The sequence below is a fragment of the Streptomyces sp. R41 genome (genome assembly GCF_041053055.1).
In the GTDB taxonomy this organism is placed as follows: Bacteria; Actinomycetota; Actinomycetes; order Streptomycetales; family Streptomycetaceae; genus Streptomyces.
In genome coordinates, this window is record NZ_CP163443.1 from 7981889 (window position 1) to 8095186 (window position 113298).

Sequence of the window (113298 nt, forward strand, 5' to 3'; positions counted from 1 at the left end):
GGCCGATCCGGCACCGGTGGAGGCGACCACGTCGTAGCCGGGGGCCGAGGAGGCGGCCATGCCGTGCAGCTGGACCCCGGGCATCCCACGGCGGACCAACTCGGCGCAGATGGCGTAGAAGACGGTGTCCCGGCGGTGCGCCATGTCCGCGGAGTTCCCGCGTCCGGCTTTGCGATGTGCTCCTGCGATCACGAGAACGCCGCCGGGGGAGTCGCGCAGAACCCGGACGCCCAGCTGTTCGGTGCCGTGGTCGGCGACCGGGTGCGGGACCTGGACCGACCAGCGCGGACGGTGGTCCAGGTCCATATAGACCCGGCCCCAGCCGCGCGGCGTCACGGCGTCGTCGGTGCGGTCGGCCACTTCGGTGTAGCGGTGTTTGGAGACCCGGTCGAAGACGGTGCGCACCGTGAAGTCGCGTTGAGAAAGCAATCGTTCCGCTTGCTCACGGTGGCCGTCGACGAGCAGGCCGACCGCCTCGGCGATGGCTGTACGGTCCGCTCGGCCGGGCTGCCGGTAGCCGTGGTCCGGGCCGAAGCGGCTGGTGTAGTCCTCCACCTCGCGCGCCAGGTCGACCTGCTGGGCACCCGTGCCGGAACGGGGGCCGGGAGCGGCCTCACCCTTGTCGCGGGTGGCGCGGAGCACAGCGGTCAGCCCGCCGGCGAGACCAGCGATAACCAGTAGAATTGTTGCGATCGTTATGATCCGCGAGCGAGTGGCTCTCATGGTTGTATCAAGATATCCCGGTGAACAAATGCCGTAGCCGCACCCTGCTGACCCTGCTGATCCCGCTCCTCGCCGCCGCCGTCGCCGGCTGCGGCCTCACCTCGGACGACGGGGGCGACCAGGGCGGCGGGCGTTCCTTCACCGTCGCGGCGGCCGGGGACATCCTGATGCATCCCGAGCTGGTCGACCAGGCCCGCAAGGACGCCAAGCGCACCGGCAAGGGCGTGGCCGGGCTGGACTTCGGGCCGATGATGGCCGGGATCAAGCCGGTGATCAGCAAGGCCGACCTGGCGATCTGCCACTTCGAGCCGGTGATGGGCACCGAGAAGGGTCCGTTCGAGGGGTTCCCGGACTTCCAGGTGCCGCCGCAGACCGCGAAGACCATCAAGGACCTCGGCTACGACACCTGCTCCACCGCCTCCAACCACACGCTCGACCACGGGTACACCGGAGTGAAGCGCACCCTGGACGCGCTGGACGCCGCCGGCGTGAAGCACACGGGCTCCTTCCGCACCCAGAAGGAGGCGCTCACCCCGCTGATCATGAACGTCAAGGGTGTGAAGGTCGCGCAGATATCGTTCGCGTACGGCTTCAATGAGCCGCACCAGATGCCGAAGGGCAAGCCGTGGGTCGCCAACCAGCAGAGCCTCGGCCGGATCAAGGACGCTGAGCAGCGGGCCCGCAAGGCCGGCGCCGAGGTGGTGATCCTCTCCCTGCACTGGGGCCACGAGCATGAGCCGAGCGCCACCGCCACGCAGCTCTCCTTCGCCCGGCAGCTCGCCCACCACACCGGCATCAACCTCGTCATCGGCCACCACGCGCACGTCGTCCAGCCGATGGAGAAGGTCGACGGCCTCTGGGTCGTATACGGCATGGGGAACCAGATCGCCCGCCACGAGCAGCCGACGGGGCTGACCGAGGAGGGCGTGATCGGATGGTTCACGTTCACCGAGCACGGCAAGGGCCACTGGGAGGTCCAGCCCCGTTTCGAGCCGACGATGCTGCAGATCCCGCCGGACGCCGAGAATGCCACGGACGGCGGCAAGGCCACGTACGGCGACGACGACGTCCGGGACTACCGCCTGCTGGACGTGCCCACCGCGCTCCGGGACGACCACGACCTCACCGACGGGCAGCGGGCCCGGCTGCGGCTCGCCTTCGAGCGCACCGAGGGCACCTTGTACAACCGCGGCGCGGCCAAGGACGGTCTGAAGCCGCTGACCCCGATGCCCTGACGGCGGCGGCCGACCGAATGACCCGCACGTTTGCCCAGAACTAGCTGCATAAACGCGGATGTTGCGCAGATCACATGGGTAAGTGCGCAACTTGATGGGGCTCTTACCTATCTGAGTGCTGTGGATACACCTGAGCAACAGTTGTGCCCCTAGTGCACACAGATTCGAAACATGTCCCGGCTTCCTCGTGCGGACCGATCACCCGCACGCCCTGAGAGGACCCTCCCTTGGCGTCACCGCCCCCGTCGCGGCAGCACCGAGCTCGCCGACGAGCCGATATGTCGCTGATCGGAGGCATCCGCCCGCCGATCGCGGTCCTGTCGGTGCTGCTGCTGTCACTCGCCGGTATCACGGCACTCGTGCTGGGCCGCGTCGACAACGGCGGGGTGCCGAAAGCGGTGCAGACCTCTCAGCAGCACTTCGCGGAGGACGGCGCCATCGCGCTGCGTGCCTCCATCGACGAGTCCGTCACCGACCTCACCCGGTCCGCCGCGCTGTTCAGCGCCGGCCAGCCGGTCTCCGGCGACGCCGTCCTGGACAAGCTCGGCAGCACCTACCAAAAGTGGACGGGTACCGCCGTCGTCGAGATCCGCACCGGCAAGCTGGTCGCGGCCCGCGGCGAGACCGTCCCGCTGACCTCGGTGAACGCCTCCGCTCTCGGCGACGAGGGCGGACTCGCGCCGCGCATGGTCCAGCTGAAGAACGGTGAGGCGCGCCTGCTGTCCTTCGCGCTGCTGTCGTGGCCGGGCAAACCGCAGCTGCTGCTCGTGGCCTCCAACAACCTGACGTTCCCCGGCATCAGCCTCGGCCAGTTCCGCTCCATCGCCGTGGTCGACCGCGACGGCGCGATCCTCAGCAGCGACGGCATTCCCGAGCCCGAGCAGGTACGCACCAGCACCGACCGCAAGGAGATCAAGCTCTCCCGCAAGCAGCTGAAGGACTTCGCCCAGCTCGCCGCCCGCAAGGCCCGGCAGGACCCGCGCAGCAGCAAGGAGCCCGGCACCGGCGGCTACCAGGGCGTCAGCGGCAGCCTGGTCGGCGGGCACGTGCTGAGCGACCGGTCCGTCGCCGGATACGCCACGCTGGCCGCACCCGACCCCGGGGAGGTCACCACCGCCTCAGGCCTCGGCCTGTCCGTGGTGGCCATGGTCAAGGTGGCCGAGGACCCCACGCGCACCCAATCCCTGGTGGTCGGCCTGCTGGCGGGCGGCGCGCTCCTCGTCGTCGGCGCCATCGCCGTGGCGGTGCTGCTGGGCACCGTGCAGCGCCCGCTGATCCGGCTGTTCCTGGAGTCCCGCCGACTCACCCGCGGCGATCTGACCCGGCCCGTCACCGTCCCCGGCTACGGCGAGGCGCGCCGCGTCGGCCACTCCCTGGAACAGCTGCGCCGCCAGCTGCTCGGCGAGAGCGCCGACGCCACCCGCCCCACGCCGCGCCCGCGCGGACTGCGCCGGATCGGCACCCGGGCCCTGCTCGCGGTCTGCGCGGTGCTGCTGCTGGCCTGGTCGGCACCGCTGATGCTGCTGATCAACCGCGCCGACAGCACGGCTGTCGTACCGCAGCAGCTCGTCAGCGACCAGCGCGAACGCACCGACACGCTCAGCGACCGGGTGCGCCGCGCGCTCAACGAGGGCAGCGCCGACCTGGAGTCGGTCGGCTCCCTCATCGGCAACCGCACCGAACCCGAGGCCATGGAGAAGGTGCTGGAACGCACCCTCGACGAGAACCGGCGCTACCGCTCCCTCTACGTCGTCGACTCCTCGGGCGAGATCCTGGCCCGGAAGGGCAAGGACCCCAAGATGATCCGCTCCCACCGGGTCTCCGACACCCCGATCCGGCTGCTGGGCCGCGGCGGCAAGGAGCCCGTCGTCGTCGCCAACGCCGATATCCCCGGCCGGGACGGCGCGCAGCTGGTCGGCGAGTTCCGCGTCGAGTTCCTCAACGCCCTGCTGACCCGGCCGGGCATGGGCGTGGTCCGCCTCGTGGACGACCACAACAAGGTCATCGCCGGCAACACCGGCTTCCTCGCCTTCCAGGGGCTGCCCGACGACCACCTCAAGGACCTGGTCGCGGCCAGCGCCCAGCGGCTCGGCAAGAAGGCCCGCGCGAACGGGGTGCTCTACCGCGAGCACGGTGTGCGGATCGCCGCCGCCGCCCCGTTCGCCGGCAGCGGCCCCGCCGAGTCCCTCGGCTGGAGCGTGGTCAGCTGGCAGCCCGCCAACCGGCTCGCCATCCCCGAGTACGACGCCCAGAACCGCACCGTGCTCGCCGGACTGCTCGGCGCCGCCGCGGCCGTCGCCTGCCTGGGCTGGCTGCACATCGTGGTGGCCCGGCCGCTGCGCTCGCTGGCCGACCGGGCCGAGGCGCTGGCCGGCGGCGACCGCAAGACCGTGCTGTTCCCGCAGCACCACGATGAGGTCGGCGCGGTCACCCGCTCCCTGGAACTCATCCGGCAGCAGCTGCAGGACCAGCGCCGGCAGCAGCCCCGCCGCACCCCGCCCCAGGCGTCCGCGCCGCAGCAGTACACAAGGAACTGATCACCCGTGCTCTTCCTCTACACCGTGCTGCTGGTGTGCTGCGCGATCCTGCTCGTCGCGGGAATCGTGGAGCAGCGGCGGCACTTCACCAACCTGGACCACATACCCAGCCGGGTTCTGGTCAACGGCATCCGCGGCAAGTCGTCCATCACGCGGCTGTGCGCGGGCGCCCTGCGCGGCGGCGGGCTGACGACCGTGGCCAAGACCACCGGCACCGCGGCCCGCTTCATCCACCCGGACGCCACCGAGGAGCCGGTCTACCGCAAGTTCGGCATCGCCAACGTGGTCGAGCAGATCGGCATCGTTCGGCGCGCCGCCGCGTACCAGCCGGACGCGCTCGTCATCGAATGCATGGCCGTCATGCCGGCCCTGCAGGAGATCAACCAGTCCAAGCTGATCCGCTCCACGATCGGCGTGCTGTGCAACGTCCGCGAGGACCACCTTGCCGAGATGGGCCCCACCCTGGACGACGTGGCGCGCTCGCTGTGCCGCTCGATGCCGGAGGACGGCATCTGCGTCACCGCCGAGAAGGACCGCTTCGACATCCTCCAGGAGGAGGCCGACGCCCGGAACTGCCGGCTCATCTACGCCGACCCGGACACGGTCAGCGACGAGGAGCTGCGCGGCTTCAGCTGGTTCACCTTCAAGGAGAACGTGGCCATCGCGCTGACCGTCGCCGAACTCCTCGGCATCGACCGGGAGACGGCACTGAAGGGTATGTACGAGGCCCCGCCGGACCCCGGTGTCCTCTCCGTCGAGCGCTATCTGACGCCCGAGGGGAAGAAGGTGCGCTTCGCCAACGTCTTCGCGGCCAACGACCCCGAGTCGACGCTGATGAACATCAACCAGCTGCTCGACCTCGGCGCCATCCACCGCCCGCTCAACGTGGTCATCAACTGCCGCCCCGACCGAGTCGAACGCAACGGGCAGATGGGCGAGATCATCCCCGACCTCGACCCCGAGCGCGTCTTCGTCATCGGCCACCCGGCCAAGTCCGCCATCGACGCCATCCCCGCCGAGTTCCGTTCGCGCGCCGTCGACCTCGGTGGCGACAAGCGCGACCCGGAGGAGTTCATGGCCAAGCTGCTGGAGCAGCTCGGCCCGGACTCCTCGCTGGTCGCGATCGGCAACATCCACGGCCAGGGCGAGAATCTGCTGGAGCACCTCGCCGAACTCCCGCCGGACGACAGCGCCGACGAGCCCGTGGCCGAAGCCCCGGCCGGCCGCGCCGGGACGGCGCCCGCCGTGGTGGAGCACGTCGAGACCGTGCAGCTGTACGCGCCCCGCATCGACCCGTACCAGGGTTACCCGGAGGCGTACGAGTCGCGCTACGCGCAGCAGCCGTACGTCCAGCAGCTCCCCGTGCAGCGCGACGCCGTATACCCGTACCCGTACCCGGACCCGGAGCGGGCGAGCCAGACGGGATACGGCCAGCCGTATCCGGACGACGCCTGGACGCAGCAGTACCACGGTGACCAGCCCGCCCCCGCCGCGCCGCAGGCGCACCCGGAAGGCGGCCCCTCGCTCGGACAGGGCCCGTCCCGCGGGCTGTTCGAGCCCCGCATTCCTCCCCAGCCTTCCGCCGACGACAGCCAGCAGTGGCACAGCCCAGGAGAACAGCGTTGATCCCCTCCGTCCTCACCCCCGAGATCGCCGCGATCGGCATCGGCCTGGGGTTGATGTTCTCGCTGATGTGCTACCTGACGACCAACCTGTCGCCGGGCGGCATGATCACGCCCGGATGGCTCGCGCTCACCCTCATCGAGGACCTGCAGCGGGCCGCGCTGGTGGTCGGCGTGACCGTCCTGACGTACCTCGCCACGCTGCTCATGCAGAAGTTCGTCATCCTGTACGGCAAGCGGCTGTTCGCGGCTGTGGTGCTCAGCGGCGTGCTCATCCAGGCCACCGTGATCATCGTGCTGCAGATGGAGTTCCCACTGCTGTACGCCAACCAGACGCTCGGGTTCATCGTCCCGGGCCTGATCGGCTACCAACTGGTCCGCCAGCCCAAGGGCGCGACGCTGCTGTCCGTCGGATCGGTCACCCTCGCCACGTATGTGGTGCTGACCGCCGGCATCCTGCTGGGCGCCATGCCCTCCGCCTGAGCCCGCCTGTTCCCGACGCATACCAGGAGCCCTCACCATGCCGAAGCGCAAAGGCCGCCCCGTCGTCCATGCGGCGACGGTGCTCGCGCTGCTCGCGGGCAGCGCGTACTTCACGTACGAACTGCGCAAGGACGAACAGGCGAAGGTCCCGGCCGCCCAGACGGTCACCGACAACGCCCTGCAGAACTCGGGCAAGGCGACCGGCAAGCAGACCTGGGAGCGGCTGAACGACCCGGCGCGTTCCGTGCTGCGCGACGCCAGGGGCGCGGTCATCGCCACCTTCACCGACGGCGCCCGCACCGCCACCCTCAAGGGCCCGTCCCGCACCTTCACCGAACCGGCCAACACCAGCACCAAGGTGGTCACCGACGACTGGGTCCGTCTCATGCCGGAGCCCTGGACCAAGGGCGCCCAGAACCAGCAGTGGTTCAAGGACTGGTTCAAGCAGTACTACAGCAGCCAGGAGGACGACGTCTTCGCGATCGCCTTCCAGTACGTGCAGGGCGCGCCGGTGAAGAAGGACTCCACGGGCGTGCCGTACGAGGGCGACGCGGTGTTCGGCCCGTACAAGGCGGACGGTGTGGACCGCCTGGAGCAGAACGACTTCTACGACTACCTCGGCATCCCGTACACCTTCCGCAACGGGACCACGATGGAGCCGCGCAAGGAGCGCTACCGCGCGCTGGACTGCTCCGGCTTCATGCGGATGGTGTGGGGCTACCGGTCCCGCTACCCGCTGATGGCCACCGACACCCTCGGCGACGGCCTGCCCCGCTCGGCCAACGGCATGGCCCGCTCCAAGGTCGGCGTCGACATCATCAAGCTCCAGGGCTCCGCCCCCTGGTACACCCGCCCGAAGAACATCGACACGCTGCAGCCGGGCGACCTGCTGTTCTTCAAGATGGACCACCGCACCGCCGACCACATCGACCACGTCGCCCTCTACCTGGGGCTGGACGCCGAGGGACACAAGGTCTTCGTCTCCAGCCGCAAGGAGCAGAACGGCCCGACGATCGGCGACAAGGGCGGTGTCTCCCGCATCGACGGCAACGGCTTCTACGCCGAGCTGTTCCGCAGCGCCAAGCGCCTGTGAGCGGGCGACGGGTGTCCCCCTGCTCGAGCGAGGCCGTGAGCTTGGGGGAGGGTCTCGGTGACGGGCCCGCCCCCGATTAAAGTGAACCGGTGAACGGCGACTGGCTCATACGCGGCCGCGACGGCAGGCTCAGTGTCTACCTGCTGTCGGAGGCCGCCGTCCGCTGCCGGGCCGAGCGCGGCCCCGGCGGCCCCTGGGACCCTCCGCGCACCGTGGGCGGCGACCAACGTCTGCATCCCGTGCTCGCCGTGGGCCAGGGCCCCGACGGCTACGCCCACCTCGTCTCGTGGCGCCCGACGGTCCGCGACGAGTCGGGCCTCGTGCACTCCACGCACTTCCGGCCGCGCCTCGCCGCCCTCGACTGGAACCCGATCGGGCACCCCGACAGGACGGGGGGCCGGACCGGCTCGCCCGCCGTCGCGGTGGACGCGCAGGGGCGCGCCCATGTCTTCGTACGCAACAAGGGCGGCGGAGTGAGCATGGTGGCCCAGAAGGAGAAGGGCGGCTGGGATCCCTGGCGCGACCTCAAGGGACGTGAGGTGCAGGAGGACTTGGCAGCGGTGACGGGCGAGTCCGGACGCGTCGAGCTGTACGCGGCCGTCCCGGGCGGCATCCTGCACTGGCGCCAGGAGGAGCCGGGCGCGCAACCGGTCCTGGAGGAAGCCCTGGAGACCCCGATCCGCCCGGGCACCCTCCGGGCCCTCGCCACCTCCCCGGAGTCCACCACCGTCTTCTTCACCGACGAGGCGGGCGACCTGTGCGCCTGGCGCCCGGGCGGCAAGCCCGTGCCGGTGCTCGCCAGCGCCGGACCCGGACCCGTCTCCGCCATTCGCTGTGAACTCGACGGCTACGACTGCACGTTGCTCGCCCAGCGCTCAGCGAGTGGCCGCGTCGTCTTCGCCGCGTACCCGACCGAGCAGGAGTCGGCGGGCGCCTGGTGGGCCGAGTCGGGCCCCCAACTCCCCGCCGACGCCCGGGTGTCACTGGCGGAGGACGAGGACGGGAGGGTGGTCGCGGCGAGCCTTTCCCCCGGGAGCGGGGAACTGCTCCTCACCCGACGGAAGGACGAACCGGGGCTGGCCCTGGAGGCGTGGCGCCCGGTGTGAGGGGATTTTTTTCGCCCCCTCCGCCCCTACCCGTCCCGTACCAGCCTTTCGGCTGCGGCCGAGTGGGGGCTTGTCGCGCAGTTCCCCGCGCCCCTTTAGGGGCGCGGGGAACTGCGCAGTCTTTTAGGGGGGTCTGGGGGGGCGGAGCCTCCCAGGGACGGGACGGGTAGGGGCGGAGGGGGCGAAAAACTCTGGCCCGGCAGTAACGCCGGGTGCCCTGCGCACCAGTTGGCGTGCAGGGCACCCGACAAACACAGCGGAGCGCTTACGCGGGGACGGAAGCCACACCGGCTTCCAGGAACCGCTTCCCGTTCACCCGCTCGGAGACACCCTCGCGGTCCAGGTAGGGAGTGATCCCACCCAGATGGAAGGGCCAGCCGGCACCGGTGATCAGGCAGAGGTCGATGTCCTGCGCCTCGGCGACGACACCCTCGTCGAGCATGAGCCCGATCTCCTGGGCGACGGCGTCCAGGACGCGGTCACGGACCTGCTCCTCGGTCAGGACGACATCGCCCTGCTTGAGGAGCGCGGCCACCTCGGGGTCGAGCTCCGGCTTCCCGGAGTCGTACACGTAGAAGCCGCGCTTGCCCGCCTTGACGACGGCCGCGAGGTTCGGGGAGACCGTGAAGCGGTCCGGGAAGGCCCGGTTGAGGGTCTCCGAGACGTGCAGACCGATCGCGGGGCCGACCAGCTCGAGCAAGACCAGGGGAGACATCGGCAGGCCCAGGGGCTCCACCGCCTTCTCCGCGACCTCGACCGGCGTGCCCTCGTCGATGACGTTCTGGATCTCGCCCATGAAGCGGGTGAGGATGCGGTTGACGACGAACGCCGGGGCGTCCTTCACCAGGACCGCGGTCTTCTTCAGCTTCTTGGCGACGGCGAACGCCGTGGCAAGGGAGGCGTCGTCGGTGGTCTCACCGCGGACGATCTCCAGCAGCGGGAGGATCGCGACCGGGTTGAAGAAGTGGAAGCCGACGACCCGCTCGGGGTTCTTCAGCTTCGACGCCATCTCCGTCACCGACAGCGAGGAGGTGTTGGTGGCGAGGATCGCGTGCGCCGGGGCGACCGCCTCGACCTCCGCGAACACCTGCTGCTTGACGCCGATCTCCTCGAAGACGGCCTCGATGATGAAGTCGGCGTCGGAGAAGCCCTCGGCCTTGTCCAGCACACCGGTGACCAGGGCCTTGAGGCGGTTGGCCTTGTCCTGGTTCACGCGGCCCTTGCTCAGCAGCTTGTCGATCTCGGCGTGGACGTAGCCCACACCCTTGTCGACGCGCTCCTGGTCGATGTCGGTCAGCACGACCGGCACCTCGAGGCGGCGCAGGAAGAGCAGGGCGAGCTGCGAGGCCATCAGGCCGGCGCCCACGACGCCCACCTTGGTGACCGGACGCGCGAGCGACTTGTCCGGCGCACCCGCCGGGCGCTTGCCGCGCTTCTGGACCAGGTTGAACGCGTAGATGCCGGAGCGCAGTTCGCCACCCATGATCAGGTCGGCGAGCGCCACGTCCTCGGCGTCGTAACCCTTCTGCAGGTCACCGTCCTTGGCCGCGGCGATGATGTCCAGCGCGCGGTAGGCGGCCGGAGCCGCCCCGTGCACCTTGCCGTCGGCGATGAAGCGGCCCTTGGCGACGGCCTGGTCCCAGGCCTCGCCGCGGTCGATCTCCGGGCGCTCGACGGTGACGTCACCCTTGAGGACGGACGCCGTCCACAGCAGCGACTGCTCCAGGAAGTCGGCGCCCTCGAAGATCGCGTCGGCGATACCGAGGTCGAAGACCTGCTGACCCTTGAGCTGCTTGTTCTGGTTGAGAGAGTTCTCGATGATCACCGAGACGGCCTTCTCCGCACCGATCAGGTTCGGCAGGATCGTGCAGCCGCCCCATCCGGGGACCAGACCGAGGAAGACCTCGGGCAGCGAGAAGGCAGGCAGGGCCTTCGACACCGTGCGGTACTCGCAGTGCAGACCGACCTCGACGCCACCGCCCATCGCCGCGCCGTTGTAGTACGCGAAGGTCGGGACCGCGATGCCCGCGAGGCGCTTGAAGACCTCGTGGCCGCCCTTGCCGATGGCGAGCGCGTCCTCGTGCTTCTTGAGCAGCTCGACGCCCTTGAGGTCGGCGCCGACCGCGAAGATGAACGGCTTGCCGGTGATACCGACACCGACGATGTCGCCGGCCGCGGCCTCCGCCTCCACCTGGTCGATGGCGGTGTTGAGGTTCGCCAGCGAGGCCGGGCCGAAGGTGGTCGGCTTGGTGTGGTCGAAGCCGTTGTCCAGCGTGATGAGCGCGAAACGCCCGGCGCCGAACGGCAGATCAAGGTGACGTACGTGCGCGGACGTCACGACCTCGTCCGGGAACAGCTCGGCCGCGCCCTTCAGGAGCTCAGCGGTGGTGCTCACTTGTTGCCTCCGTCGAAGTGCGGGTTCTCCCAGATGACCGTCGCGCCCATGCCGAAGCCGACGCACATGGTGGTCAGGCCGTAGCGGACGTGCGGCTGCTCCTCGAACTGGCGGGCCAGCTGCGTCATCAGCCGGACGCCGGAAGAGGCCAGCGGGTGGCCGAACGCGATGGCGCCGCCGTACTGGTTGACGCGCGCGTCGTCGTCCGCGATGCCGTAGTGGTCGAGGAAGGCCAGGACCTGGACGGCGAAGGCCTCGTTGACCTCGAAGAGGTTGATGTCCTCGATCGACAGGCCCGCCTTGGCGAGGGCCTTCTCGGTGGCCGGGATCGGGCCGTAGCCCATCACCTCCGGCTCGACGCCCGCGAAGGCGTACGAGACCAGGCGCATCTTGACCGGGAGGTTGTTCTCGCGGGCGAAGTCCTCGGAGGCGATGATCGAGGCGGTCGCACCGTCGTTCAGACCGGCCGCGTTACCGGCCGTCACGCGGCCGTGGACGCGGAACGGCGTCTTCAGACCGGCCAGGTTCTCCAGCGTCGTACCCGGACGCATCGGCTCGTCGGCGGTGACCAGGCCCCAGCCGGTCTCACCGACCTCCGCGTTGGTGTTGCGCACCGAGATCGGCACCAGGTCCTGCTGGATCTTGCCGTTGGCGTACGCCTTGGCGGCCTTCTCCTGCGAGCGCACGGCGTACTCGTCGGCGCGCTGCTTGGTGATGTGCGGGTAGCGGTCGTGCAGGTTCTCCGCGGTCATGCCCATGAACAGGGCGGACTCGTCGACCAGCTTCTCGCTGACGAACCGCGGGTTCGGGTCCACGCCCTCGCCCATCGGGTGGCGGCCCATGTGCTCGACACCACCGGCGATGACGGCGTCGTACGCACCGAAGGCGATCGAACCGGCCGTGGTGGTGACGGCGGTCAGCGCGCCCGCGCACATGCGGTCGATGGAGTAGCCCGGGACGGACTGGGGGAGCCCGGCGAGGATGCCGGCCGTACGGCCCAGCGTCAGACCCTGGTCACCGATCTGCGTGGTCGCGGCGATGGCGACCTCGTCGATCTTCTTCGGGTCGAGACCGGGGTTGCGGCGCAGCAGCTCCCGGATGGCCTTCACGACGAGATCGTCGGCGCGGGTCTCGTGGTAGATGCCCTTCGGGCCCGCCTTGCCGAACGGGGTGCGGACGCCGTCGACGAAGACGACGTCCCTGACGGTACGAGGCACGATGGCTCTCCTCCAGATGCGGGATGGCACTGCTGCGATGCGCAAGCGCTGAGCGCGCGCTCAGGCCCCATGCTACTTGTGGGTAACCAAGCTGCCCAGTCCCCTCGGCCGGAGCGGTGAACGTCACACACCTTGGCGTGTCTGCGAGCGACACCCGGCGCCGCAGGCTCTGCCGCCAGTTCCGCCCCAGCGCAACGACTGCCCACAGCGGCTACCCGCGCGGCGGCGCGGTAGACCCCCGAGGTGTAAGAACGGGCGTAGGCACCGGATGCGAGCCGGGCCCTTCCCCGGTGATCACCCCGAACAACGTACGGGCCACGTCGGCCCCGAATCCGTGCACGTCATGACTCATGGCGGACAGCGTGGGATGAGTGAGCCGGCACAGCTGCGAGTCGTCCCAGGCGAGCAGCGACACATCGCCGGGCACCCTCAAGCCCGTCTCGGCGGCGACCGAGAGACCCGCCACGGCCATGATGTCGTTGTCGTACACGATCGCGGTCGGCCGATCGGGCGGCGCCGCGGTCAGCAAGGAGCGCGTAGCCCGAGCCCCCGCGTCGCCCGAGAAATCCGTGGCGACCTGCCACGCCCCGGCGAGGTCCAGCACCCGCGCCGCCTCGTCGAACGCGGCTGTACGAATGGAGGTGTGCCCCAGCGCCGCCGCCCCGCCCACGCGGGCGATCCGTCGATGCCCGAGCGCCGCGAGATACCGCACGGCCTCCGTGACGGCGGTGGCGTCGTCGGTCCACACGGAGGTGAGGCTGCCGGTCAGGGAGGGATGTCCGACGGCGACCACCGGCATCCGAAGACGTTCCACCGCCGCCACCCGAGGGTCGTCCGCCCGGAAGTCGACCAGGATCGATCCGCTGATCTGCCTCCCCTTCCACCAGGCGTCCTGCAGCCCGACCTCCTCCTCCAGATTCCGTACGAGGCGCAGCAGCAGCGAGCACGAACGCTCGGTCAGCACGCTCTCCACCCCGGAGATGAACTCCATGTAGAAGGGTTCGAGCCCGAGCAGCTTGGCCGGCCGGCAGATCGCGAGCCCGATCACGTCGACACGCGAGTTGGACAGCGACCGCGCCGCGAGGTTCGGCGCCCAGCCCAGCTCCCGCGCCGCCGCGAAGATCCGGTCCCGGGTGGCGTCCGCGAGGCCCGGCTTGTGGTTGAAGGCGAGCGAGACGGCCCCCTTGGACACGCCGGCGCGTGCGGCGACGTCCTTGATGGTGACACGGGGTGTGGTCATCGGGCCGGCTCCACGCAGTACAGGGCTGATCGGGCGATCTCGACGTCGGGAGTCTCCCAGCCGCGCACGCCGATGGTCACCTCTTCGCCGGGCAGCAGCGTGACCAGGCCGGTGTCCGCCTCGGCGGCGGGATCCAGCCGGTCGGCTCGCAGCAGCAGATCCCGTACGAGGGTGCGGGCCGTCACGGTCACGGTCCCGGGCGCGACTGTCACGTCGAACTCCTGCCTCGGGTAGGGGACTTCGCGGTCGGCCGCGGGGAAGTGCAGGGTGCGCAGCCCATCGGCGTCGGCCACGAGGAACTCCTTCGGGCCGACGGGCTCCAGATCCCGCGGTACGCGGATCTCGGCGACCGTACGCGCGGCGGCGGACAGACCGACGGCCGCCTCGGCCACGGTCACGCCCTCCACGGACATCCGCCGCAGGGTCAGGGGGCTCCGCCAGGCCTGCGCGGACTGATTGACGGCGGCCAACATCAGCCCCCCGCCACGTGGTCGCAGCGTCAGCAACCGGTCCGCGTACAGTCGGCGCAGCTCGTGGTAGAGCGGCTTCGCCCGCCCGTCCTCGTCGATCGCCGCCCAGGACGTCACCGGCCGGCAGTCGTTGAGCTGCCAGACGATCGTGCCGGCGCACACCGGCCAGTGCGAGCGCCAGTGCTCGATCCCGGCGGCGACGGCCCGCGCCTGGTTGACCTGGGAAAGGTAGTGCCACCGATCGAAGTTCCCGTCCCACGGCTGGAAGTGCCGGGCAAGCCCGCTCTCCAGCTTCCCGTTCCCGTCGTCCGCCTTCTGGTGGTGCGGCATGCCGGGGGAGTCGGGGGCGAGCGTCTCGCCGGGCAGCGCGCGCCGCAGCGTCGCGTACGCGGGTGGTGCCTGCCAGCCGAACTCGGCCACGAAACGGGGGACTTCGAGGCGGTAGTCGGCATCGTCGTTCCGGTTCCACACCTCCCACGAGTGGTGTGTGCCGTGCGCCGGGTCGTTCGGGTGGCGGTCCCAGGAGCCGGACCAGGGGCTGCCCGACAACGAGTCGGAGGTCGGCATCTACATCCCGTTCCTCTACATGCCGTCCGAGGATCTTGGCGTGATATCGACGTCGCTGTTCCGCTTCAAGGGCCCCTTCGGCGCCCACTGGGAGACGATCTCGGCGGGCGCGGTGCTCGTCATCCTGCCGACTTTGATCGTCTTCCTGTTCCTGCAGCGCTTCATCTACAACGGCTTCATGCGAGGAGCGACGCGCTGACGCGCGGCTTTGGGCGCGCGGGCTGTGACATGGTGCGGCTCCGCCGTGTGGGCGTGAGCAACCCAAGGCAATCCGCAGCCGCCGTAGGACCAAAAATCCCCCACGGCGGCTCGGCGCGATCTGTCAGTCCTCGGCCCGTAGCGCGGCTACCAGCACAGGCGTGACCTGCTCGACCTGCCAGGGCCGCGCCCCGTACCCCGCGAGAGCAGCCGCAACCGACTCGGAGTCGGGGCTCGGCGGCTCCCAGCAGACCCGCCGCACCGTGTCCGGGGTGATCAGGTTCTCCTGGGGCATGTTGAGCTGCTCGGCGAGCGCCGACACGGCCGCACGCGCGGCGGAGAGCCGAGCGGCGGCGGCCGGGTCCTTGTCGGCCCAGGCCCGCGGCGGCGGAGGCCCGGTCACCGGCTGTCCCGGCTGTGGCAGCTCCGCGTCCGGCAGCGCCTTCGCACGGTCCACCGCGGCCTGCCACTGCTCCAGCTGGCGCCGCCCCATCCGATGCCCGAACCCGTTCAGCGCGGCGAGCGCATGCACGTTGGCCGGAAGAGAGAGCGCGGCTTCCACAATGGCCGCGTCGCCCAGCACCTTGCCCGGTGAGATGTCCCGGCGCTGCGCGACCCGGTCGCGGGTCTCCCACAGCTCCCGTACGACCGCCATCTGCCGGCGGCGGCGCACCTTGTGCATCCCGGACGTACGCCGCCAGGGGTCCTTGCGCGGCGGCGCGGGCTCGGCCTGCGCGATCGCGTCGAACTCCTGCTGGGCCCACTCCAGCTTGCCCTGCCGGTCGAGCTCCTTCTCCAGGGCGTCGCGCAGGTCGACGAGCAGTTCCACGTCGAGCGCGGCATAGCGCAGCCACGGCTCGGGGAGCGGACGCGTCGACCAGTCGACCGCCGAGTGGCCCTTCTCCAGTACGAAGCCGAGCACGCTCTCGACCATCGCGCCGAGGCCCACCCGCGGGAACCCCGCGAGGCGTCCGGCCAGCTCGGTGTCGAAGAGCCGCGTCGGCACCATGCCTATCTCGCGCAGACACGGCAGGTCCTGGGTGGCCGCGTGCAGCACCCACTCCACTCCGGAGATCGCCTCGCCGAGGCCCGACAGATCGGGGCAGGCGACGGGGTCGATCAGCGCGGTCCCCGCTCCCTCGCGGCGGAGCTGCACCAGATAGGCGCGCTGGCCGTATCGGTACCCGGACGCGCGTTCGGCGTCTACGGCTACGGGGCCGGATCCGGCGGCGAAGGCGGCGATCACCTCGGCGAGCGAGGCGTCGTCGACGATCACGGGCGGGATGCCGTCTCGGGGCTCAAGCAAAGGGATCGGCGCCGATTCGACGTCGTCCGGAGGGGCGCCTCCGGTGGTTCGCAGTGAGCTGTCTGCTGCGGTCTCTTGGGCGTCGGTCACCTGTCAAGGGTATCTGTGTATGGACAACGCCCGCCGACGGAACGTTCCGTCGACGGGCGTCTGAGGGTCGTAAACCAGTCAGGTCAGTGAAAGATCTGGTCCACGGTCGGGGGAGGGCGGGGCTCACGGTCGGTGGGGACTGGGTGCGGTAGGTGGAATCGGCTGTCTCACCGGGCTCACTGGAGTCAGTGGATGATCCCGGTGCGCAGGGCCACCGCCACCATCCCGGCGCGGTCGCCCGTGCCGAGCTTGCGGGCGATGCGGGCGAGGTGGCTCTTGACGGTCAGTGCGGACAGGCCCATCGAGACGCCGATGGCCTTGTTCGACTGGCCCTCCGCGACCAGGCGAAGGACCTCGACCTCGCGGCCGGACAGCTCGCGGTAGCCGCCCGGGTGGCTCGGGGCACCCGGGGGGCGGCGGTGCATACGGGCGGCTGCCGAGCCGATGGGTGCGGCGCCGGGCCGGGTGGGGAGCCCGACGTTCGTACGGGTGCCGGTGACGACGTAGCCCTTGACGCCGCCCGCGAGGGCGTTGCGTACGGCGCCGATGTCGTCGGCGGCGGAGAGGGCGAGGCCGTTGGGCCAGCCCGCGGCTCGGGTCTCGGAAAGGAGGGTGAGGCCGGAACCATCCGGCAGGTGGACATCGGCGACGCAGATGTCGCGCGGGTTGCCGATTCGGGGACGGGCCTCCGCGACGGACGACGCCTCGATGACGTCGCGCACTCCGAGCGCCCACAGATGGCGGGTGACGGTGGAGCGGACCCGGGGGTCGGCCACGACCACCATGGCGGTCGGCTTGTTCGGGCGGTAGGCGACCAGGCTTGCGGGCTGCTCGAGGAGAACGGACACCAGGCCTCCTGGGGTGCGGGACGGGGCCGGCTCTGGGGATGAAGCCGGAACGAACCGTGCTTTCAAGGTCACAGACGTCTTCGGCACCAAACCTCTGGTCCTTTAGAGAATGATCACGATTTGGTGAGTAACAATCTGGGCAATTCGGACACGCGATCGATCATCCGAAGATCGAACCGAGTCGCTCCGCGTCAATACGCGGCCGAAAGTGGCCGTATCGACAAAGAACCGGTAAGGACCGGTGAGGCGTGCGCGAGTGGCGCGCGGGTCCCCGCCGAACCGCTGCTCTCCGGGACTCGGCGGGACCGTGGGCACGGCGACGTCAGCGGGGGCCGTGGGCACGGCGACGTCAGCGGGGGCCGTGGGCACGGCGACGTCAGCGGGGGCCGTGGGCACGGCGACGTCAGCGGGACTGCGGTCCCCGACGCTGCGGGAGGGAGACCACCGACGTGTCGCCCGGGGTCACTGGCGGGAGCCCGGCGACCTGGCACAGCAGATCGCACCACGCCGCGAGGTGCGCGGCCGTGTCCGGGACGCCGCCCAGGCCTTCCCGGGGCGTCCACGACGCACGGATCTCGATCTGGCAGGCGGCAGGGCGCTCGGCGAGGCCGCCGAAGTAGTGCGAGCTCGCGCGCGTGACGGTGCCGCTCGGTTCGCCGTACGACAGGCCCCGGGCCTGGAGCGCGCCGGTCAGCCACGACCAGCAGACCTCGGGGAGCAGCGGGTCGGCGGCCATCTCCGGCTCCAGCTCCGCGCGGATGAGCGTCACCAGACGGAACGAGCCCTGCCAGGCGTCGTGACCCGCCGGGTCGTGCAGCAGCACGAGCCGGCCGTCGGCCAGATCCTCGTCGTCTGCGACGACCGCGGCCTCCAGCGCGTACGCGTACGGGGCCAGGCGCTGCGGCGGGCGCGTCGGGTCGATCTCGATCTCCGGCCGCAGCCGCGCGGTCCTGAGCGCGTCGACGGCGGCCCGGAAGGGCAGCGGAGCCGTCTCCATCGCATCCCGGTCCCCCTCCTTCGCGTCGTCCATTCCGCCAGCGCCGTCCGACAGTCGTCCCTGAGCCGCAGCCATGCGGGGAAGATTAAGGGGAACGGAGGCTCCGCGCAGGGAGAGACACCCGAGCGCGGGAGCACTGTCCGGATCGCGCTGTGCGAACGCGGGTGTCCGAGCGCGGGCGACCGGGACTCGGCTGTCGCTCCGGGCACAGTGGTGCCCGGGATTTGGTTGCCAGTCGGCCGTGCGAGACTTTCCGTCGTGAGTGCCAACCACAGCCCCGCCGGGCAGCAGCCGACAGCCACGTACGAGTCCGCCTTCCTCAAGGCGTGCAGGCGCGAGCCCGTGCCGCACACGCCGGTGTGGTTCATGCGGCAGGCCGGACGCTCGCTGCCCGAGTACCTCAAGGTGCGCGAGGGCATCCCCATGCTGGAGTCCTGCATGCGGCCCGAGCTGGTCGCCGAGATCACCCTCCAGCCGGTCCGTCGGCACAACGTGGACGCGGCGATCTACTTCAGCGACATCGTCGTCCCGCTGAAGGCCATCGGCATCGACCTCGACATCAAGCCGGGTGTCGGCCCCGTCGTCCAGAACCCGATCCGCACCCGCGCCGACCTGGCCCAGCTGCGCGATCTGACTCCCGAGGACGTCAGTTACGTCACCGAGGCGATCGGCCTGCTCACGGCCGAGCTCGGCCCGACCCCGCTCATCGGCTTCGCGGGCGCGCCTTTCACCCTCGCGAGCTACCTCGTGGAGGGCGGTCCGTCCAAGAACCACGAGCACACCAAGGCGCTCATGTACGGCGACCCGCAGCTGTGGGCCGACCTCCTCGACCGCCTCGCCGAGATCACCTCCGCCTTCCTGAAGGTGCAGATCGAGGCGGGCGCCAGCGCCGTCCAGCTCTTCGACTCCTGGGTCGGCGCGCTGGCACCCGCCGACTACCGCCGCTCGGTGATGCCCGCGTCCACCAAGGTCTTCGAGGCCGTCGCCTCCTACGGCGTTCCGCGCATCCACTTCGGTGTCGGCACCGGTGAGCTGCTCGGCCTCATGGGCGAGGCGGGCGCGGACGTGGTCGGCGTCGACTGGCGCGTCCCGCTCGACGAGGCCGCCCGCCGCGTCGGCCCCGGCAAGGCCCTCCAGGGCAATCTCGACCCGGCCGTCCTCTTCTCCACCACCGAGGCCGTCCAGACCAAGACGCGCGAGGTACTCGACGCCGCCGCCGGTCTCGAAGGCCATGTCTTCAACCTCGGCCACGGCGTCCCGCCGAACACGAACCCGGACGCACTGACCCGGCTCGTGGAGTACGTCCACACGCAGACCACGCGCTGACCTCCCGCCGCTGTCACCAGCTGTGCCGCGCCCGTCTGCCCCACAGCAGGCCGCGCGGCACCGGTGGGGGCGGGGTGCCCGGGCGCAGCGGCCAGGCGAGCAGCATGCCCGCGAGGAAGCCGACCACGTGCGCGGCGTACGCCACCGTTCCCGCGGTCGAGACGCCGCCGCCGGACGAGTACACGGCCTGGAGCACGAACCAGAAGCCCAGCACCATCCACGCGGGCAGCCGCAGCGGCAGGAAGATCAGGAACGGGACGAGGACCCAGACCCTGGCCTTCGGATAGAGCACCAGGTAGGCCCCGAGGACCCCGGCGATCGCGCCCGAGGCGCCGATCAGCGGGTCGCCGGAGTCCTCGTTCAGCAGCGCGTAGCCGTACGCCGCCGCGTAGCCGCAGGCCGTGTAGAACAGCGTGAACCGCACATGTCCCATGCGGTCCTCGATGTTGTTGCCGAAGATCAGCAGGAACAGCATGTTGCCCAGCAGATGAAGCCAACTGCCGTGCAGGAACATCGCCGTGAACACCGACAGCGGCGGAGACTTGTCGTAGTCCGGCGGGCTCAGCACACAGCCGGCCCCGTGCGGGCCGGGACCGACTTCGCCCGTGGGCACGAACCGCGGCATCTGATGGTGAATCAACTCCTGTGGCACCGCGGCGTAGTGGTCCAGGAACGCCTGCAGATGGCACAGCTGCGACAGGCTGCTGTCGCCCGCCACCGATCCGGCGAGGCCGGGGGTGTACAGGAACACGAGAACGTTGGCGGCGATCAGCGCGTACGTCACATAGGGCGTGCGCCGTACCGGGTTCACGTCATGGACGGGTATGACCACAAGGAACTAGTGCCCTCGATGCGCCGTCACTGAACGCCGCCGTCCCCCCGTGCGTATGTCTCCTCAACCGCCCGCGCCGCGACGAAGACGCGACGCGAGGAAGACGTGAGGACACAGGCGATGAACGACCGAGTTACTCCTCCGATGCACGCCCTGCCCGACGGTGAGGCGGAGATCGCCCTGGTGCTGCACCTGCCCTGGGAGGACGTCGCCGCGCTCGGCCAGGAGGCGGGTCGGCTCGCGGCGCGTCTGCAGCGTCCGGTGACGCTCGATGAGGCCGTCAGCCATCGGTTGCGGTCCGCCCGGCCCGCCGCCCATGCGAAGCCGGCGCAGTCGCCGCCCGCGGTGGCCGCGCCGGCCTCGGTGTCGTCGCTGCCGGCGCGGCCGCCCGCGGAGCAGGCCCGGCAGGCCATCGACCGGATCAATGGGACCGCCGGGCACGAGTCCGCGTAGGCCCGCCGCGGGGGTGCGGTCCATCGTCGACCGCGGGCCGTCTGTGGCTGGTCGCGCCCACGCGGCGGAGCCGCACGCTGTCACAGCCCCGCGCCCCTGAACGGGGCGCTGCCCTCACCCGGCGCTTTTGCGCACCGCCGTCACCGCCTTGCGGGCCGCCACCAGCACGGGGTCCCACACGGGTGAGAACGGGGGCGCGTAACCCAGGTCCAGGGCTGTCATCTGTTCCACCGTCATGCCCGCGGTCAGCGCCACCGCGGCGATGTCGACGCGCTTCGCCGCTCCCTCGCGGCCGACGATCTGCACGCCGAGCAGCCGCCCGGTGCGGCGCTCTGCGAGCATCTTCACCGTCATGAGGGCTGCGCTCGGGTAGTAGCCCGCGCGGCTGGTCGACTCGATGGTGACGGTCTCGAACTGCAGGCCCGCCCGGCGCGCGTCCTTCTCGCGCAGCCCGGTGCGGGCGATCTCCAGGTCGCAGACCTTGCTCACCGCCGTGCCGACGACACCGGGGAAGGTGGCATACCCGCCGCCCACGTTGGAGCCGATGACCTGCCCGTGCTTGTTGGCGTGCGTGCCCAGCGCGATGTGCCGCTCGCGCCGCGAGACCAGGTCGAGCACCTCGACGCAGTCGCCGCCGGCCCAGATGTTCTCGTGCCTGCGCACCCGCATCGCCAGATCGGTGAGCAGCCCGCCGTGGTCGCCGAGGGGCAGCCCGGCCGCCTTGGCGAGTGTGGTCTCGGGGCGTACACCGATGCCGAGCACGACCACGTCCGCCGGGTACTCGGCGTCCTCCGTGACGACCGCCCGTACCCGCCCCTCCTCACCGGTGAGGAGCTTGGTGACCTCGGCGTCGTTGACCATGGTGATGCCCAGGCCCTCCATGGCCGTGTGCACCAGGCGGCCCATGTCCGGGTCGAGCGTGGACATCGGCTCCTTGCCGCGGTTGACGACCGTCACCTCGTACCCGCGGTTGATGAGCGCCTCGGCCATCTCCACGCCGATGTAGCCCGCTCCCACGACCACCGCGCGGCGGCCCTCCGTCGCCGCCAGCGTGTCGAGAAGGGCCTGCCCGTCGTCCAGGGTCTGCACGCCGTGCACGCCCGGTGCGTCGGCGCCCGGCAGGTCGGGGCGGATCGGGCGCGCGCCCGTCGCGATCACGAGTTTGTCGTACGACGTCCACTCCTCGGCCCCGGATTCGAGGTCCCGGGAGCGCACGCGGGCGCCCGCGACGTCGATCTCCATGACTTCCGTACGCATCCGCAGGTCGATGGCGCGCTCCCGGTGCTCCTCGGGCGTCCGCGCGATCAGCTGGTCCCGCTCGGGGACGTCGCCGCCCACCCAGTACGGGATGCCGCACGCGGAGTAGGACGTGAAGTGCCCCCGCTCGAACGCCACGATCTCCAGCTCGTCCGGCCCCCGCAGCCGGCGCGCCTGTGACGCGGCGGACATGCCCGCCGCGTCACCGCCGATCACGACCAGTCGCTCTTTGGCCCTGCCAGTCCCGCTCGTACGGCTCATGCTCATGCGAACACGCTACGGGGGACCGGAATTTCAGTCCTCCTCGCCACCCTCTCCGCCGTTGCCGCGCACGGGCGGGGCCACCGGCAGCGAACCCGTGGTGGCCGGAGCCGGAGCCGCGCGACGCGACAGCCGGGGCTGTACGAGACGCATCCACACCAAGGCGATCAGCGCCAGGCCCGCCGCGAACGGGAGCACGGCGCCGATCGCCAGCGCGATCCAGCGCAGCATCGTGACCAGCACGTGCCAGCCGCCGGTGAGCGCGTCCACGAAGCCCGGGTCCTCGTCCTTCTTCTCGGCCTTCTTCACCGGGGTCTCGGACAGCGAGAGCGTGATCGTGGCCAGGCTGGTGCGGTCCTTCAGGGACGCCTGCTGGGCGAGCAGCGCCTCCAGGTCGGACTCACGGCTGCTCAACTCCCCTTCCAGGGTGACCACGTCGCTGAGCTTGGTCGCCCGGTCCATCAGTTCGCGGACCCGGGCCACGCTGGCGCGCTGCGACTTGATCCGGCTCTCCACGTCCACGACCTGGTCGGTGACGTCCTGTGCCTTGGCCGTCCGCTCGACGACCTTGCCCGCGCCCTCCAGGTCGGCGAGCACCTGGTCGTACTCCTCGGTGGGCACGCGCAGGACGACGCGGGTGCGCTCGTGGCCCTTCTCGTCGCGGGTGGTGGTCTCGTTGCCGATGTAGCCACCGGCGTTCTCGGCCGTGGCCCGGGCCTCGTCCAGGGCCTTGGGCACGTCCTTGACCTGCACGGTCAGGGAGGCGGTGCGGATGATGTGGCTCGCGGTGATCTTCGGCGGTGCGGTCGCCTTGGAGCCGTTCGCCGCGCTGCTGCCGGCGGCGCCCGAGTCCGCCTGCTCGGCGGCGCCCGGGGCGGCGGCCTTGTTGCCACCGCCGGAGTCGCTGGACGCGCTGTCATTGGCGCCGCTGCAGCCCGCCAGCGCGAGGGCGGCGGCGAGGAGGACCCCCGCCATGGCGTGGACGGGTCGTACGGAGTGTCCGGAGCGTCCGGAGCTTCGTGTGCGCATGTGGGCCTACCCCCGAGGGTCGTGACAACTGTGTCGTGCCGACTGACGTTCCTTCGACGCTCGAGTGGACCGGGACGTTGGCCGGATACGGTCCCGATGCGGTCACGGTCGGGACTCGTGCAGGACACCGGACTCCTGGTGGGCGTGTCAGTGGGGTCTGAGAGGGTGGAGACATGCGCGCACAGGAGACTCGTACGGGTACGGGACACGTCGTGGTCATCGGGGGCGGGATCGCGGGTCTGGCCGCCGCCCACCGACTGCTGGACCGCGGGGTGCGCGTGACCGTCCTGGAGGCGTCGGACCGCGTCGGCGGCAAGCTGCTGCCCGGCGAGATCGCGGGCGCGCGCGTCGACCTGGGCGCCGAGTCGATGCTCGCGCGCCGCCCCGAGGCGGTGGCCCTCGCCCGCGAGGTCGGCCTCGCCGACCGCCTCCAGCCCCCCGCGACCGCGACGGCCTCCCTCTGGACCCGCGGCGCGCTGCGCCCGATGCCCAAAGGCCACGTCATGGGCGTTCCCGGCACCGCGTCCGCCCTCTCTGGCGTCCTCTCCGAGGAGGGCCTGCGCCGCATCGAGCGCGACGCCGACCTGCCCCGCACGGAGGTGGGCGACGACGTGGCGGTGGGGGAGTACGTGGCGGCCCGCCTCGGCCGCGAGGTCGTCGACCGCCTGGTCGAGCCCCTCCTCGGCGGTGTCTACGCGGGCGACGCCTACCGCATCTCCATGCGCCTGGCCGTCCCCCAGCTCTACGCGGCCGCCCGCACCCACACCTCCTTGACGGAGGCGGTCCGCGAGATCCAGACCAAGGCAGCGGCCGCCCGGCAGACGGGACCGGTCTTCATGGGCATCGAGGGCGGCGTCGGCCAACTGCCCCTCGCGGTCGCGGAGTCGGTGAGAGCTCGCGGGGGCGAGATCCTGACGGGGATGCCGGTGACCGAGCTTCGCAGGACCGGGACGGCGGGGCCGGGCGGCGACGGCTCGCCGCTCGCTGCGGACTCCATGGCGTCGCAGCCGCGCGCGGTGTGGCGTGTTGTCGCCGGAAGCCCTGCAAGCCCTGCAAGCCCTGCAAGCCCTGCAAGCCCTGGAAGCCCTGGAAGCGGTGAAAGCCGTGTCCTGTACGCCGATGGCGTCGTCGTGGCCCTGCCCGCCCCGGCCGCCGCCGAGCTGCTGCGCGCCGAGGCGCCCGCGGCCGCCGCCGAGCTGGCGGCGGTGGAGTACGCCTCCATGGCGCTCGTCACGCTCGCCTATCGTCGCGCCGACATCGCCCTCCCCGATGGGAGCGGTTTTCTGGTGCCGCCCGTTGACGGGCACACCATCAAGGCGTCCACCTTCGCCTCCCAGAAGTGGGGCTGGATCGCCGAGGAGAACCCCGATCTGCTCGTGCTGCGCACCTCCGTCGGGCGGTACGGAGAGACGGAGGTGCTCGGACGGGAGGACGCCGACCTCGTCGAGGTGTCCCGGCACGACCTGCGGGAGGCGACCGGCCTGGACGCCGAGCCTCTCGCGACCCGGGTGACACGGTGGGACGACGGGCTGCCCCAGTACCCGGTCGGGCACCACGCCCGAGTGGCCCGCATCCGCGAGCACGTCGGCAAGCTCCCGGGCCTCGCCGTGTGCGGCGCGGCGTACGACGGGGTCGGCATCCCCGCGTGCATCGCGAGCGCGTACGCCGCCGTCGACCAGCTCGGCGGCGACCGCGGCGGCCTGGACGAGCTGATCGCGAACCCGGTGCAGAGTCTGCACGGCGGCGCGGGAGAATAGACCCATGAGTGACGACGCCCCCGCCAAGATCCCGAACGCCGGCAAGAAGGCCAAGGACCTCAACGAGGTCATCCGCTACACCCTGTGGTCCGTCTTCAAACTGCGCGAGGTGCTCCCCGAGGACCGCGCCGGCTACGCCGACGAGGTCCAGGAGCTCTTCGACCAGCTCGCCGCGAAGGACGTGACCGTCCGCGGCACGTACGACGTGTCGGGGCTGCGCGCCGACGCCGACCTGATGATCTGGTGGCACGCCGAGACGAGCGACCAGCTCCAGGAGGCGTACAACCTCTTCCGCCGGACCAAGCTGGGTCGCACCCTGGAGCCGGTCTGGTCGAACATGGCGCTGCATCGCCCCGCCGAGTTCAACCGCTCGCACATCCCGGCGTTCCTTGCCGACGAGACGCCGCGCAACTATGTGAGCGTCTACCCCTTCGTGCGCTCCTACGACTGGTACCTGCTGCCCGACGAGGACCGCCGCCGTATGCTCGCCGACCACGGCAAGATGGCCCGCGGCTACCCGGACGTGCGCGCCAACACGGTCGCCTCGTTCTCGCTGGGCGACTACGAGTGGATCCTCGCCTTCGAGGCCGACGAGCTGTACCGCATCGTCGACCTCATGCGTCACCTCCGCGCCTCCGAGGCCCGGATGCACGTCCGCGAAGAGGTCCCCTTCTACACGGGCCGCCGCAAGGACATCGCCGAACTGGTCGCGGGCCTCGCCTAGATCAGGGCGCCTGCCGGGTGGTCTTCGAGTCCGCGGTGCGCTGAGAACCCGTCGAGTCCTCCGAGCCCCTTGAGCTCTCCGAGCTCGATGACTTCTCCGACTTCTCCGCGCTCTTCGAACGATCGCCCGGCGCCACCGGCTTCGGTTCCGCGTGCGGCGCGCACCCCGCGCTCCCTACCGGGAGCCGGCCCACCAGCACATACGCCTCCAGGTAGCCGTTGACGCACTGGTTGGGACCGCCCCCGATCCCATGCGTCCCGGCATCCTTCTCGGTCACCAGGACCGAGCCGGACAGCCGCCGCTGCAGCTCCCAGGCCCCCTCGTACGGGGTCGCCGCGTCCCGCTCGGCCGCGAGGATCAGAGTCGGCGGCAGCGCCCCCGGCAGTGTCCGTACGTCGAGCGGCTTCTGCCGCGGCACCGGCCAGTACGCGCACGGCAGGTTCATCCACACGTTGTCCCAGGTCTCGAACGGCGCCACACGCGCGAGACGCGTGTTGTCGCGGTCCCAGGTGCGCCAGTCGGTCGGCCAGGGCGCGTCGTTGCACTCGACAGCCGTGTAGACCGCGTTGCTGTTCTCCTCCGCGGCCGCCGCCTTCGGAGCCGGACCGGCCTGCTCGATCAGCGGCTTCGGGTCGCCCTTGAGATAGGCGGAGAGCGCCAAGGCGCGCTGCGGCCAGTAGTCGTCGTAGTACCCGGCGTCCAGGAACGCGCCCTGCAACTGCGCGGGCCCCACCTTCCCGCCCGCGGGCGAGGCGGCGAGCTGTGCCCGCACCTTCTCGTAGCTGTGCAGCACGTCTTCGGGTGTGGCACCGAGCCCGTACACGTCGTCGTGTTTGGCGACCCAGGTGCGGAAGTCCGCCCAGCGGCGCTCGAACGCGACCGACTGGTCGAGGTTGCTCCGGTACCAGATCAGGTCGGGGTCGGGGTCCACCGCCGAGTCGAAGACCATCCGGCGTACGTGCGAGGGGAAGAGCGTCGCGTAGAGGGCACCGAAGTACGTCCCGTACGAGGCGCCCATGAACGTCAGCTTCGGCTCGCCGAGCGCGGCGCGCAGCACGTCCAGGTCGCGGGCGTTGTTGAGCGAGGTGTAGTGGCGCAGGGCGCTGCCCGAGCGCTGGGCGCACCCGCGCGCGTACGCCTTCGCCTCGGCGATGCGCTCCTTCTTGTACGACTCCGAGGGGAACGTGGGCGCCTGAGAGGGCGCCTTCAGGAAGCGCTTCGGGTCCTGGCAGGACAGTGGGGCGGAGCGGTCGACCCCACGCGGTGCATAGCCGACCAGGTCGTACGCCCCCGCGATGCGCTTCCACTTGGGGAGGGCCCCGACCAGCGGGAAGCGCATGCTGGAGGCGCCCGGGCCGCCGGGGTTGTAGACGAAGGCGCCCTGCCGCGGCACCTTCCGCTTGGAGTTCTTCGCGTCCTTGCCGGTGGCCTTGACGCGGCTGACGGTCAGCTTGATCTGCCGGCCGTCCGGGTGGGCGTAGTCGAGGGGCACCGTGACCGTGCCGCACCTAAGGGTGCCCGGGGCGTCGTCCTCCTTGGCGCACTTTCCGAAGCGGATGCCCGCGGCAGCGGCGCGCCCGGCGGCGACGGCGGTGCCGCGCATCTCGGCGGAGCCCGCCGGGTCCGGCCAGGCCGGTTGGCCACTCGCCGGCGCGCCGACGAGGGCGGTCAGGAGCATGGACCCTGCGGTTCCGTAGAGGACGGCAGCTCTCATCGCGAATCCCTTCAACGCGCGGCAGCGACAAAAGGGATGTTTCGTTTGACGGTTGGCGATGTAAAGCACCGGGCCGCCGGTGTCGCCCCTATGACCCCGATGCGCCCCCCGGTGCGCCCCTCAGCCCCTTGGCGAGCTCCTTCACCAGCCCCTTCGCTCGGGGCTGCGGTCGCGGTGTGTGAAGGCCGCGCGCAGGTCCGGCTCGCCGATCGCGCGGACACCGCGTACGGCGACGGAGGTGAGGTACGTACGGTCGTCACCGGCGTCGTCGGCGCGCCTGGCGAGGGTGCCGAGCAGCCGCTGTCCGGCAGGGGAGGCCCAGCGCGTGTAGGGGTGCACCTCGATGCGGGCGATGGCGAGGCAGCTCAGCGTGAGGACGAGCGGGAGCGCGAACCAGACGGCGACCGGGACCTCGTTCCCGGTGGTCTGGGCGGGCAGCAGCAGGGCCACCGCACCCAGCGCGAGGACGGCCGCCGCGGCGGCCTGGACCTGGCGGACGGCGCCCGCGACGGTGGTGCGGGCGCCGTCGGGAACGGCGAGGCCCACCGCGACCAGGTGGTCCGCGAGGTGGCGTACCGAGTCGGCGGCGGCCGCGGTCGCCCGTACGGGCGCGATCCGGGACTGGCCCTCCGGGCCGATGGCTCCTATGACCGAGCGCTCCATGTCGTCGCGCCCGCGCGGGTCCACGACGGTCGCCCAGCCGGTGTGCGCGAGCAGCAGCCGGCGCTGGCGGGCCATCGACACCAGGGTCAGATCGGCGACCCGGGCCGGGCCGCCGGACAGGAACGCCGCCTCGTACAGCGTGAGATCGTGCCCGCGGGCCGCCTCCGCGTCGACTGCCGCCGCACGTACGGCCGCCAGGCACAGCCGGGTGCAGGAGATGCCGGCCGCGGCCCAGGCCAGGAGCAGGAGAAGGACCCAGAACATGGCGTTTTTCTATGCCAAGGGTCGGGCGGGCGCCATGGGTTATTCACTATATGGACGGAGCGTTGCAGGTATGTGATGTTCCGCTTCTCGCCCGTGGAGCCCTGGGGAACTACGGAGTTGAGGAGGGCTTGGCGCGCGAGGCGGCCGGAGGCATGGGGTACCCCGGCGACGGGGTCACCGGGATCGGCGAGCCCGGGGACTGCGTCGGGCCGGGCGGGGCCGGGGAGTTGGTGAGCGGCGGCGGGCTCGCGGTGGCCGCGTCCTGGGCGAGGGCGTCGAAGTCGACGTATCCGGTGGCCTCGAGGACCTTGATGTGATCGAGCACGGTGGTGTTCGCGTCGTCGGCGAGATCGCGCACGAGCGAGTTGCGGGTGTTCGCGCGGACCTGGGCGACCACGGAGAAGACCTTGCCGTGGGCCTTGCGCAGGATGTTCGCGAACTTCCGGTCGTAGTCCGTGCCGTGCGCGGCGTTCAGCGTGGCCAGCCACTGACGCTGCTGAGGGTTGGGCTGGTTGGGCAGCTCCAGGCCGAGCCGCGCGGCGACATTGCGGACGCGGGCGTCCAGGAACGTGTGGCCCTCGATGAGGTGCTCGCCGGCTGTCCGTACGGCCTGGGTGGTGCCGCGCTCCTGGGCCTGCTGGCCCGCGGGCAGCTCCCACAGTCCGGCCAGCCGGACCTTGGTGATGAACTCCCGGTCAAGGGCCGACAGCGGACCGAACTGGGTCGACACGGTCTGTGCGTTCAGGGTGTCAAGGCCGGTGCCGGAGCGGTCCGCGTACGACCAGATCGGAAAGACCAGCGCGACCAGGGTCGCCGTGAGGCCCGTGATGACGAGCCCTGTGCCACTGACCAATCCGGTGCGGTTGATGGATCGCATGGTGCCTCCTGTTGCGGCACCGCACGCTAGTGCGCTTCGGGTGCGGGTTGGCATATTACTGCGGGCGCTACGCCAACTGCCGTACGGGAAGAAGGGTTTGGCCGGTGGGTGGAACGCGCCGGATGCGGTAGTTCGGGCGTAGGCCGGACCACCGCAAAGCCGCGGAAACCGGGCGCGCACATCCACCGCACAGGGAAGCGTGTTAACCCCGGCACACTCTGCGGGGGTACTGGGCCGCCGCGCGCGTACTCAGCGGCGCAGCAGCACCCGGCGGGTGGCGCGGGCCAGCCGGGCCGTGGGGCGCTGCGACAGCGGGGCCGGCCCCGAGCGCTCCAGCCACCAGTCGCGCAGCCGGCGCCGCGTCTCCGCGTCCTCGGGGCGACCCGCGAGGAGCAGGTGCTCGGCGAAGTCGAGGGCGTCGCGCCGATAGCCCCCGGTCATCGGATGCCCTTGGGCATACGCGAGAAACGCCGGCCGGTACCCCTCCGCCAGGATCTCCGGCAGCTCCGCGGCCACCCTCGCGACCACGTCCGCCCGCTTGTCGGCGAGCGCCCGCCCCTGCACCCCGAGTCGTACCCGGTCGAACCCCTCGGGCACAGGGGTTCCCGCGACGAGCGCGGACAGCAGCGCGGCCTGCGCGAGCGCGAGCCGCTGCCGGGCGGGGGTGGTGTCCTGCGTTCCGGCTTCGCCGGAAGGGGAACGTGCTGCCTTCACGGCGTTCACCGCAGCGGCACTCGTGGCCTTCTCCAGCGTCCCCCGAATCGCCCCCAGTTCCCTTTCGAGCTCCTCCGGCTCCGGAAAGTTCTCGTCGCGCTCGAGGAGGACCCCCGGCGGGTTCACGCGGGAGGCGAGGTCCGCCAGGATGTCCAGGACCTGCTGGGGCACGGGGTGGGCGTGGCTGTCGTGCCAGACGCCGTCGCGTTCGAAGCCTCCGGCGACGTGGACGTAGGCGATGGCTTCGACGGGGAGTTCGTCGAGGGCCTTGGCCGGGTCCTCGCCGCGGTTGACATGGTTCGTGTGGAGGTTGGCGACGTCGATGAGGAGGCGTACGCCGGTGCGGTCGACCAGGTCGTAGAGGAACTGGCCCTCCGTCATCTCCTCGCCGGGCCAGGAGATCAGCGCGGCTATGTTCTCCACCGCGAGCGGGACGGGGAGCGCGTCCTGCGCGATACGGATGTTCTCGCACAGGACGTCGAGGGCGTCCCGGGTGCGGGGGACCGGCAGCAGGTGTCCGGCCTCCAGGAGCGGCGACGCGGTGAGCGGCCCGCCCGCCCGTACGAAGGCGATGTGCTCCGTGACGAGCGGCGAGCCCAGCGCCTCGGCCCGCTCGGCGAGCGCGGTGAGCCGGGACTCGTCGGGCCGGTCCGCGCCGCCGAGGCCGAGCGAGACCCCGTGCGGCACGACCGTGACCCCGCGCTCGCGCAGCCGCAGCAGCGACTCGGGGAGATGCCCGGGGCACACGTTCTCGGCCACGGCCTCGACCCAGTCGATGCCGGGCATTCGCTCCACGGCCTCGGCGATCTCCGGCCGCCACCCGATTCCCGTCCCCAGCTGCCTCAGCTGCGTCATGTCCCCTCCTCCGTCACGAACCTCGACCAGACCCTGCGTGTCGTCTCCTTACGACGGACCTGTGTTCCGGCGTGACGGAGTCATGGCCCCGGGACCCGGGGCCGAACCCATCCGAGCGGACCTTCAGAGCAACATTTGAGGTTCCGCGCGGGCTACTGGAGCACGTTGTCCGAATCGGTGGGCTCCGGTCGGCGGGTGTTGATGTCGGCGCCGCCCTGCGGCAGCGCCGACGGGCTCGACGAGACGTCGACGCCGTTGCCCGGCTGGACGGGCGGGGCGGACGAGGCCGGCGCGCCGATGGTGGGCGGCGGGGGGCCGGTCGGGCTGGCGGTCGACAGCCCGGCCGTGTCATTGGCGATGGCGTCGAAGTCGACCTCCCCGGTCTTCTCCAGCATCGTGATGTGGTCGAGCACGGTCAGGTTGGTGTCGGAGGCCAGCTGCCGCACCAGCGTGTTACGAGTGCTGTTGCGGACCGCGCCGATCGCCGGAAAGATCTTGCCGTGCGCGGCCCGCAGCAGGTTCGCGAACTTGTACTCGTACTCCTTGCCCGACGCAGCGGTCAGCTCCTTCAACCAGCCCTGTTGCTGCTCGTTCGGCTGGTTCGGCAGCTCGACATTGAGCTGGGCCGCCACGATCCGCACCCGCTTGTCGAGGTCGGTGTGCCCGACGATCAGGTGATCGCCGGCCTCCTTGATGGCCTTGGTGGGGGCCCGCTCGATCGCCTGCTGCCCGGCCGGCAACTCCCACAGGCCGGCCAGTCGCACTCGTACGATCAAGTCGCGGTCGGCGGCGGACAGTGGCCCCCAGCGTGTGTTCACCGTCCCGGCCGCGAGATTCGCCTGGCCCGTGCCCGAGCGGTCGGCGTACGACCACACCGGGAACGCGAGTGCGCCGACGGTGGCGACGAGCGCCGCGATGACGAGGGCCGTACCGTTGATACGCCGCAAATGTGCCTCCCGGGTGAAACCAACTGGTCGTTGGGAACCTGTACTTGGCCAGTGCCAGCAGGTACGTACGGGAAGGCTGTGATGTTCAGACCCGTCGGCGATCAGTCGCGCGACTTCGGAACCGGCCGCCGCCCGGCTCCCCGATCCGCCGCTCGACGCCTACGCGCGCGGGGCCGTCAGCTCGGCAGCGGCCACTTCTTCGGGTCGCGTCCAAGGAGCCGCAGCGCTTCTTCCAGCGGCTCCGACCCTGCCGGTACGTCGAGGGCCGGCGCGAACGCGAACCCCGCCCCGCGGCCCGCCGGATCCGTCGGTACGCGGCGGGCGACGGCCAGCCCCGCGTCGAGGACATGGCCGGGCAGGTCGAGCCCGGCGCCGAGCGTGGCGGCCACATCCCACGCGTGCACCACGTAGTCGATGAAATGGAAGCCGACAGCCAGCCGCCCGGGGACTGCGACTCCGAGCTCCGGCAGTACGAACTCGCGCTCCCCGACCCCCGGTTCGGCGAACGCGGCGAGCACCGTCGTCGCCGCTCCCCGATATGTCCGCCCCGGATCGCTCATGTCCTCCGGTTCCCGCCAGTACGCCTCCTCGTGCCCTGCCCCGCGCGCGGCCGCCGCGAAGCCGTAGTGCTGCGCGGTCATGTGCGCCACCAGCCGCCGCAGCGTCCACCCGGCGCAGGGTGTGTCCCGCTCCCAGTCCGCCTCCCGCGCCGGCTCCACGACCCTGAGCGACTCGAGTACGGCGATCCGGTCGAGTTCGACGATGTCCGGTCCAGTCGTTGTCATCCGGCCTCCTCGGTGAGGAGACGAGCATAAAACTAAGCGAACGGTCGTGCTATTTGTTTCGCCCATCACCGGACTGCTCAATTGCCGTGTGTGTCAGGACACTTCAGGAACCCGGGACGGATCCGTCGCCGCTGCCCTCAGCCGCGAGGTGATCGCGACGCGGGCCCTGCGGTAGGCGACGGTCTCGTCGTGCAGGACGGAGACGGCGTTGGCCGTCTCCATCAACGCGATGAACTCGAAGGCGAGTTGGGGGGCGTCGGTGTCGGGGTGGAGGTCGCCGAGGTCGCGGGCCTCGGCGACGGCGCGCTCCACGTGGTCCGTCCAGTCCCGCTGGGCGCGTACCACCGCGTCGTGCACGGGCCCCGGCCTGGCGTCGAACTCGGCGATGACCTCGTAGAAGAAGCAGCCGCCCGGGAAGACCCTGCCCTGGGAGTAGTCCAGCCAGAGTTCGCACAGCCGCCGGACGCGGGCGATCCCGGCCGGGGTCTCGGCCGCGGGCCGGATCACCTGCTCGACGTAGATCCGCGCCGCCTCCCGCACGGTGGCCAGCTGGAGCTCCTGCTTGGAGCCGAAGAGCGCGAAGACCCCGCTCTTGCTGAGCCGGAGCTCGGTGGCCAGGCGTCCGACGGACAACGCCTCCAGTCCCTCGACGGAGGCGATGTCGACGGTGCGGCGCAGCACCAACTGCCGTGTGCGGTTGCCGCGTTCGACCCTGCCGTCCAGCCGGGTGCCGGCCATCGTGACCTCCCCAGATCCCTCTGCGTACGCAGAGCCTAACCGGCGCGGGGCAGCCGTTGCGTGCCCTGCCGGCCACGCCGTTCAGCGCCTGCGTGCCCCGCCGTTCAGCGCCGTCCGTCCCACGCCGGACTCTGCCGGAAGTACGTGTCGTACAGCTCCTGGACCTCCAGCAGGCTCTCCGGCGGCACCTTGCCGAAGGCGATGCGCTCCAAGTGCCGGAAGTACTCGAAGCGTTCGACGCCGGGAGTGATGACGATGAGGATGTCGGCGTCGTGCCCCGGTGCGGCGGCGAAGGCGTGCGGAACGCCGGGCGGTACGACGACGAGGTCGCCGCGCTCTGCGGTCACGATCTCTTCGCCCGAGAGGAGCTGGGCGGTGCCGTCGAGCATGTAGAACAGCTCGGCGGAGCCGGCGTGGTGGTGCGGCTTGGCGCCGTCGGCGCCGTCGGTGAGGGTGGCGCGCAGGGTGGACAGCGCGCCACCGGTCGAGCTGCTGTCGGCCAGCAGTTGGATGGCGGTGGGGGCCCGGCCGATCACTTCGGCCTCCGCGGAGCGGACGACCACGGACTTGTCGAAGTCCGGCACGATCAACGACATCTCATGACTCCCTGATGCAGGCGTTGGTTCGGGCGATGGCTTTCAGACCGCGAAGAGCAGTACTGCGCTGATGAGGACAACGACCGCCGTGGCGAAGTGAATTCCGAACGCGGTCGCCTTCGTGCCGCCGTGGCGCAGCACGATCAGCGTGTCGCCGAGCGGTGCCAGCGCCACGATCAGCATGAACCACGCCTCGGCGGTCGCGCTGGCGAAGGCGAGCAGGGCCAGGCCCATGACGCCGAAGGTCGCGTCGCGCAGGCCCTTGATCTCCAGATAGGCGACGTCGCCCCGCGGCTTGGCGGGAACGCCGTATGCGGCGGCGGCCGGCTGCGGCTGCAGCAGGAACCGGGCGCCGATGAACAGGACGAGGAGGTCGAGCACGATGGCAAGGCCGTAGGCCGTGGGAGTGAGCACGTCGGATCTCCTTGCTAGCAGCGCTAGGGACAAGAGTGAAGCTAACATAGCGTCGACATGAATGCTAGCGGTGCTAGAATTTGTATGTCGATCCAGACGCGCCGAGAGCTTGAACGAGCGGAGCGCGAGCGGCTGATCGTCACGGCCGCGCGGGAACTGGCCGAGACCGAGGGCTGGGACGCGGTGACCACGCGTCGGCTCGCCGCCGAGATCGAGTACAGCCAGCCCGTGCTGTACAGCCACTTCAAGGGCAAGGGCGCCATCATGGCCGCCGTCGCCGTGCGGGGCTTCGCCGGGCCGGCGGAGGAACAGCGCGCGGCCCGTACGGAGGCGTCCGATCCGAGTGGGACCCTCGTCGCCGTCGGCGCGGCCTACACGGAGTTCGGTGAGCGGCGCCCCGCGCTGTACGACGCGATGTTCACGCACGCCGCCGACCTGCCGTTCGCGACGCCCGAGGCGCCGCCCGCCCTGGGGGACGCCTTCGGCGAACCGCACCGGACCATCCGGCCGCTCGCGGGGGACGACGACCAGGGCATCCTCACGGAGACCTTCTGGAGCGGACCGCACGGGCTCGTCACGCTGATGCGCAGTGGACGCCTCCCCCGCGAGGGCCACGATCGCCGGCTGTCCCTGCTGATCGGCCGCTTCGCCCCGCCCTCGTAGGGGCCGAGTGTCAGCCGTGGAGCGTCAGCGGCGCAGCGCCGGATGGTCCGCGACCACCGTGCACGACCCCGGCGCGATCTCCGTGAAGCCCGCGTCGCGGACCAACGGGAGTCCGGAGGTGGTGAGTTCACTCCAGCGGCCCGGGTCCGCGGTGCGCACGGCGAGCGGGTAGCCCGCGTCGCGCCAGGCCGCGCGCTCCTCGTCGGACAGCTCCCACCAGGCCAGTTGGGCGCCATGGCCCGCCTGCGCCATCGTCTTGCCGGCCGACATGTCGAGGTCGGGGTTGAGCCACAGCACGGGCGCCGTCGGGTCGGCGTCCACCGGCGGCTCCGGGTCGTCGAGGTCCGTGCCGGAGACCTGGAGCCTGGCCAGGTCCTTGGGCCAGCCGTCCAGCGGGACCGGCGGGAAGACGCGCACCTCGGCGGACTTCCCCGTCACCGTGATGCCGGGCAGCGCCTCGGCCCGCCGCCACTCGGCGCCGCGCGCCCGCCGGACGACCTTGCGGATCCGCGCGTCCTGCCAGTCCCGCATCGCCCCCGCCCATTCCCCGTCCCCGAGTGACCGCTCGTCGCCGAGGATGGTCAGCACGGCGCGGGCCGCGGTCTCCAGCGCGTCGGTACGCGCCGGGGGAGCGGCCTTCTCGATGCGCACGACCAGGGGCAGCACGAACTGCGGCGCCTCGTCGCGCGCGGTGCGCTCGGAACGGAAGGGGCTGTCGCCGGGAACGGAAGGATCACTGGTCACGTCCTCCAGTCTGCCAGGCGGAAGATCGGTCCTTCCCCGGGTGGCCGCGAGGACGAGCGAGGAGGGGCGCCATGAAACGTGAGCTCCGGCTGGAGGGGGTCGGCCGTCGTTACGGCATCCACGGACCCTGGGTGCTGCGCGGGGTGGACCTTGTCGTGACCCCCGGCACGCTGATCCGCGTCGACGGCGCCAACGGCACCGGGAAATCAACCCTGTTGAGACTCCTCGCGGGGATCGACGCGTCCACCGAGGGCCGGATCACCGGGCGCCCACGCACGGCGTATGTCCCCGAGCGCTTCCCAGCCGCCCTCCCCTTCACCGCGTCCGGGTACCTCACCCACCTCGGTGCCGTCCACGGCCTGACCCGTACCGCCGCCGCCCGCGCCGCCGACGAGTGGCTGGAGCGGCTCGGCGCCGCCGGGTACGCCCGTACGCCCATGTCGGAGCTGTCCAAGGGCAGCAGCCAGAAGGTCGCCGTCGCCCAGGCCCTTCTCGCCGAGCCGGAGCTGCTCGTCCTCGACGAGGCCTGGACCGGCCTCGACACCGCCGCCCGCGCCGAACTGGAACGCGCCGTCGCCGAGCGCACCGCCACCGGCGCCACGGTGGTCTTCGTCGACCACGACCCGAGGCGCCTGGCGGGGGCACCCGACGCGACGTACACGGTGATCGAAGGGTCCCTCAACCGCCGTACGGACAGCGTCACTTCGGTGCTGACCGGACCGCACGTCGTCGTCGAGGCCGAGGGACCGCCGGACGCGGAGCCGTCCGCCGAAGCGGCCGGGCTGTCGACGTCCGTGCGGCGGACCGCACCGGGGACGACACGCTTCACCGTGCCCGAGTCGCACTCGGACGTGCTGCTCAGGTCTCTGCTGGGCGCACGGCCGCCGTGGCACGTGGTGAGCGTGGGCAGAGGACACCCGAAGGACCCGTCAGAGAGCGCCGTACGCCCGCTCGAAACCGAAAGCCACCGATGACCGCCCTGCTCCGCTACCAGACCGCCCTCCTGTTGCGCTCCCAGCGCTGGTTGCCGCCGTTCATCCTGTACGCGGCGTTCCTCGCGATCGGTGTGCAGAGCGGTGAGCCGGTGCTCGACTCGCTCGGCTACTCGGCCGCGGCCGTGCTGCCCGTCGCCGCGTGGCTGGTACGGATCTGCGCGACCAACGAGCCGCCCGCGGCGCGCAGTTGTGTGGGAGCGGCAGTCGGGCCCGGGCGGGCGCACCTGGCCTGTCTGGCCGTCGCGCTGGGGGCGGCTGTGCTCCTCGGGGCGGCGGCGACGCTGGTCGTCACGGTGATCAGCGATCCGGCGAGTACGGACCACCAGAAGCGGGTGCCGGTGCTCGCGGCGGGCGGCGCCGGGTTCCTCGCGGCGCTCGTCTGCGCGCTCACGACCTGGCCGCTGCTGCGTTCACCGGGCCGCGCGGTTCCCGCGATGCTGCTCGCGACCCTGCTCGCGCTGGTGGTCACGGGCTCACCGGCCCACGCCGTACTCACCGACCTGATCACCGGCTCGCAGGCGGGCACGGTCCCCGCGCCGCTGCTGCCGCTGGCGGCCGCCGCACTGCTCACGGCGGCCGCGATCGCCGCGGCCTGCGCGCTCACCTCGCGCAGGCCGGCCTGAGCGGCGGTGCGCTGGGCCGGGCTTCCCGCCGGTCGCTCCGAACAGGCGATGTACTGCCGGCCGGTCAGCCCGAACAGGCGATGTGCTGCCAGCCGGTCAGCCCGAGCAAGCGGTGCGCTGTGCCTCCTGCCACTCGCAGACGGGGCACAGCGTGATTCCCTTGTACGACTCCGGGTACTCCGTCGGGTTCCGGCACAGCACGCACTCGGCGAACGGGGGGCCGCCCGCCGTGGTGGCCGCAGGGGCCGGGTCCGCCCCGGTGCCGGTGGCGCAGTAGTCGCTCATGGCTCCAGGGTAGGACGGCCGGCCGAGCCGCTCAGTGGTGGAGGCGCGCCGCCGTCCCGATCAGCTGGGACACCTTCACGAACCGGTACCCCTTCTTGCGCAGCTCGGGAACGATCGTCCGCAGGGCCTCCTCGGTCGCGGGCGCCGCACTCCGCGTGCAGTGCATCACGACGACGGACCCCGGCTTCACGCCCTCGAGGACCTGCCGCGCCACGGCATCCGCATCCGTCGCGAACGCGTCGCCGCTCACCACGTCCCACTGCACGGCGGTCACACCGACGGCGCTCAGCGTCCGCAGGGCCTGCTGGTCGTAGCACCCACCGGGGAAACGGAAGTACGGCATGGCGTTCCGCACGCCCGCCTTCTTGAAGGCGGTGTACGCGCGCTCCACGTCCGCCCGCATCCGGTCCTCGGGCACGGTCGGCAGCCCGTAGCAGTTGTCCGTGAAGGCGTAGTGGCTGTACGAGTGGTTGGCGATCTCGAACAGCGGGTCCTGCCCGATGTCCTTGGCCTCCTCCGGGTACTCGTCGGCCCACCGTCCCGTCATGAACACGGTCGCCGGCACCTTGAACCCGCGTAGCGTCGCGATCAGTCGGGGATTGTCGAAGTGCTCCCCGTTCGCCGCCCGCGGCCCCTGATCCGCGGTCATGTCCGCGTCGAAGGTCAGCGCGACGGTCTTGTCGGGCGTCCGCGGACCGTTCATGAAGACGGGGGTCAGTCCGGCGGGACCGGGGGCGAGCGTCGGAGGCCGCGACGGCGCGGCACTGGCGGACGCGGGGTGCCCTGGAAGGGCGGCGTGCGGGGTGCCGGGGGCACCACAGGCGGCGAGCGCGGCCCCCAGAGCGCCGAGGGCGCAGGTCGCGGCGAATCGTCGTACTGGAATGATCACCGCATGAAGATATCGGCATAAATGTGACTATTTGGACCTTCTGTGCACGTGCCGCGCGGATCCGGGCCCTAAGTCACCCGCATAGAGCCGCGGCCCCGCGGCCCGGTCCGCAGGAGGGCGCCGACGGCCGGCCCCCTCCAGGCCGGAGTGCGCGCCGTCGAACTGGGCCTGCTCGCACCGGAAACCGGCGCGGCACGACCTGCTATGTGCGCCGGAGGAGCGCGTCCATCGTCGCCTCCAGATATGCGGGGAAGTCCTCGCGCGAGGGCAGCGCGGACGGCACGGCATGGCCGAGCTGGGTGTGCCCCAGATAGAAGCTGTACGCCATCAGCCCGCGCCGCCGCGCCTCGTCCTCGGCGAAGCCGAGCTCGGTGAAGAGCCCGGCCAGGTAGCCGATCCGGCGCTCGGTGACCTGTCGCAGCGCGGCGGCGACTTGAGGGTGGTCGGTGCTGGCGAGCAGCGAGACCTCGAGTGGATCCGCGCTGGCCGGCTTGGTGACCTCGGTGAACAGCCTGCGTAGACGTTTCTCCGGGTCCGGCTCGGTCTCCACCGCCGCGATGATCTCCTCGGTGTCCGCCTCGACCCAGCGGGCGAGCGCCGCCTCGATCAGTGCCTCGCGATTGTCGAAGTGCCAGTAGAAGCTGCCCTTCGTGGCACCGAGGCGGGCGGCGAGCGGCTCGACCGCCACCGCCGCGAGGCCGCCGCCTTCACCGATGGCGGCGAGCGCGGCGTCCGCCCAGTCGCGGGCGCTGAGCCTCGCCTTCTTGATCTGCCGTTGCACCATGTCCATACGCTACCGTATGGTTTCCATACGCCAGCGTATGGAGGTACGCGATGCTCAAGGACAAACCCGTAGCGGTGAGGATTCCCGAAGGCGCTCGGCTGATCAGGACAGCCGTGGACCGGCCCGACTATCAGGACGCGTACGCCATGGAGTTGCGGCCCGGGATGCCGCGCGATCCGGCGGCCTGGACGGGCATCCTGCGTGACGCCTTTCCGATCGCGGCGCAGCGGGACGGCGAGGCGCTCATGGACGTGAGCACGGCCGGCCTCGACGCCTGGGCCTCGATCGTCGTCGACGAGAAGTACGTCACCCTCTGCAGCTCGGTGAAGACGAACGCGTGGCGCTCCAGGCTCTATTGGGGCGTCGTGAAAAGGGTTCACCCCTTCATGGCCCGCGCCATGATGGTCCGTACCCACCGCAAGCTCGCGCTCGCCGCACGGAACGCCGCGTAGGCATCCAGCCGATTCCTATGGCAGTCCCTGGCGGTGAGCCCCTGCGGGATCTCGCGTGAAGGGGCGTGCGCGGGCGATCAGCAGGGCGACGTCGTCGTGGTTGTCGGTGTGCCGGAGCTCGTGGAGGAGCCGGTCGCAGATGTCCTCCAGGGGGGAGTCCGGGGCGTCGAGGAGGCGGAGGAGGGTGTCGAGGCGTTCGTCGATGGAGTGGTGGCGGGTTTCGACCAGTCCGTCGGTGTACAGGACCAGCTGGTCGCCGGGGGCGAGGCTGAGGGACGTGGTTTCGAAGGGGACGCCGCCGACCCCGAGCGGGGTGCCCGTGGGCAGGTCGAGCAGTCGGGGGTGCCGGCCGCTGCGGACGAGGGCGGGGGGCAGATGGCCGGCATTGGCGATGTGGCACTCGGCGCGGTGGGGATCGTAGACGGCATAGGCGCAGGTGGCGATGTACTGCTCCAGCCTTGATGTGATCTTGTCGAGGTGCTGGAGGACTCGGGCGGGGTCGAGGTCGAGGTCGGCGAAGGCGGCGGTGGCCGTGCGCAGGCGGCCCATGGCGGCGGCTGCCTCGATACCGCTGCCCATGACGTCGCCCACGACGAGCGCCGTCTTGTCGTCGACGAGCGGGAGGACGTCGTACCAGTCGCCGCCGACCTCGTAGGCGGCCTGTGCGGGCAGGTAGCGGGAGGCGACCTGTAGGCCGGGGAGGTCGGGCGGGTGGTCGGGGAGCAGGCTGCGCTGCAGGGTCTCGGCGGCGTTGCGCACGCTCTGGTGCGTCCTGGCGTTGTCGATGCACACCGCGGCGCGGGAGGCGAGCTCGGTCGCGATGGCGAGGTCGTCCTCGTCGAAGGGCCGCGGGTCGCGAGCGCGGGTGAGGCCCAGGAAGCCGAGGATGGTGCCGCGGGCGCTGAGTGGGACGGCCAGGTAGGAGTGCACTCCTGAGCGGGCCAGCAGGGTGGCGGCGTGGTTGTCGCGGGCGATGCGGGTCAGGTCGTTTCCGTCGGCGTGCGAGATCAGGATGGGCCGGCCGGTGCGCACGCATTGGGTGGCCAGGCGGTCGGCGTCGTACGCGGCGATCCGGCCGGGCGGATCGGCGGCCCGCACGGCTTCGGTGGGGTAGGCGGCCTTGACCGCGAGGGCGCGGAAGACCGCGGGGCCGCTGCTGGAGGCGGGGCGGTGCTCGTCGAGGACGGAGTCGAGCAGGTCGACGGCGACCAGGTCGGCGAGGGCGGGAACGGTGACGTCGGCCAGCTCCCGGGCTGTCTGCTCGACGTCCAGGGTGGCGCCGATGCGGGCGGAGCCGTCGGCGATCACGGCGAGGCGCCGCCGAGTCTCGGTGGCCTCCAGGGCCGACTCGTATCGCTCGGTGACGTCCACCACCAGGTCGGCCACCCCCAGGACACGGCCCTGGGTGTCCTCCAGCCGGTACAGCGAGATCGACCAGGCGTGTTGGTGTCCCGGGTCGGCCGGGGTGCGGCCGACGATGGTGGACTGGTCGACCAGGGGGACCCCGGTCCGCAGGACCTGCCGCATCGCGGCCTCGGGCACCTCGAACTTCGTGTCGCGCATGATCTCGCGGTAGTAGCGGCCGAGGTGGTCCTTCGCGGGAAGGCCGTGAATCCGCTCCAGGGCGGGGTTGACGGCCACGTACCGCAGGTCGGTGTCGAGAATCGCGATCCCGATGGGGGACTGGGAGATCAATCGGGTGGACAGCGCGACGTCCCGCTCCACTTCGCGCAGCCTGGGGGAGTCGGTGCCCAGCCCGAGCGCGTAGAAGTCGCCTCGGTCGTCCAGTAGCCGCATGTTGCGCAGCTCCACCAGCCTGGTGCCGCCGCCCTTGCACTTGATGGGGAACGTGCCACCCCAGCTCTGGCCGGTCTCCATGACCTCGACGAACTTCTTGATCACCCAGTCCCAGTGCTCTTCGTGTACGAGCAGATTTGCCGAGTACTCGCCGAGCGCCTCCTCCGCGGTGTAGCCGTAGAGCTCCTCAGCCTGCGGACTCCACAGCACCACCCTTCCCTCGGCGTCCAGCAGCACCGCCGCAACACCGAGGAGATCCATCAGCCCGCTCGGCTGCGACGGCTCACTCTCCGGCCGACGGGCGTCCCCCCGGTCGAGGTCCGCGGGAGGCCGTTCGGCTTCACTCATGGCAGGCACTCCTTCCGTCGAACGGCGCCATGGGGGCCATCCGTCGGCCTGGCTGGAGAGGGACCTGTCTGTGTCTGCAGGTGCTTCGGTCTCCATGGTCCCCCCGGACCACCGGACAACGCACCCCTGTGCCCTGTGGCACGTTGTCGGCGACCGCGTCGGCGGGTCACATGGTGGTCGGCCCCGTCTCACGTTTCGGTCGCCGGCGGGTGCCGGGCGCACACTGGAAGCAGAAGCCCAAGCATCAGCCGAACGTGGAGGTGCGCCATGAGCATTCTCGAAGAACACGTGGACGTCGGAGTTCCGATCGACAAGGCCTGGGACAGCCTTCACCGGGTGGAGAACTATCCGCGCTTCGTGGATGGAGTGCGCGACGCCCGTACGGAGGCGGGTGGCCGAGCGCATCTGGACGTCGAGGCCGGCGGCCGGGCTCGGGAATTCGAGGCCCAGGTCTCCGACCGCAGTGGAGAACGCGCGATGGAGTGGCGCACCACAGGCGCCGCGGAGCTGACGGGATCCTTCTCCCTGCAGCCGATCGACAAGAACCACACCCGGGTCCAGGCGCGGCTCGAGTACGACCCCGACACCATCAGGGAGACCTTCGGCGGGCCGAAGGGATTCGCCCAGGCGAACGCGGTCGAACGGCTCGTCCGCAGCGATCTGGAACATTTCAAGGAGTACGTGGAACGAGGGCGGTGAGCGCCCGGGCCCTCCGCTGCGACGGAGGGCCCAGTCACGAGCCATCCATCAGGCGCCTCCGGCCCTGCTCCACGAAGAAGTCGGCCTTCACGGCCGGGCGGGATCGCGACGGTCGTCGACGACACCGGCACCCGCGCCGGCTCTACCACTGTCTGAGGTGCTGGACCGGCATCTGCACCACCTGGCACCGACCCCTACCCACGAGAGCACCAAGATCCAGACAGTCCCAACGGAGTCCTGCTAGGAGTTTCCTAACGCCGCGGGCCGGACCGGCTCTTGTAGAAACCTACGAAGAGCCGCTCTCGGCCTGCGGACGCTTTCATGTCTTCCACTCCTGGCTGAATCCACTCGGTTGGCTGTGTACTCCTCACACAAGTCGCAACGGAGCAAGGCGAGTTGCGGCGAAGCCAGGGATGAGTGCCGTGGGCTTCCTCAGACTTGCCACATGGGGGAAGCGCCGGCTGTAAAGGCCCAGCACCCGGACGCGACGCCGATCGCGTGCGGTACCGGCGTGATGGTCGAGATCGACATGGACCACCGTCGGTCGACCACTCTGCTCGATCATCCTGACATTTTGCCGAACGAGGGGGAGAGCCTTGACCGAGACGGTATTTGGTCGGCATGTTGAGATCGCCTGGCCTGATCCGGGTGTCACCGTTACCGCAGAACTCGACGATCGCGACACTGAGTTGGCCGATGCGCTGTGGGACGCGTTGCCCTACCGGAGTCTGCAGGGACACGCGCTGGTGGCGGGACGCCATCTGTACCACGTGGCACCGATCCACTCGCTGCTGCATCTGCACGCGTCTCACCGGGTTGCCGATCGACGCGACGCGCCCGACGGGACGGTGTTCTGTTCCGCTCTTCAGCATCTGGGCATCAAGTACGGCACGTTGACCGAACCGATGCCGGCATCCCCTGTGGGCCAGGTCCGGCCGGAGGACATGCCGACTCTGATCGAGGCCGGGCGCGCGGTCTGGGATCGGTCTATTCGACGAAGAAGCCAGTCCTGGTGGAGGTCCGCAAGGCGGGCATGGGAGGCGGCCACCGCATCCCCCAACTGACCGCCGCCGACCCCGACGCGAACCACCTGCTCCCCCCTCGGGCTGAAGCGTGTTGGCTTCCTGGTGGTGTTCACCGAAGACCACCAGATGGAGGACTTCCGACGCATCCAAGCCGCCCAGCAGGCCGCCGGAGTGGACGTCGAACTCGTGACCGCGTCCGAAGCGGTGCGGCTCAACCCGCTGCTCAGCGAGCGCGCCATCCTGGCCGCAGCCTGGGCGCGCGAGGCCTACGCCTGCGACCCCGCCGCAATCGTGCGCGGCTACGCCGCAGCCGCCCAGGATGCCGGCGCCATTGTGCGCACGGAAACACTCGTCACCGGCATCGACCCCGACGGGCAGCTCCACACCCCCACGGGCAGCATCCTCGCCGACACCATCGTCTGCGCGGCCGGCCCCTGGTCGAGAACGGTCGCCTCCCTGGCCGACGTCGACCTCCCCGTGACCACGTACCCCATCGAACTGCTCCTCACGGTGCGACCGGAGTTCCACGACGTGATCCCAGGTGCGATCCATGTGGACGGCACCTCCAGGGTGCAGACGATCACCGATCAGGACCCCCGCGACTGGCAGCTCTGCTGCGCCGGTTCACCGAACCGACCGACATTCCCTGTCTGAATCAATACCTCGTTCAACGTGGCGGGCGAGCCGATCGTCTGCACGCCGGCCGACGCCCTGAACTGCTTCCTCGGAACGGAGATCGACTACCTCATGCTCGGCAATTGTCTCGTCACAAAGGTGGAGGCTTCCTGATGGCCAACCAGACTTCTCCCGCCCGCACCCCGCAGGATCTCAATGAGGCGATCACCGGCGGGATCGGCGACAGCCCGCTTCGGCCGGACGGAACGCTCAAGGTAAGCGGGGAGTACGCCTACTCCTCGGATTTGTGGGCGGAGGACATGCTCTGGGGCGGGACGCTGCGCAGCCCGCATCCCTATGCGCGGATCAAGTCGGTCGACATCGGTGCCGCGCTCAAGCACCCCGGCGTGTACGCGGTGCTGACCCACAAGGACGTCCCCGGCGAGAACATCTACGGCCTGAAGGTCTCCGACACGCCGGCGCTCGCCGAGGACATCGTCCGCTACCAGGGCGAGCCGGTCGCCCTCGTCGCCGCCGACCACCCGGAGACGGCCCGGCGCGCGCTGGCGAAGATCGTGGTCGACTACGAGGTGTTCGAGCCGATCACCGACCCGGAGCGGGCCGCGCACGACGGCACGCTTCCCAAGCTGCACCCCGAGCACCCCGACGGCAACGTGGTGCGCTACCAGCCGATCATCAAGGGCGACCCGGAAGCCAAGGCCGACGTCGTGGTGTCCGACGTGTACACCCTGGGCATGCAGGACCAGGCGTTCCTCGGGCCCGAATCCGGTCTGGCCGTCCCGGCCGAGGACGGCGGAGTCGACCTGTTCCTCGCCACCCAGTGGCTGCACGTGGACCAGAAGCAGACGGCGCGGGCGCTCGGCCTCCCGGTCGAGAAGGTGCGCTTCACCATGTCCGGTGTCGGCGGTGCCTTCGGTGGCCGCGAGGACCTGTCCATGCAGATCCACTGCTGCATGCTGGCCCTGCACACCGGTAAGCCCGTGAAGATGGTCTACAACAGGGAAGAGTCCTTCTACGGCCACGTGCACCGGCACCCGGCGAAGATGTACTACGAGCACGGCGCGACCAAGGACGGCAGGCTCGTCTACGTCAAGGCGAGGATGTACTTCGACGGCGGCGCGTACGCCTCCAAGACCCCGGTCGTGGTCAGCAACGCCACTTCGTTGGGCGTCGGGCCGTACGAGGTACCCAACGTCAAGATCGAGGGTTGGGGCCTGTACACGAACAACCCGCCGTGCGGCGCGATGCGTGGCCTCGGCGCGGTGCAGCCCGCATACGCCTACGAGTCCCAAATGGACAAGCTCGCCAAGGCGTTGGACATGGACCCGGTGCGGCTGCGTCAGCTCAACGCCGTCGAGGAGGGCTCGACCATGCACACCGGGCAGGTGCTGGATTCCCCCGCGCCGGTCGCCGAGCTGCTGGAACGGCTCAAGAACCTTCCGCTGCCGCCGGAGAACCGGACCGGCCCGGCGGACGTGCGGACCCTGCCGGGCGGTTTGTCCAACACCTCGCACGGCGAAGGCGTTGTGCGGGGCGTCGGCTACAGCGTGATCATCAAGAACGTCTCCTACGCGGAAGGCGTGGACGACTACTCCACGGCGCGGGTGCAGTTGCAGGCCATCGGCGGCGAACCGGTCGCGATGGTGCACACCGCAGCGGCCGAGGTCGGACAGGGCCTGATCACCGTGCAGCAGCAGATCGCCCGCAGCGAACTCGGCGTGGAGCGCGTGAACATCCACCCGGCCGACACCAACGTCGGTGACGCGGGATCGAGTTCGGCTTCACGGCAGACCTACATCACCGGCGGCGCCGTCAGGAACACCTGCGAGGCTGTCCGCGAGGTGCTCTTCGACCGGGTCGCCCAGCGTTTCGGCGAGAACCCCACGCATCTGTCGCTCACCGGCGGCAAGGTCGTCTCCGCAGCCACCGGTTTCGTCGCCGACCTCATCGACGTGCTCGGCGACGACGTGATCGAGGAAACCCGGGAATACCACCACCTTCAGACGTACGCGATGGACCCGGTGACCGGACAGAGCCGGCGGGTGCACGTCCAGCACGCCTTCTCCGCGCACCGGGCGGTGGTGGACGTGGACACCGACTTGGGCCTGGTCAAGGTCGTACAGCTCGACTGTGCGCAGGACGTCGGCAAGGCGATCAATCCGGACGCCGTCGTCGGGCAGATCCACGGCGGCTCCACACAGGGGCTCGGCCTGGCCGTGATGGAGGAGATCAAGGTCAAGGACGGCAAGATCCGCAACCCGTCGTTCACCGACTACCTGATCCCGACCATTTTGGACACGCCGCCCATGACGGTGGACGTGATCGAAAGGGCCGACCCGAACTCGCCGTACGGCGTGCGTGGTGTCGGTGAACCGCCCACCATCTCCGCCACTCCGGCGGTCGTGAACGCCATCCGCAACGCGACGGGTCTGAACCTGACCCACACTCCGGTTTCACCGGAGCACATTGCCGGCGTCCAGCCGTGATGACCTCCCGCGGGTTCCGTCGGCAGCACTGATCCGAAGGCGGCACCCGCGGGGCGCCACTTGTTGCCTCGGGTGCTGTGTCCCGCATGGGCGGAGTATCCGGAAAGTCCCCACCGTCTCCAAAGGAGCAACCGTGACCGCGCACACCCGAGAAACGAGCGTCCAGGAGTTCGAACGCGCCTGGCTGGAAGAGGCGATCAGGCTGGCCACCACCAGCGTGACGGACGGCGGCGGTCCGTTCGGCGCACTGGTCGCCAAGGACGGCGAGGTTGTCGCGATCGGGAACAACCAGGTCACCTCGACCCTGGACCCGGTGGCGCACGCCGAGGTGAGCGCGATGCGTGCCGCCTGCAAGAAACTCGGCGCCTTCTCGCTCGAGGACCACACCCTGATCACCTCGTGTGAGCCGTGCCCGATGTGCCTTTCCTCCGCACTGTGGGCGCGAGTCGACCGGATCGTCTACGCCGCCGATCGGCACGATGCCGCGGTGGCCGGTTTCGACGACCGAAAGTTCTACGACCTGTTCGAGAAGAAGCCCGAGTCGATGTGGCCGATGTCGGTCGAGCGGCTGGACCTGCCGAACCGTACGGCGCCGTTCGACGCGTGGCTGGCCAAGTCCGATCGCATCGACTACTGACACGGAGTTCCGGTGGAGATCAATCGGAAGCACACGATGCACCACTCGACGGTCCTCGACGCCGATCCGGACACCGTCTGGGCCGAGGTCCGCGACCCCATGAAGCTGGTGAAGATCGTGTCCGGGCCCGCGGTGAAGAACGTGCACTGGGCCGAAGGCGGCGCGGTCGAACGGGTGCCGTCGCGGTACGACTTCACGCTGGTGTTCAACGAAGGCCTCGTCCAGCAGGAGGTCGCCGGACGCAGCGAGGTGGAGCGGTCCTCCACTACCGAGCCGTCGCGCCGACAAGCGGCGTCTCCAGCTACGTCGCCACCATCCGCGTCCGGCCGATAACCAACGAACCGGACCGCAGCTACTTCGAATGGTCACGAGAGCTGACGATCACCGACGACGCCGACCCCGAAGTCGTCGAGGGGATCATCGCCATGATGGAGAACCAGACCAACTCCGTGCAGAACCATTTCGCACCGCCGCAGAAGTAGCCGACTGGTGAACGAGGCGACGGACGCGGGCCTCGCGGGGCGTGAGTGTGAGCCGTCCGGGTCTACGGCGGAGTTCGATTGTCGGGGCCGGAGATGGGTCGGGGGTCGAGCCGGCGGTCGAGGAGGCCGCTCCGGCCGCCCCCGGCCGGCCGGACGATCGGGGCACGCCGACGACGCTCGTGCTGCTGCGGCATGGTGAGACGCCGTTGACGCCGCAGAGGCGTTTCTCCGGTAGCGGTGGCTCGGATCCGTCGCTGTCGGAGGCGGGGCGGCAGCAGGCCGAGGCGACGGGGGCACTGCTGGCCGCCTCACCGCTGCGGCGCTGCCGGGAGACGGCGCAGGCGGTTGCCGCGCGGCTGGGCCTGGACGTACTCGTCGAGGAGGGCTTGCGGGAGGCGGACTTCGGCTCCTGGGAGGGGCTGACCTTCGCGGAGGTGCGCGAGCGCTACGCGGACGACCTGACGGCGTGGCTGAAGTCCCCGGCGGCGGCGCCCTCGGGCGGCGGCGAGTCGTTCGAGGCGGTGGCGCGGCGGGTGGCGGTGGCGCGGGATGTGCTGCTGGCGCGGCATGCGGGCGGGACGGTGCTGGTCGTCTCGCACGTCGGCCCGCTGAGGACGCTGGTGCGGATGACGCTGGGTGCGCCGGCGCAGTCGCTGTTCCGGATCGAGCTGGCGGCGGCGTCGCTGTCGGAGGTGGCGTACCACGCGGATGGGAACGAGTCGGTGCGGCTGCTCAACGACACGGGGCACCTTCGGTAGGCGGGGGCCTTCGCGGGGTTCGCGGCCACGGCTTCCCGCGCTCCGCGCAGGGCATTCCGCGCTCCGCGCGGAGTCCTCAAGCGCCGGACGGACCGATAGTCGGTGGGCCGGGCCCGCGTCCGGCAGTACCGGTATGCCCAATCCACAAGCGGGACGCGAGGCTCAAGGAGACGCCGTGCTCCCGTCGTGCTCCCACAACCGACGGGAGTGATCCAAGGAGATCCTGTATTTGTGCAGGTCAGACGCTTTCCAGTAGCCGCTTGCGGCTCTCCTCCACGTCGAAGTCGGCCTTCGGGTACTGCGGATCCAGTGCCTCGAGGTGCTCCAGGAGGAGCTTGCTGACCGCCCAGTTGCGGTACCACTTGCGGTCGGCGGGGATCAGATACCAGGGCGCCCGGGGCGTGGAGCAGCGCTCCAGGGCGATCTCGTACGCCTTCTGGTAGGCGGGCCACAGGGCGCGGTCGTCGATGTCGTCGGCGCTGAACTTCCAGTGCTTGTCGGGGTTGTCGAGACGTGCGAGGAGGCGGCGGAGCTGCTGCTCGTACGAGATGTGCAGGAAGCACTTCACGACGGTGACGCCGTCGTCGGCGAGGGACTGCTCGAAGCGGTTGATCTCGCCGTAGCGGTGGGCGATCTCCTTGCGCGGGGCCAGCTCGCGGACACGGGCGATCAGGACGTCCTCGTAGTGGGATCGGTCGAAGATGCCGATCTCGCCGGGCTCGGGAAGCGCCCGCCTGATCCGCCAGAGGAAGGAGTGCTTGCGCTCCTCGGGGGTCGGCGCCTTGAAGGACCGGATGCGGCAGCCGGAGGGGTTGAACAGCCCGATGACGTGCTTGACCGTGCCGCCCTTGCCGCTGGTGTCCATGCCCTGGAGGACGAGGAGCAGGCGCCGCCGGTCGCCCGCCGTGCTCGCCGCCCACAGACGTTCCTGCAGGTCGGTGAGGTGTTCACCCATCCGGGCGGTGGCGGCGAGACCGGCGGCCTTGTCACCGGGCCCGGCGGGGGTGGCCGAGGCGTCGTACGAGGAGAGGTCGACGCCCTGCCCGTCGGGGATGCGCAGGAGCTCACGGAGCCGGGCCGGGGCCTTGCCCTCGGACTTCTGCCCGTCGGCCTTCCCGCCGCCCATGCCGCCGGCCTTCTTGCCGTCCCGCTTGCCGGCCTTCTTGCCGTCCTGCTTGGCCACCGCGTGCCCCTTCCGGCCGTGTCCCCTCGATGGTGCGACGGGCGGCCGGTACCCGCTACCCGCGTTCAGGCCTCCCGGTCGAGCAGCTCGGTGCTGTGGGCATCGATCAGCTGGGCGATGCGTCGCAGGACCTCGGCGGCGGGCTGGGCGTCCAGGCGTCGGCCGTCGCGCAGACGCGGCGCGATCCGGTCGGCGGCGGCCTCCCTGGGGCCGATCACCGCCTGGTACGGGACGAGGCGGGCGGCGCGGATCCGCGCGCCCAGGGTGCCCTGGTCCGGGGCGGCGAGCTCGGCCCGCAGCCCCCGGTCTCGGCAGCGGCGTACCAGCGCCGCGGCCTGGTCGACCTCGGCGTCGGAGACGGGCAGGGCCACCAGCTGGGTCGGCGCGAGCCAGGGCGGGAAGGCGCCGCCGTGCACCTCGATGAGATGGGCGACGGCCCGTTCCAGGCTGCCGATGACACTGCGATGGACCATGACCGGCCGGTGTTTCGCGCCGTCGGCGCCGATGTAGTGCAGGTCGAAGCGCTCGGGCTGGTGGAAGTCGACCTGGACGGTGGAGAGGGTGGACTCGCGCCCTGCCGGGTCGGCGATCTGGACGTCGATCTTGGGGCCGTAGAACGCCGCCTCGCCCTCGACGGCCTCGTACGCCACGCCGCAGCGGTCGAGCACGTCGCGCAGCAGCGCGGCGGATCTGCGCCACAGCTCCGGGTCGGCGACGTACTTCCCGCCCGGGCCCGGCAGCGAGAGCCGGTAGCGCGCCGGGCTGATGCCGAGCGCGGTGTACGCCCGACCGATCAACTCCAGTGCCGCGCAGGCCTCTTCGGCGACCTGCTCCGGGGTGCAGAAGATGTGCGCGTCGTTGAGCTGGATGGCGCGTACGCGGGTGAGTCCGCCGAGCACACCGGACAGTTCGGAGCGGTACATGGCGCCCAACTCGGCCATGCGGAGGGGGAATTCGCGGTAGCTGTGCGAGCGGGAGCGGTAGATGAGCGCGTGGTGGGGGCACAGGCTCGGCCGCAGCACCATCTGCTCGTCGCCGAGTTCCATCGGCGGGAACATGTCGCCGCTGTAGTGCGACCAGTGCCCGGAGATCTCGTACAGCTCCCGTTTCCCCAGCACCGGTGAGTACACATGGCGATAGCCCGCCCGCCGCTCGGCGTCGCGGACGTACCCCTCCAGGGCGTGCCGCACGGCCGCGCCGTCGGGCAGCCAGTACGGCAGGCCCGCGCCCATCAGGGGGTCGGTGTCGAACAGGTCCAGTTCACGGCCGAGTCGGCGGTGGTCGTGCACGGCGGTCTCCTCACGGGGGAGGGACGGGTGCCCGCACGGCGAAGCCCCGGGGCACTCGCCCCGGGGCTTGGACTCACGTCAGCGGTCAGCGCGCCGGGACACTCTCCGGCGTCGTCGTGTTCACAGCGGCACGCTTCATGCCGGTGACGCTAGCAGGGGACCACCGCGCGGGCACGGGATTTAATCTGCGGGCATCGGCAACGCGCCGCACCCCGGGCCAGGAGGTACCGCGATGACAGCACCGCAGGACACGACGCCCCCGCCGGACGACTCCACCGCCCCCCTCGCCGACTCCGTCGAGCCCGCGGGCGGGACCGTCGCCCGGCTGCTGGAGGGGCTCGCCGAGCGGCTCGGCGGGCGGGCCTCGGTCACCGCCGTCTTCGGCGAGGCCGTCACCCGCGAAGGCGTCACCGTCATCCCCGTCGCCAAGGTCGGCTTCGGGTTCGGCGGCGGTGTCCTGCGCGGCCTGGGCCGCGCGAAGAACTCCGAGGGCGGCGGTGGAGGCGGCGGCTGCGGGGCCCGCCCGCTCGGCTTCATCGAGCTGCGCGACGGCACCGCCACCTACCACCCGATCCGCGACCCGTGGGCGGACGTCGTCGCACCCTTGGCCGCGCTGATCGTCACGGCCGCCGGCCCCGTCCTGACCCGGGCGCTGACCCGGCGCCGGAAGAGCTAGAACGGCCTGATCCGGCCGACAGTCCCTAGCCCCGCCACGGCCCCGTCACCGCGAACGTGGTCCCCGGCGTATAGCAGTTCACGTACATCGTCCCGCCGTCCGGCGAGAAGGTGACGCCCGCGAACTCGCCCCACTCCGGGGCCTCGGGCGTCCCGATGTTCTGGGCGCCGCGCGCCATCGCGTACACCTCGCCGCGCCGCGTCACGCCGAAGACGTGCTGCGCCCCGTTGCCGTCCTCGCAGACCATGAGGCCGCCGCCGGGGGCGAGGCAGATGTTGTCGGGGGACTCGCCGGGGAGCTGGACGTCGGTGTCGGGGCCGAAGACGATCACGAGAGTGAGCCGGCGCGCCGACGGGTCGTAGCGCCAGATCTGGCCGTAGTGGTCGGCTGCCGAGCCGTCCGCGCCGTGGGCGAAGGAGGAGACGAAGTACACGCATGTGTCACGCCAGTAGCAGCCCTCCAGCTTCTGGGCGTGCGTGATGCCCTTCGGGCCGAAGTCCTGCAGGCGGACCGGGGTCTGGGCCGCGAGCGGGTCCGGTACGTCCACCCACTCGATGCCGTCGAAACTCGTGCCCGTCTCCTGGATCGAGGAGAGATCCGGTACGCCGGGGACGTGCATCGCCTGCAGCCGGCCTCCCGCGCGCAGCGAACCGACCCCGCCCTTGGGCCTGTTGGGCAGAAAACGATAGAAGAGGCCGAACGGCTTGAGGAACGCGTCCTCAGTCTCGTAGACGATGCCCAGCTTCGGGTCGACGGCGATCGCCTCGTGCTGGAAGCGGCCCATGGCCGTGAGCGGTACGGCTCCGGTGCGGTGCGGGTCCACCGGGTCGACCTCGAAGATGAAGCCGTGGTCCTTGGTGTAGCCGTTGGTGCCCGCCTTGTCCTCGGTCTCCTCGCAGGTCAACCAGGTGCCCCAAGGAGTCGGCCCGCCCGCGCAGTTGACGGCCGTGCCGGCGACGGCGACGCGCTCCGCGAGCACGTTCCCGCGCCGGTCCAGCGTCAGGGACGTACAACCGCCCTTGCCCATCGGGTCGTACGTCAGGCCCTCGACCGTCGGGACCGGGATCTTCGCGGTGACGCGGTTCTCGTGGTTGCGGACCAGATGGACGCGGCCGTGCCGACCGGCGAAGGCCGACATGCCGTCGTGGTTGCTGGGCACCGGGCCCTCGCCGGAGCGGAGTTGGTCGCCTTCGCGGGACAGGACCCGGTAGCGGAAGCCTCCCGGCAGGTCGAGCAGTCCGTTCGGGTCGGGGATCAGGGGGCCGTAGCCGCTGTGGCCCAGGTTCTGTGCGGCGGCGGTGCCCGCGAAGAGTTCGGAGAGGCTTCCGGCGAAGGCGATCGAGGCGGTCAACACGCCGGTGCGGGTGAGCATCTGACGTCGTGTCGCGGAGCGACCGATTTCGGGCATGGGGCGACCTTCCTGCTGGCGGACAGGACTGTGACCCGCCTGTGTGTATCACGCGACCGGGGCCGCCGGAACCACGCGCGTCACGCGTGTCACTCGTCGCCCTTGGGTTCATCCAGCTCATCGAGCCCGCCGGGCTCATGGAGCTGGACGGTCTCGTCGAGCAGGCCCGGCTCTTGCAGCTGGACGGTCTCGTCGAGCAGGCCCGGCTCTTGCAGCTGGACAGGCTCATCGAGCGGGACCGGCTCATCGGGCTCATCGAGCTGGACGTGCTCCTTGGCCCGCGGGGGCGCCGACTGCTCGGCGGCGGGCGGCGCCTGCCCGCCCTGCGCCCGCTCGAGGAAGCGCAGCAGCTCCACCGGGAAGGGCAGCACGAGCGTGGAGTTCTTCTCGGCCGCGACGGCCACCACTGTCTGCAGCAGCCGCAGTTGGAGCGCGGCGGGCTGCTCCGACATCACGCCGGCGGCCTGCGCGAGCTTCTTGGATGCCTGCAGCTCCGCGTCCGCGTTGATGACCCGGGCGCGCCGCTCACGGTCGGCCTCGGCCTGCCGGGCCATCGACCGCTTCATCGTCTCCGGCAGCGATACGTCCTTGATCTCGACGCGGTCGATCTGCACACCCCAGCCGATCGCCGGGCTGTCGATCATCAGCTCCAGGCCCTGGTTGAGCTTCTCGCGGTTGGACAGGAGGTCGTCGAGGTCGCTCTTGCCGATGATGGACCGCAGCGAGGTCTGCGCCATCTGCGAGACCGCGAAGCGGTAGTCCTCGACCTGGATGATCGCGTCGGGGGCGTTGACCACCTTGAAGTAGACGACCGCGTCGACCCGCACCGTGACGTTGTCCCGAGTGATGCCCTCCTGCGCGGGCACCGGCATCGTCACGATCTGCATGTTGACCTTGTGCAGCCGGTCGACGATGGGGACGATCATAGTGAAGCCCGGGGGGCGGACACCTCCCGTGAGCCGCCCCAGCCGCAGGACCACGCCACGCTCGTACTGCTTGACGACCCGGGCCGCCGCCGAGAGGTAGACCAGACCGGCCGCACCGGTCGCCACACCCGCCGCGATGAGTTCCTCGACCATGACGACCCCTTTCCGAGCCGCCCACCATGACTGATACGTCCACTTTACGTCGTAGGGACGGGCCCGTTCAGGTCATAGGGCCGGATCCGCCGCGCGGCGGATCCGGCCCTGGCCTCAGGCCCCCGGCGTGACCTTCACCGGCTCGATCCCGGTCGCACTGTGCCGCGCCGACCAGGTCTCCAGCGCGCTCCGGCACGCGTGGTCCAGGTGGTGCAGGCCGGAGAGGTCCAGCTCGACGGGGCGGTCCTGCGGCAGCGCCTCCAGGCTGTCGAGTATCTTCGGCAGCCGCAGGAAGGTCGCGTTGCCCGACAGATACGCCTGGACGGGCCCGGCGCCCTTGTCTATGACGTCGAGGCGCACGTGCGAGGCCTCCCACGCCGTCTTGGCGACGGCCAGCGCGAGCCCGATCAGGACGCCCTCGAACATGCTGACGGCGACGATCGACACGGCGGTGACGATGAGAATCAGCGCCTCGCCACGATGCCCACGCCACAGCGACGCGATCTCCCGGAGCGGAATCAGCTTCCAGCCCGCGTGCACCAGGATGCCGGCGAGGGCGGGCAGCGGGATGACGCCGAGCGCGGCGGGCAGCAGCGCAGCGAACAGCAGCAGCCACACGCCGTGCAGCACCCGGGACGCCTTCGTCCGCGCGCCCGCCTGGACGTTCGCCGCGCTGCGTACGATCACGGCGGTCATCGGCAGCGCGCCGAGCAGCCCGCAGACCGCGTTGCCCGCGCCCTGCGCCATCAGCTCCTTGTCGTACTCGGTCCGCCGTCCGTCGTGCAGCCGGTCCACGGCCGCCGCGCTGAACAGAGACTCGGCGGAGGCGATCAGGGTGAAAGCGAGGACCGTGCCGAGTACTCCTGCGTTCGCGAGCTCACCGAAAGCGTCGGGCGAGGGCAACTGGATCGAGCCGAGCAGCCCCCGCACCTCCACCGTGGCCACGGGCAGGCCGAACGCCAGTGAGACGAGGGTGGCCAGCGCGACCGCGCCGAGCGCCCCCGGCACCGTACGCACCCGCCGAGGCAGCCGCTTCCACAGGACCAGTACGGCGATCGTCCCGGCCCCGAGCCCGACCGAGGCCAGAGCCTCGGTGCCGCGGGCCGCGTCGACGAGCGCCTCGGGCAGCCCGGCGAGCTTGTCGAGTCCGGACGCGGGTGCCTTCAGGCCCGCCATCGAGTAGAGCTGGCCCGCGATCAGCACGAGCCCGATCCCGGCCAGCATGCCCTCGACGACCGCCACCGAGATCGCCCGGAAGTAGCGACCCAACTTCAGTGCGCCCATGAGGAGTTGGAGCACACCCGTGGCGAGGACGACGACTCCGAGGACGGCGAGTCCGTACTCCCGTACGGCCTCGAAGACCAGAACGGTCAGCCCGGCGGCAGGACCGGACACCTGGAGGCTGCTGCCGCGCATCAGTCCGGTGACGAGACCGCCCACGATGCCGGTGACCAGGCCGAGTTCGGCCGGTACGCCGGAAGCGACGGCGACGCCCACGCACAGCGGCAGGGCGACGAGGAACACGACGACCGACGCGGCGAAGTCCTGCCGCAGGTACGGGAATTGCTTCGTAAGGTTCGGGAACTTCATCGCGCGGCTCACAGCGCCTCGAAGGAGTCGGTGTCCGGCGCGTGCGCGCGTACGGCGCCGGTGTGGACCTCGTAGTACCAGCCGTGCAAACGCAGTTGACCTGCCGCCATGGCCCGTTGCACACAGGGGTATTCGCGGAGCCGTAGCAGTTGCGCGAGGACATGGTTCTGCACCGCGTCGGCCACAGCCGGGTCGTCGTCGGGTGAGTCGGAGGGGGGTTCGGCCTGCGCGAGCCAGTCGCGTACGGCCGGTACGGCGGTCAGGTCCTCGCCGCGCACCAGCGCACCGACGGCGCCGCAGTGCGAGTGGCCGCAGACCACGATCTCGGACACGCCGAGTACGTCCACCGCGTACTCGACGGTGGCCGCCTCGGAGGTCGGCCGGTCGGAGGTGTACGGCGGGACGATGTTGCCCGCGGTGCGCAGTTCGAAGAGCTCGCCCGGACGGGCGCCGGTGATCAGGGCCGGGACGACCCGGGAGTCGGAGCAGGTGATGAACAGGACCTGTGGGGACTGGCCTTGGGCGAGCGAGGCGAATTCCTCGGGCCGCCGGCCGAACGAGCGGGCATGGTCGATGAGGGGCTGCATGTCAGTTCCTCCTGGCGCGCCATGGGGGCGCGTCGGCTTACAAAACGGAGCGTGGGGGGACGCGCTCCGCTCAGCAGCGGAAGACCTGAAGTACTGCGGGGGAGTGGTCGATCGAGGATCTCGACGTGCGGGGGTGCGTGGCGGTGAGAGGGACCGGCGGGTACGAGCCCGCGAGGTCGCTCGCGAGCAGGGCGCGGGCCGGTGTCTCGGGTACGAGGTCCTCGTCGCGGATCCGCCGCCGGGCACCCAGGGGCGGGGCCACCTTGTGCGGGTGCTCGGCCTCGGCGCAGGAGGCGACCTCGCCTCTGTGCGCGGACGCGAACGCCTCGGTGGGGGCGAAGAGCTGCAGACTGATCAGGACGGCGGCGAGTACCACATACAGGGTCCGGGCCGTCGTACCTCGTAGCATGCGCCCCCTTCCGGTACCTCTTCGCTCACGTCAAGACATACGTTAACAAGGTGAGTTGTTTGCAGGGTTAACTCAACGTTTCACCCTGAAGAGGGCCGGAAGCGATACCTCCGAGGCCGGAAACCGCGCTGGGAAACTATCCCTTCACGAGCCCCTCGGCGTCCCGCGCCAGCGCCGTGAGCCGGGATATCGCGCGGAAGTACTTCTTGCGGTAGCCGCCGTTCAGCATCTCCTCGCTGAACAGCTTGTCGAAGGGCATCCCGGAGGCGAGGACCGGCACCTCGCGGTCGTACAGGCGGTCGGCGAGCACGACGAGCCGCAGCGCGGTCGACTGGTCCGGAACCGGCTGGACGTCGGTGAGGCAGACGGCCCTGACGCCGTCCGTCAGGGCGCCGTACCGGCTGGGGTGGACGCGCGCCAGGTGGTCGAGCAGGTGCGGGAAGTCGTCGAGGGACGCGCCGCCGGTCGCGTACGCCGTCTTGGTGACCTGCTCGTCGGAGAACGGCGCCGGGGCCTCGGGCAGCCCGCGATGGCGGTAGTCCTCGCCGTCGATGCGCAGCGGCCGGAAGTGGGCGGACAGGCCCTGGATCTCGCGCAGGAAGTCGGCGGACGCGAACCGGCCCTCGCCGAGCTTGCCCGGCAGCGTGTTCGAGGTGGCGGCGAGCGCGACGCCCGCGTCGACCAGCTTGCCGAGCAGCGTGGAGACGAGGACGGTGTCGCCGGGGTCGTCGAGTTCGAACTCGTCGATGCAGAGGAGACGGTGACCCGAGAGCGTCTGCACGGTCTTCTGGAAGCCGAGCGCGCCGACCAGGTTCGTCAGCTCCACGAAGGTGCCGAACGCCTTGAGCGCGGGCTCGGCCGGGGTCGCGTGCCAGAGGGAGGCGAGCAGGTGGGTCTTGCCGACGCCGTAGCCGCCGTCGAGGTAGACGCCACGGGGGCCGGTGGGCGTCTTCGGGGCCTTGCCGAAGCCGAACAGCCGGCGCTTGCCGCCGCCGACCGCGTGCGCCCCGCCGAGACCGGCCGCGAAGCTGCTGAGGACGTGCACGGCCTCGGTCTGGCTCGGCTGGTTCGGGTCCGGGATGTATGTGGCGAAGCGGACCGAGTCGAAGCGCGGCGGCGGCACCATCTCGGCGACCAGTCGGTCGGCGGGGACGTGCGGCTCGCGGGCGCACAGGGACAGCGGGGCCGCTTCGGCTATCGGGTCGATCCCGGAGGCGGTGGTGGAGGACGACACGGTTCCCCACTCTAAGGGCCGTGCCACACTGCACGTCATGCGACGCCTGTTCCCTGTGACCTACGAAACAGCAGCCCAGGCCTCGGGCGGGCCCCCTGAGGCGGATGTGACGGACAGAGAGTGGGGGCTCGGGGAACTGGCGGAGGCCTACGCCTATCCCGACCGACGTGAGCCCTGGCTGCGCGGCAACATGGTCTCCACGCTCGACGGCGCCGCCCAGCACGACGGGCGCTCGCAGCCCATCTCCAGCGCCACCGACATGCGGATCTTCGGGGTGCTCAGGGGGCTCGCCGATGTCGTGATCGTCGGCGCGGAAACGGTACGGCAGGAGGGTTATCGCCCGGCACGCGCGCGTGAGGCCTTCGCGGAGCTCCGGGAGGCGGCCGGTCAGGGCCCCGCACCCGCCATCGCCGTGGTCACCGCGAGCCTCGACCTGGACTTCTCGCTGCCGCTCTTCACCTCGCCCCTGGTGCCCACACTGGTGCTCACGGGTGCCGCGGCGGCTCCCGACCGGGTCGCGGCGGCCGAGAAGGCGGGCGCCCAGGTGGTGATCGCCGGGGACGGGATGGGGGTGGACCCCGCCCGTGCCGTACGGGCCCTCGGGGATCTCGGCCTGACCCGGCTGCTGACCGAGGGCGGGCCCCGTCTGCTCGGTCAGTTCGTCGCGGGGGGAGTGCTCGACGAGCTCTGCCTGACCGTGTCGCCGATGCTCGCCGCGGGTGACGCGCAGCGCATCGCCGGGGGGCCCTCGATGGCGGTCCCGGCGAGGTTCGAACTCGTGTCCCTGCTGGAGGAGGCCGGGTTCCTGTACAGCCGATACCGTCGGTCCTGACAAGTCGGCGGAATGTCCCGTTCCGTTTATCTTCCGCGGGGCACACTAAATCTCGCAGTCCCCGTGCGGTCACGGGGCAGGATGGTTTCCGCAGGGGCCTAGGACGGGCCCACGGAGGAGAAGGGCGCCTGTCGTGTTCACAAGCGTATTGATGATCGAGAAGGCCCTGACGTCCGCCGACGTGGAGTTCGTCACCACCTTGCACGGCGACGAGACGGTCGCCTTCCATGTGCTGCTCCAGCCCCGTGGGGACCAGGCGGACCGGCTGCTGCGGGCCATCGACGACGTCGCGCTCGGTGAGCTGGACGAGGCGGCCCACGAGCGCGAGACACCGGAGGGCGAGGATGCGGTCGGACAAGGGCAGCAGGCCCTCGACGTGTCTCTGCTGGCCCTGCGCTCGGCCGGCAGCGAGGCCGAGGGCCGGCTCATCGAGGACCATCCGCTGGACGCCCTGAAGGCCCTGGTCGACGAGATCGACGCAGACGAGGTCATCGTGCTGACCGACCCCCACTATGTGGAAGAGTTCTTCCACCGCGACTGGGCCTCCCGGGCCCGCCACAAGGTGGGTGTGCCGGTGCTGAAGCTGTTCTCGCACAGCAAGGCGTAGACGCTCCGCCGGGAGGCCCGGGAGCGCCGTCGGGGTCGTTGACGTTCGTCGGGTGCGGGTCTGCTGTGGCAGGTCGCGCCCACGCGACGGAGCCGCGCACTGTCACAGCCCCGCGCCCCTTGCGGGGCGCTGCCCGCGCCACGGCATAGGCTGGGGGCGCGCTCCTTCAGGGGGCGCGCTCATCGTCGTACCGGATCTTGGGGAGACATACGCATGGCACCCGGCCTTCCTACCGCCATGGACCGACCGCACTTCATCGGCATCGGCGGCGCCGGGATGTCGGGCATCGCGAAGATCCTCGCTCAGCGCGGGGCCAAGGTGGCGGGCAGCGACGCGAAAGAGTCCGCGACCGCCGAGGCCCTGCGCGCGCTCGGCGCGACGGTGCACATCGGGCACGCGGCCGACCATCTGGCGTCCGACGCCACCTGCGTCGTGGTCTCCTCCGCGATCCGCCCGGACAACCCGGAGCTGGCCCGCGCCGCGGAGCTCGGCATCCCGGTGGTCCACCGCTCGGACGCCCTCGCTCGGCTGATGGACGAGCTGCGCCCGATCGCTGTCGCCGGCACCCATGGCAAGACGACGACGACGTCGATGCTGGCGGTGTCCCTGTCCACTCTGGGCCTGTCCCCGTCGTACGCGATCGGCGGCGACCTCGACGCCCCCGGTTCGAACGCCCTGCACGGCGAGGGCGAGATCTTCGTCGCCGAGGCCGACGAGTCGGACCGCAGCTTCCACAAGTACGCGCCCGAGGTGGCGATCGTGCTGAACGTGGAACTGGACCACCACGCCAACTACGCGTCCATGGACGAGATCTACGAGTCCTTCGAGACGTTCGTGGACCGCGTCACCGAGGGCGGCACGCTGGTGATCTCGGCGGACCACGAGGGCGCGCGCGAGCTGACACGCCGCGTGACGGCCGCGGACGTCCGTGTGGTGACGTACGGCGACGCGGCGGACGCGGACGTCCGTGTGCTCTCCGTGGTCCCGCAGGGCCTGAAGAGCGAGGTGACGGTACTCCTGGACGGCTCGGAGCTGACCTTCACGGTCTCCGTCCCCGGCCGTCACTACGCGCACAACGCGGTGGCGGCGCTGGCGGCGGGCGTGGCGCTCGGCATCCCGGCGGCCGAGCTGGCACCCGCACTCGCCTCCTACACCGGTGTGAAGCGCCGTCTCCAGCTGAAGGGCGAGCAGGCGGGCGTCCAGGTCATCGACTCCTACGCGCACCACCCGACCGAGATGACGGCCGACCTGGAGGCGATGCGCGCGGCGGCCGGTGACGCCCGCATCCTCGTGGTCTTCCAGCCCCACCTGTTCTCCCGCACCCAGGAGCTGGGCAAGGAGATGGGCGAGGCGCTGTCCCTCGCGGACGCCTCGATCGTCCTGGACATCTACCCGGCCCGTGAGGACCCGATCCCGGGCGTCACCAGCGAGCTGATCATCGACGCGGCACGGGCGGCGGGCGCGGACGTGACGCCGGTCCACGACAAGGGCGAGGTGCCCTCCGTCGTCGCGGGAATGGCGAAGCCCGGTGATCTCGTTCTCACCATGGGCGCGGGTGACGTCACGGACCTCGGACCCGAGATCCTGACCCGCCTGTCGAAGTAGCCATACGCCGTATTTGTAGTGAGGGGTTGAGCTTCATGTCGTACGACATCGAAAAGCCGGACGAGCAGTGGCGCGCGGAGCTGACCCCGGCCGAGTACACGGTCCTTCGCAAGGCGGGCACCGAGCCCGCCTTCACGGGTGAGTACACCGACACCAAGACCAAGGGCGTCTACTCCTGTCGCGCCTGTGGCGCCGAACTCTTCACGTCCAACGAGAAGTTCGAGTCGCACTGCGGCTGGCCGTCCTTCTTCGACCCGAAGGACACCGACGCGGTCGAGCTGATCGAGGACCGGTCGCACGGGATGATGCGGACGGAGGTGCGGTGCGCTCGGTGCGGGTCGCATCTCGGGCATGTGTTCGAGGGTGAGGGGTATGCGACCCCGACCGACCAGCGGTACTGCATCAACTCCATCTCGTTGCGGCTGGCGCCCGACGAGACGTGAGCCGGCGCCCTGATCCGGCCGCCTGTGGGCCGATCGTGATTGCGCGGTGACTCCGCAGGCACCACGGCAAGCCCAATCGGGAGACGCTGCCGGCGCAGAGCAAGGCTGGTGAAATTCCAGTACAAAGCGTGCGTTGATTGAACGGCCCTTAAATGTCGATATGCAGTTATGGTGACCAATAGTGGCTTGGTGAATCGAACGCATGGCGGAAGTGGCTGCCGGCCGTGGTGACGTGCGGAACTCCGCCGCGTCGGGTGCGGTCAGTCGATGAAGTCGGCGATGAGGGTGGCGAATTCGTCGGGGGTGGCCAGGCGGATGCCGAGGGTTTCGGCCTTGGCGCGTTTGGATCCGGCGCCTTCTCCGGCGACGACCAGGGTGGTCTTCTTGGAGACGCTGGAGGAGGAGCGGCCGCCGGCGCGTTCTATGAGCTCGGCCGACGCCTTCACCGCGTCCTCGACCGCCTGCGCGTAGGCGGCGGCATCCACGATCACTGCAGCAGGTGTTGTCATGCCCGCCATCCTGCCTGCCACCACTGACAACGCCCCGGGCGCGCGCTTCACCGCTCGCGGCAAGTGGCGGTGGACCTCGCGCCTCGGTCCCGGGAACCGGGTCCGATTCCCGTCTCGGCTCGGAGGCGTACGTTCAGCGCGCGAGACATGACTGAGGGGCCGGCGAACGTGCCGGCCCCTCAGGTTTCAGTAGCGGGGACAGGATTTGAACCTGCGACCTCTGGGTTATGAGCCCAGCGAGCTACCGAGCTGCTCCACCCCGCGTCGTAGTAGCAACTCTACGTCAAGTTTCGCGGCCCCCACACCAAGATCGCCCGTCGGCACCGGTGATTGAGCCCGCGGCGATGTGCCGCCCGGCCATGGCGACTGCGAGCGACGGCACGACGGCGGCAACCCGGCGCGCGGCGCAAACCCTGCCCGACGGCCGCGTCGACCGCCGCTGGCGCACTCCCCGCGGCCCGCCGTCGAACCGATCGCCGCCTGGGCCGGAGCGCCTCGATGAGGTCGCGTCATCCTGCAGGGCGGGCGAGACGCAGTCCGCCGACAAGGGCGCGTCCCAGCTCGCTTCGGCCGTCACGCCGCCGGCAACGGCCGCTCATCCCGCCCGCATCAGCAGGCGGGCCAGGCGCGCATCGCCAGGGCCGCGACCCCTTCGAGGTCCGCGCGGCCGGCGCCGTCCTGGGCCTGTCGCGACATGCCCTGCTGGGTGGCCGCGCAGAAGGTGGCGAGGGCGGCCACGTCGGTGTCGGCGGGCAACCGTCCCGTCCGCACGTCCTCGGCGATCCGGTCGGCGAGGACCTGCTTGAACGCCATACGCCCCGCCCGCAACTCCTCGGCAACCTCGGCGCTGCCCGGCCCGTGCGCCGCCGTCGCACTGATGATCAGGCAGCCGGGCGGATGAGTCCGGTCGGTGTACATGGCGGCGGACTCGCGCAGCAGACGTTCGACGGCCCGGAAGGCGGTGGGTTCCTCGGCCAGCGCCCGTGCGACGAACGCCCCGTACTTCTCCGAGTAGAGCCGCACACACTCGCGGAACAACGCGCGCTTGTCACCGAACGCCCCGTACAGACTCGGCGGCCGGATGTCCATCGCAGCCGTCAGCATCGCGATGGACGTTCCGTCGTACCCGTACCGCCAGAACTCCTTCAGCGCTGCCTCCAGCGCCACGTCCCGATCGAACGCGACGGGCCGTCCCGTCGTCTTGCCGGAGCGAGCACTTCGAGTGGTCATCCCGACAGCGTAACGGTCACTACAGATCTCGCTGTCATGGGGGCTACTACCGGTCTCGACCTCGCAGGCATGGCCGAGGCGCCGTCAGACCACGTGGCGGCCGCCGTCCAGGGAGAGCACATCCCCGGTCGTGTAGGTGGCGCGCACCAGGGCGAGGGCGGCCTCGGCCACATCCTCCGTGTGCCGGCCCGGCGTAGGGGTGTGTGGACAGCGACCCACTCGCGCGAGTCCTCGAGGATGTCGGGTGCCTCGTCGTACCAGGGCGTCTCGATCAGGCCCGGGGCGATGGCGTTGACCCGGATCTCGGGGCCGAGGGTGGCCGCGAGCATGCGTGTCAGGTGGTTGACGGCCGCCTTGCTCACTCCGTACGGGATCGAACTGCCAAGGGCCCGGCTTCCGGAGACGGACGAGATATTGATGATCGTCGCCGAACCGGACGCCTTCAGATGCGGGACGGCGGCGGCGGTCACCTGCCAGGTGCCGATGACGCTGATGTCGAGGATGGCCCGCCAGGTGTCGGCGTCGACGGCGTCGAGATCGTCGAGGGGGATGAAGCGCGTGGTTCCCGCGTTGTTGACGAGTAAGTCGCGCCTTCGGCTCACAGCACCTTGCGGTGGACCAGGGCCGAGAGCACCAGCGCGCCCGGCAGCAGGGGCAGCCAGATCGTCAGGACGCGGTAGCCGATGACGGTCGCCGTGGACAGGTCCAGGGGGGCGCCCAGCGCGACCATGGTGAATACGAGCGCAGCGTCCACGGGGCCGATGCCGCCCGGCGCGGGCACTGCTCCGACCGCGGTGCTGGCGGCGAGGAACGCGAAGACCACCTGCGGCCAGGACAGCGGAAGGCCGAGCGAGGCCCCGACCGAGGCGATCACGCTCGCCTGGAGAACCGGGGCGATGGCCGCCCCACCCCAGAGGGCGAGGACGCGGCTGGGCCGGGAGTGCAGCAGCCGTACGTCGGTCAGAGCGGTACGTACGAGGTTGAGGACGGGTCGACGCAGCGGCCGCACCACCGTGATGAGCAGGGCCGGCGCGGTCAGGCCGATGGTCACGCCCCCGGCGATCAGGAGCAACGTCCGTTCGTCCGGCACGAGTTGACCGAGTCGCAGCAGGTCGGGGAAGGCCACGAGGAAGACGAGGAGCACCAGCGTCTTCGCGATCGGTTTGATCAGCGAGTACAGGGCGAGCGAGGCGGTGGCCCGCGCGAGGGGGATGCCCTGGCGCTGCAGGAAGCGCAGGGTGACGGCATGGGCGCCGATGCTCGCCGGAAGCACATGGTTGGCGGCGCCGGCGGCGAACTGCGACGCGAGCAGCGGCCCCGGCGGAAGCCTTTCCGGTATGGCCCCCTGTCGGACGACCGCGGCGACCACCCAGCCCAGGCAGGTGAAGAAGAGCCCGGAAAGCAGCCACCAGGGATCGGCGGAGGCCAGCCGGGCGGCGCCGTCGGACACGGCGTGCCAGTCGACCGCCGCCCACGCTCCGATCAGCAGGAGCGGAAGCAGGCTCAGCGCCCGGCCGGCGAGGCGTGCGGCGGAGGGGGAGCGGACGGGGGCTTGGGCGGGGAGCGGCCCGGGGAGTTCATCGAGCGGGAGCAGGGACACGGCGCACGTCGTCCTTCCACGTCGCGCACCGCGCTGTGCGGGGCGGACGGATACAAGGCGAGGCAGGAGGGGACGGCGGAAACGTGCCCGCCCGGTGTGACGCCATGGTGTCCGGGAGCGGAAGGAGCGCGGGCGGGTGGGCGACGCGGCCGACGTCCGCCGTTCCGCACCGCGTGCTCCTGACGCATGTGATGCGCACGGGCCTGGTGAGCCGAGTTCCTTCGGCTCGCCGCCGCGTGAACGGGCTGCGACCATGGCGTTCCGCGAGAGCTCGCAGGCGGAGGGAAAGAGAGCCAGGTGGCGCAAGTGCGATACGACCAGCGGGTGTTGGCGCTGGTCGAGGTTCGGGGCGGGGCGCACGACTGGGAGGAGGCCGAGCGGCGTTTCGAGGCGCACGGCTGGCCCGTTCGAGGCCGTCATCCGTGTGGCGAGGGGCCGTTGAGGGGTGTGCTGACCCCCGATCCCTCCTCGCGTGTGTACGAGGTGGAGGTGCGGCTCTTCGGAGCGGCCAAGGGGTGTGATCGAGGGGCCTCGCACCGCGTGCGCAAGGTGATGCGGGCCGCTCGTCTCGAAGCGTATGTGCGGCGTGCCGAACCGATGGTGCGGGACCGGGAGATGTTCACGCATTGGAAGGTCTTCAGCACCGCCCACGGGCGCGCCGGGCGCGGGTCCCGGGTGCGTCGGCTCGCCGACCGGTATGCCGTGCGGTTCGGGTGGTACGACACGGATACGCGGGTGTCCGGGAGGCCCTCGCAGCGCTGCGCCTCGCCCGCGCCGACGGAGCGTCTGGCTATGTCGCATCGACGCCGGTGGCCGTGCGCCCGCTCGACGGGCGGTGGCGTGCGAACGTGCGGTACTGGCCGGAGGAGGAGGGGGAGCGCCGCCTGTTCCGGATGGTCTGCTGGGTGCTCCTCGCCGCGGCCTCGCTGGTGTTCGCGTCCGGGCGCGAGGGGTCCGTGCGTGGGTTCTGGTGCGGTGCAGTGGCGCTGGGGCTGGTCGGCGCGCTGTGGTCGGGAACGCGGTTGTACCGGCGGGGGCGGCTGGCGGGCGCAGTCATCGCCGTCGTGGCCGTCGGCGTGTTCGCCGCCATGGCGCTCGGGGCGCTCGACCAGCACGGTCGGGGCTGGTCGCGGTTGCAGGTCCTGGTCACCGTCGCCCTGGTCGCCGTACTCGGTGGTCTGCGGCTGCTCGTGCGGCAGTGGACGTGGGGTGAGTGGGTGGCCTGGGCGGTGCCGCTCGTGGTGACGCTGGCCGCATCGTCGTTCATCGCGGCGGGGTCCGTCCTGCACGCCCTGTACGCGGTCGGGCTCGACCTCTCGCCGGACGACCTCGACGTTCCGGGCATCTGGCAAGTGGCCGCCGCCGTCAAGCTGTTGGTCCTGCTGAGCATGGTCATGGCCGTGCCCGCCTGGTGGGGCTACGCCCGGCACCGGCATCACTTCCACGCCACGCCCGGTGGCGGGTTCAACGTCGTTCTCTACGTCCTGCTGCTGATCCTCATGTTCGGCGGGGCCGCGGGCCTCGCCCTCGACTCGGCCCGGACTGCGGTGGACCGGACGACCGCCGCCGCGAAGAGCAGCCAGGACCCACCCTCCTACTTCGGCGTCCAGCCGGAGTGGACGTGTGTCGAGCCCGTGGTTTCGGTGTCCAAGCTCTCCGGAGAGGGTCCCCGGCTCCAACCGGCAAGGCCCTACCTGTCGTTCGGGGTCGTGGACGGCACGGCCGTCCTGTGGGACAGGACGGCCGCGCAGCCGGTGAAGCTGCCCGCGAACCAGGTGCGTCTCGTACCGGCGGACTCGGCGACGGCGACATGCGCGGGCCCCGCCCGGTAGTCACCGGGCGGGGCCAGGGGTGTGCGGCGCGCTCAGCCCACGTCGGAGGCGTCCAGGCGGTACAGACCGCTCGTACTCGACGTGCTCGACGTGCTCGACGAGGTTGACGTGCTCGACGCGGATGACGACGAACTGGAGCTGTACGACGAGGACTTGACGGCGGCGCCGTGCTTCGCGACCCAGGTGGCGATCTCGGAGTCGGTGCCCTGTCCGCCGGTGCTGCTGATCATGATGTAGTGCAGCTTGCCGGACTTCACCAGGCTCTTGAGCTTGGCCAGGGTCATGGCGTTGTCGCTGCCGGACCAGCCGCCCATGGAGATCACGGGCTGTCCGGACTCCAGGATGATCGAGGACGCGGTCTGGTCGGTGGCCACCGCCAGCAGCCAAGTGGCGCCGTCCTGATGCTTCTTCAGGTACGTGATCATGTCCGAGGTGACCTGGCTGCCGCCGCCCATCTGGCCACGCGACCTGACGGTGTGACTACTGGACGGGAAGCGGCTGCTCCGCCCAGATCGTCTTTCCGGTGCCCGTCGGGCGGGTGCCCCAGCGGTCGGTGAGTTGGGCGACGAGGAGGAGGCCGCGGCCGCCCTCGTCGTAGGTGCGGGCCCGGCGCAGGTGGGGCGAGGTGCTGCTGGCGTCGGAGACCTCGCAGATGAGGGTGCGGTCGCGGATGAGCCGGAGCTGGATGGGGGCGCCGCCGTAGCGGATGGCGTTGGTGACCAGTTCGCTGACGACGAGTTCGGTGACGAACGCGGCCTCGTCGAGCCCCCAGTCGGTGAGCCGCTCGGTGGCGTACTGCCGGGCGGTGGCCACCACCGCCGGGTCGGCGGGCAGGTCCCAGACGGCGACCTGCGCGGTGTCCAGGGCGCGGGTACGGGCCAGCAGCAGCGCCACGTCGTCGGCGGGACGCTCCGGGAGCAGGGCCCCCAGCACGTTGTCGCAGGCGTCCTCCAGATTCCTGGCCGGGGCCGTCAGGGCGGCGCACAGCGCGGCGGTGCCCGCGTCCACGTCGAGGTCGCGGGCCTCGATGAGACCGTCCGTGTAGAGGGCGAGTACGGCGCCTTCGGGCAGGTCCAACTCGGTGGACTCGAACGGGAGGCCGCCGACGCCGAGCACCGGCCCCGAGCTCACCCCGACGACCTCGACGGCTCCGTCCGGGTACAGCACGGCGGGCGGCGGGTGCCCGGCCGAGGCGATCGTGCAGCGGCGGGCGACCGGGTCGTACAGCGCGTACAGACAGGTGGCACCGATCTCGCCGCCCATTCCGCTCTCATCGGCCGCCAAGTGCCCGACCAGATCGTCGAGGTGGGTGAGCAGCTCGTCCGGGGGCAGGTCGACATCGGCCAGCGTCCACACCGCCGTACGCAGCCGTCCCATCGTGACGGAGGCGTGGATGCCGTGTCCGACGACGTCTCCGACCACCAGCGCCACCCGGGTGCCGGACAGCGGGATCACGTCGAACCAGTCGCCGCCCACGCCCGCCCGGGACAGCGCCGGAAGGTAGCGGGAGGCGAACTCGACCGCCGCCTGCCCCGCCACGACCTGCGGCAGCAGACTGCGCTGCAGGGCCAGCGCGGTCGTGTGCTCCCGGGTGTACCGGCGGGCGTTGTCCACGCAGACGGCGGCGCGGCTGGCCAGCTCCCGCGCCAGGGACACGTCGTCCTGGTCGAAGGGATCGGGGCTGCGCAGGGTGAGCAGCCGTACGAGGACCGCCACCCCGAGGGTCGTACCGCGCGCCACCAGCGGTACGGCCATCAGTGAGAATTCCCTGTTGTCGCTCTCCCGCAGTTTGGCGGCCCGGTCGTCGTGCCGCGCGAGCCAGGTGTCGAGGTCCGCTTCGCCGGTTCTGGTGAGCACCGCGACGCCGGTGGCCAGCGCGCGGGCCGGCGGTGAGGCGGGCGGATAGACGTCCGCGGCGCCCAGGTCGATCGCCGCCTCGGGCACACCGGCGGTGCGGGAGTGGTGTGCGACGCGGCGCAGCTGCAGATCGCCGACGACCGGGCCGGCGGCGGGTTCTTCGCCCTCGAGCACCGAGTCCAAGAGGTCCACGCTGGCGAAGTCCGCCAGCTGGGGCACCGCAAGTTCGGCCAGCTCCCGGGCGGTGTGGATCACGTCCAGCCGCGTACCGATGCTGGTGGCGGCCTTGTTCAGCAGCGCCAGCCGCTGCCTGGCCAGGTGCTGCTCGCTGCTGTCGAACGCGGCCAGCGCCACCCCGAGCAACTGCCCGGAGGGGTCCCGCAGTGGCCACATCTCGGTGTTCCACGCGTGCATCCGCGTCCCCGAGGGCGCGCGGGTCCAGCTCTCGTAGTGCACCGGCCGTCCCGTCTCGACGACCTTCCGCAGATGGCGCAGGAATCCGCGGCTGTGCTCCGCGTTCTCCACGGTGTCCGGGAAGAAGCGGCCGAGGACCTCCGCCTCCGCCTGGTCCATGATCCGGCACGCCGTGTCATTCATCCGCAGATACCGCTGCTCGGTGTCGAAGATCGACATCGACATCGACGACTGCCTGAACGCCAGCTCGCCCAGCGCGCGGCTCCCGTCGTCAGGCGCCGCGGTGATCACGTATCCCCCCGGCTCCCCGTCGTCGCTCCGCAGCGGGCACACCCGCAGCGCCAGCTCCGTCCGCCGCCCGTCGCGCAGCCGTACGGCCACCACCGCGCCGCCGCTCTCCCGCAGCTCCCGCCAGGCCGTGTCGGCGCCCCCGTCGATCAGCTCGGCCACCGGCCGCCCGGTGATCTCCTGCGCGGCGTACCCCGTCAGCAGACGCGCGCCCTCGCTCCAGCCCGTGACGATTCCGCGTGCGTCGACCACCGCCATGGCGTCACCGGCCGTGGTCGCCCGCTCCCCATCGCCCGGCAATGTCACCATATGTACAAGAATGATCCGATCGGGCAGGCGCATCAACCCAGAGGCCGGACACGGTCTACGAGGGTTGCCTACGTGGCTGGTCCGCCAGTCCCGGGCCTTCAGCGGTACGCGGGCCCGGTTCGGTGGCCATCCGCGGAGTGCCGTGCCGGTACTCGCCGGCCGCCGCGGAGACGGCGACCTGGCCCCAGTGGTCGAAGCCGTCGAAGCCGAGATGCGCCACAGAGAAGAACCCTGCGACGAAACCCCGCCGGAATCAGACCGCTGACGGTGCGCCAGACGCCGAACCGGCCGCCGCCTTCGGGCGCTCGGGCAGCAGCAGCAGCGGCGCCGCCGTCCGGCCGGTGTTCCTGTTGCTGCTCCTCGGCCCGGCCGCCGTTCTTTGGCCGGACGCCCGACGGTCGGTACAGCTCGGCGAGCGGGGCGGTCGCCACGCCTCCGACCGCGCCCGCTGTTCTCGCTCGCGCGGTCGTACGGCCGTGATGCTCTCGCCCGTGCCGCCGTACGGCCGTGGCGTCCTCCCCGCGCCCCCGTGCCGCGATGGTGTTCTCGGCCGCGTGGCGCTGGCGCGAACCCGTCCACCGCGGCCGGGGATTCGGCGAGTCTTCGGACGCCGCACCGCCGTACGCCGCATGCTGACCGGGGTGGGCGGCTCCCGGACCCCGCGGGCGCGGCCGTCCCGTACGACGGTCCCGTGCCGCCCCGGAACCTATGGAGAACCATGGCCGCCGACAGCAACCACCGCGAGGACGCCCGCTCCGACGCTCCCTTCCAGGCACGCGCCTCCGCGCTGCTGCGCCGCCCGATGCTGTGGCTGGTGCCCACCGTCCTGACCGGGCTGCTCGCGCTGTTGCTGTCGCTGCTCTACATGGGCGGCATCGTCAACCCGAACCAGCATCTGCACGACCTGCCCATCGGCATCGTCAACGCGGACACCGGCAAGCCGCTGACCGGACAGCGGCAGAACGTGGGCACGCAGGTCACCGAGGCCGTCATCGGCGGCGACAAGTCCGGCAAGGCCGCATGGCGTCGGCTCACCCAGGCCCAGGCGCAGGACCAACTGTCCTCCGGCAGGATCTACGGCGCCCTGGTCATCCCCGCGAACTTCACCGACTCCGTCGCCGCGCTCACCACCGCGAACGCCACGGCCCGGCCCACGATCACCGTGCTCACCAACCCCGGCATGGGCAGCCTGGGTTCCTCGCTGGCGAGCCGCATCACCACGGCGGCGGCCCAGCAGTCCTCCACGACCATCGGCAAGCAGCTCACGGCGGCCCCCGCCACCGCGCAGGCCGACCCCACCACGCGGCTGCTGCTGGCCGACCCCGTGCAGGTCGTCACCCAGGTCGGTCACCCCATCGGCGAACACAGCGGCCTGGGCCTGAGCGCGTTCTACTACACCCTGCTGCTCGTCCTGGCCGGCTTCCTCGGCGCCAACCTCATCAGCACCGGTGTCGACACCGCCCTCGGCTACGCGGACAGCGAGATCGGCCCCTGGCACACCCGCCGCCCCACCGTGCCGATCAGCCGCACCCAGACGCTGCTGCTGAAGATGGTGATGACGGCCGGGATCAGCATGCTGACCACCACCTTGGTCATGGTGGCCACCATCTCGATCCTCGGTATGGACGCCACCCACATCCCGCTGCTGTGGATCTACTCCTACTGCGCGAGCCTCGCGGTCGGTCTGGGCGTCCAGGCCATCAACGCGGCGTTCGGCGGGATCGGACAGCTCGTGTCCATGTTCGTGTTCATCGTGCTGGGCCTGCCGTCGTCGGGCGCCACCGTCCCGCTCCAGGCCGTCCCCGACTTCTACCGCTTCCTGTCGATCTTCGAGCCCATGCGCCAGCTCAGCGACGGAGTGCGCGCCATCCTCTTCTTCGACGCGCGCGCCGACGCCGGCCTCACCCGCGCCTGGACGATGATCGCCGTCGGGGCTGCCCTCGCCCTGCTCTTCGGCTTCGCGATGACCCGCTACTACGACCGCAAGGGCCTGTACCGCATGACGCCCCAGCCCGCCTGAGGCGGCGGGTCCGGATGATCAGGGCTTGCGAGCCACCGCCCCGTACATGGCGATGTCCTCGTCCCGGACCGGCTCGGTCTCCGTGCCGTCCGGATGCCACTTGTGGACCTGCGTGATGCCCGGGTCGACGAGGTCGAGGCCCTCGAAGAACTCCTCGGCCTCCGCGTGCGTACGCAGCCGCATGGGCATGCCGCGGGCCGCGTACTCGCGCGCGACCCGCCCCACCTCCTCGGGGGCGAACTCGGCGGTGCCGATGGACATCGCCAGGTAGCTGCCGGAGGGGAGGGGGTCCAGCAGGCGGCGGACGATGCGGACCGCGTCGTCCTCGTCCAGCACGAAGTGGACGATCGCGATCACCGTGAGAGCCACCGGGCGGCCGAGATCGAGTGTGTCGCGCACCTGTGGGGAGGCCAGGATGCTCGCCGGGTCGAGCATGTCCGCCTCGATGTACGACGTCCTGCCCTCGGGTGTGCCCGCCAGCAGGTCCCGGGAGAGGGTGAGGACGAGGGGGTCGTTGTCCACGTAGACGACCCGGGACTCGGGGGCCACCGCCTGGGCGATCTCGTGGAGGTTGGGGGAGGTGGGGATGCCGGTGCCGATGTCGAGGAACTGGCGTATCCCGGCCTCCTCGGCGAGATGGCGCACCGCTCGGTGCATGAAGTCGCGGTTGGCGCGCATGTGCACCGGCAGGGCGGGCCACTCCCGCACCATCGCGTCACCCGCCGCCTGGTCGGCGGGGTAGTAGTCCTTGCCGCCGATGATGTAGTCGTAGATGCGCGCGGAGTGCGCGCTCTCGGTGTCGATCCGGGCCGGTCCTCCGTTGTCGGACAACGCCGCCCCTCCCGTCAGCTCGTCGCTCATGCTTCCCAGGACACTTGTCATCCCGGCGACGGTGAAAACCACATGAGGCCGCCCCGCCGTTCGGCGGGGGATTCCCGCCGAACGGCGCGTACCCGGCAGCCGAACCGCCGGGCACCATGAACGCACTGGTCACACCGCAGTGGCCGTGACGCGAGGAGCCGCCATGACCGTCGAGCCGACGATCACCGCAGCACGGGCAGCCACCGGGCAGGTCCCTCCGCCGCCGCCCTTCGACCCGGAGCTGGCGGCCGCGCTGGAACTGATCGCGGAGGAAATCCCGTCCGGCTTCACGGCGGAGCTGATTCCCGCGCTGCGGGAGGGCACGAACCACATGCGCCCCTCGGACGAGGAGCTCCGCAGGAACGGCGCCTTCCAGGTCGAGGAACGGTCGGTGCCGGGGCCCGCGGGCGAGCCGGACATCTCGCTGCTCGTCTGCCGGCCGACCGGAGCGAGTACACCGCTGCCTGCCGTGTACTACACCCACGGCGGCGGCATGATCCTCGGCGACAACCGGATGGGCGTGACCGAAGTGCTCGACTGGGCCGAGGAGTTGGGCCTTGTGGTGGTGTCGGTGGAGTACCGGCTCGCCCCCGAGCATCCGCATCCGGCGCCGGTCGAGGACAGCTACGCGGGGCTGCTGTGGACGGCCGCGAACGCCGAGGAGCTCGGGATCGACCCCGACCGCCTCGTCGTCGCCGGCGCCAGCGCCGGAGGCGGACTCGCCGCGGCCCTCGCGCTGCTGGCCCGCGACCGTGGTGGGCCGGAGCTGATCGGCCAGATGCTGATGTGCCCGATGCTGGACGACCGCAACGACTCGCTGTCCGGCCATCAGATGGCCGGGCTCGGTGTCTGGGACCGTACGGCCAACGCGACAGGCTGGGGCGCGCTGCTGGGCGAGGCCGTCGGCGGCCCCGACGTCTCGCCGTACGCGGCTCCGGCCCGCGCGGCCGATCTGTCCGGGCTGCCGCCGGCCTTCATCGACGTCGGCTCCGCGGAGACGTTCCGCGACGAGGACATCGCGTATGCCGATCGCCTCTGGCAGGCGGGCGGTCGTGCCGAACTGCACGTGTGGCCCGGCGGTTTCCACGGCTTCGAGATGTTCGCCCCTCAGGTGCCGCTGGCCCAGGAGAGCCGGGCGACCAGGGTGCGCTGGCTGTGGCGGGTGCTGGGCGCGTGATCGACTTCGCCCGGGCTACGCCGTCGATGCGGCGCTCGTGAGTTTTTCGCCCCTCCGCCCCTACCCGTCCCATACCTGGGGGCTGCCGCCCCCAGACCCCCGCTCCGGCCTTGACGGCCTCGTCCTCAAACGCCGGACCGGCTGAAAGATCAAGGCCGGCCGGGTGGGGAGGGTGCCGGAGCTTGGCAGGTCGGGGTCCCGGCCGCAGGATGGTGCCCGTGAAAGAGCTGGCAGGACGGCTCGCGGCGCTCGACCCGGACGCGGGTGCCGCGCTGCAGGTCATCGCGTACTTCGACCGCCTCACGGAGGGACGGGTCGGCCTGGAGGCCCTGGTGCGCGGGGCCGCCGTGCTGTCCGGCTGCCCCGCCCGGCTGGTCGACGAGCGGCGCGGTGTACGGGTCCGGGTCACTCCGGACGGACGGCGCGCGGACCTCGCCGGTCCGGCCGACCCGGTGTGGCCGTGGGCGCCACTGGACACCGCCGGCGCCTCCGGGCCGGGGGCGCCGCCGGAGCCCGTCGCCTCCGCGAGCCGGTCGCTGCCACCGGATCCTGTTGGATCTGCGGGCGCGTCGCTTTCGCTGGAGCCTGTTGATTCTGCGAGCCCGTCTCCCTCACTGGATCCTGTTGATTCTGCGAGCCCGTCGCCCCCACCGGAGCCCGTTGCCTCCGCGATCCCGTCGCTTCCACTGGAACCCGTCGCCTCCGCGAGCCCGTCGACGTCGCTGAAGCCCGCTCCGGAGGCGGGCACGGCCTCGGGCGGCTTCCGGGTGCCCGGCAGCATGCCCGGCGGCGCCCCGGAACCTCGCGCCGCCCTCTGGCTGGAGCGCCCCGGCCCGCCCGACGGCGTGCAGGCCATGATCCTGGAGCGGGCGGCGCGTGCCGTACGCGACGTCATGGAGCGGACGCGTGGGTGGGCGCCCCCGGCCGTACCCGCGGCGCACGATCCCGCGCTGGTGGAGGTGGTGCTGGACGCGTCCGCACCGCAGGTCGCGCGGATCCGTGCGGCGGCACAACTGGGGCTCAAACAAGGCGAGTTGGTGCGGGCGGTGGCGCTGCACGAGGGCGGCGCGGAGATCGTGGCCGCCGGTCGGGGCGCATCCGAGACGCGGCGGGCCGGTGTGGGACCCGCCGTCGAGCCGGCCGAATTCCCGCAGTCGTGGGCCGCCGCCCGGACCGCGCTCCGGCTGACCGCCGAGGGCACGGCACGGGATCCGGGGGCGCGCACCGTGTACGCCGAGGAACTCGGTGGTCTGGCCCTGCTCGCCGCCGCCGTGGGCCCGGACACCCCGCCGATCCCCGACGTACTCGCCGTGGAGCGCGCTGTCGCCGAGGCCACCTGGGCGGCCGCGACACTCCATGCCGTGGCCTCCGCCCCCAGTCTCCGCGCCGCGGCGGCCGAACTGACGGTGCATCACTCGACCCTTCAGGAACGCCTCGCACAGGCCGAGCACATCCTTGGCTGGGACGTGCACTCGCCTCAGGGGCGGCTGCGTCTGCAACTTGCGCTTGCTGTACGCCGGTTGCGGCGGACGGCGGCGGACTCCGGGACGGGGAGGGCGGCGCCACCCGCGTGACGGCGGCGGACACCGGAACGGGTTAGGCTCCGCCCCCCGCCGAGACGGCGGTCACCCGACCCTGCTCCGCGCCCGCAATGCCCCGAGCGCCCTGCGACGGCCCTACGGTCGCCGTCCCCTGTACCGCATCTCCCGAGGACTCACCCCGAACCGCTGCCGGAACGCCGTGCTCAGTGCGCTCGCCGAGGAGAAGCCCGAGGCGTACGCGAGGTCGGTGATGGTCAGGTGTTCGCAGTCGCCGCACTGGAGGCGCTCGCGGACGAGGCGGAGGCGTTCCTCGCGGATCAAGTCACGCGGTGTGGTGCCCGCGCGTTGCAGGGCCAGTTGGATCTGGCGGAGGGACCAGCCGAGGGCGCGGGCCATCGACGTACCGCTGAGGGCGGGGTCGGCGGCGTGCTCGCGGACGTAGCGGCGGACCATGGTCTCGACGTCGGTGAGGTGCCTGGCTCCGTCCGGGCGGTCGTCCCCGGTGGCGAGCATGCACAGCAGTTCGACGACGCGGTCGGAGACGGCGTTGAACTGGGGGTCGGTGAGGTGGTGGCGCTCGGTGTAGAGGTCGTTGAGCATGGAGCCGACCACCCGGCCGAGGCCCCTGCTCAGGTCGAGCCCGGTGGCCAGCGGCGACTTGCGGTTCAGCGGGCCGTCCACCTCGCGGGCCGGGATCGTGAAGATGAACGCCTGCGTGGACGCGTCCTGGAGGCACTCGAAGGGGGACCCGAAGGAGACGAGCGTGCCGGTGCCCGGCGCCAGCCGTGCCTCTTGGCCGTCCTGGCGGAGGACGATCTCGCCGGTGAGCGGAAGCAGTAGGCGGTAGTCCTCGTCGGGGTCCTCCCGGACCTGCCCCGCGGTTCTGCTGTACTCGATCTCGTCCGACCGGAATCGGACGAGCTGATAGGTCTCGGTGCGCTGGCGGACCGTCTCGCCGCGGAAGTTGTCGGTGCGCGCGTACCGGTAGCCCATTCGGGACTGGTAGGACCCGATGTGCTCGCTCCAGAAGTCGGCCCGCTCGCCCGGATCGACCTCACCGGTCGACTGTGATTCCACGAGGTAGCTTCCCGCGGGCAACGACACCCTCAACTCCTGTGCGGCTGGCGGCAGTTACGCGCCGTCAGCCTAGTGCACACAGCCCGTGCGTATAACAGCAACTTCCTTGCGCGCCGGGGCAAGCGCGGGCGCGGGCGCGGGGCTACCGTCGTGCGCCGCGCCCACTCGCGCCCCGCCCCTCACTCTTCCGACTCCCGCCACTTCAACTCACGTACGTATTTGGGGACTTGAAGACTCATGACCGAACGGATACCGGAGGCAGCCTTCTGGTGCTTGGCCGTCGGCCTGCTCGCCGTCACCGTGCTGCTGCTGCGCCAGCGTGGGATCACCGGGCGGCAGCGCGGCCGGACCGCCGAGCTGGCGGACGGGCTGCGGGCCCGGGACGAGGAGCTGCGCCATCTGGTCGCGGTCCGCCTCCCGGCCCTTGCGGACGCCCCGCATCAGCCCGGCCCCGCCGTAGGTCTGCTCGACGCCCGGCTGGCCGACACGGATTTCGCGAAGTGCCTCGACAGCGTTCTCGAACGTTTCTCCGGAGCGGTGGAGCACGCGCAGTCCCGCGCCGACCAGTCCGCGAAGGCCGCCCTGAAGGCGTCGATGCGCTCCATCCAGGCGCTCGCCAACGAACAACAGGTGTCCATCTCGGAGATGCAGGACCGGCACGACCACCCCGACGTGCTGCGCGACCTACTCGAAATCGACCACACCAACGCCCAGTTCGGACGTCGTGCCCAGGCCATCGCCGTCCTGTGCGGCTCCTGGCCGGGACGGCAGCGCGCCACCTCCGCGCTGATCGAGGTCGTACGCGGCGCGACCTCCCGCGTCCGCGACTACCGGCGCATCCGGATCAACGGACAGGTCGACATCGCCGTCGAGAGCCGCGCGGTGGAGCCGGTGGTCCTCGCGGTCGCCGAGCTGCTGGACAACGCGGCCCGCCACTCGCAGCCCAACACGACCGTCGAGGTCAACGTCCAGTCGGTGCACAACGGCGCCTGCGTCATCATCGACGACGCGGGCGTCGGCATGGACGGGCAGGCGACGGAGCACGCCGCCGCGCTGCTCTCCGGCCGGCACGCGGTGGACGTCACCCGCCTCGACGACCCGCCCCAGTTCGGCTTCGCCGTCATCGGCGTTCTCGCCGCGCGGTACGGCTTCAGCGTCTCCGTGGACACGCGCTCGCCCTACGGCGGTGTGCGCGCCGTGGTGTTCGTACCGGCGGCCCTGCTCACGCACGCGGACACCGTCCAGGAAGTGCCGCCGCCGGCCGAGCCGACCCCGGCGCCCGCTCGCACCACGACTCGTACATCCCCTCGTACGACCGAGCCCGCGGAGGCCACCACGCCCGGAGGACTGCCCAAGCGGCGCCGTCGTGCGCCGCAGGCGTCGGCGACCACCGAAGAGCGAACCGCCGCGCCGACCGAGGAGGTCGGCGGCCGGTCGGCCGAGGAGAACGCCCGGCGCATGGGCGCGTTCGCGCGCGGCACGCGCTTCGGCCGGGCCGCCCAGGACGCCCCCGCCGCCGACGAAGCCCCCCACGAGAACGAAGGGAACACACAGGGATGATCGCGCCCATGACCAACGAGCTGGGGTGGATGCTCGACGACGTCCTGAAGGTGCCGGAGGCGCGGCACGCGATCCTGCTGTCCGCCGACGGCATGCTCCGGGCCCACTCCGCGGACATCGGCCGGGACGACGCCGAGCGGCTGGCCGCGGGCCTGTCCGGGGTGCAGTCGATCAGCCGCAGCACGGCCGAGTTCTGCGGCAGCCCGAACACGCCCTGGCGGCAGACCCTGATCGAGTTCGCACACGGGTACGTCTTCCTCGTCGCCGCCGGCGAGGGCGCGTATCTCGCGGTGTCGACGACGGAGAACGTCGACATGGAGGCGGTCACCTACCGCATGCACAAGCTGGTCGACCGGCTCGGCAAGGAGCTGACCAGCCCGGCCCGGCAGGACGCCGGCAGTCCGGCATGACGCCCCGGCGCCGTCCCGGAGAACGGCTGGTGCGGTCGTACGTCGTCACGGACGGCCGCTCCCACCCGTCCCGCAACACCCTCGACCTGGTCACGCTGCTGATCGCCGCCGACGATCTGCCGCTGAGCGGCCTCAGCCCGGAGAAGCGCCGGCTGATGGAGCTGTGCAGGCCCGGAGCGCTGTCGGTCGCCGAGGTGGCCGGGCATCTGGAGCTGCCGGTCAGCGTCACCAAGGTGCTGATCGCCGACCTGATGGACAGCGGTCACATCGTCACCCGCGCGCCCATCCCTTCCGCCCGCCCTTCCGACACCCACATCCTCCAGGAGGTGCTCGATGGGCTCCGCGCCCGCCTCTGACGACGTCTATCTGCGCCCCAGTGTGCAGACCGCGGTCAAGCTGCTGATCGTGGGCCACTTCGCGGTCGGCAAGACCACCTTCGTCGGCGCGCTGTCCGAGATACGGCCACTGCGCACCGAGGAGGTCATGACCCAGGCCGGCGCCCTCGTCGACGACCTGGCCGGTACGAGGGACAAGACGACCACCACGGTCGCGCTCGACTTCGGCCGCCTCACCCTCAACGACGCCTTGGTCCTCTACCTGTTCGGCACCCCAGGGCAGCAGCGCTTCACCGAGCTGTGGCAGGACATGACACGGGGAGCGCTCGGCGCGCTCGTCCTGGCCGACACCCGGCGGCTCGACCAGTCCTTCGAAGTCATGGGCGTACTGGAGGAGTTGGGGCTGCCGTACGCCGTCGCCCTGAACGACTTCGACGACGCCCCCGAACACGACCTGGACGAGGTGCGCGAGGCCCTGGACCTGCTGCCCTCGACCCCGCTCGTACGCTGCGACGCCCGCGACCGGGTGTCCTCCACCGAGGCGCTGATCGCCCTCGTCGAATACCTGCTGACCCGCACCGGCGAAAGCCGACCGGGCGAACTGGAGCACGCGTGAGTGCCGTACCCCCACCGGGCTGCCCCTTCCACGAGCCGCTGCACGGCCCGGAGTTCGCGGCCGACCCGGCCGCCGTCTACCAGCGGCTGCGCAGGCTCGGACCGACCGCCCCCGTGGAACTGGCACCCGGAGTCCAGGCGACGCTCGTCACCTCGTACGACGCCGCCCTGCACGTCCTGCGCAGCCCGGAGACCTTCTCCAAGGACCCCCGCCGCTGGAAGGACCTGGCCGACGGCACCGTCCCGATGGACAGCCCGGTCGTGCCGATGATGATGTACCGGCCCAACGCGCTGTTCACGGACGGCGAGGAGCACCGACGGCTGCGCGGGGCGATCACGGACAGTCTGGCCCGGGTGGAACCGAACACGCTGCGCGGATACGTGGAGCGCAGCGCCGACACGCTCATCGACCGGTTCGCGCCGCTCGGCACGGCGGATCTGCTCGGCGAGTACGCCCAGGTGCTGCCGCTGCTCGTCTTCAACCACCTCTTCGGCTGTCCGGCCGACTACGGTGTCCGGCTGGTCGAGGGCATGTCCGGGATCTTCGACGGGGTGGACGCCGAGAAGGCGAACGAGCTGCTCAGCACCACCCTGCTCGACCTGGTCACGCTGAAGCGGGCCAAACCCGGGCAGGACATGACGTCGTGGCTGATGGCGCACCCTGCTGGGCTCACGGACGAGGAGATGATCCACACCCTCGTCGTGCTGATGGGCGCCGGCACCGAGCCGCAGCAGAACCTGATCGCGAACAGTCTGCGGCTGCTGCTGTCCGACGACCGCTTCGGGGGCGACCTGTCCGGCGGCAGCCTGCCGGTGGAGGACGCCCTGGACGAGGTGCTGTGGACCGACCCGCCGATGGCCAACTACGCCGTGCACTACCCGATGCACGACGTCATGTACGAGGGCGCGCTGCTGCGCGCGGGTCATCCGCTGGTCGTGAGTCTCGCCGCCGCGAATACCGACCCGGCCCTGATGACCGATCAGCGGGCGGGCAACCGCGCCCACTTGGCATGGAGCGCGGGCCCGCACAACTGCCCGGCGCAGAGCCCGGCCCGGCTGATCGCGGCGGTCGCGGTGGAGAAGCTCCTCGACCGCCTCCCCGACGTCGAACTGACCGCTTCTGTCGAGGAGTTGGTCTGGCGACCCGGCCCGTTCCACCGTGCGCTCGCCGCGCTGCCCGTACGCTTCCCGCCCACCACGACGGTCGTACGGCCCGATGGTGAGCGGCAGCCGTACCCGAGTGCCGTTCCGGCGCCCGCCACGGTGCCGCCCACCGAGGGGCCCGACCGGCCGAGGAGCGGCTGGGCCCGGCTGCTGGCGTGGTGGCGCGGGGAGTGACCGGCGTCTACCCGATCCTGGCGGGCAGGGAGCGGTGGCCGTTGGAGATGAAGGAGTCCACCGGCCGCAACTCCTCAGAGGCTACGGCGAGTTGGAGGTCCGGGAACCGGTCGAAGAGCGCGGGGAGCGCGACGCGGGCCTCCAGGCGGCCCAGCGGGGCGCCCAGGCAGTGGTGCACGCCATGGCCGAAGGCGAGGTGCTCCTTGTCGGCGCGGGTGACGTCGAAGCGGTCGGCGTCCTTGCCGTGCCGCTCGATGTCGCGGCCGGCGGCGGCGTACGCGGCGAGGATCGCCTCGCCCTTGCCGATCACGGCGTCGGCCGGGCCGCCCAGTTCGGCGAGCGGGAGGTCCTCCACGGCGTACCGCAGGGGCAGGCTCGCGACCGGCGCGTCCACCCGCAGGGTCTCCTCGATCACGTCGTCCCAGGTGGCGCGGCCCGCGCGGACGTGCGCGAGCTGCTCCGGGTGGGTGAGCAGGGCATGCACGGCGTTGTCGATGAGATTGACCGTGGTCTCGTGCCCGGCGCTGATCATCAGCACCAGGGTGTCGAGGAGCTCCTGCTCGCTGAGCTGTGTACTGCCCTCCTCGTCACGGGCCGCGATCAGCCCGGTGGTCAGGTCGTCGCCGGGCGACTCCCGCTTGGCGGCGACGAGTTCGGCAAGCACGACGTACAACCGCTCGTAGGCGGCGGTCATCTCGCCCGGGTCGGCGGAGGTGTCGAAGATGCGGTCCACCAGCCGCCGCAGCTCAGGCCCCCGCTCCTCGGGCAGGCCGAACAGCTCGCTGATCACCTGGATCGGCAGCGGGTAGCAGAGTTCCTCGCGCAGATCGACGACCTGGGATCCGCGCCCGGCCTCCTCGATCCGGTCGAGGAGCTGCTCGGTGATCTCCTCGATACGAGGCTGGAGCGCGGCCGTCCGGCGCGCGGTGAACGCCTTGGAGACCAGAATGCGCAGGCGTTTGTGGTCGCCCCCGTACGCGGTGAACATGTTCTGCACGGCGACCCAGGTGAACAGCGGCCAGTCCGGTGTGATCTCCCCGTTCGCGAGCCGGGGCCAGTGCTGCCGGGCGTCCTTGGACACCCGGGGATCGGTCAGCAGCCGCTTGAGCAGCTCCGGACTGCTGACCGCCCAGGCCTCCACGTCACCGGGGAGCGCCACGAGGGTCGCCGGCCCCCTGGCGCGGATGCGGGCGGCTTCTGCGTGAATGTCGCGGCCGGTCGCGTCTATCACTAAGGGGCTTGGGTTTCCCATCGTGAGCCTCCCTGGCACTCGAACGTCAATACGGCACGTCACGCTACGCGGGGGTACGGTTCCCCAGCGAGACCGCCTGACGCCAAGTTCGTACGCGGGCAACTTCCCTGCGCATGGACGCAAGTGTTCCTAGGCCTCGGTCGCCGCCCGCTGCCGCTCGTGACGGCGGCGCAGCAGTCGCCGGCGCGGTTCCTGCTCCGGGAGCCAGCCGAAGGTGAGGCAGCTGCCGGTGGCTCCGAGGAGGAGGCCGATGAGGAAGCCGCCCAAGTTGGAGGTGAGCCAGGTGCCGAGGGAGAGGAGGATGCCGAGCAGGGAGTAGAAGAGGCGCTGGGTGGGGTTGAAGAGAATCAGCAGGCCGCAGAGCAGCATCAGAGTGGGGAGCAGATAGCCGGCCAGGCCCTGCATGCCGATGTGCATGACGACCTTCAGGGACGCCTTCTCGGTGAGGAGGATCTCCGCCCCGGCCAGGGTGAGCAGCAGCCCGCCCCAGAAGGGGCGGTGCACGCGCCACTGCCGGAAACCGGACCTCAGGTTCCGGACGGAGGACATCAGCAACCCGTGTCGCTGAAGCGGAGTTTGAGACCGGGGAGTTTGAACACCGCTGCTGTGGTGGCGTAGTTGGTCTGCCGCAGGTTCGCGATGCGCACCGTGTCGGCCTGCTGGCTGAACACGCCCTTGGGGCCCTGGACTCCGGCCTTGTCGAGCGTGCTGGCGTCGTTGCCGATCTCGATGTTGTCGAAGGACGCGTCGCCCGACAGCTCGGTCGAGTCGGTGGTCAGATGGGTCGCCTGCACCTTGTCCGAGCCGCTGCCCGCGGTGATGAGCAGGTTCGTACTGCCCAGGTCGACGCTCTGGCACAGCTTGGTGAGCGTCGCGCTCTTGATCGCGGAGGTGACGACCAGGACCTGGCCGCCGGTGTCGCCGGCGTTCGGGCTGCCCTCCGCCATGTTGTCGAGGCCGCCGAACTGCTCGAAGCCCGTGCCGTTGAGCTCCGTCGCGGTGACCGTGAACGGCATGCCGGAGATGGCGAACTGGACGCCGAGGGCGCCCTGGGCCGTGAGGATCATCAACCCCGCGGCGATCGCGGTGGCGGGCACCGCCATCACGGCGGCGCGCCGCAGGCGAACGCGCCCGCGTCTCGCGGAAGCGCTCTCCAGGTCTTCGGGGGTGGAACCGTTGGACGCCGTGGCGTCCGAGGGCGAGGCCATGTCTGCTCCCTGGGCATAGTCAATGCGGGTGGGGCTTCGGCGGCTCGTTGCCCTGGCGCGGACAGCGGCTGCGGCGTACGGCTCCTCACAACTCCCGGCGGGTGCAAGGGCTTTCCTGTTACGCCGCAGTAGCCGCCGAGGAAGTTACCCGGGGTTACATTCGTGGGTCAAGCGACTTGTGGGAAAAGGGTGTTGGTTGTGCTGCGCCTGTGAATGCGGCGCGGTGACAAGGTCGCTCTGACCTTCAACTTCCTTGCTGTGCCTTGACGTTGACCATTCACCAGGTCTACAACTCTCCCTTGTTTCCCTCGGATCCGTGGCGCCGGATCCGCCTCGGTGCGCGCACGTCACCTCCCGGACCCCGTTTCTCCACGGGGCAGTCGTGACACGTCCGAACGCGCAGTGCGCCCACTCGTCCCCCCACCCCCGTGGCACCGGCACGGTCGCCTTCCCCCTGGGCCGTGTCCGGTCGCCCGGCTGTCGCTGCCGGTCCGTGTCGTACGGAGAAGACGCCACGGCCCGGCAGCGGTTCACCCCCGCACGCCCCGCGCCCCCGCGCGGCCAGGCACCCCCACACCCCCCTTCGGAGAAGAGGCACCCCCCATGCGTACTCGATCCCTCCTTGCCCTCATCGGCGTCGCCGCGGCCCTCTCGGTGTCCGCGACCGTCCCCGCCTCCGCGGCCGACACCCCGGTGCTCACCACCGGCGCCGCGGGCGGCACCCCCGTCGCCACCGGTGACGTCCTCAGCGCGTCGCTGGCGAGCGGCACCGCGGCCACGCTCTACTCCAGCAGCACCGGCACGAGCGGCGTCTCCTGTGCCGCGTCGACCTTCACGGCCACCGTCGCCGACAACCCGGCGGCCCCCGGTGCGGCCACCGAGTCGCTCACCGGGCACACCTTCGACAGCAGCACGTGCACCAGCAACGTCACCGGCGTGCTCGGCGTCACCAGCATCACGGTCGACAACCTGCCGTACACCACCACCGTGGCCTCCGACGGCACCGTCACCGTCACTCCGGCCGCCGGCTCCACCATTCAGACCACGGTCAAGCTGCGCACCCTGCTGGGCAGCATCACCTGTGTCTACCAGGCGTCGAGTCTGTCCGGGACGGCGAGCAACACGGACAACAGCATCGCCTTCACCAACCAGCAGTTCACGAAGACCTCCGGCTCGTCGCTGTGCTTCGGCAACGGCTACTTCACCGCCAAGTACGCACCCGTCACGGACACCAGCCAGTCCGGGAGCCCGGCGGTCTTCGTCAACTGACCGCTCAGCGGCGGCGCCGGATGGTGACGGCGACCCCCGCGGTGAGGAGGAGCGCCGCGGTCCCCCCGGCCACCAGGGGGAGCGTGGCGCTGCCGCCCGAGGTGCTGTCGGCGGCGGGCGCCAAGTGATCCGGAGCGGTCTCCCGGGCCGGTGACGTGGTCACCAGTGTCGGAGAGTCGGTCGCCGGCGCCGGCGATGTGGTTGTCCGCGCGGGCGTGGGCGTCTGCTTCGCCGGTGCCGTCGTCCTTTGGGTGTTCTGGGCGGCGGGTGTCGAAGCCGCGTGCCCGCCGGACAGAACGACGTCCGAGCACGAGTAGTACGTATCCGTCGTGCTCGAGTTCTGCCAGATCGTGTACAGCATCTGGCGGCCGGTCCGGTCGGAGGGCAGCTTGGCCTTGATCCGGTAGGCGCCGTTCACCAGAGACGGGTCGGTGGCGGTGGCGAACGGCTGCGCCGGCAGGTCGGACCACTTCAGGGGCCGGGTCGGGTCGTAGCCAGGCTTGGTCAGATACAGCTTGAAGGTCCCCGTGTGCGGGATCGTCGAGCTGTAGGTGAGGGTGAAGCTCCCGCCGGGAGTCAGCCGGGTCGAGGGCCAGTCCGCGCGGGCGAGGTCGAGGCCCTTGTAGGCGGCCAGGCCTCCACTGCACAGCTGCCCGTCGGGGATCACCTGGCGGTCCCTGCCGTTGACGCCGGCCACCCTGAGGTTGTCCCAGGCCGTGAAGGGCGCGCCGTTCGCGGCGATCGCCGCCTCGCAGGCCGCGGTCCGGATCAGGCTTCCGCCCTCGGGCGAGCAGGCCGCGACCCGGCTGACCGGATCCGTCGGCGCGCCGTGCGCCTGGGCGGGCCCCGCGGCCCACGTAGCGAGGAGCAGCGGAGCCGCCACGGCGACAGCGGCCGAGGTGGCGGTGCGGTAGGCGGTCATCCGGTGGGTCTCCTCGGTGCGTCGGCGAAGCGGATCGGGATTCCGGCGTCGTGGCTGAGAGCCGTCGCGGCGGATGCCACCGCGCGCGGCCTGGACGCACTCCTCGCTCGGGGCACCGTCAAGTACGGGGCCACGGGGCCGAACGTTCAGTGCCGCGATACGCGCGAAACGGGACCTTCTCGGCAACTGCCCATGTTCGAGGGTCGGTTACCGGCCAGATCGAGGGTTTCCCCTGTATCCCTCTTACCTGCCCTTTGCCTATCGTTCGAGCACAGACGACCCACAGGAAACCCCTCACCGGGTCGTACGCGCATGGTCGGCCACCGCGCCACTTGCTGGTTTTGCACCCCCCGCCGCTTCGACGACGAAGCGATCGTCCGCTGCTCCGCATGGCACCGCGCTGCCCGGAGCCGGCCACGAAAGGCAAGCCCTTGCGTCCCTCCCCCTCCCGCGATGCCAGACGGAAGCTGCTGTCCGTCGCCGCGATATCCGCCGCGCTGCTGGCCGGAATGACCACCACGGTGGCCGCCCAGCCGTCCACCGAGGCCGTGCGGGTCACCCCCGCCGCGCCGGCGGCCGCCGCGCCGGCCGAGCGTCTGATCGTCGGCTACAAGTCCGGCGCCCCCGAGGCCAAGTCCAACAAGGCCGCCGACGCCGACGCCCGGGCCAAGGGCGAGAAGGCCGGCGAGGACCTCGACTTCCAGCGCCGTCTCGGCACCGGCGCGGCCCTGGTCGACCTCGGCGCCGAGCTCAAGAAGGCGGACGTCGCCGACGTCATCGCGCAGTACCAGGCCGACCCGCAGGTCGCCTACGTCGTACCGGACCGCCTCAACAAGCCGCAGGCCGACCCGAACGACACCGAGTACGCCAAGCAGTGGGACCTGTTCGAATCCACGGCGGGCATGCGTGTCCCGGGTGCCTGGTCCACCTCCACCGGCAGCGGCGTGACCGTCGCCGTCATCGACACCGGTTACGTCACGCACTCCGACGTCGCCGCGAACATCGTCGGCGGCTACGACTTCATCTCCGACACGGCCGTCTCGGTCGACGGCGACGGGCGCGACAGCAACCCCGCCGACCCGGGCGACTGGTACGCGACCGACGAGTGCGGCGCGGGCACCGGCTCCAGCAGCTCGTCCTGGCACGGCACCCACGTGGCCGGCACCATCGCCGCGGTCACCAACAACAGCAAGGGTGTCGCGGGCATCGCGTACAACGCGAAGATCTCCCCGCTGCGCGTACTCGGCAAGTGCGGGGGCTACGACTCCGACATCATCGACGCCATCACCTGGGCGTCCGGCGGCAGCGTCTCCGGCGTCCCGGCCAACACCAATGTCGCCAAGGTCATCAACATGAGCCTCGGCGGCTCCGGTGCCTGCACCTCCGCCACCCAGAGCGCCATCAACGCCGCCGTGAACCGCGGTACGACGGTCGTCGTGGCCGCGGGCAACGACAACGACAACGCCTCCAAGTACTCCCCGGCGAGCTGCAGCAACGTCATCACCGTCGCCGCCACCGGCCGTACCGGCTCCCGGGCCTCGTACTCCAACTACGGCTCGATCGTCGACATCGCGGCCCCCGGCGGAGAGATGAGCACCGGCACCGCCAACGGCATCCTTTCCACGCTCAACTCCGGTACGAAGACTCCGTCTTCGGAGTCGTACGCGTACTACCAGGGCACCAGCATGGCCACCCCGCACATCGTCGGCCTCGTGGCGCTGATGAAGTCGGCGAACCCGTCGCTGACCCCGGCGCAGATCGAGTCGGCCATCAAGACCAACGCCCGTGCCCTGCCGGGCACTTGCTCCGGCGGCTGCGGCGCGGGACTCGCGGACGCGACCAAGACCGTCCAGGCGGTGGCGTCGAGCGGCGGCTCGACCGGTGGCACCACCTTCTCCAACACCACCGCCCTGTCGATCCCGGACGCCAGCTCCGCCGTCGAGTCGTCGATCGCCGTCAGCGGCCGCAGCGGCAACGCGCCCTCCGCCCTCCAGGTCGGCGTCGACATCACCCACACCTACCGCGGTGACCTCGTCATCGACCTGGTCGCGCCCGACGGTTCTACGTACCGCCTGAAGTCCTCCAGCGGCTCGGACTCCGCGGACAACGTCAGCGCCACCTACACCGTCGACGCCTCCAGCGAGACGGCCAACGGCACCTGGAAGCTCCGCGTCCAGGACGTGGCCGCGCAGGACACCGGCACGCTCAACAGCTGGAAGCTGACCTTCTAGCAGACCGGTTGAGCTTTACGGGGGGAGGGGCCGGCCGACGCGCACATGTGTCGGCCGGCCCCTTCTGCTCGGCCGGTACGGTGAGCCGCATGCCCGAATCCTCAGCCCCGGCTCCCGCTGACGCGCCCGTGATCCTCAGCGACACGGTGGGCTCGTTCCCCTGGAGCGTGCTCGCCGAGCGGCATCCGGCGCTCATCCGGAAGGTGCGGGACGCCTTCCCGTACGGCCCCGAACAGCACCGCGCGCTCGACACCCTGCTCAGGAGCAGCACCGAGGGCGTCATCGAACCGCTCGGCCCGCAGGCGGCGGACCGGGAACAGTGGGAGGCGTGGGGGCAGGAGTACTTCGGGCGATCCTGGTTCGACGTGCCCTTCCTGTGGGCCGAGAGCTACTGGTACCGCCAACTCCTCGAATCCGTCCGGTACTTCGTCCCCGGCCCCTGGAAGGGCATCGACCCCTTCCGCCCCTTCAAGCTCGCCGAACTCGACACCCCGGAGGCCGACGAGGAACTCGCCGCGCTCGACGACCTCGCGGGGCGGCCGGTCCAGGACCAGGAGCAGGCGCTGCTGCACGGCTCACTGTGGGGCAACCGCGCGGACCTCGGCTTCCGCCTGGCCGCCAAGGAGGGCGAACCGGCGGTCGATTCCCAACTGATGGCAAACGACAGCGAGTTGCTGCGGTCGTTGTTCGCCGGGGGCACCCTCTGTCTGGTCGCGGACAACGCGGGCCGGGAACTCATCCCCGACCTGCTCCTCATCGACCATCTTCTCCTCCACCACCGCGTCGAGCGGGCCGTCCTGCACATCAAGCCGTACCCGTACTACGTCTCCGACGCCACGACCGCCGACGTGCTCGACGCGCTGCGCCGCCTCACAGCGGCGAAGGGATCGGCGGGTGAGTCCGGCCACCGCCTCTGGTCGGCCATGACCGACGGCCGCCTCGCGGTGCGGGCCCACCCCTTCTCCTGCGCCCCATTTCCGTACGCCGACATGCCCGACGACCTCCGCCAGGAGTTCGCCGAGGCCGATGTGACGATCATGAAGGGCGACCTGAACTACCGCCGTCTCATCGGCGACCGGCGATGGCCCGCCACCACACCCTTCGCCGTCCCCACCGCGTACTTCCCCGGCCCGGTGGCCGCCCTGCGCACCCTCAAGTCCGACGTGATCGTCGGCCTCGACCCCCGCACCGAGTCCGCACTCGTCGCCGCGGAGGAAGAGCGCTGGCGCACGAGCGGAACGCACGCGCTGATCCAGGTGAGGTCATGAACTCTCAAGTCATGTGCACCGGAAGTGACTTGAGACCGTTGATGAAATTCGAGACGAGGCGTCGGGGAGGCCCGGCGGTTCGCAGCGAGGGCAGGGCTCGCAGCGTCTCCTCGTAGAGCACGCGCAGCTGCAGCCGGGCGAAGTGGGCGCCCAGGCAGATGTGCGGGCCGTCGCCGAAGGAGACGTGGGGGTTCGGGGTCCGGGCGAGATCGAGCCGGTGCGGGTCGGTGAAGACGCGCTCGTCGTGGTTGGCCGAGGCGTGGAAGACGACCACCTTGTCGCCCGCGTGGATGCGCTGCCCGGCCAGCTCGGTGTCGACGGCCGCGGTGCGGCGGAAGCTGAGCACGGGAGGATGCCGGCGCAGCAGCTCGTCGACGGCGGTGCCGAGTGGGAAGCGGCCCGTGCGCAGTCCGTCGTACGCGTCCGGGTGTTCCGCCAGCGCCAGCAGGCCCCCGGGAGCCGCACTGCGTACGGTGTCGTTGCCCGCGACAGTGAGCAGGAAGAAGAACATCTCCAGCTCGGCCGGGGCGAGTTCGGGGTCCGTCGCGAGGGTGGTCATCACGTCGTCGCCGGGATGGCTCTTCTTGTGGACGGCCAACTCGTGCGCGTACCCGAACATGTCCCGCAGCCTCGCAGGGGAGCGCGGATTGACAGGCCGGCCCCGCGCGTCGAGCACGGGCTCGCCCGCCTCGTCGGGGTCCTGGTAGCCGATGACCCGCTGCGTCCAGTGCAGCAGCAGCTGCCGGTCGCGTTCCGGCACGCCGAGCAGGTCCGCGAGGTTGAGCAGGGCGTAGTCGTCGGTGACGGCGGCGACGAGGTCGCAGGCCCCGTCCCCCGCGCGAGCCTCTTCCACCGCCCGCCCGAGCAGCGTACGAGCCCGTTCGCGCGCCACCGACTCGAAGCGGTCGACGCGGCGCGGTGTGAACGCACGGCTGACCAGTCGCCTCAACCGGCCGTGTCCAGGCGGGTCCTGATTGAGCATCATGCGCCGGATGAACGGCAGGTCGTCCGGATCCGGATCGCGGATCTGGGTCGCTCCGAGGTGCGACGAATACACCGCCGAGTCCTTGAGAACCCGGACGACGTCCGCGTGCCGGGTCACCGCCCAGAACCCCGGCCCCGCCGGCCAGCCGAGCACCTCGGGCTCCTCCTGCCAGGCCACGGGGTGATGGTCGCGGAGGGTGCGGTACGCGGCGTGGGGGACCCCGTCGGCGTACCGCCGTGGATCGAAGACGTCCGGCACGGGTGGCGCGGTCTCTCGTGCGAGGCTCACGCGTGGTCGCCCTCCCCGGTGGGCCCGGCCGTGGGTGCGTCCGCACCGTCCGCGCGCCGGGCGGTGGGTGCGCCGGGGTCGTGCGTATGCCCGGCGGTCGGCGCGCCGGAGTCGTGCGTACGCCCGGCCGTGGGTGCGCTCGTGTCGTTCTCGCGTCCAGTCGTGGGCGCGCTCGCGTCGTCCGCGCGCAGGAAGTCCTCCACCACGCGAATCAGCTCCAGCGGGGTCTCGTCCATCGCGTAGTGGCCCGCGCCGGGCAGTTCGTGCACCTCACCGTGGGGGTACCAGCTCAGCCAGGTCTCCCGCAGCAGGGCCGTCGAGAGCGCGGGATCCAGCGCGCCCGTCACGGCCAGCGCCGGCACCCTCGTCCCCTCGACCTCGGTGTGGAAGTCCTCCCCGGCCCAGGAGTCCAGCCAGGCTCGGAACGCCTTCGCCTCGCTGACGGCGAGCGAGCGGGCCACCATCCGGTCCAGCCAGATGGCCGGGCGGCGGCCGCCGGTCGTGAAGTCGATGATGGCGCGCCGGTTCCCCGGCTTGTGCGCGGCGTCGGCGAAGAGTTCCCACTGGTCCGCCGGCATCGGGAGCCCCGACGCGGGCACCGGAGAGACGCCGACCAGGCGGCGCAGCCGGTCCGGGGCGAGCGCAGGCAGACGTTGGGCGACGGCGCCGCCCATCGAGTGACCGATCACCGAGAACCGCTCCCAGCCGAGCCGGTCCGCCAACTCGACGAGATCGGCCGCCGCCTCGGCGGTCGTGTACGCGCCGACCGCGTCCTTCGCCTCCCCGTAGCCGCGCAGATCGACCAGCGCGTACTGGAATGCGGCGCGGTCCAGATCCGGCAGCACCGCCGCGTAAGCGGACCGATCGGCGAACCAGCCGTGCACGGCGAACACCTTGTGGGCGCCGTCGCCGTGCACTTCATGAGGGAGCACGAAGGAGGTCATGCGACCACGGTGACCGGGCGGATCCGGGTCGGCAAGGGGCGCGCGAGGACACGTCCGCGAGGCGCGCGCGGAAACGTCCGCGACACGCCCCTGGCGTGTCCGTGGAATCCCGGGACCTTGCCGCTGACACTGGTGTCGGGCCTGACCGTCGGCGACAGCCGCGAGCCGCCCGGTGGCGGATGCCTGGGCGAGCCGTTCGCTCAACTCCCGCTGTGGCAGAGTGCGTTGAAGACTTTTGCCGACCGGCTCGACGAGCTGGACCGGCGCGTCGGGACGGGCGAGGACCTGTGTCGGATGTGGGCGAGAGGAGCTGAGGGTATGCGGATCGGAGTGGGACCGCACCGGCTGTGGCCCGGGCGGGAGAGCGAGCTGGACGGGGTCCTGGAGACCGCCCGGACCGCCGAGCGGCTGGGCTTCGACCACCTCATGGCCGGCAGCCACGTGCTCGCCGGCGACCTCGGGGTGACCCCCGACCCGCTGGTGCTGCTGTCGGCGATCGCGGGCGCCACGGACCGGATCCGGGTGGTGACCAGCGTCCTGATCCTGCCGCTCTACAACCCCGTCGTGCTCGCCCACCAGGCCGCCACGCTCGACCGCCTCTCGCGAGGCCGCTTCACCCTCGGTGTCGGCACCGGCTGGGACACCGCGGAGTTCGCCGCCGTGGGGGCGCCGTTCGGCGGGCGCGGCAAGCGGATGGACGAACAGCTCGCCGTCATGCGGGAGTTGTGGGAGGACCGGGCCGACGGGATGCGGCTCGGGGTGCGGCCGCGCACCGCCGGGGGGCCCGAGGTGTGGATCGGCGGTCAGAGCGACGCGGCTCTGCGCAGGGTGTTGCGGTACGGCGACGGATGGCACGGCTCGGCCGTCGACGCGGCCGGCCTCGCCGACGTGCGCGAACGGCTCGCCGTGCTCGGCAAGGATGCCGGCCGGGATCCGGACACCCTGACGCTGACGTCGGGTGCGTTGCTGCTGCCGCCGGGATTCTCGCCCGCGGTCGACCTGCCGTGGCGGCCCCTCGGCGGCGAACGTGCCACCGCCGACAGCGTCCGCCACGAGCTCGCGCTCCTGGAGGAGGCCGGGCTCTCCTCCTGCTCGCTCTGGCTTCCGGTGGCCACGGAGGCGCTGCCGGATGCGCTGGCGTGGGTGGCGGAGGAGGTGCTGGCGGGGACCTGAGGGCGAGGGCAAGGCTTTGTCGCTCCCTCCGCCCCCACCCGGTGGGTGCTTGTCGCGCAGTTCCCCGCGCCCCTCTTCAGGGGCGCGGGGAACTGCGCGATCTTTTAGGGGGGTCTGGGGGCGCAGCCCCCAGGGACGGGACGGGTAGGGGCGGAGGGGGCGAAATCCCCCCACGGTCACCCCACCCGTACGTCCTGCCGGACGACTGAGGGGGACAGGACGACTGAGGAGCAGGATGACGGAGTGGGACATGTGAACTCCCGTAGTCTGCGCGCGTAGACGTGGGCGTCACAAGGGGTGGCGGGAACTCACAGGTGCGGCCGCACGACCGGCCAAAAGCCGGTGACCTGGCGGCCGTTGCCTGTACACCTCGCCTTCACGCATCGAACGCGGGTGGATTCACGCGATGGTGTGATCATGTCCCGGCAGGTGGATGTCGCCGGAGGGCCATGGGTAGGGCCCGGCCATGACGCAGCCGTTCGAACTCCCGCACTTCTACATGCCGTATCCCGCGCGGCTGAACCCGCATCTCGACGAGGCGCGGGCCCATTCGGTCGAGTGGGCCCGCGGAATGGGCATGCTGGAGGGCTCCGGCATCTGGGAACAGTCCGACCTCGACGCGCACGACTACGGCCTGCTGTGCGCGTACACGCACCCCGACTGCGACGGGCCCGCACTCTCGCTGATCACCGACTGGTACGTGTGGGTGTTCTTCTTCGACGACCACTTCCTGGAGACCTTCAAACGCAGCCAGGACCGCGACGGCGGCAAGGCCTACCTGGACAGGCTGCCGCTCTTCATGCCGCTGGACCTCGCAACCCCCGTACCGGAGCCGGAGAATCCGGTCGAGGCGGGCCTCGCCGACCTGTGGGCGCGCACGGTGCCCTCGATGTCGATGGCCTGGCGCGAGCGGTTCGCCGTCTCCACCGAGCATCTGCTCAACGAGTCGCTGTGGGAGCTCTCCAACATCAACGAAGGGCGGATCGCCAACCCCGTCGAGTACATCGAGATGCGCCGCAAGGTGGGCGGCGCCCCCTGGTCGGCGGGGCTCGTCGAGTACGCGACCGCCGAAGTGCCGGCCTCCGCCGCCGGATCCCGGCCCTTGCGCGTGCTGATGGAGACCTTCTCCGACGGTGTGCATCTGCGCAACGACCTCTTCTCCTACCAGCGGGAGGTCGAGGACGAGGGCGAGCTCAGCAACGGCATCCTCGTCCTGGAGACCTTCTTCGGCTGCACCACCCAGGAGGCCGCCGACACCGTCAACGACATCCTCACCTCACGCCTCCACCAGTTCGAGCACACGGCGCTCACCGAAGTGCCCGCGCTGGCCGTGGAGACGGGGCTCACCCCGGACGAGGTCGCGGCGGTCGCCGCGTACACGCAGGGCCTGCAGGACTGGCAGTCGGGCGGCCACGAGTGGCACATGCGATCCAGCCGCTACATGAACGAGGGGGCGCTGGAGGGCGAGCGGCCGTTCGGCGTCGGCGGGTTCGGCACCTCCGCCGTGGACGTCGGCGCCCTGCTCTCCGCGGCCGGGGCCGAGCGCCTGCGCTCGTACACTCACGTCCCCTTCCAGAAGGTCGGACCGTCCCGACTCCCCGACTTCTACATGCCGTTCGAGGTGACACTCAGCCCGCATCTGCCGGGCGCACGGGGCCGCCTCACCGACTGGATGCACGCCATGGGCATGCTCCAGGAGGGCGTCTGGGACGAGGACAAACTCGCCGCCTACGACCTGCCGCTGTGCGCGGCCGGCCTCCACCCCGACGCGACGGCGGAGGCCCTCGACCTCGGCTCCCAGTGGCTGGCCTGGGGCACCTACGGCGACGACTACTACCCGCTCGTCTTCGGCAACCGCCGCGACCTGGCCGCCGCCAAGCTGACCACCGCACGCCTGTCGGCCTGCATGCCCGTCGACGGCGAGGAGACCCCCGTCCCGGTCAACGGCATGGAGCACGGACTCCTCGACCTGTGGCAGCGCACCACCGCGGAGATGACCCCGGACGAGCGGCGCACGCTGCGGGCCGCGGTGGACGTGATGACGGAGAGCTGGCTGTGGGAGCTGTCCAACCAGATCCAGCATCGCATCCCCGACCCCATCGACTACCTGGAGATGCGCCGCGCCACCTTCGGCGCCGACCTCACCATGGGCCTGTGCCGCCTGGGCCACGGCCCGAAGGTCCCGCCCGAGGTCTACCGCAGCGGCCCCGTCCGGTCGTTGGAGAACGCCGCCGTCGACTACGGGATGCTCATGAACGACGTCTTCTCGTACCAGAAGGAGATCGAGTACGAGGGCGAGGTCCACAACGGCATCCTCGTCGTGCAGAACTTCTTCGGCTGCGACTACCCGACCGCGCTCGGCATCATCCACGACCTGATGACCCAGCGCATGCAGCAGTTCGAGCACGTCGCCGCCCATGAACTGCCCATCCTGTACGAGGACTTCAAGCTCTCGCAGGAGGTGCGTGGGATCATGGAGGGCTATGTCGTGGAGCTGCAGAACTGGATGGCCGGGATCCTGAAGTGGCACCAGGACTGCCATCGCTATGGCGCGGCGGACCTGGCCCGGCGCTTCCACGGCTTCGTACCGGACCAGGTGCCCGCGCTGCCGTTCACCTGGCCGGGGGCTCCGGTGTCGGCTGCTGTCCGACCGGGCTCTCCTGCCGCTGTCTGACACTGGTCGGGCCGCCTCGGAAAGTTCCGCGAGGAGCGCCGCGGCGGCCTCGGTGACCTCGCGGACCTCCGCCGCGAGCGACGCGTCGGCCTCGGCGGCGCGGGCCGGATCCTGGTGTTCCCCGACCATGGGCGCGCCGAGCCGAGTGCCCCCTCCAGTGCGGCAGCGTGTCGTCCCAGGGCTTGGCCAGTGCGTCGCGCAGAAGCCTCAGCGCGCCTACGGCCGCCGGGAGTTCGCCCGCCTCCCGCTCCATCCGGGCGAGAGTCGGCATGCGCCCGTGGTCACACGGGCCGGCCCAAGCGCGCGACGGCCGCGTGCGCGACGGCGGCTCGGGCCAGTGCCCGCACGATCGGGTGCGGGCGCGAGCCGTCCCCGGACAGCTCCGGCTGGAAGAGGGTGGCCAGATAGAACGGGTGGCCGGGGAGTTCGGCGATCCGGACGTGTCCGTCCTCGTCGTGTCCGCTGAAGCGCAGCCCGTGCGCGCGCAGGGTGTCGAGGTGGCGGGAGGGCCCGTACGCGCAGAAGTAGCGCTCGACCGTCCGCTCGAAGCCGATCACCGACTGGGCGAGCGAGCCGGGCTCGACCGTGACGGTGGCCTCGTGGCCCACAAGTGAACAGGCGAGCGGCTCGATGAGGAAGTCGTCGGCGTCGGGGTCGTTCTCGGCGTGCGCAACCCCGGTGAGACCGCACACATTGCGGGCGTACTCCAGCAGGGCGTGCTGGAAACCGCCGCAGGTACCGAGGAGCGGGACGCCGTCCTCGCGGGCGGTGCGGATGGCCGTGAGGACTCCCGCCTCACTGCGGTACGGGCTGCCGGGCAGCACCCACACGGCGTCGAAGCCGCGTACCGCCTCCTCGTCCTCGGCGTCCTCGGACGGAATCCAGTAGGCGTCCAGGACGATCCGGTCGCGGGCGGCGAGAGCGTCGAGGAGGAGTGGGACGCGGGTGTGCGAGACGACGTTCGGGGAGCGGTCGCCGACCAGGGCGATCCGGGCGGTCTGTGCGGTGTGGGCGGAGTGGGCCGTGCGGGCGGTCTGTTCCGCGTTCGTGGTCATGCCGTTCATCCTGGGCGCGCCTCGTGGTTCACGTCCAACGATGATTTCTGCACTCTCGATAAGCAATGCTGATGACGTGCGCGATCCTGGAGGGCATGGATCCGCATCTCCTGCGTACGTACGTCACCGTGGCCCGGTTCGCGTCCTTCTCGGAGGCCGCGCGCGAGCTCGGCTACACCCAGTCCGCGGTCTCCCAGCACATCGCCGCGCTGGAGCAGGACCTCGGCGCGCCCCTGCTCACCCGGCGTCCGGTCGCGCCCACCGCCGCGGGCGAGCGACTGCTCGAACACGCGGGACCGCTGCTGCTGCGCCTGGACGCGGCCCGCGCAGACGTCGCCCGGATGGCGGCCGCGCCCGAGCACGGGCTGACCCTCGCCGCCGCACCGACCGCGCTCGGTCCGCGCCCCCTCGCGGCGCTCCCCGCCGCCGGCGTGACCCTGCGCGTACTGGCCCGCGACGACATCCCCGAGGCGGTCGCCACCGGCACCGCGGACCTGGGTCTCGTTGACGGGCTGGCCGCGCCGAGCGACCCCCTCCGGCTGCCCGACGTGGCGCCGCTGACCACGCACGGCGTGGGCGAGGAGCCGGTCTGCGTCCTGCTGCCCGCATCACATCCGCTCGCCCGGCGCACGGGGCTGCGCCTCGGCGACCTCGTCGACGCCCGCTGGCTGGACGCCCCCGGCGCGGGCCTGCCGCTGGACCACCTCCGTGCCGCGAACGGCAGCGGCGGCTTCCGTCCGGCCCTGCGCTACGAGGGCACCGACATCCGTACCCTCACCGCCCTGGCGGCCGCGGGACACGGCCTGACCCTGCTGCCGCGCACGGCGGCCACCGGCGTGCCGGGAGCGGTGGCCGTCCCGCTCGTGGCGCCCCGCGTCGTGCACCGTACGGAGCTGGTGCACGGCGGAACGCTGCGGGGAGCCGCGGCGACAATGGCGGACAAACTTCTCGAACGCGCTTGACAGTCTCACTCGTTCGTGAATCGTCGCGCGCCGGGGCGCCGGGTAGAGCAAGAGCCGGAGGCGGTCCGTAGAGCATCTGCCGGAGGCGATCCATGGAACAGACCGCGTTGCGTCCCAAGCCGATGCCCGGTCAGGAGCCGGGCGGCGGCCGTCCGTCCGGCAGCCCCCGGCGCCCGCACGCCGCGCGGCGGCGCGGCAGGCGGTTGATGAGTCTGCTCTTTGGCCTGTTCGTCGGGACCGTGCTGGTCCTGTCGGGCGTCGGACTCGGCACCGTGGGCGCCACGGTGATCGGCATGAGCAAGCTGGCGGATCTTCAGAAGCAGGCCGGGGCGCCGGGGGCCGCGGGGCAACCGGGGCGGACCTCCGGTGTGCCGCAGGCCGGCGGCTCCAAGTCCGCTTCCGGAACGGGGAGTTCGAGCCCTTCGAAGGAGCCCAAGGAATCTGTGAAGGCCACCCTCGGCGTCGAGGCCGTCGACGCCCCCAAGGGCGCGGGCGCCCTGGTCGTCGGTGTCCACATCCCCGGCCCGGGCTACACGGCGGGCCTGGTCCGTGGCGACGTCCTGCTGGCCTTCGGCGAGAGCCGGATCGAATCGGCGGCCGACCTCGCGCGCGCGGTCGCGGCCGCGCACCCCGGGACGACGTTCACCCTGAGGGTGCGGCACGCGAACGGCGGCTACCAGCAACTGTCCACGGTTCCAGGGGTCGTGACGTGACGTCAGGCGAGACTTGCAAATGCCCCGTCATGCGACCCTGAAGTGGCTGACCAACCGCCCCTCGTCGTCCAGCACATGAAACGCGAATCCAGGAGGAGCGTCCCGGTCCGCGGCCCCGGCGCCCTCCCAGGGCAGCCGCAGCGTCCAGGTCACACCGGGGCCGACGACGAGCGGCCGGCCGGCGAAGGTGGTGGCCGCGGGCGTGTGCGCGTGGCCGGTGATGAGCCCGACGACCTCGGGCCTGCGCTCCAACAACGCGGCCAGGGAACGCGGTGGGCGCAGCCGGCAGGCGTCCGGCAGTGGGTGGTGCAGTGCGACCGGCGGGTGGTGGAAGGCGAGCAGTGCCGGAAGGTCGCCGTCCAGTTCGTCCAGCGTCGCCTCGATCCAGGCGTATGTCTCCTCGTCGAATTCTCCCTCGTCCCGGCCCGGAATGCTGGAGTCGCACATCAGCACGGCCGCGTCGTCGAAGACGTGGACGCTGTTGACCGGCCCGTCGGCCGCGGGCTGCCCGAGCAGCGCCTTGCGGTAGGGCGCGCGGCTGTCGTGGTTGCCCGGGCAGGTCAGTACGGGGAAGGGGGCCTTGGAGTCGTGCAGTCCGAACATGCGGGCCGCCTCCTCGTACTCCGCCTCCGTGCCGTGGTCCGCGATGTCCCCGGTCACAAGGAGTGCGTCCACTGTTTCGGACAGCCCCCACAGCCGATCGCGCACCCGCTCGGCGCGCTCCGTGGCCCGCGCCGTCCCGTCCAGATGAAGATCGCTGATGTGCGCCAGTACGAGCATGCTCATCCCCTCGTCGGCCTAATGGAATATGTTCATCTAAGCATTTGCTTTAATGGCGAGGCAACGATCAACCGTTAGGCGGGCGGCCGGAAAGGGACGCGCCGCACGAAACCGGAAAAGGGCTGGCCGCACGGAAGACGGCACGTCACGATGACCGCATGCTGAGCACCCTTCTCGCCTTCCTCGGCGCCTGCACTCTGATCGCCGCATCGCCCGGCCCGAGCACCGTGCTGATCATCAAGCGGTCGCTGCGCAGCAGGCGATCCGGCTTCCTCACCGTGCTCGGCAACGAGACCGGCGTCTTCATCTGGGGCGTCGTCGCCGCGTTCGGCCTCACCGCACTGCTCGCCGCCTCCGAGATGGCGTACGACGTCATGCGGATCGTCGGCGCCGCCGTGCTCGTCGCCTTCGGCGTCCAGACGCTGTGGCAGGCGCACCGCTCCAAGGGAGCCGTGGACGGCGGCTGGGAGGATGCGGAGAAGAGCGGCTGGGCCTCCTACCGGGGCGGGCTGCTGCTCAACCTCGCCAACCCGAAGGCGGCCATCTTCGCGATGTCCTTCCTGCCGCAGTTCGTGCCCGAGGGCGCCCCGCATCTGCCCACCATGGTCGGTCTCGCCGCGCTCTGGGCGGTCTACGAGGTCGGCTACTACGGCCTGTACGTGTGGTTCGTCGGCCGGATGAAGGCCGTACTGTCCCGGACCGGCGTACGCCGGCGCCTGGAGCAGGTCTCCGGAGGCGTACTGCTGCTCCTGGGCGCCCGCCTCGCCCTGGAGAGCTGACACGCGGCGTCGGTAACCGGCTCGCGCGCGCCTCACCGGAAGGGCAGGATGCTGCCCGTAGCCCCCTGGGGAACTCCGGACAGACGGAGGCATGGATGACCGGCACGCCCGCGCCCTTCACCGCCGGTGACTACGAGGCCCGTATGCGGCGCGCGGCCGAAGCCGCCGCGGACGCCGGCCTCGAAGGCGTCCTGGTGGCGCCAGGGCCTGATCTGGTCTGGCTGACGGGGTATCGGCCGGTGGAGACCGAGCGGCTCACTCTGCTGGTGCTGAGGGCCGGACAGGACCCGGTCCTGGTCGTGCCCACTCTGGAGGCGCCCGACGCGGCCAAGGCGATCGGCGCGCCCGCCCTGACTCTCCGCGACTGGACCGACGGCCAGGACCCGTACGAGGCGACAGCGTCCCTCGTTGCCACCAAGGGGCGCTTCGGAGTCAGCGACAACGCCTGGGCCCTGCATCTGCTCGGGCTCCAGAAGCGGCTGCCGGACACGCGCCACGTTGCCCTCACCGAGGCCCTGCCGATGCTGCGGGCCGTCAAGGACGCGGCGGAACTGGAGCGGTTGGCGGCCGCGGGAGCGGCCGCGGACGCAACGTTCGAGGAGATCCGGAAGGTTCCCTTCGCCGGCCGCAGGGAGGCCGACGTGGCCGCCGACGTCGCCGATCTGCTGCGCCGGTTCGGCCACTCCCAGGTCGACTTCACGATCGTCGCGTCGGGGCCGAACGGCGCCAACCCGCACCACGAGGCCGAGGACCGCGTCATCCAGCGCGGCGACATGGTCGTCCTGGACTTCGGCGGCCTCAAGGACGGCTACGGCTCCGACACCTCCCGCACGGTCCACGTCGGCGAACCGGACGACGAGGAGCGCAAGGTGCACGACATCGTGCGCGCGGCCCAGGATGCGGGCTTCCGTGCGGTGCGGCCCGGAGTCGCCTGCCAGGACGTCGACCGGGCGGCCCGCGCGGTCATCACCGAGGCCGGGTACGGCGAGTACTTCATCCACCGCACCGGGCACGGCATCGGCGTCACCACCCATGAACCGCCGTACATGATCGAGGGCGAACAGCAGCCCCTCGTACCCGGAATGTGCTTCTCCGTGGAGCCCGGCATCTATCTGCCCGGCCGCTTCGGGGTGCGCATCGAGGACATCGTGACGGTGACCGAGGACGGCGGACGCCGCCTCAACACCACCTCCCGCGAGCTGGTGATCGTCGACTGACCGACCAGCGGGAGCATCCCCCAAGGCCCCAACGCCCCCAACGACAACGGCGCGACCATGACCCAGGCACCGACACCGACCGCGGACACCGTCCGCCGACTGGTCCGTTCGCTGCTCGCCGACGGCGCTGCGGCGGGCGCGGGACCCGACGTCCGGCCCGTCGCCGAGGGCGGCGAGCACTCCACCTGGTGGGTCGGCACGCGCCATGTGCTCCGGCTCGCCCAGGATCGCGACGACTCCGTACGCCAGCGTCGCGAACTGCGGCTGCGCGATCTGATCCGCCCGCACATCGGAGTCGCGGTCCCGGTGAGCGTCGCGCACGGCGAATGGGCGAGCGGACTCAGCTACACCCTGGACACCAGGCTGCCCGGCGCCTGCGGCGAGGAGCAGGCCGTCTCGGCCGTCGGTGAGGCGGACCTGGCGGGACTGCTCACGGGGCTGCGCGAAGTGCCCGTGCGCCAGGCCGAGACGCTCGGCGTCCCGCGCGCCGCGCCGCGCTCCCTGGAGGCGCTGCGGACGGCCGCCGCGCACGCCGCCGAGGAACTCGCAGCCGCCGACGAGTTCGACCCCGCCCGCCTGGCCCAGCTCACCGCGCCCGCGGCTGTCCAGCTCGCCGCGCAGCCCGCCGCCGCGATCCTCGTGCACCACGACCTCAAGGGCGAACACCTCGTGGTCAGCGCCGACGGCCGGGTGCGCGGCGTCCTCGACTGGACCGACGCGGTGATCGGCGACCCCGCCGAGGACATCGCCGGGCTCGCGATCGCCGTCGGCGCCCCCGCGGCCGTACGCGCCGCCACCCTCGCCGGCTACGGTGCCCGCCCCTGCCTGCGCGGCCTGTGGCTGGCCCGGTGCGACACCGTGATCCGCCTCGCCGACCGCCTTCAGGGCCGTGCCGACAGCCCCGTCACGCTGCTGGAGACACAATTGCGCCGCGCCTGGGAGGCGATCCTGCTGGAACGGGTCACCGATCTGCGGGACGGGCTGGACGAGACGCCGTAGGCGAGGGGGCGCGGACGCGCGGGATGTGTCTCGACTTGTCATGTCACGCCTCGTCATGTCACGCCGTGCCGTGCCGCGTCTTGTCCGCCCGGGGCCGGCTCAACGCCACGTCCTGTCGGGAGGCGTAAACGCTTACGCAAGCGTTTAACGCAAGCCTTTGCGTAAACGATTGCGCATACGATTGCGTAAGCGTTTGCGTAAACGCTTATGCCGAGCGCCGATGCCGACCACCGCACGCCTGTGTCGGCCCGGACGGCGAGTGCGTCACGCCTGCGGCACCGCCGACAGTGAGCGCCTCACGCCTGTGTCAGCACCACACACGACTCGCCCGGCACGCTCAACACCCCGTCCGCGTCCGGCGCTTCGACCGGCTCCCAGGCGGCCAGCACGCGCGCGTGGCGGATGCCGAGCGGGATCGCGGCGGTCCCCTTGGAGAGGTTGACGGCCACCCGGATGTCACCGCGCCGGAGCGCCAGCCAGCGGGCCTGCGCGTCGTGGGCGACTCTGACCGCCGCGAGGTCGGGGTCCGAGAGGTCGGCCTGGCGCCGGCGCAGGGCGATGAGCTCGCGGTACCAGGCCAGCACGCGCGCGTGGAGTGCCTTTTCGGGTTCCGACCAGTCGAGGCAGGAGCGGTCCCGGGTCGCCGGGTCCTGTGGGTCGGGGACGTCCTCCTCGGCCCAGCCGTGCGCCGCGAACTCCCGGCGCCTGCCGAGCCGTACGGCCTCGGCGAGCTCAGGATCGGTGTGGTCGGTGAAGAACTGCCAGGGCGTGCCCGCGGCCCACTCCTCGCCCATGAAGAGCATCGGCGTGAAGGGCGCGGTGAGCGTCAGCGCGGCGGTGCAAGCCAGCAGCCCGGGGGAGAGGGAGGCCGAGAGCCGGTCGCCCTGGGCGCGATTGCCGATCTGGTCGTGGGTCTGGGCGTAGCCGAGCAGGCGGTGCGCCGAGACGCGGGTGCGGTCCAGCGGACGGCCGTGAGAGCGCCCGCGGAAGCTGGAGTACGTGCCGTCGTGGAAGTAGCCCGACGTAAGCGTTTTCGCGAGCGCCGCGAACGGTGCACGCGCGAAGTCCGCGTAGTAGCCCTGTGCCTCACCGGTCAGCGCGGCGTGCAGCGCGTGATGGAAGTCGTCGTTCCACTGGGCGTGCAGTCCGAGACCGCCCTCCTCGCGGGAGGTCACGAGCCGTGGGTCGTTCAGATCCGACTCGGCGATCAGGAAGAGCGGCCGGCCGAGGTCGTCGGCGAGCGTGTCCACGGCCGTCGACAGCTCCTCCAGGAAGTGCACCGCGCGCGTGTCGCGCAGTGCGTGCACCGCGTCCAGGCGCAGCCCGTCGATCCGGTAGTCGCGCAGCCACGCCAGCGCGCTGTCGACGAGATACGCGCGCACCTCGTCCGAACCGGGCGCGTCCAGGTTCACGGCGGAGCCCCAGGGCGTCTGGTGGGTGTCCGTGAAGTACGGCCCGAACGCGGGCAGGTGGTTGCCGGAGGGGCCGAGATGGTTGTGCACGACGTCGAGGACGACGCCCAGGCCGAGTTCGTGCGCCCGGTCGGCGAAGCGCTTCAGTGCCTCGGGACCGCCGTACGGCTCGTGAACGGCCCACAGCGAGACACCCTCGTACCCCCAGCCGTGCCGCCCCGGGAAGGGGCACAGCGGCATCAACTCGACGTGGGTGATGCCCAGTTCCGCCAGATGTCCGAGCCGCTCGGCGGCCGCGTCCAGCGTGCCCTCGGGCGTGTACGTCCCCACGTGCAGCTCGTACAGGACCGCGCCCGGCAGCGGGCGCCCAGCCCACTCGGTGCGCCACTCGTACCGCTCCTGGTCCACCACCGCGCTCAGCCCGTCGGGGCCGTCCGGCTGCCGCCGTGAGCGGGGATCGGGCAGTACGGGGCCGTCGTCCACCGCGAACCCGTATCGCATCCCGTCGTGCGCATCCGCGTCGCCCGTCCACCACCCGGCACGCTCCTGATCGCGCTCCAACGCGCGCGTGGCGCCCGCGCAATGGAGCGTCACCCGGTCGGCCTGCGGTGCCCACACCTCGAACCGCACAGACGGTTCCCCCTTGTCAGCTCACCGTGACATAGCCTGTCCATGGTGCTTCACGTGAGATCAATTCGCTTTCGAATCCACCCTTTTGCCGCGTGTTTGCCGCCCTCTTTTCACGCGGAGCGCTCCGTCCAGCCGCATCGGCCGTTTCCGTGTTTTCTGGACACCCCGCTCTCGCTGCCCGACAATCACCAGCGTGACGTCGTCTTTCGAGTTCCACACGTACCCCGCGCGGCTGTCCGACGCGGAGCGCGACCGGGCGCTCAAGGCGCTCCGTGACGGCGTCGCCCTCGGTCGTCTCTCGCACGACACGTTCATCCGCCGCATGGAGTTGGCGCTCGCCGCCCGCAGGCCCGACGAACTCGCCGTGCTCACCGCCGACCTGCCCACCGAGGGCCGCTGGTCGAAGCTGGTGTTCGGCACCGTGGAGGCGGTCTCCGGCTTCACCGTACGACTGCGCAGGGCCTGGCAGGCCGAGCGGCTCCCGAAGCTGCTGCTGCCCCACCCGGGCAGCCCGTACCCGCTGCGCATCGGTCGTGACCCCGCCAGCGGCCTGCGGCTCAACCACGAGACCGTGTCCCGGGTGCACGCCGAACTGAGCCGGCAGGGTGGGCTGTGGGTGCTGCGCGACCTGGGCTCGACGAACGGCACAACCGTCAACGGACGGCGCGTCATCGGCGCCGCCGTCGTCAAGGACGGCGACCAGATCGGCTTCGGGCGGATGATGTTCCGCCTCGCGTCGGACTGAGCCGTGGCGTTGCGGCTCGCGTCGGACTGAGTCATGGCGTTGCGGGCTTGTGTGGGAGTGAGCCCTGAGGTTCCGGCTCGTGTCGGAGCGAGCCCTGAGGTTCCGGCTTGTGTCCGAGCGAGCCCTGAGGTTCCGGCTTGTGTCCGAGCGAGCCCTCAGGATCCGGCTCGCGTCGCAGTGAGCACGATCTTCCGCCTTCCGTCTTGCGCCGGACAGCCCTGGTCCCATTGACCTCTGGTCTGGGATTCACCCACCGATTTCCTCAACGTCCCTTACGTTCCGCGGTGTTGACGTACCCCCAGAGCCGTGACTGACTGTGCGTACACCATGCACATCAGGTGAACCGACGGCACCACATAAGTGGAGGTGTGCCCTGCCGCCACTCCTCCGCTACCCGACTGTGGACGAACTGGGCGCCCGTGCGGCCGCGCTCGTCGCGCGCCGTCCGAGGGACGCCAGGCTGCGCCGCGTGGGCACCTCGCGGGCGGGTACGCCGCTGTGGCTCCTGTCCGTCGGGCACGGCAGCCGCCAGGCCCTCGTCGTCGCAGGACCGCATGCCAACGAACCCGTCGGCGGCGCCACGGCCCTGCGCCTCGCCGAACGGGCGCTCGCCGATCCCCGGTTGACCGAGGGGGCGGACGCCACCTGGAACCTGCTGCTGTGCCTCGATCCCGACGGCGCCCGCCGCAACGAGGCGTGGCTGTCGGGCCCGTACACCCTCGGCCACTACTTCCGGCACTTCTTCCGGCCCGGCTTCCTCGAACAGCCCGAGTGGCTGCCCGAGGGCGCGGACGGGGCCACCCTCCCCGAGACCCGCGCCCTTCTCGACCTCCAGGACGAACTTCGGCCCTTCCTGCAGTGCTCCCTGCACGGGGTCGACGTCGGCGGTGCCTTCGTCGAGCTGACCCGCGAACTGCCCGGCCTCGCCCAGCGCGTCGCGCGCACCGCGGCGCGCCTCGGCATCCCGCGCGAACTCGGCCCGTACGACACCCTGTACTGGCCGGCGCTCGGGCCCGCCGTCTACCGCATCCCGCCGCCGCGCAGGGGCGGCCTGGCCGCCGCCATCACGGAGGCGGCGGTCGAGTCCACCTGGTTCCACCCGCACCCGTACGGCACGGTGACGGCGGTCGTCGAGGCCCCCATGTGGGGCGTCGTGGCCGTGGAGGACTCCTCGCGGCCCGCCGACGCCGACGCGGTGCTGCGCACCGTCAGCCGCACGCTGCGCCGCGACACACGGGTCCTGGAGGGCATCCTCGCGCGCGTGCGGCCCAGCCTCGGCGCCTCCCCGGAAGTGGCCTGCCTCCTCGCGCCCGTCGACGACTATTTACTGGTCGGCCCCGGACTCGCCGACTCGTGGGACCCCGACGTGCACGACGCCGGGGCGCGCCCCCTGCCGGCGCTCGACACCGCCCGTCTGACGGCGCTGCGTCTCGCGGGACGCCGGGTCGCGCTGCGCACGGCCGGGCTGCTGCACCAGCTCGTGTCCGCCTCCGGGCACGACCCGTGCGGCGTGCTGCCGGAGCTCGACCGGCTCATCGACGAGTGGTGCGCCGACTACCGCGAGGGCTGCGGGGCGCGCTGGATCCCGGTCGCCCGCCAGGTCGAGTACCAGGCACGCGTGGTGCTCGCCTCGTTCGAACTCGCCGGGCGGCACGCGTCCGTGCGCTCCCGTTCGGGTGAGTCCGGGTGGGGTTCGCAGGCCGCGGTGCCGATGCATCTGGAATGACGAAATCCATTCCGGCGAAGACGGTTCAAGCGGTACGTGTCGGACTGCTCGCTGCGGCAGCCCTCCTCACGGTGGGCGCGGCCCCGTCCCAGGCGGCACGACATGAGTCCCTCCCCGGCAACTGGCTCGACCTCACCGTCACGCCCGGTGACGCCCACTCCAGCGGCACCCCCGGCACCCTGCTGTTCTGCGACCCGCCCCTGGGGCACCCGCACGCGGCACAGGCCTGCGAGGAACTCCGGGCCGCCGGGGGCGACATCTCCCGGATCCCGCCCAGGGCCGACGCCCTGTGCCCCATGATCTACGCCCCGGTGACCGCGTCGGCGAAGGGCGTATGGGACGGCCGCCGGGTCGCCTACACGCATACCTTCTCGAACTCCTGCGTGATGGCGGCCGCGACGGGAGCCGTGTTCGAGCTGTCGGACTGATCGGACCGAGTCGGACGGTGGACCGGCACGCGCGCGTACGGGTCGAGAAACCTCACGACGGGTTCGCGCGCGTACGCCTCGAAAACCCTCACGCCGCGTTGTCGCGCGCGTGGCGGGCCGCCGCCACCACCGTACGGGCCTGGTGTTCGACCTGGTGCTCCAGCGGTACCCAGCGGGCGCGGAACCGTTCGGCGAAGGCGTCGCTCCACGCGGCGACGAGGGCTTCGAGGCGCTGTGCGTCGCGGTCGTCGGCCTCCTGGAGGACGCGCAGCAGCATCGCGGCGGCCCGCAGCGGGAGCCGGCGGCCGAACGCGTCGACGCTGCCGACGTACGCCATGGTCGTGTCCGGAGGCGGCGTCTGGATCCAGTCGTCGGCGAGGCCCGGTACCAGCTCCAGCGCCCACTTCGCGGCCCGCAGAAGCGGTCCGTCGGGTCCTTGCAGCCGCGGCAGGGCCTCCGTGAGCACCGCCTCCACCTGAAGCGCGTCGCGCACCAGCCGGCGGGCCAGTCGCCGCATCGCCGCCGCGGGGGAGGGGTGCGGCGCCGGATCGTCCACCAGGTCGCTGGCCCACATCGGCACCTCGACGACGGCGGTCAGCCCGCCGTACCGGTGGGCGTGGTACCAGGTGCTGTGCCGGGCGTCGTCGGGCATGCTCGGGTACGCCGCGTCCGAGCCGGGTGCCGGCATCACATGCACCCCGGGCCCCGAGGCGGGCCAGCCCGCGGCGTCCGAGGCGGCCGTCTCCACCGGGATGTGCAGCTCCGCCGCGGACTTGGCGAACGGCTCGGCCAGTCCCGGGATGTCCTTGGTCAACTGCACCCAGCTGCCGCCCAGATCGGTCCCGTGCAGCGTCACCTGCAGGTAGGGCCGCAACTCGTCGATGACCCGGGTGAGGGCGCGGGTCTCGGGCGGCAGCCGGTCGGGCGGCAGGACGGACGGCGACCACTCCGGCTGCTCGGGGCCGGCCGGACGGAAGAAACCCAGGTGGTAGTCGAGCAGCGTGCGCGGCGCGGGCGTCACATGGAGGCTCGCCCCGTCCGGGTCCGCGCAGAGCAGGAAGTGCCAGGAGGTCTCGGCCCGCAACTCCCGTTCGCGCAGTGCGCGTTCGGCCAGGGCGAGCAGGGTCGAACCGCCCGTCGGTTCGTTCGCGTGGGCGCCCGCCACGACGAGGACCGCGCGCCGCGCGTGGCCGACGGACAGCAGGTGAAGGGGTCTGCCCGCGCGCGAGACGCCCACTTGTCTCAGGACGCACAGGCCGGGTCGGTGAGCCGCCAACGCCCGGGCGGACGAGACGATTTCGGTCACACTGGGGTAGCGCAACTCCGGCAGAAGACTCACCCCCGACTTGTCCGCCCTGCGTCGCTTTCCGCAGTACTCCACGGACTGAGTGAACTGTCAAGGAGTTGACGGGGCGGCTCCAGGGGGCGCCAGGTGGCATTTACCGCTGGCAGGGGGGTGTGCACCGCCAGAGGGAGGACTCACCGTCGGCGAGGACTGCGGGGCGCTCTCCGTCGACCCGCCCTGGGGCCACGCCCGCCGGTACCACCGACGGGTGTGGCCGAGACCTTCGGGGAGGCGATTTACGCGGCCTCCGCAGATGCGCCCGCTTCACCCGTTCGGGCGTACGAGGACTGCGGTCCGATCGCATCGATGGTCAGCTGAGAACTACCGCGCGCGGATCCGGCGCGCACATCCGAAGTGGGAGGCCGCCGGTGCTGTGTCCTCACGGCCTTCCCGGCGAAGGCGCGCCCGCGGCCCCTCCCACAGGAGCACTGCGCGGGCGGCTGCTGTCGGCGCCCCCGGGGGTCGGCGCGGTGAACCCGTTCGCGCCGCCGGGCCCGTCCGCGCCTCAGGCACCGTTCGCGCCCCTGAACGGGCCGGAGCCCTTGAGCCCGCGCCCGGAGAGCGGCTCGGCGCCGCCGAGCCTGCTCGCCCCCGGCACCGAGCGCGACCCGTACCCGCTGTACCGGACCCTCCGTGAGCGGCACCCCCTCGTGTACGACGAGCCGTTCGACGCCTGGCTGGTCAGCCGGTACGCCGACGTCCACGCCGCGCTCGCGGACCCACGGCTCGTCGCGCCGCCGCCGGGGCGCACCCTGGCCCACCTGGAGGGCGGCACGCACAGCGCGCACCGGGCCCTCGTCTCACCGGCGTTCCGAGGGGCCGCGCTGGCCGCCCTGACCGCCGGTGTGGAACGCACGGCGTACGTCCTCGCCCGCCGCCTCGCGGCCCGCCAGCAGGCCGATCTCGTGGCCGAGTTCTGCCACTGGCTGCCCACCGCGGCGGCCGTCGCCGCACTCGGGCTGCCGTACGAGGACACCGCGCGCGTCCACGCGTGGTGCCGTACGGGCCTCGATCACCTGGGCGGCCACCACCCCGAACTGGACGCCTTCCTGCGCCCGTACATCGCGCGTCGCCGTGCCCACCCGGGCGCCGATCTGCTGTCCGCGCTGTGCACGGCCCGGGCCGACGGGCGCCCACTGTCGGACGAGGCCGTGGCGGGGCTGGCCGGGACACTCCTCGGCGCGGGCGGCGAGGCGACCGCCCACGCGCTCGCGTCGTTCCTGGCGAATCTCCTCGACCACCCCGGCCAGTTGGGGATGATCCGGGCCCGTCCCGCGCTCGCGGCCGGTGCCTGGGCCGAGTCGCTGCGCCGTGATCCGCCGCTGCACGTCGTCTCGCGCCGGGCCGTCGAGCCCGTCGGCCCCATCCCGGCGGGCGCCACCGTGGCGTGTTTGCTGGGGGCGGCGGGACGCGACCCGGCACGGTTCGCCGACCCGGACCGCTACGACGCCTTCCGCGCCGACCCGGGTGAGCTCGCGTACGGCTCCGGACGGCACTTCTGCCCGGGCGCGCTGCTCGCCCGGCTCACGGCGGAACACGGCCTGCACGCCCTGCTGGCGGCCCTGCCGGACCTGCGCTGGGCCCCGGGCTTCCGGCCCGCTCCGGAAGGCCTGATCAGCCGCTCTCCCCGGACCCTGCTGGTGCGCCCGCGCTGACCCGCTCCAGCAGCACCACGGGCCACGGCTCGAAAAGCTCCTCCACGCGCGCGTGCCCCGTGAACTCCCTTCCTGGGGTGAGCACATCGGCCCAGTGCCCCTCGGGGAGCGCGAGCCGGGTGTCGCGCCAGCCCCCGGAGTCGGCCAGCCGCAGCGACATCCGTGTGACGGCCGTGATCACCTCTCCGGAGCGCACGAACGCCACGCAGTGCCCGGCGCCCGGACCGTCCGCCACCAGCGGGACGTACGTCGCCGAGTCACCGAAGAGGGCGGGGCGCCGCCCGCGCAGCCGCAGTGCGGCCGTCGTCAGAGCGGCCTTCTCCGAGGGCCGCTCCTGCGGCGCGAACGGCTGCCGGTTGTCCGGGTCGACCAGCGCCAGGTACTCGCCCTCGGTGCCTTGGTAGACGTCCGGGACCCCGGGCATCGTCAGATGGACCAGAGCGGCCCCCAGGACGTTCGCCCGCACATGCGGTGCCAGAGAGGCCCGGAAGTCGGCCACGAGCCGCCCAGGCGCCCCGCACGGCCCCTCCGCGACGAACGCCGTGACCGTGTCCTCGTACGCGGGATCCTGCTCCGTCCAGGCGGTGTGCAGTCCGGCCTCCCGGACGTGCTTCAACAGGGCTCCCTGGACGCGCTCTTCGGAGGCCGGGCCCAGTCCGAACGCCGTCTGCCACGCGGCCCACGCCAGCTGCGGGTCGGGCACACCCGTGCCGTCCCGGGTCACCTCCGCCAGGACGTCGGCCCACCGTTCGGGGCACTGGGTGAGCACCGAGAGGGCCGCGCGTACGTCGGCGCTGCGTTTCGTGTCGTGCGTCGACAGGGCGGTACCGGTGACCGGCCAGTCGCGCTGCACGCGCGCGCAGTAGGCGTGGAAGTCCTCCGGGGACACGGCCGGAGCGCCCGGGTCGCCGCCCACCTCGTTCGCGGACAGGAGGGGCACATAGCGGTAGAACGCCGTGTCCTCCACGGACTTGGCCCGCAACGCGGACGAGGTCTGCGCGAACCGGGCCCGGAACTCCGTGTGCCCGGGCCCGTCACCGGCCCGCCCGGTCACCAGATCCCGTACGACGTCCACGGCATGCGCCTCCTCGGGCACCGTGAAGGCCGCCCGCGCCTCGTCTGCTGCCTCCTCGGTCACCACCAGGGAGGCGTCCGTGGAGGGGTAGGGCCGGTACACCTCGAGGCGTACCAGGAGTTCCCGCAGCGCGGTGCCCAGGGCCCAGGGGGCGTGATCGCGCAATGCCGGGTCAGGGGACGCGGCGCACACACCGCTCACCACGCGCGTGAGGCGGTCGATCTCCGTGGCCAGCTCGTGCGTGACCACCTTGTACGCAGCCCTGCGCACCGTCGACTCCCAGTGGCCGCCCCGGTCGGCCTGAGGGGCCGCGAACCGCCGGTACTGGCCGAGGAGTTCGCCCGCACCCGCCGGGTCCGTGAAGAGGCCGTCCACGTGCCGCAGCGCGTCGTAGCCGGTGGTGCCGGCGACGGGCCACGCGGCCGGGAGCGGCTCGCCGTCCGCGAGGATCTTCTCGACCACCGTCCAGCTGCCTCCGGTCGCCTCGTGCAGACGGCGCAGATACGCGTCCGGGTCCGCGAGACCGTCCGGGTGGTCGATGCGCAGCCCCTCCACCACGCCGTCGTCGAGCAGCTGCAAGATCTTCGCGTGGGTCGCCGTGAACACCTCCGGGTCCTCGACGCGCACGCCGATGAGCTCCGAGATGCTGAAGAAGCGGCGGTAGTTGAGCTCCGTACGGGCCAGCCGCCACCACACCGGGCGATACCACTGCGCGTCGAGGAGCCGCGGCAGCGGCAGCCTCTCGGTGCCTTCGCGCAGCGGGAACACGTGGTCGTAGTAGCGCAGTACGTCGCCGTCGACCTTCAGGTGGTCGATCTCCGTGCCGAGCCGGCCCCCGAGCACCGGCAGCAGGAGTTGACCGCCCTGGCCGTCCCAGTCGATGTCGAACCAGCGCGCGTACGGCGACTCGGGGCCCTCGCGCAGCACCTCCCACAGGGGGCGGTTGTGGCGCGGAACCATGGCCATGTGGTTCGGCACGATGTCCACGACGAGGCCCAGGCCGTGCTCCCGCGCGGTGCGCGCCAGGGAGCGCAGCCCCTCCTCGCCGCCCAGTTCGGCCCGCACGCGCGCGTGGTCCACCACGTCGTAGCCGTGCGTCGAGCCCGGGACGGCCTCCAGCACGGGCGAGAGGTGCAGATGCGAGACGCCGAGCGAGGCCAGATACGGCACGGCCGCCTCGGCTGCCCCGAACGGGAACTCCGGCTGCAGCTGCAGCCGGTACGTGGCGGTCGGCACGGCGGGAACCACCGCGCCGGAGACCATCGAGTCCGGAATCACGGGGTCGGGACGCTCAGGTGTCATGCGAACCTACGTACCCGCCCCGCCGCCTTTCGTGTCATCGACGCATGCATATGGGCACGCACGCGTGGCTAGCGTCGAACGATGGGGAACACGGGGCGCGGTGGCACACGAGGCACACACCGCACGGACGGCACGACGCCGGAGCCGCACGCCGACGCGAAGGACGCGCCGGCCCCGACCGGCTGCGTGAACCGCACGCAGGGGGCGCGTCGCGATACGAACGGGATGCAGAACGAGCCTTTCGCCACCGACGGCTCGACGGATGCGCTTCTCGCCACCGACGGCATTACGGCTGCGCTTCTCGGCGTGGACAGGACCCTGGACGAGCCTCTCGGCGCGGACGGTACGACGGTCCCGCTCCTTGGCCCGGACGGTACGACGGCCCCGCTCCTCGGCACGGACGGCACAACGACCATGCCCCTCGGGCCGGACGGCACGACCGACACGCCTGACGGGCCGGACGGCACGACCGACACGTCTCACGGTGTGAACAGCACGCTCGGTACCTATCGCCGCGTCGTCGCTCTGACCGGTGCGGCGCTCCCCGTCGTGTCCTTCCTCGGTCGGCTGCCCACCGCCACCATCCAGTTCGGCAGTGTGCTGCTCGTCGCGCGGACGAGTGGCTCGCTGGGGACCGCGGGGCTGGTCGGTGGCGCGCTCGCCGTCGGGCAGGTGGCTTGCGGTCCGCTCGTGGGCCGCCTCGCGGACCGGCGCGGACAGCGCACCGTCGTCCTCGTGTGCTCCCTCGCCAACGCCCTCGCGATCGCCGCACTGGTGACGGGCGCGCTCACGCACCTGACTCCGGGGCCCCTCGCCCTGCTCGGCGCCCTGGCCGGAGCGAGCGTGCCGCTCATCGGCCCGCTGGCCCGTGTCCGTGTGGTCGCGCTGGCCCGCGGCAACGGCGCGGACGACCGTACGGTGGCCGCCGCGCTGTCCTTCGAGAGCACGCTGGACGAGATCTCCTTCGTGCTGGGCCCCGCCCTGGTGGGCGTCGCGGCGGTGCTGGCTCACCCGGCGTACGCGCTGGGCGCGGCGGGGCTCCTGGTGGCCGTGTGCGGAACGGGTTTCGCCCTGCATCCGACGGCCACGGCGGTACACCCGACGGTCACCGCGATGCGCCGGGCGCGGAACCCGGCGTGGGCGGTGGCCGCGCGCCCCCGCATGCCCCGCTCCGTCCACGCTCTGCGCGCGGCCCTCGCCCTCCAGGGCGCCATGTTCGGCGCCTGCCAGGCCGGCATCACCGCGCTGACCGAGCGCCTCGGGCAGGAGGACCAGGCCGGACTCGTGTACGCCGCCATGGGGGTCATGAGCGCCGTGGCGGGGCTGTCGATGGCCGCCGTGCCCGCCCGTCTCGGGCTCAGGGCCCGCTGGAGAGCGGCCACCGCGGGAGCCCTCCTGCTGTCCCTGCCCCTGCTCTGGACGGAGAGCCTGTGGGGCCTGTACGCCGTCGTCACCGTCCTCGGTGTCGCGTACGCCCCGCACCTGATCACCGTCTTCGGGCTCACCGAGCGTGCTGTGCCGCCGGCACGGCTGGCCGAGGCGATGGCCGTCGCGACGAGCGCGATCGTCGGTGGCCAGGCCCTCGCCGTGGCCGTCACCGGGCGCCTGGCGGAGTCCTACGGCCCCACCGCGGCGTTCGCGGTCGGAAGCGCGGTCGCCGCGCTCGCCTGCGCCATCGCGCTGACGGCGCGCCCGACGACGTACACCGAA

General features: G+C 71.3%; 102 protein-coding genes, 1 tRNA gene and 4 pseudogenes (2 of these 107 only partly in view). 53 read left to right on the forward strand and 54 right to left on the reverse strand.

Features of this window, described 5'->3' with window-relative positions:
• Positions 1-642, reverse strand: partial view of a hypothetical protein gene (locus AB5J53_RS36285; RefSeq protein ID WP_369249826.1) — the 5' portion only. The gene continues 255 nt to the left of window position 1, outside the view; the window shows 642 of its 897 coding nt (coding positions 1-642); the start codon lies at positions 640-642; the stop codon falls past the left edge of the window.
• 101 nt (positions 643-743) lie between these two features.
• Here AB5J53_RS36285 and AB5J53_RS36290 point away from each other — a divergent pair, with 101 nt between their 5' ends.
• From AB5J53_RS36290 to AB5J53_RS36315, 6 genes are all read left to right on the forward strand, one after another.
• Positions 744-1958 (forward strand): CapA family protein, encoded by a 1215-nt coding sequence (locus AB5J53_RS36290; protein ID WP_369249827.1) that lies wholly within the window; start codon positions 744-746, stop codon positions 1956-1958.
• A gap of 278 nt (positions 1959-2236) precedes the next feature.
• Positions 2237-4495, forward strand: a complete 2259-nt coding sequence (locus AB5J53_RS36295; RefSeq protein ID WP_369249828.1) for a HAMP domain-containing protein — start codon at positions 2237-2239, stop codon at positions 4493-4495.
• 6 nt (positions 4496-4501) lie between these two features.
• A complete protein-coding gene (gene pgsB / locus AB5J53_RS36300) occupies positions 4502-6121 on the forward strand; it encodes a poly-gamma-glutamate synthase PgsB (protein WP_369249829.1) in 1620 nt (539 codons plus the stop codon).
• The gene (locus AB5J53_RS36305; protein ID WP_145486594.1) at positions 6118-6600 is read left to right on the forward strand and encodes a poly-gamma-glutamate biosynthesis protein PgsC/CapC; all 483 of its coding nucleotides are present in this window, start codon (positions 6118-6120) and stop codon (positions 6598-6600) included. Before pgsB ends, AB5J53_RS36305 begins: the two co-directional genes overlap by 4 nt.
• A gap of 37 nt (positions 6601-6637) precedes the next feature.
• A complete protein-coding gene (locus tag AB5J53_RS36310) occupies positions 6638-7693 on the forward strand; it encodes an NlpC/P60 family protein (protein ID WP_369249830.1) in 1056 nt (351 codons plus the stop codon).
• A gap of 89 nt (positions 7694-7782) precedes the next feature.
• A complete protein-coding gene (locus AB5J53_RS36315) occupies positions 7783-8799 on the forward strand; it encodes a hypothetical protein (RefSeq protein WP_369249831.1) in 1017 nt (338 codons plus the stop codon).
• Between the two features lie 265 nt (positions 8800-9064).
• On the opposite strand, the gene AB5J53_RS36320 is transcribed toward AB5J53_RS36315, so the two are convergent.
• From AB5J53_RS36320 to AB5J53_RS36335, 4 genes are all read right to left on the reverse strand, one after another.
• Entirely contained in the window at positions 9065-11194 is a 2130-nt protein-coding gene (locus AB5J53_RS36320; RefSeq protein WP_369249832.1) for a 3-hydroxyacyl-CoA dehydrogenase NAD-binding domain-containing protein, read from the reverse strand.
• On the reverse strand, positions 11191-12411 hold the full coding sequence (locus AB5J53_RS36325) for an acetyl-CoA C-acyltransferase (RefSeq protein WP_369249833.1): 1221 nt from the start codon (positions 12409-12411) through the stop codon (positions 11191-11193). Before AB5J53_RS36325 ends, AB5J53_RS36320 begins: the two co-directional genes overlap by 4 nt.
• Positions 12412-12622: 211 nt before the next feature.
• Positions 12623-13651, reverse strand: coding sequence for a LacI family DNA-binding transcriptional regulator (locus AB5J53_RS36330; RefSeq protein WP_369249834.1), 1029 nt, complete (start codon positions 13649-13651; stop codon positions 12623-12625).
• Complete coding sequence (locus AB5J53_RS36335; RefSeq protein ID WP_369252959.1) at positions 13648-14688, reverse strand: hypothetical protein; 1041 nt, start codon at positions 14686-14688, stop codon at positions 13648-13650. Before AB5J53_RS36335 ends, AB5J53_RS36330 begins: the two co-directional genes overlap by 4 nt.
• 1 nt (position 14689) lies before the next feature.
• On the opposite strand from AB5J53_RS36335, the pseudogene AB5J53_RS36340 reads away from it, so the two are divergent.
• Positions 14690-14887: pseudogene (locus AB5J53_RS36340) on the forward strand (carbohydrate ABC transporter permease); the annotation flags it as partial.
• Positions 14888-15010: 123 nt separating this feature from the next.
• Here AB5J53_RS36340 and AB5J53_RS36345 read toward each other — a convergent pair.
• The 3 genes from AB5J53_RS36345 to AB5J53_RS36355 all read right to left on the reverse strand — a co-directional run bounded on the left by AB5J53_RS36345 (position 15011) and on the right by AB5J53_RS36355 (position 18202).
• Positions 15011-16282: an HRDC domain-containing protein gene (locus AB5J53_RS36345; protein WP_369249835.1), complete on the reverse strand. Its 1272-nt coding sequence runs from the start codon at positions 16280-16282 to the stop codon at positions 15011-15013.
• A gap of 185 nt (positions 16283-16467) precedes the next feature.
• On the reverse strand, positions 16468-17130 hold the full coding sequence (locus AB5J53_RS36350) for a response regulator transcription factor (RefSeq protein ID WP_019073943.1): 663 nt from the start codon (positions 17128-17130) through the stop codon (positions 16468-16470).
• A gap of 403 nt (positions 17131-17533) precedes the next feature.
• Positions 17534-18202 carry a DUF3000 domain-containing protein gene (locus AB5J53_RS36355; protein ID WP_369249836.1) on the reverse strand — a complete coding sequence of 223 codons (669 nt, stop codon included), beginning with the start codon at positions 18200-18202 and terminating at the stop codon, positions 17534-17536.
• Positions 18203-18385: 183 nt separating this feature from the next.
• On the opposite strand from AB5J53_RS36355, the gene hemE reads away from it, so the two are divergent.
• Positions 18386-19453 (forward strand): uroporphyrinogen decarboxylase, encoded by a 1068-nt coding sequence (gene hemE / locus AB5J53_RS36360; RefSeq protein ID WP_369249837.1) that lies wholly within the window; start codon positions 18386-18388, stop codon positions 19451-19453.
• 13 nt (positions 19454-19466) lie between these two features.
• Here the strand turns inward: hemE and AB5J53_RS36365 are convergent, their stop codons facing one another.
• Entirely contained in the window at positions 19467-20285 is an 819-nt protein-coding gene (locus AB5J53_RS36365) for a rhomboid family intramembrane serine protease (RefSeq protein WP_369249838.1), read from the reverse strand.
• 120 nt (positions 20286-20405) lie between these two features.
• Here AB5J53_RS36365 and AB5J53_RS36370 point away from each other — a divergent pair, with 120 nt between their 5' ends.
• Entirely contained in the window at positions 20406-20738 is a 333-nt protein-coding gene (locus AB5J53_RS36370; protein WP_369249839.1) for a hypothetical protein, read from the forward strand.
• A 114-nt stretch (positions 20739-20852) separates the two neighbouring features.
• Here AB5J53_RS36370 and AB5J53_RS36375 read toward each other — a convergent pair whose 3' ends face one another.
• Both AB5J53_RS36375 and AB5J53_RS36380 read right to left on the reverse strand, forming a co-directional pair.
• Positions 20853-22262 (reverse strand): FAD-dependent oxidoreductase, encoded by a 1410-nt coding sequence (locus AB5J53_RS36375; RefSeq protein ID WP_369249840.1) that lies wholly within the window; start codon positions 22260-22262, stop codon positions 20853-20855.
• Between the two features lie 27 nt (positions 22263-22289).
• Positions 22290-23285 (reverse strand): DUF4349 domain-containing protein, encoded by a 996-nt coding sequence (locus tag AB5J53_RS36380; RefSeq protein WP_369249841.1) that lies wholly within the window; start codon positions 23283-23285, stop codon positions 22290-22292.
• Positions 23286-23458: 173 nt separating this feature from the next.
• On the opposite strand from AB5J53_RS36380, the gene hemG reads away from it, so the two are divergent.
• Positions 23459-25042, forward strand: a complete 1584-nt coding sequence (hemG, locus tag AB5J53_RS36385) for a protoporphyrinogen oxidase (protein ID WP_369249842.1) — start codon at positions 23459-23461, stop codon at positions 25040-25042.
• Between the two features lie 4 nt (positions 25043-25046).
• On the forward strand, positions 25047-25766 hold the full coding sequence (hemQ, locus tag AB5J53_RS36390; protein ID WP_369249843.1) for a hydrogen peroxide-dependent heme synthase: 720 nt from the start codon (positions 25047-25049) through the stop codon (positions 25764-25766).
• Position 25767: 1 nt separating this feature from the next.
• Here hemQ and AB5J53_RS36395 read toward each other — a convergent pair whose 3' ends face one another.
• From AB5J53_RS36395 to AB5J53_RS36435, 9 genes are all read right to left on the reverse strand, one after another.
• Positions 25768-27480 (reverse strand): alpha/beta hydrolase, encoded by a 1713-nt coding sequence (locus tag AB5J53_RS36395; RefSeq protein ID WP_369249844.1) that lies wholly within the window; start codon positions 27478-27480, stop codon positions 25768-25770.
• A gap of 141 nt (positions 27481-27621) precedes the next feature.
• Complete coding sequence (locus AB5J53_RS36400) at positions 27622-28407, reverse strand: TIGR04222 domain-containing membrane protein (RefSeq protein ID WP_369249845.1); 786 nt, start codon at positions 28405-28407, stop codon at positions 27622-27624.
• A gap of 109 nt (positions 28408-28516) precedes the next feature.
• On the reverse strand, positions 28517-29284 hold the full coding sequence (locus tag AB5J53_RS36405; RefSeq protein ID WP_369249846.1) for a DUF4142 domain-containing protein: 768 nt from the start codon (positions 29282-29284) through the stop codon (positions 28517-28519).
• Between the two features lie 249 nt (positions 29285-29533).
• Positions 29534-30853, reverse strand: a complete 1320-nt coding sequence (locus tag AB5J53_RS36410; RefSeq protein ID WP_369249847.1) for a DUF692 domain-containing protein — start codon at positions 30851-30853, stop codon at positions 29534-29536.
• Between the two features lie 152 nt (positions 30854-31005).
• Positions 31006-31800: a DUF4142 domain-containing protein gene (locus AB5J53_RS36415; RefSeq protein ID WP_369249848.1), complete on the reverse strand. Its 795-nt coding sequence runs from the start codon at positions 31798-31800 to the stop codon at positions 31006-31008.
• A 176-nt stretch (positions 31801-31976) separates the two neighbouring features.
• Positions 31977-32585 (reverse strand): TIGR03086 family metal-binding protein, encoded by a 609-nt coding sequence (locus AB5J53_RS36420; RefSeq protein WP_369249849.1) that lies wholly within the window; start codon positions 32583-32585, stop codon positions 31977-31979.
• Positions 32586-32678: 93 nt separating this feature from the next.
• Entirely contained in the window at positions 32679-33323 is a 645-nt protein-coding gene (locus tag AB5J53_RS36425) for a TetR/AcrR family transcriptional regulator (RefSeq protein WP_369249850.1), read from the reverse strand.
• A gap of 104 nt (positions 33324-33427) precedes the next feature.
• Positions 33428-33919, reverse strand: a complete 492-nt coding sequence (locus AB5J53_RS36430; RefSeq protein ID WP_369249851.1) for a cupin domain-containing protein — start codon at positions 33917-33919, stop codon at positions 33428-33430.
• Between the two features lie 42 nt (positions 33920-33961).
• Positions 33962-34333: a DUF4267 domain-containing protein gene (locus AB5J53_RS36435; RefSeq protein ID WP_369249852.1), complete on the reverse strand. Its 372-nt coding sequence runs from the start codon at positions 34331-34333 to the stop codon at positions 33962-33964.
• A gap of 84 nt (positions 34334-34417) precedes the next feature.
• On the opposite strand from AB5J53_RS36435, the gene AB5J53_RS36440 reads away from it, so the two are divergent.
• Positions 34418-34996 carry a TetR/AcrR family transcriptional regulator gene (locus tag AB5J53_RS36440; protein WP_369249853.1) on the forward strand — a complete coding sequence of 193 codons (579 nt, stop codon included), beginning with the start codon at positions 34418-34420 and terminating at the stop codon, positions 34994-34996.
• Positions 34997-35020: 24 nt separating this feature from the next.
• On the opposite strand, the gene AB5J53_RS36445 is transcribed toward AB5J53_RS36440, so the two are convergent.
• Entirely contained in the window at positions 35021-35740 is a 720-nt protein-coding gene (locus AB5J53_RS36445) for a peptidyl-tRNA hydrolase (protein ID WP_369249854.1), read from the reverse strand.
• Between the two features lie 71 nt (positions 35741-35811).
• On the opposite strand from AB5J53_RS36445, the gene AB5J53_RS36450 reads away from it, so the two are divergent.
• Together AB5J53_RS36450 and AB5J53_RS36455 are read left to right on the forward strand one after the other, a co-directional pair.
• Positions 35812-36714 (forward strand): ATP-binding cassette domain-containing protein, encoded by a 903-nt coding sequence (locus AB5J53_RS36450; protein WP_369249855.1) that lies wholly within the window; start codon positions 35812-35814, stop codon positions 36712-36714.
• Entirely contained in the window at positions 36711-37358 is a 648-nt protein-coding gene (locus AB5J53_RS36455; protein ID WP_369249856.1) for an ABC transporter, read from the forward strand. Before AB5J53_RS36450 ends, AB5J53_RS36455 begins: the two co-directional genes overlap by 4 nt.
• Before the next feature lie 96 nt (positions 37359-37454).
• Here the strand turns inward: AB5J53_RS36455 and AB5J53_RS36460 are convergent, their stop codons facing one another.
• From AB5J53_RS36460 to AB5J53_RS36470, 3 genes are all read right to left on the reverse strand, one after another.
• Positions 37455-37643 carry a hypothetical protein gene (locus AB5J53_RS36460; RefSeq protein WP_369249857.1) on the reverse strand — a complete coding sequence of 63 codons (189 nt, stop codon included), beginning with the start codon at positions 37641-37643 and terminating at the stop codon, positions 37455-37457.
• Positions 37644-37674: 31 nt separating this feature from the next.
• On the reverse strand, positions 37675-38532 hold the full coding sequence (locus tag AB5J53_RS36465) for a polysaccharide deacetylase family protein (RefSeq protein ID WP_369249858.1): 858 nt from the start codon (positions 38530-38532) through the stop codon (positions 37675-37677).
• A gap of 202 nt (positions 38533-38734) precedes the next feature.
• The gene (locus tag AB5J53_RS36470) at positions 38735-39322 is read right to left on the reverse strand and encodes a TetR/AcrR family transcriptional regulator (RefSeq protein WP_369249859.1); all 588 of its coding nucleotides are present in this window, start codon (positions 39320-39322) and stop codon (positions 38735-38737) included.
• A 44-nt stretch (positions 39323-39366) separates the two neighbouring features.
• Here AB5J53_RS36470 and AB5J53_RS36475 point away from each other — a divergent pair, with 44 nt between their 5' ends.
• A complete protein-coding gene (locus AB5J53_RS36475; RefSeq protein ID WP_369249860.1) occupies positions 39367-39768 on the forward strand; it encodes a DUF2867 domain-containing protein in 402 nt (133 codons plus the stop codon).
• A gap of 15 nt (positions 39769-39783) precedes the next feature.
• Here the strand turns inward: AB5J53_RS36475 and AB5J53_RS36480 are convergent, their stop codons facing one another.
• Positions 39784-41913, reverse strand: a complete 2130-nt coding sequence (locus AB5J53_RS36480) for a SpoIIE family protein phosphatase (protein WP_369249861.1) — start codon at positions 41911-41913, stop codon at positions 39784-39786.
• Between the two features lie 267 nt (positions 41914-42180).
• Between AB5J53_RS36480 and AB5J53_RS36485 the strand changes: the two genes are divergently transcribed.
• The 9 genes and pseudogenes from AB5J53_RS36485 to AB5J53_RS36525 all read left to right on the forward strand — a co-directional run.
• Complete coding sequence (locus AB5J53_RS36485) at positions 42181-42612, forward strand: SRPBCC family protein (protein ID WP_369249862.1); 432 nt, start codon at positions 42181-42183, stop codon at positions 42610-42612.
• A 422-nt stretch (positions 42613-43034) separates the two neighbouring features.
• Positions 43035-43174, forward strand: a pseudogene (locus AB5J53_RS36490) (xanthine dehydrogenase family protein subunit M); the annotation flags it as partial.
• Positions 43175-43208: 34 nt separating this feature from the next.
• The gene (locus AB5J53_RS36495) at positions 43209-43676 is read left to right on the forward strand and encodes a hypothetical protein (RefSeq protein ID WP_369249863.1); all 468 of its coding nucleotides are present in this window, start codon (positions 43209-43211) and stop codon (positions 43674-43676) included.
• 42 nt (positions 43677-43718) lie between these two features.
• Positions 43719-44291 carry an FAD-dependent oxidoreductase gene (locus AB5J53_RS36500; protein WP_369252672.1) on the forward strand — a complete coding sequence of 191 codons (573 nt, stop codon included), beginning with the start codon at positions 43719-43721 and terminating at the stop codon, positions 44289-44291.
• 18 nt (positions 44292-44309) lie between these two features.
• A complete protein-coding gene (locus AB5J53_RS36505) occupies positions 44310-44426 on the forward strand; it encodes a carbamoyltransferase C-terminal domain-containing protein (protein ID WP_369249864.1) in 117 nt (38 codons plus the stop codon).
• Positions 44426-46759 carry a xanthine dehydrogenase subunit D gene (gene pucD / locus AB5J53_RS36510; protein ID WP_369249865.1) on the forward strand — a complete coding sequence of 778 codons (2334 nt, stop codon included), beginning with the start codon at positions 44426-44428 and terminating at the stop codon, positions 46757-46759. Before AB5J53_RS36505 ends, pucD begins: the two co-directional genes overlap by 1 nt.
• Before the next feature lie 133 nt (positions 46760-46892).
• Positions 46893-47396: a nucleoside deaminase gene (locus AB5J53_RS36515; protein ID WP_369249866.1), complete on the forward strand. Its 504-nt coding sequence runs from the start codon at positions 46893-46895 to the stop codon at positions 47394-47396.
• Between the two features lie 12 nt (positions 47397-47408).
• The gene (locus tag AB5J53_RS36520) at positions 47409-47729 is read left to right on the forward strand and encodes a hypothetical protein (RefSeq protein WP_369249867.1); all 321 of its coding nucleotides are present in this window, start codon (positions 47409-47411) and stop codon (positions 47727-47729) included.
• 298 nt (positions 47730-48027) lie between these two features.
• A pseudogene (locus AB5J53_RS36525) lies at positions 48028-48636 on the forward strand (histidine phosphatase family protein); the annotation flags it as partial.
• A gap of 238 nt (positions 48637-48874) precedes the next feature.
• Here the strand turns inward: AB5J53_RS36525 and AB5J53_RS36530 are convergent.
• Both AB5J53_RS36530 and thrS read right to left on the reverse strand, forming a co-directional pair.
• Entirely contained in the window at positions 48875-49762 is an 888-nt protein-coding gene (locus tag AB5J53_RS36530) for a PPK2 family polyphosphate kinase (protein WP_369252673.1), read from the reverse strand.
• A gap of 122 nt (positions 49763-49884) precedes the next feature.
• Complete coding sequence (thrS, locus tag AB5J53_RS36535) at positions 49885-51108, reverse strand: threonine--tRNA ligase (RefSeq protein ID WP_369249868.1); 1224 nt, start codon at positions 51106-51108, stop codon at positions 49885-49887.
• A 232-nt stretch (positions 51109-51340) separates the two neighbouring features.
• Between thrS and AB5J53_RS36540 the strand changes: the two genes are divergently transcribed.
• Positions 51341-51784: a spore germination protein GerW family protein gene (locus tag AB5J53_RS36540; RefSeq protein ID WP_369249869.1), complete on the forward strand. Its 444-nt coding sequence runs from the start codon at positions 51341-51343 to the stop codon at positions 51782-51784.
• Positions 51785-51809: 25 nt separating this feature from the next.
• On the opposite strand, the gene AB5J53_RS36545 is transcribed toward AB5J53_RS36540, so the two are convergent.
• The 6 genes from AB5J53_RS36545 to zapE form a co-directional block, all read right to left on the reverse strand.
• Positions 51810-53192, reverse strand: coding sequence for an alkaline phosphatase PhoX (locus tag AB5J53_RS36545; protein WP_369249870.1), 1383 nt, complete (start codon positions 53190-53192; stop codon positions 51810-51812).
• 89 nt (positions 53193-53281) lie between these two features.
• Positions 53282-54271 (reverse strand): slipin family protein, encoded by a 990-nt coding sequence (locus AB5J53_RS36550; protein WP_369249871.1) that lies wholly within the window; start codon positions 54269-54271, stop codon positions 53282-53284.
• Positions 54272-54385: 114 nt separating this feature from the next.
• Positions 54386-55861: a SulP family inorganic anion transporter gene (locus tag AB5J53_RS36555; RefSeq protein WP_369249872.1), complete on the reverse strand. Its 1476-nt coding sequence runs from the start codon at positions 55859-55861 to the stop codon at positions 54386-54388.
• An 8-nt stretch (positions 55862-55869) separates the two neighbouring features.
• Positions 55870-56448 (reverse strand): carbonic anhydrase, encoded by a 579-nt coding sequence (locus tag AB5J53_RS36560; RefSeq protein WP_369249873.1) that lies wholly within the window; start codon positions 56446-56448, stop codon positions 55870-55872.
• Between the two features lie 70 nt (positions 56449-56518).
• Entirely contained in the window at positions 56519-56857 is a 339-nt protein-coding gene (locus AB5J53_RS36565) for a hypothetical protein (protein WP_369249874.1), read from the reverse strand.
• Between the two features lie 136 nt (positions 56858-56993).
• A complete protein-coding gene (zapE, locus tag AB5J53_RS36570) occupies positions 56994-58091 on the reverse strand; it encodes a cell division protein ZapE (RefSeq protein ID WP_369249875.1) in 1098 nt (365 codons plus the stop codon).
• 37 nt (positions 58092-58128) lie between these two features.
• Here zapE and AB5J53_RS36575 point away from each other — a divergent pair, with 37 nt between their 5' ends.
• The 4 genes from AB5J53_RS36575 to msrB all read left to right on the forward strand — a co-directional run bounded on the left by AB5J53_RS36575 (position 58129) and on the right by msrB (position 61578).
• Positions 58129-58923, forward strand: coding sequence for a pyrimidine reductase family protein (locus AB5J53_RS36575; RefSeq protein WP_369249876.1), 795 nt, complete (start codon positions 58129-58131; stop codon positions 58921-58923).
• A gap of 133 nt (positions 58924-59056) precedes the next feature.
• Entirely contained in the window at positions 59057-59530 is a 474-nt protein-coding gene (locus AB5J53_RS36580) for an indole-3-glycerol phosphate synthase (protein ID WP_369249877.1), read from the forward strand.
• A 213-nt stretch (positions 59531-59743) separates the two neighbouring features.
• Positions 59744-61135, forward strand: a complete 1392-nt coding sequence (murC, locus tag AB5J53_RS36585) for a UDP-N-acetylmuramate--L-alanine ligase (protein ID WP_369249878.1) — start codon at positions 59744-59746, stop codon at positions 61133-61135.
• 35 nt (positions 61136-61170) lie between these two features.
• Positions 61171-61578, forward strand: a complete 408-nt coding sequence (gene msrB / locus AB5J53_RS36590; RefSeq protein ID WP_369249879.1) for a peptide-methionine (R)-S-oxide reductase MsrB — start codon at positions 61171-61173, stop codon at positions 61576-61578.
• Positions 61579-61838: 260 nt separating this feature from the next.
• Here the strand turns inward: msrB and AB5J53_RS36595 are convergent, their stop codons facing one another.
• The 5 genes from AB5J53_RS36595 to AB5J53_RS36615 all read right to left on the reverse strand — a co-directional run bounded on the left by AB5J53_RS36595 (position 61839) and on the right by AB5J53_RS36615 (position 64917).
• Positions 61839-62096, reverse strand: a complete 258-nt coding sequence (locus tag AB5J53_RS36595; protein ID WP_369249880.1) for a BRCT domain-containing protein — start codon at positions 62094-62096, stop codon at positions 61839-61841.
• Positions 62097-62277: 181 nt separating this feature from the next.
• Positions 62278-62351, reverse strand: a tRNA-Met gene (locus AB5J53_RS36600).
• A gap of 345 nt (positions 62352-62696) precedes the next feature.
• Positions 62697-63317: a TetR/AcrR family transcriptional regulator gene (locus AB5J53_RS36605; RefSeq protein WP_369249881.1), complete on the reverse strand. Its 621-nt coding sequence runs from the start codon at positions 63315-63317 to the stop codon at positions 62697-62699.
• Entirely contained in the window at positions 63314-63919 is a 606-nt protein-coding gene (locus AB5J53_RS36610) for an SDR family NAD(P)-dependent oxidoreductase (protein WP_369249882.1), read from the reverse strand. The genes AB5J53_RS36605 and AB5J53_RS36610 overlap by 4 nt, the downstream gene beginning before the upstream one ends.
• Entirely contained in the window at positions 63916-64917 is a 1002-nt protein-coding gene (locus AB5J53_RS36615) for a YbhN family protein (RefSeq protein WP_369249883.1), read from the reverse strand. Before AB5J53_RS36615 ends, AB5J53_RS36610 begins: the two co-directional genes overlap by 4 nt.
• A 713-nt stretch (positions 64918-65630) precedes the next feature.
• Here AB5J53_RS36615 and AB5J53_RS36620 point away from each other — a divergent pair.
• Positions 65631-66749 (forward strand): hypothetical protein, encoded by a 1119-nt coding sequence (locus AB5J53_RS36620; RefSeq protein ID WP_369249884.1) that lies wholly within the window; start codon positions 65631-65633, stop codon positions 66747-66749.
• Positions 66750-66781: 32 nt separating this feature from the next.
• On the opposite strand, the gene AB5J53_RS36625 is transcribed toward AB5J53_RS36620, so the two are convergent.
• Genes AB5J53_RS36625 through AB5J53_RS36635 form a run of 3 tightly spaced genes read right to left on the reverse strand, consistent with a single transcriptional unit; the run spans position 66782 to position 69837 of the window.
• Entirely contained in the window at positions 66782-67204 is a 423-nt protein-coding gene (locus AB5J53_RS36625; protein ID WP_369249885.1) for a hypothetical protein, read from the reverse strand.
• A 25-nt stretch (positions 67205-67229) separates the two neighbouring features.
• Positions 67230-69617, reverse strand: coding sequence for a SpoIIE family protein phosphatase (locus AB5J53_RS36630; RefSeq protein ID WP_369249886.1), 2388 nt, complete (start codon positions 69615-69617; stop codon positions 67230-67232).
• A gap of 55 nt (positions 69618-69672) precedes the next feature.
• A complete protein-coding gene (locus AB5J53_RS36635) occupies positions 69673-69837 on the reverse strand; it encodes a hypothetical protein (RefSeq protein WP_369249887.1) in 165 nt (54 codons plus the stop codon).
• A 498-nt stretch (positions 69838-70335) separates the two neighbouring features.
• Here AB5J53_RS36635 and AB5J53_RS36640 point away from each other — a divergent pair, with 498 nt between their 5' ends.
• On the forward strand, positions 70336-71637 hold the full coding sequence (locus AB5J53_RS36640) for a DUF3533 domain-containing protein (protein WP_369249888.1): 1302 nt from the start codon (positions 70336-70338) through the stop codon (positions 71635-71637).
• A gap of 18 nt (positions 71638-71655) precedes the next feature.
• Here the strand turns inward: AB5J53_RS36640 and AB5J53_RS36645 are convergent, their stop codons facing one another.
• Positions 71656-72468 carry an SAM-dependent methyltransferase gene (locus tag AB5J53_RS36645; RefSeq protein ID WP_369252675.1) on the reverse strand — a complete coding sequence of 271 codons (813 nt, stop codon included), beginning with the start codon at positions 72466-72468 and terminating at the stop codon, positions 71656-71658.
• Between the two features lie 193 nt (positions 72469-72661).
• Here AB5J53_RS36645 and AB5J53_RS36650 point away from each other — a divergent pair, with 193 nt between their 5' ends.
• Both AB5J53_RS36650 and AB5J53_RS36655 read left to right on the forward strand, forming a co-directional pair.
• Entirely contained in the window at positions 72662-73675 is a 1014-nt protein-coding gene (locus AB5J53_RS36650; protein ID WP_369249889.1) for an alpha/beta hydrolase, read from the forward strand.
• Positions 73676-73893: 218 nt separating this feature from the next.
• Positions 73894-75249, forward strand: a complete 1356-nt coding sequence (locus tag AB5J53_RS36655) for a helix-turn-helix domain-containing protein (protein ID WP_369249890.1) — start codon at positions 73894-73896, stop codon at positions 75247-75249.
• Between the two features lie 102 nt (positions 75250-75351).
• Here the strand turns inward: AB5J53_RS36655 and AB5J53_RS36660 are convergent, their stop codons facing one another.
• A complete protein-coding gene (locus AB5J53_RS36660; RefSeq protein ID WP_369249891.1) occupies positions 75352-76293 on the reverse strand; it encodes an AraC family transcriptional regulator in 942 nt (313 codons plus the stop codon).
• A gap of 237 nt (positions 76294-76530) precedes the next feature.
• Here AB5J53_RS36660 and AB5J53_RS36665 point away from each other — a divergent pair, with 237 nt between their 5' ends.
• The 5 genes from AB5J53_RS36665 to AB5J53_RS36685 are packed head-to-tail and all read left to right on the forward strand — an operon-like array spanning position 76531 to position 80551.
• Complete coding sequence (locus tag AB5J53_RS36665) at positions 76531-77853, forward strand: ATP-binding protein (protein WP_369249892.1); 1323 nt, start codon at positions 76531-76533, stop codon at positions 77851-77853.
• Positions 77850-78263 (forward strand): roadblock/LC7 domain-containing protein, encoded by a 414-nt coding sequence (locus tag AB5J53_RS36670; RefSeq protein ID WP_369249893.1) that lies wholly within the window; start codon positions 77850-77852, stop codon positions 78261-78263. Before AB5J53_RS36665 ends, AB5J53_RS36670 begins: the two co-directional genes overlap by 4 nt.
• On the forward strand, positions 78260-78619 hold the full coding sequence (locus AB5J53_RS36675) for a DUF742 domain-containing protein (RefSeq protein WP_369249894.1): 360 nt from the start codon (positions 78260-78262) through the stop codon (positions 78617-78619). The genes AB5J53_RS36670 and AB5J53_RS36675 overlap by 4 nt, the downstream gene beginning before the upstream one ends.
• On the forward strand, positions 78597-79214 hold the full coding sequence (locus tag AB5J53_RS36680) for an ATP/GTP-binding protein (RefSeq protein ID WP_369249895.1): 618 nt from the start codon (positions 78597-78599) through the stop codon (positions 79212-79214). The genes AB5J53_RS36675 and AB5J53_RS36680 overlap by 23 nt, the downstream gene beginning before the upstream one ends.
• Positions 79211-80551 (forward strand): cytochrome P450, encoded by a 1341-nt coding sequence (locus AB5J53_RS36685; RefSeq protein WP_369249896.1) that lies wholly within the window; start codon positions 79211-79213, stop codon positions 80549-80551. The genes AB5J53_RS36680 and AB5J53_RS36685 overlap by 4 nt, the downstream gene beginning before the upstream one ends.
• Before the next feature lie 7 nt (positions 80552-80558).
• Here AB5J53_RS36685 and AB5J53_RS36690 read toward each other — a convergent pair whose 3' ends face one another.
• From AB5J53_RS36690 to AB5J53_RS36700, 3 genes are all read right to left on the reverse strand, one after another.
• Positions 80559-81803 (reverse strand): cytochrome P450, encoded by a 1245-nt coding sequence (locus AB5J53_RS36690; protein WP_369249897.1) that lies wholly within the window; start codon positions 81801-81803, stop codon positions 80559-80561.
• A 129-nt stretch (positions 81804-81932) separates the two neighbouring features.
• Positions 81933-82352, reverse strand: a complete 420-nt coding sequence (locus AB5J53_RS36695; RefSeq protein ID WP_369249898.1) for a DUF6114 domain-containing protein — start codon at positions 82350-82352, stop codon at positions 81933-81935.
• Positions 82352-83011: a DUF6230 family protein gene (locus AB5J53_RS36700; protein WP_369249899.1), complete on the reverse strand. Its 660-nt coding sequence runs from the start codon at positions 83009-83011 to the stop codon at positions 82352-82354. Before AB5J53_RS36700 ends, AB5J53_RS36695 begins: the two co-directional genes overlap by 1 nt.
• 603 nt (positions 83012-83614) lie before the next feature.
• On the opposite strand from AB5J53_RS36700, the gene AB5J53_RS36705 reads away from it, so the two are divergent.
• Positions 83615-84280, forward strand: coding sequence for a Tat pathway signal sequence domain protein (locus tag AB5J53_RS36705; RefSeq protein ID WP_369249900.1), 666 nt, complete (start codon positions 83615-83617; stop codon positions 84278-84280).
• A 4-nt stretch (positions 84281-84284) separates the two neighbouring features.
• Here AB5J53_RS36705 and AB5J53_RS36710 read toward each other — a convergent pair whose 3' ends face one another.
• Complete coding sequence (locus AB5J53_RS36710; protein WP_369249901.1) at positions 84285-85202, reverse strand: lytic polysaccharide monooxygenase; 918 nt, start codon at positions 85200-85202, stop codon at positions 84285-84287.
• Positions 85203-85633: 431 nt separating this feature from the next.
• Here AB5J53_RS36710 and AB5J53_RS36715 point away from each other — a divergent pair, with 431 nt between their 5' ends.
• Positions 85634-87433: a S8 family serine peptidase gene (locus AB5J53_RS36715; protein ID WP_369249902.1), complete on the forward strand. Its 1800-nt coding sequence runs from the start codon at positions 85634-85636 to the stop codon at positions 87431-87433.
• 89 nt (positions 87434-87522) lie between these two features.
• Positions 87523-88701 (forward strand): damage-control phosphatase ARMT1 family protein, encoded by a 1179-nt coding sequence (locus AB5J53_RS36720; RefSeq protein ID WP_369249903.1) that lies wholly within the window; start codon positions 87523-87525, stop codon positions 88699-88701.
• A gap of 4 nt (positions 88702-88705) precedes the next feature.
• On the opposite strand, the gene AB5J53_RS36725 is transcribed toward AB5J53_RS36720, so the two are convergent.
• Together AB5J53_RS36725 and AB5J53_RS36730 are read right to left on the reverse strand one after the other, a co-directional pair.
• The gene (locus AB5J53_RS36725; protein WP_369249904.1) at positions 88706-89974 is read right to left on the reverse strand and encodes a cytochrome P450; all 1269 of its coding nucleotides are present in this window, start codon (positions 89972-89974) and stop codon (positions 88706-88708) included.
• Between the two features lie 176 nt (positions 89975-90150).
• Positions 90151-90918, reverse strand: a pseudogene (locus AB5J53_RS36730) (alpha/beta fold hydrolase); the annotation flags it as partial.
• Positions 90919-91035: 117 nt separating this feature from the next.
• Between AB5J53_RS36730 and AB5J53_RS36735 the strand changes: the two are divergent.
• Positions 91036-92091, forward strand: coding sequence for a TIGR03619 family F420-dependent LLM class oxidoreductase (locus tag AB5J53_RS36735; RefSeq protein ID WP_369249905.1), 1056 nt, complete (start codon positions 91036-91038; stop codon positions 92089-92091).
• 466 nt (positions 92092-92557) lie between these two features.
• Positions 92558-94765, forward strand: a complete 2208-nt coding sequence (gene cyc2 / locus AB5J53_RS36740; protein WP_369249906.1) for a germacradienol/geosmin synthase Cyc2 — start codon at positions 92558-92560, stop codon at positions 94763-94765.
• Between the two features lie 281 nt (positions 94766-95046).
• Here the strand turns inward: cyc2 and AB5J53_RS36745 are convergent, their stop codons facing one another.
• Complete coding sequence (locus AB5J53_RS36745) at positions 95047-95820, reverse strand: hypothetical protein (protein ID WP_369249907.1); 774 nt, start codon at positions 95818-95820, stop codon at positions 95047-95049.
• 95 nt (positions 95821-95915) lie between these two features.
• On the opposite strand from AB5J53_RS36745, the gene AB5J53_RS36750 reads away from it, so the two are divergent.
• Positions 95916-96782 (forward strand): LysR family transcriptional regulator, encoded by an 867-nt coding sequence (locus AB5J53_RS36750; RefSeq protein WP_369249908.1) that lies wholly within the window; start codon positions 95916-95918, stop codon positions 96780-96782.
• A 92-nt stretch (positions 96783-96874) separates the two neighbouring features.
• The gene (locus AB5J53_RS36755) at positions 96875-97495 is read left to right on the forward strand and encodes a PDZ domain-containing protein (RefSeq protein WP_369249909.1); all 621 of its coding nucleotides are present in this window, start codon (positions 96875-96877) and stop codon (positions 97493-97495) included.
• 27 nt (positions 97496-97522) lie between these two features.
• Here the strand turns inward: AB5J53_RS36755 and AB5J53_RS36760 are convergent, their stop codons facing one another.
• Positions 97523-98275 (reverse strand): phosphodiesterase, encoded by a 753-nt coding sequence (locus tag AB5J53_RS36760; RefSeq protein WP_369249910.1) that lies wholly within the window; start codon positions 98273-98275, stop codon positions 97523-97525.
• Between the two features lie 158 nt (positions 98276-98433).
• Here AB5J53_RS36760 and AB5J53_RS36765 point away from each other — a divergent pair, with 158 nt between their 5' ends.
• The 3 genes from AB5J53_RS36765 to AB5J53_RS36775 all read left to right on the forward strand — a co-directional run bounded on the left by AB5J53_RS36765 (position 98434) and on the right by AB5J53_RS36775 (position 101270).
• Positions 98434-99054 carry a LysE family translocator gene (locus AB5J53_RS36765; RefSeq protein WP_369249911.1) on the forward strand — a complete coding sequence of 207 codons (621 nt, stop codon included), beginning with the start codon at positions 98434-98436 and terminating at the stop codon, positions 99052-99054.
• Between the two features lie 95 nt (positions 99055-99149).
• Positions 99150-100271 carry an aminopeptidase P family protein gene (locus tag AB5J53_RS36770; protein WP_369249912.1) on the forward strand — a complete coding sequence of 374 codons (1122 nt, stop codon included), beginning with the start codon at positions 99150-99152 and terminating at the stop codon, positions 100269-100271.
• 57 nt (positions 100272-100328) lie between these two features.
• Positions 100329-101270, forward strand: coding sequence for an aminoglycoside phosphotransferase family protein (locus AB5J53_RS36775; RefSeq protein WP_369249913.1), 942 nt, complete (start codon positions 100329-100331; stop codon positions 101268-101270).
• 296 nt (positions 101271-101566) lie between these two features.
• Here AB5J53_RS36775 and treZ read toward each other — a convergent pair whose 3' ends face one another.
• A complete protein-coding gene (gene treZ / locus AB5J53_RS36780) occupies positions 101567-103312 on the reverse strand; it encodes a malto-oligosyltrehalose trehalohydrolase (RefSeq protein WP_369249914.1) in 1746 nt (581 codons plus the stop codon).
• A 193-nt stretch (positions 103313-103505) separates the two neighbouring features.
• On the opposite strand from treZ, the gene AB5J53_RS36785 reads away from it, so the two are divergent.
• The 3 genes from AB5J53_RS36785 to AB5J53_RS36795 all read left to right on the forward strand — a co-directional run bounded on the left by AB5J53_RS36785 (position 103506) and on the right by AB5J53_RS36795 (position 106211).
• Positions 103506-104057: an FHA domain-containing protein gene (locus AB5J53_RS36785; protein ID WP_369249915.1), complete on the forward strand. Its 552-nt coding sequence runs from the start codon at positions 103506-103508 to the stop codon at positions 104055-104057.
• Between the two features lie 400 nt (positions 104058-104457).
• Positions 104458-105783, forward strand: coding sequence for a M14 family zinc carboxypeptidase (locus AB5J53_RS36790; RefSeq protein WP_369249916.1), 1326 nt, complete (start codon positions 104458-104460; stop codon positions 105781-105783).
• Positions 105780-106211 (forward strand): subtilase-type protease inhibitor, encoded by a 432-nt coding sequence (locus tag AB5J53_RS36795; protein WP_369249917.1) that lies wholly within the window; start codon positions 105780-105782, stop codon positions 106209-106211. Before AB5J53_RS36790 ends, AB5J53_RS36795 begins: the two co-directional genes overlap by 4 nt.
• 88 nt (positions 106212-106299) lie before the next feature.
• Here the strand turns inward: AB5J53_RS36795 and AB5J53_RS36800 are convergent, their stop codons facing one another.
• Positions 106300-107550, reverse strand: a complete 1251-nt coding sequence (locus AB5J53_RS36800; RefSeq protein WP_369249918.1) for a M14 family zinc carboxypeptidase — start codon at positions 107548-107550, stop codon at positions 106300-106302.
• Between the two features lie 548 nt (positions 107551-108098).
• On the opposite strand from AB5J53_RS36800, the gene AB5J53_RS36805 reads away from it, so the two are divergent.
• Positions 108099-109211 (forward strand): cytochrome P450, encoded by a 1113-nt coding sequence (locus AB5J53_RS36805; protein WP_369249919.1) that lies wholly within the window; start codon positions 108099-108101, stop codon positions 109209-109211.
• Here the strand turns inward: AB5J53_RS36805 and treY are convergent.
• Complete coding sequence (treY, locus tag AB5J53_RS36810) at positions 109171-111549, reverse strand: malto-oligosyltrehalose synthase (protein ID WP_369252677.1); 2379 nt, start codon at positions 111547-111549, stop codon at positions 109171-109173. The genes AB5J53_RS36805 and treY overlap by 41 nt on opposite strands.
• A 525-nt stretch (positions 111550-112074) precedes the next feature.
• Between treY and AB5J53_RS36815 the strand changes: the two genes are divergently transcribed.
• Positions 112075-113298, forward strand: the 5' portion of a protein-coding gene (locus AB5J53_RS36815; RefSeq protein WP_369252679.1) for an MFS transporter. The gene runs 111 nt beyond the window's last position; the window shows 1224 of its 1335 coding nt (coding positions 1-1224); its start codon is at positions 112075-112077; its stop codon lies off the right edge, out of view.

Bases quoted from the DNA above. Each gene is read 5' to 3' on its own strand.
- AB5J53_RS36295 (WP_369249828.1), top strand. From the start codon at position 2,237: ATGTCGCTGATCGGAGGCATCCGCCCGCCGATCGCGGTCCTGTCGGTG.
- AB5J53_RS36310 (WP_369249830.1), top strand. From the start codon at position 6,638: ATGCCGAAGCGCAAAGGCCGCCCCGTCGTCCATGCGGCGACGGTGCTC.
- AB5J53_RS36330 (WP_369249834.1), bottom strand. From the start codon at position 13,651: ATGACCACACCCCGTGTCACCATCAAGGACGTCGCCGCACGCGCCGGC.
- AB5J53_RS36335 (WP_369252959.1), bottom strand. From the start codon at position 14,688: ATGCCGACCTCCGACTCGTTGTCGGGCAGCCCCTGGTCCGGCTCCTGG.
- AB5J53_RS36355 (WP_369249836.1), bottom strand. From the start codon at position 18,202: ATGGCTGCGGCTCAGGGACGACTGTCGGACGGCGCTGGCGGAATGGAC.
- AB5J53_RS36370 (WP_369249839.1), top strand. From the start codon at position 20,406: ATGAACGACCGAGTTACTCCTCCGATGCACGCCCTGCCCGACGGTGAG.
- AB5J53_RS36375 (WP_369249840.1), bottom strand. From the start codon at position 22,262: ATGAGCATGAGCCGTACGAGCGGGACTGGCAGGGCCAAAGAGCGACTG.
- AB5J53_RS36380 (WP_369249841.1), bottom strand. From the start codon at position 23,285: ATGCGCACACGAAGCTCCGGACGCTCCGGACACTCCGTACGACCCGTC.
- hemG (WP_369249842.1), top strand. From the start codon at position 23,459: ATGCGCGCACAGGAGACTCGTACGGGTACGGGACACGTCGTGGTCATC.
- hemQ (WP_369249843.1), top strand. From the start codon at position 25,047: ATGAGTGACGACGCCCCCGCCAAGATCCCGAACGCCGGCAAGAAGGCC.
- AB5J53_RS36395 (WP_369249844.1), bottom strand. From the start codon at position 27,480: ATGAGAGCTGCCGTCCTCTACGGAACCGCAGGGTCCATGCTCCTGACC.
- AB5J53_RS36400 (WP_369249845.1), bottom strand. From the start codon at position 28,407: ATGTTCTGGGTCCTTCTCCTGCTCCTGGCCTGGGCCGCGGCCGGCATC.
- AB5J53_RS36405 (WP_369249846.1), bottom strand. From the start codon at position 29,284: ATGCGATCCATCAACCGCACCGGATTGGTCAGTGGCACAGGGCTCGTC.
- AB5J53_RS36410 (WP_369249847.1), bottom strand. From the start codon at position 30,853: ATGACGCAGCTGAGGCAGCTGGGGACGGGAATCGGGTGGCGGCCGGAG.
- AB5J53_RS36420 (WP_369249849.1), bottom strand. From the start codon at position 32,585: ATGACAACGACTGGACCGGACATCGTCGAACTCGACCGGATCGCCGTA.
- AB5J53_RS36425 (WP_369249850.1), bottom strand. From the start codon at position 33,323: ATGGCCGGCACCCGGCTGGACGGCAGGGTCGAACGCGGCAACCGCACA.
- AB5J53_RS36430 (WP_369249851.1), bottom strand. From the start codon at position 33,919: ATGTCGTTGATCGTGCCGGACTTCGACAAGTCCGTGGTCGTCCGCTCC.
- AB5J53_RS36440 (WP_369249853.1), top strand. From the start codon at position 34,418: ATGTCGATCCAGACGCGCCGAGAGCTTGAACGAGCGGAGCGCGAGCGG.
- AB5J53_RS36450 (WP_369249855.1), top strand. From the start codon at position 35,812: ATGAAACGTGAGCTCCGGCTGGAGGGGGTCGGCCGTCGTTACGGCATC.
- AB5J53_RS36455 (WP_369249856.1), top strand. From the start codon at position 36,711: ATGACCGCCCTGCTCCGCTACCAGACCGCCCTCCTGTTGCGCTCCCAG.
- AB5J53_RS36460 (WP_369249857.1), bottom strand. From the start codon at position 37,643: ATGAGCGACTACTGCGCCACCGGCACCGGGGCGGACCCGGCCCCTGCG.
- AB5J53_RS36470 (WP_369249859.1), bottom strand. From the start codon at position 39,322: ATGGACATGGTGCAACGGCAGATCAAGAAGGCGAGGCTCAGCGCCCGC.
- AB5J53_RS36475 (WP_369249860.1), top strand. From the start codon at position 39,367: ATGCTCAAGGACAAACCCGTAGCGGTGAGGATTCCCGAAGGCGCTCGG.
- AB5J53_RS36480 (WP_369249861.1), bottom strand. From the start codon at position 41,913: ATGAGTGAAGCCGAACGGCCTCCCGCGGACCTCGACCGGGGGGACGCC.
- AB5J53_RS36485 (WP_369249862.1), top strand. From the start codon at position 42,181: ATGAGCATTCTCGAAGAACACGTGGACGTCGGAGTTCCGATCGACAAG.
- pucD (WP_369249865.1), top strand. From the start codon at position 44,426: ATGGCCAACCAGACTTCTCCCGCCCGCACCCCGCAGGATCTCAATGAG.
- AB5J53_RS36530 (WP_369252673.1), bottom strand. From the start codon at position 49,762: ATGGGCGGCGGGAAGGCCGACGGGCAGAAGTCCGAGGGCAAGGCCCCG.
- AB5J53_RS36540 (WP_369249869.1), top strand. From the start codon at position 51,341: ATGACAGCACCGCAGGACACGACGCCCCCGCCGGACGACTCCACCGCC.
- AB5J53_RS36545 (WP_369249870.1), bottom strand. From the start codon at position 53,192: ATGCCCGAAATCGGTCGCTCCGCGACACGACGTCAGATGCTCACCCGC.
- AB5J53_RS36550 (WP_369249871.1), bottom strand. From the start codon at position 54,271: ATGGTCGAGGAACTCATCGCGGCGGGTGTGGCGACCGGTGCGGCCGGT.
- AB5J53_RS36555 (WP_369249872.1), bottom strand. From the start codon at position 55,861: ATGAAGTTCCCGAACCTTACGAAGCAATTCCCGTACCTGCGGCAGGAC.
- AB5J53_RS36560 (WP_369249873.1), bottom strand. From the start codon at position 56,448: ATGCAGCCCCTCATCGACCATGCCCGCTCGTTCGGCCGGCGGCCCGAG.
- AB5J53_RS36565 (WP_369249874.1), bottom strand. From the start codon at position 56,857: ATGCTACGAGGTACGACGGCCCGGACCCTGTATGTGGTACTCGCCGCC.
- AB5J53_RS36575 (WP_369249876.1), top strand. From the start codon at position 58,129: ATGCGACGCCTGTTCCCTGTGACCTACGAAACAGCAGCCCAGGCCTCG.
- murC (WP_369249878.1), top strand. From the start codon at position 59,744: ATGGCACCCGGCCTTCCTACCGCCATGGACCGACCGCACTTCATCGGC.
- msrB (WP_369249879.1), top strand. From the start codon at position 61,171: ATGTCGTACGACATCGAAAAGCCGGACGAGCAGTGGCGCGCGGAGCTG.
- AB5J53_RS36595 (WP_369249880.1), bottom strand. From the start codon at position 62,096: ATGGCGGGCATGACAACACCTGCTGCAGTGATCGTGGATGCCGCCGCC.
- AB5J53_RS36605 (WP_369249881.1), bottom strand. From the start codon at position 63,317: ATGACCACTCGAAGTGCTCGCTCCGGCAAGACGACGGGACGGCCCGTC.
- AB5J53_RS36625 (WP_369249885.1), bottom strand. From the start codon at position 67,204: ATGGGCGGCGGCAGCCAGGTCACCTCGGACATGATCACGTACCTGAAG.
- AB5J53_RS36630 (WP_369249886.1), bottom strand. From the start codon at position 69,617: ATGGTGACATTGCCGGGCGATGGGGAGCGGGCGACCACGGCCGGTGAC.
- AB5J53_RS36640 (WP_369249888.1), top strand. From the start codon at position 70,336: ATGGCCGCCGACAGCAACCACCGCGAGGACGCCCGCTCCGACGCTCCC.
- AB5J53_RS36650 (WP_369249889.1), top strand. From the start codon at position 72,662: ATGACCGTCGAGCCGACGATCACCGCAGCACGGGCAGCCACCGGGCAG.
- AB5J53_RS36665 (WP_369249892.1), top strand. From the start codon at position 76,531: ATGACCGAACGGATACCGGAGGCAGCCTTCTGGTGCTTGGCCGTCGGC.
- AB5J53_RS36670 (WP_369249893.1), top strand. From the start codon at position 77,850: ATGATCGCGCCCATGACCAACGAGCTGGGGTGGATGCTCGACGACGTC.
- AB5J53_RS36675 (WP_369249894.1), top strand. From the start codon at position 78,260: ATGACGCCCCGGCGCCGTCCCGGAGAACGGCTGGTGCGGTCGTACGTC.
- AB5J53_RS36680 (WP_369249895.1), top strand. From the start codon at position 78,597: ATGGGCTCCGCGCCCGCCTCTGACGACGTCTATCTGCGCCCCAGTGTG.
- AB5J53_RS36690 (WP_369249897.1), bottom strand. From the start codon at position 81,803: ATGGGAAACCCAAGCCCCTTAGTGATAGACGCGACCGGCCGCGACATT.
- AB5J53_RS36695 (WP_369249898.1), bottom strand. From the start codon at position 82,352: ATGTCCTCCGTCCGGAACCTGAGGTCCGGTTTCCGGCAGTGGCGCGTG.
- AB5J53_RS36700 (WP_369249899.1), bottom strand. From the start codon at position 83,011: ATGGCCTCGCCCTCGGACGCCACGGCGTCCAACGGTTCCACCCCCGAA.
- AB5J53_RS36705 (WP_369249900.1), top strand. From the start codon at position 83,615: ATGCGTACTCGATCCCTCCTTGCCCTCATCGGCGTCGCCGCGGCCCTC.
- AB5J53_RS36710 (WP_369249901.1), bottom strand. From the start codon at position 85,202: ATGACCGCCTACCGCACCGCCACCTCGGCCGCTGTCGCCGTGGCGGCT.
- AB5J53_RS36720 (WP_369249903.1), top strand. From the start codon at position 87,523: ATGCCCGAATCCTCAGCCCCGGCTCCCGCTGACGCGCCCGTGATCCTC.
- cyc2 (WP_369249906.1), top strand. From the start codon at position 92,558: ATGACGCAGCCGTTCGAACTCCCGCACTTCTACATGCCGTATCCCGCG.
- AB5J53_RS36745 (WP_369249907.1), bottom strand. From the start codon at position 95,820: ATGACCACGAACGCGGAACAGACCGCCCGCACGGCCCACTCCGCCCAC.
- AB5J53_RS36750 (WP_369249908.1), top strand. From the start codon at position 95,916: ATGGATCCGCATCTCCTGCGTACGTACGTCACCGTGGCCCGGTTCGCG.
- AB5J53_RS36755 (WP_369249909.1), top strand. From the start codon at position 96,875: ATGGAACAGACCGCGTTGCGTCCCAAGCCGATGCCCGGTCAGGAGCCG.
- AB5J53_RS36760 (WP_369249910.1), bottom strand. From the start codon at position 98,275: ATGCTCGTACTGGCGCACATCAGCGATCTTCATCTGGACGGGACGGCG.
- AB5J53_RS36765 (WP_369249911.1), top strand. From the start codon at position 98,434: ATGCTGAGCACCCTTCTCGCCTTCCTCGGCGCCTGCACTCTGATCGCC.
- AB5J53_RS36770 (WP_369249912.1), top strand. From the start codon at position 99,150: ATGACCGGCACGCCCGCGCCCTTCACCGCCGGTGACTACGAGGCCCGT.
- AB5J53_RS36775 (WP_369249913.1), top strand. From the start codon at position 100,329: ATGACCCAGGCACCGACACCGACCGCGGACACCGTCCGCCGACTGGTC.
- AB5J53_RS36795 (WP_369249917.1), top strand. From the start codon at position 105,780: ATGACGAAATCCATTCCGGCGAAGACGGTTCAAGCGGTACGTGTCGGA.
- treY (WP_369252677.1), bottom strand. From the start codon at position 111,549: ATGGTCTCCGGCGCGGTGGTTCCCGCCGTGCCGACCGCCACGTACCGG.